Source organism: Pseudomonas sp. A1230, assembly GCF_044218825.1.
Classification (GTDB): domain Bacteria; phylum Pseudomonadota; class Gammaproteobacteria; order Pseudomonadales; family Pseudomonadaceae; genus Aquipseudomonas; species Aquipseudomonas iridis.
This window is the reverse complement of record NZ_CP162582.1, coordinates 3,042,501-3,155,816: the sequence shown is the minus strand read 5'-3', so window position 1 is coordinate 3,155,816 and position 113,316 is coordinate 3,042,501. Positions and strand designations below refer to the sequence as shown.

Here is a 113,316-nt window from a genome sequence, read left to right as displayed (position 1 = left end):
TACAGCACCAGACTCACCACTTCCGAGCCAATCGCCGCGAGCAAACCGCTGACCGCGCCGAGCAGGCCGAACTCGATGCGCCGGGCCTTGATCAGCAATTGCCGCTCCGCACCCAATGCACGCAGGAGCGCACCTTGGCGGATGCGTTCATCCAGCGTCGCTTGCAACCCGGAGAACAGCACGGCCATGCCCGCCGCCAGGACAAACAACAGCACGTATTCCACCGCCAGAGTGACCTGGGCGAGGATGCTGCGCAGCTGTTCAAGCAAGGCTTCGACCTGAAGGATGGTCACCGCCGGGAAGGCGCGCGACAGTTCGACGATATGCTGGTCGTGACCCGCGGCCAGATAGAAACTGGTCAGGTAGGTCGCTGGCAGATCCTTCAATGTGCCGGGCTGGAAGATCATGAAGAAGTTCGGCTGGAAGTTGTCCCAGTTGATATCGCGCAGGCTGGTGACTTTCGCTTCGCGATTGACCCCGCCAACACTGAACACCATGTGGTCGCCCAGCTTGAGCTTGAGGCTCTCGGCAACTTTGCCTTCCACTGACACTCCCGGTACATCACCGGTTGGCTGGTCGGTCCACCACGATCCGGCTGTCAGTTTGTTGCCGGCGGGCATATCCGCGGCCCAGGTCAGGCTGAGGTCACGTTGCACCGCGCGGTCGCCGGCAGAATCCTTGCTGACGATTTGCTGCACCGGCTCACCGTTGATGCTGATCAGCCGCCCCGGCACGACCGGGTACAGCGGCGCCGCTTGCGCAGACACCTTGATCAGGTGATCGGTGAAAGCCTGTTTGTCCGCCGGCAGAATATTCAGGGCAAAGTAGTTCGGCGCGTTTTTTGGCAGCTGGTTTTGCCAGGTGTCGAGCAGTTCGCCACGCAACAGCGCGATCAGCGCCATGGACAACAGGATCAGTCCGAAGGCCAACGATTGACCCGCTGCGGCCAGTGGGTGGCGCAACAGTTGGCCGAGGCCAAGACGCCACGGCAACGATGCACGGGCGAGCATCCGCCGCAGGCTTTGCAGCAACAACAGCAACAGGCCACCCAGCACCAGCGCAGCGACGACGCCACCGCCGAGCAGTGCGAACGTCAGCAGCAGATCAAGGCTCAGGCGCCACATGATCAGGCCTAGAGCGCCCAAAGCGGCACCGTAAACCATCCAGGTACTCGATGGGATCGGCAGCATGTCGCGGCGTAGCACGCGCAATGGCGGTACACGACCCAGCGCGGCGAGCGGCGGCAGGGCGAAACCTGCCAGCGCCACCAACCCGGTGCCGATCCCGGCGATGGCCGGAAACAGGCCGCCCGGTGGCACATCACTCGGCAACAGATCATGCAACAGCGCAAACAAACCCAACTGTGCCAACCAGCCAAGCAAAGCGCCGCTGAGGCTGGCGAGCAGACCAAGTACCGTCAGTTGCAGGCTGAACAACACCATGGTTTCGCGGCGTGACAAGCCGAGGCAACGCAGCAACGCACTGGCATCGAAACGACGGCTGGCGAAGCGATTTGCCGACAGAGCGACGGCCACCCCGGCCAGCAACACCGCGACCAGGCTGGCCATGTTCAGATAGCGTTCGGCTTTGCCCAACGCGCCACCAATCTGTCGGTTGCCGTCGCGGGCATCCTGAATCCGCTGGTTCGCCGCGAGCCCCGGTTTGATCAACTGTCGATAGGTTTCCAGCGCTTGCGGCTCGCCGCGCCACAGTTCGCGGTAGCTCACCCGACTGCCGGGCTGCACCACTGCGGTGGCGGCAAGATCGTCGAGATTGATCAGCACCCGCGGCGTCAGGCTGTAGAAGTTGCCGGCGCGATCCGGTTCGTAGGTCAGCACCCGGGTCAGCTTCAATGTCTTTGAGCCGACATCAATGCTGTCGCCGATCTTCAGATCCAGCGCAGTCAGCAGACGTGCCTCGACCCAGGCTTCGCCCGGTTGTGGTTCGCCACCGGTCTCTTCAGTGGCGAAGGGCGCCGGCGCGCTTTTCAGTTCGCCGCGCAATGGATAAGCGCGATCAACCGCTTTGATGCTCGACAACTGAATGCCGTTGTCGGTGGCGATGACGCTGGAGAACTCCACCACTTGCGCATGGTTCAGACGCAGTTCGGTGCCGCTCCTGATCTGCTCCTCACGGGCCGGCGAGCTGCCTTCAAGCACCAGGTCTGCGCCGAGAAACTCGGTGGCACGCAACATCATGGCGCCGTTGAGGCGAGCGCCGAAATACCCGATGGCGGTACTCGCCGCCACCGCCACGACCAGGGCGAAGAACAATACCCGCAATTCTCCGGCGCGGGCATCGCGCAGCAGTTGGCGGATGGCGAGGCTGAACAGACGCAATAGCGGCAGACGTGCCATCAAGGCTCCAGTGGGGCGACCAACAGCCCGGCTTCAAGACGGATCAGGCGCCGGCAGCGGTGGGCCAGGCGTTCGTCGTGGGTCACCAGCACCAGCGTGGTGCCGCGTTCCTTGTTCAATTCGAACAGCAAGTCGCTGATGCGTTCGCCGGTGTGGCTATCGAGGTTGCCGGTGGGTTCATCGGCGAACAGCACGTCAGGTTCGGCAGCAAACGCCCGGGCAATCGCCACACGTTGTTGCTCGCCACCGGACAATTGGCGCGGAGAGTGCGTCAGGCGCTGGCCGAGGCCGACCCGTTGCAGCAATTGGGTGGCGCGCTCACGGGCGTCTTTGCGGCCATCAAGCTCCAGCGGCAACATGACGTTTTCCAGGGCATTGAGGCTGTCGAGCAATTGGAATGACTGAAAGACGAAACCAACGTGCTCGGCACGAATGCGCGCGCGCTGGTCTTCGTCGAGACCGCTCAGGTCCTGGCCGGCGAGCGTGACTTCGCCGCTGCTGGGCAGGTCGAGTCCGGCGAGCAGGCCCAGGAGGGTGGATTTGCCGGAACCGGACGCGCCAACGATGGCCAGGCTGTCGCCCTTGTTCAGTTCCAGGCTGAGTTCGTGCAGGATAGTCAGTTCACCTTCCGCGCTGGAAACCACTTTGCTGAGGTTCTTCGCGGTGAGAATGCTTGCGCCCATGGAGAATCCGATGCGAGTGTGGTTTTTGAGTGCTGGCCTGGCCTTGATGTGCATGGCCCAGAACGCAGCGGCGGGTACTGTCCTGATCGTTGGCGATAGTATCAGCGCCGGTTTCGGCCTGGATACCCGTTTGGGGTGGGTGTCGTTGCTTGAGCAACGGCTTGAACAGGAGGGTTTCGACGATAAAGTGGTCAATGCCTCCATCAGCGGCGACACCAGTGCCGGAGGCCAGGCGCGGCTGCCCGCGCTGCTTGCAGAGCATAAGCCTGATCTGGTCATCCTCGAACTGGGCGGCAATGACGGCCTGCGCGGAATGCCGCCAACGCAATTGCAACAAAACCTTGCGGCGATGATCGACAGTTCGCGACAAAGCGGCGCGAAGGTGCTGCTGCTGGGCATGCAGTTGCCGCCCAACTATGGCAAGCGCTACACCGATGCTTTCGCCGAGGTTTACGGCAAACTCGCCGACGACAAGAAAATCCCGCTGGTGCCGTTTTTCCTCGACGGCGTGGGCGGTCATCCGGACCTGATGCAGGCCGATGGCCTGCACCCGGCGGCCGGGGCTCAAGGCAAGTTGCTGGAAAATGTCTGGCCGACGCTGAAACCGCTGCTTTGAGGCTTTTCTAGCGGCAGGCTTTCGGCTAATGTGGCGCCCCCTTAATCGGAGGCCCCGATGTCGCGTTCTGCCTGGTCCCTTTTTGCCTATCAACTGATCGAGCCTGACGAGCAGCTGGATCTGTTCGCCTGCCAGGAAGTGCGGGTGCATCTGGTGACACGTCAACTCGAACTCGGTGGCTCGGCCGATCGCACCTTGTGCGGCAGCCTGCTGCCGGCGCAACCGCGCTGGTCGAGCGTGGATCGCCGGGTCTTTCAGGACCAGCGGCTGTGCTCGCTGTGCCGGGCGATTCTTGAGTCGCAGAAGCGTGGCACTTCGCCGATCTGGCCCGAGTTGCGTTTCGAGCTCTAAGATAAAAAGAGCGCAGGCACGGTCTATCGGCCTGTCTCCCCGAATATTCCAAGTGCGGTGTACAATCGCGCTCTTATACCCTTGTTGATCACGCGAAGGATTTTCCGGATGTTGCCGCGCTTTCCTGCCGTCACCCGCTGCCTGTCACTTGCCGCCCTGTGTGTGGCCGGTCCCGTTGCTGCATTGGAGCTTCCCTTGCCACCACCCGGTGAAGACATCGTCGGCCAGGTGCAAGTGATCAAAGCCAAGTACGAAGACACCTTCGCCGATCTGGGCACCACCTACGATCTGGGCTATTCGGAAATGGTCGCAGCCAACCCGGGCGTCGATGCCTGGCTGCCAGGTGCCGGTACCGAGATCGTTCTGCCGACGCGTTTCATTCTGCCGCCGGGCCCGCGTGAAGGTATCGTCATCAACCTTGCCGAATACCGCCTCTATTACTACCCCAAAGGCCGGAACGTGGTGTACACCTTCCCGCTGGGTATCGGGCGTGAAGGTTGGGGCTCGCCGATCGCGCACACCACCATCACCGCCAAAACCCCTAATCCGACCTGGACGCCTCCAGCGTCGATCAAGGCTGAACACGCCGCTGATGGTGATCCGCTGCCAAACGTGGTGCCGGCCGGTCCTGACAACCCGCTGGGCCCGTTCAAGTTCACCCTGGGCACGCCGGGTTACCTGATCCACGGTTCGAACAAGAAGTTCGGCATTGGCATGCGCACCAGTCACGGTTGCTTCCGCATGTTCAACAACAATGTGCTGGAAATGGCTGGCATGGTGCCGGTCGGGACTTCGGTGCGCATCCTCAATGATGCGTACAAGTTCGGTCGCAGTGGCGGCAAGGTCTATCTGGAAGCGCACACGCCGATCGACGAAAAAGGTAATCCGTCGGTGGTCGACAAGCACACGGCGGTGATCAACGCGATGCTCAAGCGTGAAGACATCACCAACAACCTGCGCATGAATTGGGATGTGGTGCGCGATGTAGTCGCAGCCGAAGATGGCCTGCCAACCGAAATCGGTACGCCTGGCACCTCGGCGCCGATGGTCTCCAGCGCCCCAATCGATCTGCAGCAGTAAGCTCAAACAAAGAACCCGCCGATGCGTGAGCGTCGGCGGGTTTTTTATTGTCCGGACAAAAGCATCCGGCACAAAAAAGCCGACCCAAAATATGGGTCGGCTTGATAATAATCCCGAAGGACTATTACTTGCGGCTAGCTTTTTCCAGCATGCGCAGAGCACGCTCGTTAGCTTCGTCAGCAGTCTGTTGTGCTTTTTGAGCAGCAGCCAGAGCTTCATCAGCTTTACGGTAAGCTTCGTCTGCACGAGCCTGGGAGCGAGCAGCTGCGTCTTCAGTAGCGGTCAGACGTGCTTCGGTTTCTTTCGATGCGCTGCTGCAACCGGTAGCCAGAACTGCGGCCAGAGCCAGAGCAGAGAATTTCAGAACGTTGTTCATCGTGTTCCCCTTCAAGGACTTTCAATTAAGTGGCTGTCTCCTCCGATTGAGGAAATAGCCGGCGTACATACTACCCATTACTTGTAGTAAGTAAACTGACGTAGAGCAAGAAGCAAAAAAATTGTAGGCGCTGATTCTTTTTCGAGCAACTTTTAACTGGTCTGTTTAAAAAACAACCAGCTGCAAGCCCCGCGCTGAGCGAGTCAAACAGAAAAAGTTCCCGTCATGGCGTGTTGTTTTTGCAGTGTTGGCTAAAGTCTTTCTAGATGAATTCGTCCACACTTTTGTTCCGATTTTGCGTGCTGCTTCGCTTATCTTTGTCCATGTTGAGGTGACTTTAAAAAAGGTTGCACGTCTTAAGTCTCAACATCCGGCAATGTTCAGGTAAGCGGCCCGGGAAGATCTGCTCCCAAACCGTCCCTGCGTCCATCGGAGCAACCCGCGTCAACCCGCTTGATGACGAGCGTACCTTGAGCAATTTTGCCAATGGTGCCTACTATTTATCAGGTGCTCGGTTGTACGAGATCGGTGTGTCTCTTCTCGGTGTCGATCAGGCACGGGGTGGCGTAGATGTTCCTTCGCCGGAAAAACATCGGTAAGGTAGGGGTCAGAATCCAAGACCCGCGAGGAGTAGTGATGAGCGAGGCGTTGTCCATCCACCATGACCAGGCTGGTCATCAGTTCGAGACCAATGTGGACGGTCATCGTGCCTACCTGACCTATATGGATCTGGGGAAACAGACCCTGGATATCTATCGCACGTTCGTGCCCAACGCCTTGCGCGGTCGTGGCATTGCGGCGGCGCTGACGGAAAGCGCGCTGCAATATGCCGAAGAAATGGGCTACACGGTGATTCCATCCTGCTCCTACGTCGAGCGCTACATGGAGCGTCACCAGCGCCGCGCCGCAAAGATCTGAATCGAGCACACAAAAACGCCGGGCAATGCCCGGCGTTTTTTTATGCCTGTAAAACGCGTATCAGCTGCGCTGGCGTTTTGGCAGAACATCCTTGAGCTTGGCGTGCATGCTGCGCAGGGTGTTTTCGGTAGCGGACCAGTCGATGCAGGCATCGGTGATCGACACGCCGTATTGCAGATCGGCGAGGTCTTTCGGAATCGCCTGGCAGCCCCAGTTCAAGTGACTCTCGACCATCAGGCCGATGATCGACTGGTTGCCTTCGAGGATCTGGTTGGCGACGTTTTCCATCACCAGCGGTTGCAGGGCCGGATCCTTGTTGGAGTTGGCGTGGCTGCAGTCGACCATGATGTTCGGCTTGATCTTCGCCTTGTTCAACGCCTGCTCGCACAGCGCAACGCTGACCGAGTCGTAGTTCGGCTTGCCATTGCCGCCACGCAGCACCACGTGGCCGTAAGCGTTGCCTTTGGTGGTGACGATCGACACGCCACCTTCCTGGTTGATCCCCAGGAAACGGTGCGGGCTGGAGACCGACTGCAAGGCGTTGATCGCCACGGTCAGGCCGCCATCGGTGCCGTTCTTGAAACCGACTGCCGAGGACAGGCCGGAAGCCATTTCACGGTGAGTCTGGGATTCGGTGGTACGCGCGCCGATGGCCGACCAGCTGATCAAGTCCTGCAGATACTGCGGGGAGATCGGGTCGAGGGCTTCGGTCGCGGTCGGCAGGCCTTTTTCAGCCAGGTCCAGCAGCAACTGACGACCGATGTGCAGACCGTCCTGGATCTTGAACGAGTCGTCCAGATACGGATCGTTGATCAGGCCTTTCCAGCCGACGGTGGTCCGCGGCTTTTCGAAATACACGCGCATGACCAGATACAAGGTGTCGGAGACTTCCGCGGCCAGCACCTTCAGGCGCTCGGCGTATTCGTGGGCAGCCTTGATGTCGTGGATCGAGCACGGGCCGATCACTACGAACAGACGGTGGTCGGTGCCATCAAGAATGTTGCGAATGACTTCGCGGCCCTTGGTGACGGTGCGCAGGGCGGCGTCGCTCAGAGGGATATCACGCTTGAGCTGATCAGGTGTGATCAGGGTCTCGTTAGAGGCGACGTTTAGGTCGTTGATCGGTAAATCAGCCATCGTTTACTCGTCAGGTCACGGGTGCCGGCCGCCAGCGATCCCCGCGCGGCGGAGCACAGCGGATTTAAGCGCGTCGGGGAGCGGAACCTTAGCGCGTCAGGCGCTGCTCGACAATGGGCAAACGCCGCTTTAATCCAGCACTGGCAGGGTAAAAGCCTTGCTCACGCTGTCATGGGAGAACTCGTCGGCGTGTTGTTCGACCCATTGCAGGGCCACCGCTTGAATATTCTGCAGGCCATCGTGGGCGTCGTTGATGCGGCAGTAGCGTTCAATCTGACACACCTGCTCACCCATTCGTGCACTGAACAGCGTTTGTTCGTCAGTGAAGGCGATGCCCACCAGATAACCTTTTTTGCGGCGCAGACACCAAGCCACATAGCCCGGAAAACACATGTCGGCGTTGAGTGTCGGCAGCCGTACTTGCAGCGCCGTGCCATGGCGCCAGGCACGGTGGTAATTGCAAGCGATGCCGCCGAGGCTGATAGTGTGCAGCTGTTGCCTGGAAATACATTCGGGCGTGAGCAACGTCAGTTCAACCGGCACTTCGTCCGGATGAGGAATGAAACGTCCCATGAGCACAGACTCCCTGTGTCAGCCATTTGACATTGTTTCCCCCAGTATAGTGGTCGAATCCGAACTGACCGATTTCGACGCCGACCAAAGGCTGTTGGCGATGAGCGGCGTTTCGCTGGTGATTTTCACCAGCGTCGGCTGCGCCAGTTGCCGCTTCGCCCGCGAAGTGCTGCCGGGATTCGCACTGGCGGTGGATCGTCTGTGCTGGATCGATGCGGGCAACAACGGCGGTCTGGTCGAGCGTTATCAGGTCTTTCATTTGCCGGCGCTGTTTGTCGTGCGCGACGGCGAGTTCTTTGGTGCATTGCACACGCGCCTGACAGCTGACGCACTCAACACTGCATTGGCGCAGGCACTGGTTCGAATTGCAGAGGAGTTGCCATAAATGGGGACAATCAACAAACCGGTGGTGGGGATTATCGGCACCGGTGCGATCGGCGGGTTCTACGGGTTGATGCTGGCGCGGGCGGGGTTCGATGTGCACTTTCTGTTGCGCAGCGAATTTTCTGCCGTGGCCGAACGTGGCTTGCAGGTGGACAGTGCGGTACATGGCCCGCTCAAGCTCGATCCGGTGCAGGCCTATTCGGCAGCTGAAGACATGCCAAAATGCGACTGGCTGCTGGTCGGCGCCAAGACCACCAGCAATGCCGGGCTGGCGCCATCGATCATTGCGGCGGCCAAGCCAGGCGCGAAAGTGCTGGTGCTGCAAAACGGTCTGGACGTCGAAGACAGCCTGCGCGAATTGTTGCCGGACTCCCTGCATCTGCTCGGCGGTCTGTGCCTGATTTGCGTGCATCGCAACGGCCCGGGTCTGATCACCCATCAGGCGCTCGGCGCAGTCAACGTCGGTTATCACAGCGGCCCTGCTACTGATGATGTGGCGCGCATGGCCATCGTCGAAGTGGGTTCCGAGTTGTTCCGTGCCGCCGGCATTGATTCTCAGGCGATGCCCAATCTGCATCAGGCGCGTTGGCAGAAGCTGATCTGGAACATTCCCTACAACGGTCTCTCGGTGCTGCTCGGCGCGGGCACCACGGCGCTGATGGCCGATGCTGACAGTCGCGCGCTGATCCAGGCGTTGATGGCCGAGGTTGTGCAGGGCGCCAAGGCTTGCGGCCAGGACGTGGCGCCCGGTTACGCCGACTTCCTGTTTACGATGACCGAGAAACTGCCCGACTATTGGCCGAGCATGTACCACGACTTTGTGCACAAGCGACCGCTGGAACTGGAGGCCATCTACGCCAGGCCCCTGGCGGCGGCGAAAGCGGCAGGGTGTGAACTGCCGCGCATCGAAGCGTTGTATCGAACATTGAGTTTTATTGACCGACGCAACACGTGAGTCGGTTTTTTGCGCAGGGTGGGGGAAGGCATGGCGAAAAACATTGATGACAAACTGGTGCTGGCGATTTCGTCGCGTGCCTTGTTCGACCTGAGCGAGAGCCACAAGGTTTACCTGTCGAGCGGCGTCGAAGCGTACCGGCAATATCAGATCGAACACGAAGACGAGATCCTCGCGCCGGGTGATGCGTTCCCGCTGGTGGAAAAACTCCTGAACCTGAACAGTCGTCTCGGCCGTGCACGGGTAGAAGTGATTCTGGTGTCGCGCAACAGCGCCGACACCGGATTGCGCGTCTTCAATTCGATTCACCATTATGGTCTGGCCATTTCCCGCGCGGCGTTCGTCGGTGGGCGCAGTCCTTATCCCTACCTCAAAGCGTTTGGTTGCGACCTGTTTCTCTCCACGCATGCCGAAGACGTGCGCGCTGCGCTGGATGCCGGTTTTGCGGCGGCGACGATTTTGTCCGGAGGCGCCAGTCGCGCAGCCAGCGATGAATTGCGCATCGCCTTCGACGGTGACGCCGTGATTTTTTCCGACGAGTCGGAGCGGGTTTATCAGTCCGGTGGGCTCGAAGCATTCCAGGCCAAGGAACGAGAGTCGGCGCGTGAGCCATTGCGTGGCGGGCCGTTCAAAGGCTTTCTGGCGGCGCTCAATCTGTTGCAGCGCGAGTTCCCTGACGACGACTGCCCGATCCGCACGGCGCTGGTCACCGCGCGCTCGGCGCCGGCCCATGAGCGGGTGATTCGCACGTTGCGTGAATGGGACATCCGCCTCGACGAATCCCTGTTTCTCGGTGGCCTGACCAAATCGGCGTTTCTCGAAGCGTTTGCCGCCGACGTGTTCTTCGACGATCAGGCCGGTCATTGCGAACTGGCCCGTGAAGTGGTCGCCACCGGCCATGTGCCGCATGGCATCAGCAACGAGCCGTCGATCTAAAGCCTCGTGCTTCAAGACGTTGCGTCTCCCGTCGTACTCGTCAAGGCACTGCTAAGCTGAATCAAATCTCCGCCATGTTGGCTAGCGAGGAGGTCATATGATTCATTCGATGCTGTATGCCACTGACCTCGGTCTGTACGCACCGTTAGTGATGCAGCATGCCTTGGCGTTGGCTAGGACATTCGATGCCGATCTGTATGTGGTTCACGCGGTGGAGCCGATGGGGCTGTTCGCCGAATCGGTGTTGCAGAGTTATCTCGACGAGCAGGCGTTGAACGAATTCCATAGCCAGGGTCTGAAAACAGTCATCGCCAATATCGAGCAGCGCGTACTGGAGAGTTTTCGCGAAGAGCTTGGGGAAGAGGGCGAGCAGGACTTGCAGCGGATTCGAGCCGTGCGCGTGGTGCAGGGGGATCCGTCACAGGTGATTCTCGACCAGGTGCAGAAACTCTCTGTCGATCTGCTGATCGTAGGAAGTCATAGCCACGGGGTAGGCGCGGAAACACCATTGGGGCGCACGGCGGCGCGGGTCCTGCAATTGGCCAAGGTCCCGGTTTATCTGGTGCCGTTGGTGGAGCGGCGGCGGCGCGAAGATCGCTGAGGCAGGAATAATGGCGCTTTGACAAAAAAGTTCTAGATTTATTCTTTAAACCATTAATATAGTTATATACCGTCGCTGATGCCCGTGGCGTCTACCTGCTTTGAGGGATACATATGAAGCTTCAACAATTGCGCTACATCTGGGAAGTGGCGCACCACGACCTCAACGTTTCCGCCACAGCCCAAAGCCTTTACACCTCGCAACCGGGCATCAGTAAACAGATCCGACTGCTGGAAGACGAACTCGGCGTTGAAGTATTTGCCCGCAGCGGCAAGCACCTGACCCGCGTCACCCCTGCCGGTGAGCGCATCATCACCACCGCCGGTGAGATTCTGCGCAAGGTTGAAAGCATCAAGCAGATCGCCCAGGAATTCTCCAACGAGAAGAAAGGCACCCTGTCGATCGCCACTACCCACACTCAGGCACGTTATGCACTGCCGCCGGTGATCAGCAACTTCATCAAGCAATACCCGGACGTGGCGCTGCACATGCATCAGGGCTCACCGATGCAGATCGCCGAAATGGCAGCTGACGGCACCGTCGATTTCGCCATCGCCACCGAAGCGCTGGAACTGTTCGGCGATCTGGTGATGATGCCGTGCTACCGCTGGAACCGCTGCGTGGTCGTGCCACAGGGCCACCCGCTGACCAAACTGCCGAAGCTGACCCTCGAAGCGCTGGCTGAATACCCGATCGTGACTTACGTGTTCGGCTTCACCGGCCGTTCGAAACTCGACGAAGCCTTCAGCCATCGTGGTCTCACGCCGAAAGTGGTGTTCACTGCCGCCGACGCCGACGTGATCAAAACCTACGTGCGCCTGGGACTGGGCGTGGGCATCGTCGCCAAAATGGCGGTCGATACCAAACTCGACAGCGACCTGGTGGTACTGGATGCCAGCGAGTTGTTCGAGTCGAGCGTCACCAAGATCGGTTTCCGTCGCGGCACCTTCCTGCGTGGTTTCATGTGCGACTTCATCGAGAAGTTTGCCCCGCACCTGACCCGCGAAGTAATGGCCAAAGCCATCGCCTGCCACAACAAGCAGGAGCTGGAAGAGCTGTTCGACGGCGTCGAACTGCCGGTCCACTGATCGCCTGCCTCAGAGCACCTCGGTAACAGCAAATTGTTGCCGGGTGCCCGCCACCAGAATCTCCACCTCATCCCCCTCGAGCTTGCCCAGCAGGCTTTTGCCCAGCGGCGAGCGCGGCGTGATGACGGTAATCGGTTGACCCACCACATCGATTTTCAAGCCTGCGGCGTCCGGCGCCAGGAACAGCCATTGCTCGCGACCCTTTTCGTCTTCCAGGCCGAGAAGGGCGCCAACCTCGATGCCACGGTTTTCGTCATAGGGACGCAGCGTCAGGTTCTGGCACAGCGCCAGTGACTGTCGGATTTCCTCGACGCGTTTCGCTTGCCCCGCCGCCAGATAAGACGCCTCAAGTCCAAGCGTGTCGTACTTGTTCTCGGCGATGTTCTCTTCGTGGGTCGCGGTTTCGTAAGCGGTTTGCGCGGCGCGTTCGGCTATATCGAGGTCGATGCGCAGCTTGTCGAGAATCAGTTGGTGGACGCTGTTTTTGTTCATGATCAATCGCAGAATTGCAAAACGTTGGCGCGGCTTTTTTCGCTGGGCGCGGTTTGGTCCTGTTGCAACCAGAACTGACATTTCGGATTGGACAGATTGCGGCGGCTGTCGCGTGCCTGATCCAGACGATTCTGTTGCTCGTTCTTGCGCAGGTTTTCTTCGTACTGGTCGAACAGTGGACTCTGCGGCGCAATGTCCGGCGCCGGTTGCACAACGGGTGGAGCCGCCAGTTGCTGCACTGCTTGGGCCACCGGCGCCAGTTGTTCGTTGAACACAAAACGCGAGAGCAGCCAGCAGGTCAGCGCGATCGCGAGGAAACCCAGCCACATACCCAAGGCAATACTGCCGGTCAAATGCAGCGCGCTAAGCTGAACAGGCAAGGGGCGACGCGGGTTGGGACGATAGGGCATGGCTGCCTCCTGGCGGATGGTTGCGGGCAAGGGGCGATTGTCGCACGAAGATTAATCGCCGTCGGCTCTTCTGCATCAGCTCATTAATGCGGACAATCGGTGCTTTTGCCAACGGGAGTCTTGAATGCCGTCACTGAATACCCGCTGGGATATTTTTTGCACCGTCGTCGACAACTATGGCGACATCGGCGTGACCTGGCGTCTGGCCCGACAATTGGTGGCCGAGCATTCGCTGGCCGTGCGGCTGTGGGTTGATGATCTGCGTGCGTTCGAACGTATTTGTCCAGAGATCGATATCAACGCCGCGCAACAATGGCAGCAAGGTGTAGAGGTGCGGCACTGGCCGAGCGAGTGGTTGCCCATCGACGCCGCTGACGTGGTGATCGCGGCGTTCGCCTGCCAGTTACCGAGTGCCTATATGGACGTCATGGCCGAACGGGAGAAGCCACCGCTGTGGTTGAACCTCGACTATCTCAGTGCCGAAGACTGGGTCACCGGGTGCCACGGCCTGCCATCGGTCAAATACAAGTCGGTGCAGAAAATCTTCTTCTTTCCGGGGTTCCGCCCCGGCACGGGTGGACTGCTGCGCGAACGAGGATTGCTTGAGCAACGACGGAAGTTTCAGCGCGATGCCCACGCGCAGCGACAATTCCTGCAAGGTCTGGGCGTCGAGCGTGCGCCCAACGCACAGTTGATCTCGTTGTTTGCCTACGAGAACGCCGGGCTGGCCAGTTGGCTGGACGTGCTGGCCGCAGGCGCGACGCCCACGCATTTGCTGGTGCCGGAAGGGCGGATTCTCGGTGACGTTGCGCGATGGCTTGGGGTGGAATCCTTGGCCGTCGGAGCTATTGATGTCCGTAAGGCGTTGACCGTGCAGGTGCTGCCGTTCATCCGTCAGGATCAATACGATCACTTGCTCTGGTGCTGCGATTTCAACGCGGTGCGCGGTGAAGACTCATTTGTCCGGGCGCAGTGGGCGGGGCGGCCGATGCTGTGGCACATCTATCAGCAGGACGAAGACATCCATCTGGACAAGCTCGATGCCTTCCTTGCCCTGTATACGAAAGGCCTCTCGCCGGCAGCAGCCCATGCGATGAACGGTCTGTGGCAGGCGTGGAGTGCGGGGCAGCCGATTGGCGATCAATGGCTTAGCGCGCGTAAACACTGGCCAGAACTGCAGGAAAATGCCGAAGCATGGTGTCTGGAACAAGGCTTGCAGGCCGATCTTGCCGCAGCGCTGGTACAGTTTTACCTAAATTGGATATGATACGCGGCCTAGATTTATGTAAATCCCATCCAAATTCGGATATTCGCAATGAAAACTGGTAAAGAACTCAAACCCGGTACCGTGATCCGTCTCGAAAACGATCCTTGGCTGGTTCAGAAAGCTGAATTCACCAAGTCGGGCCGTAACAGCGCGATCATGAAGACCAAGCTGAAAAACCTGCTGACCGGTTACAAGACCGAGATCGTTTACAGCGCTGACGACAAACTGGACGACGTGATCCTCGACCGCAAAGAAGCGACCCTGTCCTTCATCAGCGGCGACACCTACACGTTCATGGACACCACTGACTACACCATGTACGAGCTGAACGCTGAAGACATCGAAGCCGTTCTGCCTTTCGTTGAAGAAGGCATGACCGATGTTTGCGAAGCGATCTTCTTCGAAGAGCGTCTGGTTTCGGTAGAACTGCCGACCACCATCGTGCGCGTCGTTGACTACACCGAAGGTTCGGCTCGTGGCGACACTTCCGGCAAGGTAATGAAGCCAGCCAAACTGGCCAACGGTACCGAGCTGCAAGTTGCTGACTTCATCGAAATCGGTGACAAGATCGAAATCGACACCCGCGAAGGCGGTTCCTACAAAGGCCGTGCCAAATAAGCACTGTTTTTTGCGGAAAGAAAAAGCCCGACCATTGAGTCGGGCTTTTTTGTGCCTGCAGGTTACGTTCTTTTGCCTTGTTTACACGGTGACGTGCAGACGTACTTCGACATTGCCACGCGTAGCGTTGGAGTACGGGCAGACCTGGTGAGCAGCGTCGACCAGGCTTTGTGCGTCGGCCTGTTCAAGGCCTGGCAAGCTGATGTGCAAGTCGATGTCCAGACCGAAACCACCAGGGATCTGGCCGATACCGACATGGGCGGTGATCGAGGCGTCGTCCGGGATTTTGCGTTTGGTCTGGCTGGCGACGAATTTCAGTGCGCCGATGAAGCACGCCGAATAGCCGGCGGCGAACAGTTGTTCAGGGTTGGTCGCCGCGCCGCCAGCACCACCGAGTTCTTTCGGGGTGGCAAGTTTGACGTCGAGGACGTTGTCGCTGGAGATCGCACGACCGTCACGGCCGCCGGTGGAGGTTGCGATTGCGGTGTAGAGAGTTTGCATGGTGTGGGCCTCGTTGGGTGTATCGAATCGCGCTAATTATTTGCGCGCTAATCAAGTTCGAGGTGAATGTAGCTCGCTAATGTTTAGTGCGCAAGATAAATTTTCGGAAATAGTTGGCTTCATTGGTCCGGAGGAGCGCCAAGAGCGTCAGAACCCTTGATCCAGAGCCGTTATCAGCATTGAGCGGGGAGGGGAAATTTCACAGCGCAGGGTTCAACTGTAGGAGCAGCGTGCCGCAGCTCCTACATGGATACAGTCCAGCCCGGGTTTAGTTGAGGCTCTCTTGCAGGTGACTGCGCAATGCCTGCAACTCGGCTTGCAGGCTCTGCAAACGCTCCAGGCTGAAACCGCTCGCGCCGAGGATGCATTGCGGGATGCTTTGGGCTTTGTCTCGCAAAGCGCGTCCCTGCGCAGTCAACTCGACAATCACCACGCGCTCGTCTTCACGGCTGCGCGTGCGACTGAGCAAACCTTCACCTTCCAGTCGTTTGAGCAAGGGTGTTAGCGATCCCGGATCCGTCAGCAGGCGCGTGCTGATTTCTCCCACGGTCAGACCATCCTTCTCCCACAGCACCATCATCGCCAGATACTGCGGATAGGTCAGGCCGATGGCTTGCAGCATGGGCTTGTAAACTTTCGTCATCATCAGCGAAGTGGAATGCAGGGCGAAGCAAGCCTGATTATTCAGCAGCAGGTCATCGCAGGTGTCGCGGTCGGTGGTCATGTCAAAGCCTTGATCAGTAATGCTCATGAATCTAGCGTTCGAATGTTTAATGCACCAGATAATTTTCCAGACGTCAGAGTCTGCCTAAATCCCGTTGCAGCGCCAGATCCCATGGTGGCACCGGGCTGAAGCGGGTCTTGAGGTACTCCAGCAACAAACGGCTGCGCGAGTTTGTCTGCTGCTCCATGCGCAAGGCGTAAATGCCGGTGCTCTCGGGTTGCGGCAGGCCGTTTTCGCAAAACAGCGGCAGCAGTTCGCCGCGCAGCAGATATTCGCTGGCCAGCCACGTCGGCAGGTGCGCGATGCCCAGCCCGGCCAGCGCGCCGCACACCAGTGCTTCAGCGTTATTGGCGCTCATGCGGATGCGCGCCGGGCGGTGCAACTGCATCTGCCCGTCCTGCTCGAAGCGCCAGGCGAAGGGAGGGGCGAGGCCATCCCAGTCGAGGCCGTCATGTTCGCTCAACTGCGCGGGATGATTCGGTACACCGCGCCGCTTAAGATAGTCGGGGCTCGCGCAGGCGATTCGCACCATGCTCGCCAGTGGAGTGGCAACCAGTCGGGTGTCGGCCAGTTGCCCGGCGCGCAACACCAGATCGACCTTGCCCAGATTCGAGCCGTGCATGTCGACGAAACTGTCGATCAGGTGCAACTGCACATCCAGGCCCGGATACAGCACGAGAAAATCGGCAATCACTGGCGCCAGATGCCGACGTCCGAAGGCTGCTGGTGCATCGATGCGGATCAAACCTTCCGGTGCGCTGCTCAAGGAAACGGCTTCGGCGCGGGCCAATTGCAGTTCGGCGACGATCCGCCGCGCCCGTTCGGCAAAGGCCAGACCTGCTCGCGTGGCGCGTACGGCATGGGTGCTGCGAATGAACAACTGGCTGCCCACCGCGCTTTCCAGACTGTCGATGCGTCGCGCGACAGCCGAAGGTGTCAGTGGATGGCGACGAGACGCGGCAGAGAAACTGCCGCTTTCCAGCACGTCGAGAAACAGCCCGAGTTGATCGGTCAATTGATTGGGATTCATGTTGTTTAACGCTTGTGCGAAATCGGCACAGCCATTGTGCGTTGCTATGCGTTTCCCCGCCAGCCGTGACTGCGTAGGATGGCTCGCCTGACGTAAGAGGAATTCGGCTGTGATGGAGTTTTTGTTGTTCCTGCTATTCGGCGCCGCGCTTGGCACATTGGGCGGCATCTTCGGCATCGGGGGTGGCTTGATCGCGATCCCGCTGCTCGGCGTGTGCTTCGGGCTCGATCAACAGATCGCCCAAGGCACGGCGCTGGTGATGGTGGTGCCGAACGTGATGCTGGCGCTGTGGCGCTATCACCAGCGCAATCGCATTGAACTGCGCCACGCGTTGCCGCTGGCGGTGATGGGGTTTTGCTTTGCGTGGATCGGTTCGATCTTGGCCGTGGGCATCGACGCGCAGACCATGCGTATCGGCTTTGTCGCGTTTCTCGTGGTGCTTTCGGTTTACAACCTGCTGAAAATGTTCGGCAAGCGCCCGGCGCCGACGGCCGAGATGCGTTATTCCTGGCCATGGCTGGGCGTGCTCGGCGCAGCGTCGGGGACCATGGGCGGGTTGTTCGGTGTCGGTGGGGCGGTGGTCGCGACGCCGGTGCTGACCAGCCTGTTTGGCACCACGCAAGTGGTCGCTCAAGGCTTGTCGCTGGCGCTGGCATTGCCGAGCACCGGTGTCACCCTGGTGACGTACGCGGTACACCACGAAGTCGACTGGATGATCGGTTTGCCGCTGGCCATTGGCGGTCTGGCCAGCATCAGTTGGGGGGTGAAAGTCGCCCACGCCATGCCGGAAAAACTTCTGCGTGGGCTGTTCTGCGGTTTCCTGGTGCTGTGCGCGGTGATGCTCGCCTTTAAAGTTTGAAGCCTTCGACGATGTGTTCGGCCAGGCATTCGGTGATCGGCGATGGATTGTTCAGATTGCGGATCAGCATGATGCTGGCCTCGGGCAGCAGCGGCAGATCTTCATCGGCACCTAGAATGCGCATGTCCGGGGTGATCAGGCTTTCCAGTTGCGCGGTGATCGCCAGACCCGCGCTCACCACGGCCATCAGCGCCGAGAGGCTGGTGCTGTTGTAGGCAATGCGGTAATCGCGGCCCATCGCGTCCAGCGCATTGCACGCCCACAAGCGGCAGAAACAATCACTGTTGAACATCGCCAGCGGCAACGGCGTCTGCTCGTGGGCGCTGAAGTTTTGTGCCTCGGCCCAGACGAAACGCTCCTTGCGCAGCAGTTGGCCAATCTCGTTACCCGGTTCGCGGGTGACGATCGACAAGTCAAGATCGGTGCGCTGCAACAACTGTTTGGTCGATTCGCAATGCACTTCGATCTGGATCAGCGGATAGAACTGCGCAAACCGCGACAGAATCCCCGGCAGAAAACGCATCACGTAATCGTCCGGCGTGCCGATCCGCACCGTGCCGACCATGTGTGGCTCGCGCAGGGTATTGAACACTTCACTGTGCAGTTTGAGGATGCGCCGCGCGTAGCCGAGTAACACCTGGCCCTCGGCAGTCAGGCGCACCTGCCGCCCGTCACGCTCGAACAACTGGCGCTGCAACACGTCTTCTTCCAGACGCTTCATCTGCATGCTCACCGCTGATTGCGTGCGGTTGACCATTTCGCCGGCGCGGGTAAAACCGCCCTGATCGGCTATCGCGACAAAGGTGCGCAGGACATCGGTATCAATACTGGGGTAGGCCGACAATTGATGAATCTCCGTGATGCATACCATCAGAAACATTCGTTGGATTGATCTTAGCGCTGGCGCGAGACTTGAGCCATCCACAACGGAGAGCAAAACGATGAAAGGTCAAAGAGAGTATGTAGACGAAGAAAAATTTTCCGGCCATGGCCACATGGTTTCTGACTTGCTGCACAAGTTCAGCCGCTGGTACGAACTTCACCGTGAGCGTGAATTGCTCGCCAGCCTGAGCGACGAGGCGTTGAAAGACATCGGGGTCAGTCGTGCCGACGTCGAGCACGAATCAGTGCGGCCGTTCTGGGATGATCCGATGCATAAATGATGAGGTCATCGCTACACAAAACCTTCTGGACTGAGGTAGGTTGCGAGCAGACAAGGAGATGCTCATGCCCGCGACACTGTCCTTTTCCCTCAAACAGGCTCGACGTCTGGCGCTGGCTGCCCAAGGGTTCAATGGGCGCCAGCCGCCGATCGTCAAGGCGCCCCACATCAACCGGCTGATCGAACGGCTGGGCCTGCTGCAAATCGACTCCGTCAACGCTGTAGTGCGCTCGCACTATCTGCCGCTGTTTTCCCGTCTTGGTTCCTATTCTTCCGATCTGCTCGACCAGGCTGCCTGGAGTTCGGGGCGACGTCGTTCGCTGTTTGAGTATTGGGGGCATGAGGCGTCGTTGTTGCCGATGTCGATGTATCCATTGCTGGGTTGGCGCATGCAGCGGGCCAAGCGTGGCGAAGATATCTATCAACAGTTGGCGAAATTCGGTCGTGAGCAGCAGGAAACGGTACGTCGAGTGCTGGCTTTGGTCGAAGAGCGGGGCGCACTCGGTGCTGGCAGTGTGTCGACTCGTCAGGACAAAGCCGGACCGTGGTGGGACTGGAGTGCGGAAAAGCATGCGCTGGAATGGTTGTTTGCCGCCGGGGAAGTGACCGTCGCCGGGCGACGTGGCTTCGAGCGTTTGTATGATTTACCGGAGCGGGTAATTCCCGCGGAGATCCTGCAACAACCATTGCCTGATGAAGCGCAGGCGCAGCGTGGATTGTTATTGCATGCGGCCGAAGCGCTGGGCGTGGCCACCGAAAAAGACCTGCGTGATTACTTTCGCTTGAACCCCGCTGATGCACGTCCGCGACTGTCCGAGTTGGTCGAGGCGGGGCAATTGCAGATGTGCGAAGTCGCCGGTTGGCGGCAAATCGCGTATTGCCTGCCGGAGCCGAAAGTCCCGCGCAAGGTCGCGGCCAGCGCACTGCTGTCGCCCTTCGATTCGTTGATCTGGGAGCGTAGCCGCACTGAGCGTCTGTTCGATTTCCGTTATCGTCTGGAAATTTACACACCGCAGGACAAGCGCGTTTACGGTTATTACGTGTTGCCGTTTTTGCACAACGAGCGGATTGCCGCGCGGGTGGATTTACGTGCCGAGCGAGCATCAGGACGACTGGCGGTGCATGCGGTACACGAGGAGGAACCGGGGCTGGATGAAGAGGGGATGTTGGCGCTGGCGGTGAATTTGCGACGAATGGCGGATTGGTTGGGACTGGCGCAGGTGCAGCTTAATTGTCAGCGCGAGAGTGCGGGGCGGTTGCGGGTGGCGTTGGCGCAAATTGATGTTGTCTGAGCTGACGCTATCGCTGGCAAGCCAGCTCCCACAGTGACCGAGTCGTACTCCAATTTTGTATACGACACAGATCCCTGTGGGAGCGGGCTTGCCCGCGATGAGGCCAGTTCAAACGATACAAATCTCGGATCTCAGCGCCGAACCTGCTTCAGGGTTTCAGCAATCAAAAACGCCAACTCCAGCGACTGATCAGCATTCATCCGCGGGTCACAGTGCGTGTGATAGCGATCCGACAAGCCATCTTCAGTGATCGGTCGTGCGCCACCAATGCACTCGGTGACATTCTGCCCGGTCATTTCGATGTGAATACCACCGGCGTAAGTGCCTTCCGCTTCGTGCACCTGGAAGAACTGCTTAACCTCGCCAAGGATCTGCGCAAAATCGCGAGTCTTGTAGCCACTGCTGGCCTTGATGGTGTTGCCGTGCATCGGATCGGAGCTCCACAGCACCTGCTTGCCTTCACGCTGCACCGCGCGGATCAGCGCCGGCAGGTGATCGCCGACCTTGTTCGCACCCATCCGCGCGATCAGGTTCAGGCGCCCGGGATCGTTGTCCGGGTTGAGCACGTCGATCAGGCGGATCAGGTCGTCGGGGTTCATGCTCGGGCCGACTTTGACCCCGATCGGGTTGTTCACCCCGCGCAGGAATTCGACGTGCGCGCCGTCGAGCTGACGGGTGCGGTCGCCGATCCACAACATGTGTGCGGAGCAATCGTAGTAATCGTTGGTCAGGCTGTCGCGGCGCACGAACGCTTCTTCGTAGTTCAGCAGCAGCGCTTCGTGAGCGGTGAAGAAACTGGTTTCACGCAGTTGCGGCGAGCTGTCCATGCCGCAGGCGCGCATGAATGCCAGAGTTTCATCGATGCGATCGGCGAGGTGGCTGTACTTCTCGGCCAGCGCGGAGTTGGCGATGAAATCGAGGTTCCACTTGTGTACCTGGTGCAGATCGGCAAAGCCGCCCTGGGCGAAGGCGCGCAGCAGGTTCAACGTCGCGGTGGACTGGTGATATGACTGCAGCAGGCGTTCCGGGTCCGGCACGCGGCTCTTTTCGTCGAAGCCGATGCCGTTGACGATGTCGCCACGGTAGGCGGGCAGGGTCACGCCATCGATGGTTTCGTCGTTGGCCGAGCGCGGTTTGGCGAACTGGCCGGCCATGCGCCCGACCTTGACCACCGGGCAACCGGCCGCGAAGGTCATGACGATCGCCATTTGCAGCAACACTTTAAAGGTGTCGCGAATCTTTGCCGCGGAGAATTCGGCAAAGCTTTCGGCGCAATCGCCGCCCTGCAACAGGAACGCGCGGCCTTGAGTCACTTCGGCAAATTGACGACGCAGTTCTCGCGCCTCGCCGGCAAACACCAGTGGCGGATAGCTGGCCAGGGTTTGCTCGACCTGGCGCAGGTGCGCGGCGTCCGGGTATTGGGGTTGTTGCTGGATCGGCAGGGCGCGCCAGCTATCAGGGCTCCACGGTTGGCTCATCACGGTCTCTATGGTTCTACGCACGGAAGGCCATGTTAGCAGCAATTAGTGCGTGACCTGTTCCCGCCCCTTCGTCGACAATCGCCGCTTTGCCACGGCACAACTGCGGTGCCATCGCGTCACCGCGCCCGGTGACCATCAGGAGACAAGATGACTGAGGAGCGCGTCGAGCATCTGCTCGCCGAAGTACAGGATGAGTTCGGCGTGATTCGCGTGCTGGAAGTGGCCGATTACCGCTTTCTCGAATTCGGCGATGCCATCGAGCAGAGCTGCGTGTTCACTGCCGATCCGAGCTGGCTGGAATATGACTACACCCGGGCGATGCTGATTGGCGCGTTGTGCCACGAGCACCCGGAGAGTGCGCTGTTCCTCGGGCTCGGCGCGGGTACGCTGACGCAGGCGTGCCTCAAGTTTCTGCCGCTGGAAGATGTCGAGGCAATCGAGCTGCGCCCGGACGTCCCGCGTCTGGCCATTGAATACCTTGGCCTGGATGACGATCCACGCTTGTACATCCGCGTCGGCGATGCCCTTGATTTGCTGCCGACTGCCGAGCCTGCGGACCTGATCTTCGTCGACCTCTATACCGACGTCGGCCCCGGTGTCGGGCATCTGGCCTGGAGTTTCCTCGGTGACTGTCAGAAACGCCTGAATCCGGGCGGCTGGCTGGTGATCAACCAGTGGGCCACCGATGATGGCAAACCCTTGGGCGCGGCCCTGTTGCGCGGGCTTTATCACCGGCATTACTGGGAGCTGCCGGTGAAGGAGGGCAACGTGATTCTGCTGGTGCCGGCGGATCTGGATCAGACGTTGGATATGGAAGCGGTCGCCGCCCGTGCTGAGGCATTGGCGCCGAGGTTGGGTTACTCGTTGCAGTCGCTGATCAAGGCGATTCGCCCGGCGACATAAATGGCGAATTGAGCCTCTGCAGGAGCTGCCGAAGGCTGCGGTCTTTTGGCTTTGATTTTTCAAGATCAAAAGATCGCAGCCTGCGGCAGCTCCTAAAAGGGTTGGTGCAACTGCTCAGATCCCTTTGAAGATCCCGGGCCGTCGCTCCACCAGCGACCGCACACCCTCCTTGGCATCTTCACTGGCCAGCAACTTCTTCACCAGCGGCGGCAAGCCCTGTGCCGCCGCTGTCTCGCCTTCATACCGCGCCTGTCGCGCCGACAGCAACGTCGCCTGCACCCCCAACGGCGCCTGTCGCGCAATTCGCTCAGCCAGTTCAATCGCGCGGGGCAGCAGATCCTCGCTGGCCATCACTTCCTGGACCAATCCCAGACGCAACGCATCGTGCGCATCGAACTCGTCCCCGGTCAGCAACCAGCGCATCGCGTTGCCCCAACCGGCCACCTGATGAAAACGTAAAGTCGCGCCACCAAAGGGAAAAATCCCACGCTGTACTTCCATTTGTGCGAAGCGGGTATTGCTCGCGCAGAGGTTGATGTCGGCGGCCAGCATCAATTCGATGCCGATGGTCAGGCAGTAACCCTGTGCCGCGACAATCACCGGTTTGCTGACCCTCGGCCCGACGAAAACACCCCACGGATCGCAACCGCCGGTCGGAACCTGCCAGCCTTGGGCGAGGGCGGAGCTTGCATTCACCAGATCCAGACCGGCGGTAAAATGCTCGCCATGGCCGAACACCACTGCCACCCGCGCCTCGCTGTCAGCCTCGAACTCGCCATATGCCAGGCTCAGCTCATTCAGCAGGTCGAGGTCGAAAGCATTGCGCTTGGCCGCTCGATCCAGGCCGATCATATGCAGGTGACCACGGCGCTCCCGGCTGACGCGACCAGGACAGGACTGATTCATGGGAATTTCCTCGAGCGGGGAGGGAGGGGGCCGCGACCACATGCCGCACATCGGTGAAGCGTTTAAGCAGTATCTTCAGCAGGGCCGGGCCCTTGGAAAATAGACCTTCGCACGATTATCCGCAAAACCCCGTTACACAACGGTGACGGACGGATTCAGGCGATAAAAAAAGCTCCCTTTTTCGGTAATTTCCGGTATAGTGCGCGCCGGCCTTTAGCCAGGCCGCGTCAAGGTAGCGCAATTCCCCGAAGTCAGCTTCGGCTGCATGTCCGCACTGCGGGCTCTTCCTGGACGTTTCTTTTTTTCTTTCATTCGTTTTCGCAAATCCCCGCCGACAAAGCTGCCAGGGCGACTCTTGAGTCTTACACGGCATGCGCAGCTTTGGAGCATGGGTCTTTGCGGATGCACTTAGAGGCAGACCCATGACCCAGGAAACCGGCGGATTCGCCGCTTTTAATCTTAATCCGAACATTCTTGCAGCCGTCATCGCGACTGGCTACGAAGAGCCTTCGGCTATTCAGCAGCAATCGATCCCGATCATCATGGCCGGCCAGGACATGATCGGTCAGGCGCAAACCGGTACGGGTAAAACCGCCGCGTTCGCTCTGCCAATTCTTCATTGCATCGATCCTGCCAAGCGCGAACCGCAAGCCCTGATCCTGGCGCCAACCCGTGAGTTGGCGCTGCAAGTTGCAACCGCTTTCGAAACCTACGCCAAGCAAATGCCGGGCGTTACCGTTGTGGCCGTTTACGGCGGCGCGCCTATGGGCCCACAACTGAAAGCAATCCGTAATGGCGCACAGATCGTTGTCGCCACTCCGGGCCGTCTGTGCGACCACCTGCGTCGTGACGAAAAAGTGCTGTCGACCGTGAACCACCTGGTTCTCGACGAAGCAGACGAAATGCTCAAACTGGGTTTCATGGACGACCTCGAAGTCATCTTCAAGGCTCTGCCAGCTACCCGTCAGACCGTTTTGTTCTCGGCGACCCTGCCGCAGTCGATCCGCGCCATTGCCGAACGCCATCTGCGCGATCCGCAACACGTGAAGATCCAGACCAAGACCCAGACTGTTACCGCGATCGAACAGGCTCACCTGTTGGTTCACGCTGACCAGAAGACTTCGGCCGTTCTCAGCTTGCTGGAAGTGGAAGATTTCGACGCTCTGATCATGTTCGTACGCACCAAGCAAGCGACCCTGGATCTGGCCAGCGCCCTCGACGCAAAAGGCTACAAAGCCGCTGCGCTGAACGGTGACATCGCCCAGAACCAGCGTGAGCGCGTAATTGACTCGCTCAAGGATGGCCGTCTGGACATCGTTGTAGCGACCGACGTTGCTGCTCGTGGTCTCGACGTTCCACGTATCACTCACGTGTTCAACGTTGACATGCCGTACGACCCAGAGTCCTACGTGCACCGTATCGGCCGTACTGGCCGTGCCGGTCGCGAAGGTCGTGCACTGCTGCTGGTGACTCCACGTGAGCGCCGCATGCTGCAAGTGATCGAGCGTGTAACCGGTCAGAAAGTTGCCGAGGTTCGCCTGCCGGACGCTCAGGCAGTTCTCGATGCGCGCATCAAGAAACTGACCAACAGCCTGGCGCCGCTGGTTGCCGATGCTGAATCGACTCACGGTGAGCTGCTGGATCGTCTGACTGCAGACATCGGTTGCACGCCGCGTGCTCTGGCTGCTGCTCTGCTGCGCAAGGCCACCAATGGTCAAGCGCTGACGCTGGCTGCGATCGAGAAGGAACGTCCACTGGTGCCTAACAACGCACCGCGTGGCGATCGTCCTGAGCGTACCGGTGACCGTCCGGACCGTGGTGATCGCGAGCGTCGCGCGCCAATTCCTTTGGGCGAAGGCCGTGCTCGTTGCCGTACTGCGCTGGGTGCGCGTGACGGTATCGCCGCTAAAAACCTGCTGGGCGCCATCCTCAACGAAGGTGGTCTGGCCCGTGAAGCGATCGGTCGCATCCAGGTGCGTGACAGCTTCAGCCTCGTTGAGCTGCCGGAAGATGGTCTGGACAAACTCCTGACCAAGCTGAAGGACACTCGCGTTGCCGGTAAGCAGCTGAAACTGCGTCGCTATCGCGAAGATTGATCCGCCCCTGGGCTGATTGATCGAACGTAAAAAATCCCCGACTGGTTCGGGGATTTTTTTTGTCTGCTTTTCAAGGGCAAAGATCAATAGATCGCAGGCTTCGGCAGCTCCTGCAGTGGGGTAGTGCGATCTTTTGATCTGGCTGTTTAACCGAAACGATAAATATCCATGCCCAATGCGCCCATGGTGAATCCCTTGTGCGCCACGCTGAACGCTCCCCCGGCACCCCGCGCAAAATACAGCGGCAATAAGTGCTCATCACTCGGATGGCTGCGCACCGCGTTCGGAGCCTGCTGGCGGTAGTCATGCAGCGCTGCCTCATCACCGGCCGCCAGTTTGTCGATCACCCAGTCACGGAAGTCCTGGGCCCACGGCTCAACGCTTTCCGGGCCGGCATGCCAGTCCAGTTCGCGCAGGTTGTGGGTGATGCTGCCTGAGCCGATCAGCAGAATCCCTTGCTCGCGCAAACCCGCCAATGCTCGGCCGACGCGGGTTTGCAGCGCTGGACCGCCGCGGCTCGGTAGCGAAACCTGCACCACTGGAATATCCGCCTGCGGATACATCAGCGACAGCGGCACCCACACACCGTGGTCGAACGGTCGTTGCGGATCGAGGCGCGTCGGCAGGTCGCTGGCGGTCAGCCGATCGGCGACTTCAGCGGCCAGTTGCGGATCGCCCGGCGCCGGGTACCGCACTTCAAACAGCGCGCGGGGGAAGCCGCCGAAGTCGTGCCAGGTTTCCGGCTTTGGATGGCTGCTGACCAGTAGCTCGTGGCTCTCCCAGTGTGCGGAGACAATCACGATGGCTTTTGGCGTGGGCAGTTCGGCGGCCAATCGTGTCAGCGCCGGGCCGCTGGCACCGGGCTCCAGGGCAAGCATGGGAGAACCATGGGAAATAAACAGGCTGGGAAACATGATGGGTTCCTGAGCGTTAAGATGGCCCATCTTCAGTCAGATCATTGATCTAAATCTAATATAAGTTTTAACGCTTTTTGATCGAATTTTTGGGGGGGTATATGCAGCATGAGTTCTGGCACAAGAAGTGGGCGTCGAACCAGATCGGCTTTCATCTGCCGCAGGTGAACCCGCATTTACAACGACACTGGCCGGATCTGAACATTCCCGCATCGGCGCGGGTGCTGGTTCCGCTGTGCGGGAAAAGTCTGGATTTGCGGTGGCTGGCCGGGCGTGGTCATCAGGTGCTCGGGGTTGAGCTGTCTTCGACGGCTGTTGAAGACTTTTTCACTGAGCATCAACTACAGCCACAGATTAGCGAGAACGGTGCGTTCAAGGTCTATCGCGCTGACGGCATCGAGCTGTGGTGCGGCGATTTCTTTGCCCTGACGGCAGACGATGTGGCGGAGTGCACGGCGCTGTACGACCGTGCAGCCTTGATTGCCTTGCCACCGCCGATGCGCGAGCGCTATGCGGCGCAGCTCCAGCAGATTCTGCCGCAAGGCTTGAAAGGGCTGCTGATCACCCTCGATTACGATCAGGCGCAGATTCCCGGACCACCGTTTGCGGTGGGGGATGATGAGGTGCAGCGGTTACTGGGTACTGGCTGGCAGGTACAGGCGCTGCAAGTGCAGGATGTATTGCAGGAAAGCGGGAAGTTCTTGCAGGCGGGGGTGACGGCGCTGGAGGAGCGGGTTTATCGGGTTTCGCCTCGTTAGTTTGTGTTGGCTGTTCCGGCCTCATCGCTGGCAAGCCAGATACCACAGTGAATTGCGGTGTATCGAAGATTTGGATAACACCACGGAACCCTGTGGGAGATGGCTTGCCAGCGATGAGGCCTGCATGAACAGCCAAGTACATGGCCCCTACAAAAAAGGCCCGCATCTCTGCGGGCCTTTTTGTTTTTACCGCGGCTGGATCAACCGAGACGACGCAGGGCGTCGATACGATCTTCCAATGGCGGGTGGCTCATGAACATGCGGGCGAACCCTTGTTTGATGCCACCGTTGATGCCAAAGGCATTCAGGGTGTCGGGCATGTGCACCGGCAGGCCCTGTTCGGCGCGCAGACGTTGCAGCGCGCCGATCATTGCGCTGGTGCCGGCCAGTCGTGCACCGGCTTCGTCGGCACGGAATTCGCGTTTGCGCGAGAACCACATGACGATCGAGCTGGCGAGAATGCCCAAGACCAGTTCGGCGAAGATGGTCGCCACGTAGTAAGCAATGCCCTGACCTTCTTCGTTCTTGAAGATCACCTTGTCGACGAAGTTGCCGATGATTCGCGCGAAGAACATCACGAAGGTGTTCACAACGCCCTGGATCAATGCGAGCGTAACCATGTCACCGTTGGCGACGTGGCCGATTTCGTGGGCCAGCACGGCTTTCACTTCGTCGGGCGAGAACCGCTCGAGCAGGCCCTGGCTGACCGCGACCAGTGCGTCGTTCTTGTTCCAGCCAGTGGCGAACGCGTTCGCTTCGTAGGCCGGAAAAATACCGACTTCGGGCATCTTGATCCCGGCTTCGCGGGACAGTTGCTCGACCGTTTGCAGCAGCCATTGCTCATGCCGGGTACGTGGCTGGCTGATGATCTGGGTGCCGGTGCTCATTTTCGCCATCCACTTGGAGATGAACAGCGAGAACAGTGAGCCGGCGAAACCAAAGACCGCACAGAAAACCAGCAGCTGACTGAGGTCGAGATCAACCCCGTTGGCCGCCATGAACCCGTTGAAGCCGAAAAGGCTCAGGGTGATGCTGGCTATCAGCACGACCGCCAGGTTAGTGGCCAAAAACAGCAGGATGCGCATCATGGTTGTAGAAATCTCCTCAAGCTAAAGATGTAGCGTACTGCGGGGTATATAAGGTGCTGCACCGGGCTATTCAACTGGGTGACTATTTCAAACTGTGTCCTACAGCTGATTCTTCGTCACATAACCCCATTTCCCACAGCAGACACCGACACGGATGACGAACACTCGCGACCCGTCGCCATTGCGTCAGACGCATGTGACCGGTATGAATCGCAAGTGTAGAAGGCGAGCGGAAGCAGGGAATGCAGAAGTGTTGCTGAATCAGACAGTGCGCAACGTTCGGTCGTTGCGCACTGCTGGCCAGTTACTGGCGGTAAGACTTGAGGAAGTTGCCGATGCGGCCGATGGCCATTTCCAGTTCATCGACCCGGGGCAGGGTGACGACGCGGAAGTGATCCGGCCATGGCCAGTTGAACGCCGTGCCTTGCACCACCAGCAGCTTCTCGGAAAGCAGCAGGTCGAGGACGAATTTTTCGTCGTTGTGGATCGGGCAGACTTTCGGGTCGATCCGCGGGAACGCGTACAGCGCGCCCATCGGCTTGACGCAGCTCACGCCCGGAATGTCGTTGAGCAACTCCCAGGTGCGGTTGCGCTGTTCCAGCAGACGACCCTGCGGCAGCACCAGATCGTTGATGCTCTGATAGCCACCCAACGCCGTCTGGATCGCATGCTGGCTCGGCACGTTGGCACACAGACGCATATTGGCCAGCATGTCGATGCCTTCGATGTAGCTCTGGGCATTGTGTTTCGGCCCGGAAATAGCGATCCAGCCAGAACGGAAACCGGCCACGCGGTAGGATTTCGACAGACCGTTGAAGGTCAGGCACAGCAGGTCCGGGGCCAGCGATGCGGTGCAGATGTGCACGGCGTCGTCGTACAGGATCTTGTCGTAGATCTCGTCGGAGAACACCACCAGATTGTGCTGGCGGGCCAGCTCCAGCATGCCCAGCAGCACTTCTTTCGAATACACCGCGCCGGTCGGGTTGTTCGGGTTGATGATCACCATCGCCTTGGTGTTCGGCGTGATCTTGGCCTTGATGTCGGCCAGGTCAGGGAACCAGTCGGCACCTTCGTCGCACAGGTAATGCACGGCGTTACCGCCGGCCAGGCTGACGGCGGCGGTCCACAACGGGTAATCCGGCGCCGGCACCAGCACTTCGTCACCGTTGTTGAGCAGCGCCTGCAGCGACATCACGATCAGCTCGGAGACGCCGTTGCCCAGGTAGATGTCTTCGATACCGACACCTTCGACCTGCTTCTGCTGGTAGTACTGCATTACGGCCTTGCGCGCGCTGAACAGGCCTTTGGAGTCACTGTAGCCTTGCGCGGTCGGCAGGTTGCGGATCACATCCTGAAGGATTTCGTCCGGCGCTTCGAAACCAAATGGCGCCGGGTTGCCGATGTTCAGCTTGAGGATGCGCTGGCCTTCCTCTTCCAGACGTTTGGCGTGCTTGAGCACCGGGCCGCGAATGTCGTAGCAGACGTTGGCGAGCTTGTTCGATTTGCTGAACTGCATGGCGATGTGATCCCGAAAATGAACGATCCAGGCGGCGGATGGACAACCGTACTGGGATTCCTGCGTTTACACACAGACGGACGTCTTGAGCGCGTGGCTCCAAGAATCCGTTTGAATGCGCCCGGTCTGGCTGCCAGACTGGCGCGTAACGAGGCGCAATCATACGTGCCGCCCGATCCGTGGAAAAGGTACAGATCGGGCTTTTTCAGCCGCTGAGGTGTGATGATGGAAAAGTTGGAAAAAACCCTGGAAGAATGGCAAGCCATGCTCGACCCCGAGCAATACAACGTGTGCCGCCTCAGTGCGACCGAGCGACCGTTCTCCGGCAAATACAACGCCACCAAAACCGACGGTGTTTATCACTGTGTCTGCTGCAACGAGCCGCTGTTCGATTCCCAGACAAAATTCGATTCGGGCTGCGGCTGGCCGAGCTTCTATGCGCCGATCGGCGAAAGCGCCATGACCGAGATTCGCGATATCAGCCACGGCATGATTCGCACCGAAGTCAAATGCGCCCGCTGTGATGCGCACCTTGGACACGTTTTCCCGGATGGCCCGCCACCGACCGGTCTGCGTTATTGCATCAACTCGGTGTGCCTGGATCTGGTGCCCCGCGAATAAGTTGCACAGTCGAGCGGTTTGATTGACGTTTCTGTAGGAGCTGCCGAAGGCTGCGATCTTTTGATCTTGTCTGTAAAAACAAAATCAAAAGATCGCAGCCTTCGGCAGCTCCTACACGGGGGTAATCCTATTAATTAAATTGCACGCAATTTAATTGCTCGCTATGTTTGCCCTTCGACTATCTGCGGAGACTTTTTCATGAGCGACAACCTGCTGAATATCCCGTGCACCACCATCAAAGGTGAGCAGAAAACCCTGGCCGATTACGCCGGCAAAGCCGTGCTGGTGGTCAACACTGCCAGCAAGTGCGGTTTCACTCCGCAATACAAAGGCCTCGAGGCGCTGTGGCAGGCCTACAAGGATCAAGGTCTGGTGGTGTTGGGCTTTCCGTGCAATCAGTTCGGCAAGCAAGAGCCGGGCAACGAGGGCGCGATCAGCGAGTTCTGCGAACTGAATTTCGGTGTCAGTTTCCCCCTGTTCAAAAAGATCGACGTCAACGGCTCCGACGCCCACCCGCTGTTTGTGCAATTGAAGAAACGTGCCCCGGGCGTACTCGGGTCCCAAGGCATCAAGTGGAACTTCACCAAGTTTCTGATTGGCAAGGATGGCCAGTTGGTCAAGCGTTTCGCCCCGGCGACCAAGCCGCAGGATCTGAGCCGCGAGATCGAAGCCCTGCTCAAATGAACAGCCAGTCCGTTGATTCGCTGAAGCTCGACAGCCAGTTGTGCTTCAAGTTGTATGCCGCGTCTCGGGCGGTGATTCGTGGCTATAAGCCGATGCTCGATCAGCTCGGCCTCACGTATCCGCAATACCTGGCGATGCTGGTGTTGTGGGAATGGCAGCAATCGGCGCCGGAGCAGCCGACGGTCAAGGCCTTGGGTGAGCGTCTGGCGCTGGATTCCGGCACGCTGACGCCGCTGCTCAAGCGTCTGGAGCAGTTGCAACTCGTGCAGCGTCAGCGCTCGGCGCGCGATGAGCGGGAAGTGCATCTGAGCCTGACGCCGCAAGGCCAAGCGCTGCGTGATCAGGTCGGGCCGCTCAAGGCCCGATTGCTCTGCGACAGCGGGGTGGACCTGGACCGGCTCAACGAACTGCGCAATGGTCTTGATCAACTGCTCGTGCAGATCAAGGCGCTGTCCTAGTCGGGATCCACTGATCCAGCAGCGCCGCCAATTCTTCACGACGAAACGGTTTGGCCAGATAGTCGCTCATGCCGGCAGCCCGGCAGCGCTCGCGTTCCTCGGACATGGCGTTGGCGGTAAGCGCAACGATCGGCAGGTTTGGCCAGCGTCCGCTCTGGCGAATCTGGCGGCTGGCTTCGTAGCCGTCCATCACCGGCATGTTGCAGTCCATCAACACCAGGTCGAACTCGTGGTACTCCAATTGATCCAGTGCTTCGGCGCCATGTGCGGCGACGATCACATCGCAGCCGAGTTTGCCGAGCATGCCTTTGGCCACCAGCTGATTGACCGGGTTGTCCTCGACAAGCAACACGTTCGCGCGTTTGACCAGTGTCGACGGTTCGAGCTGCGCGGCGTTGAGGGTAGCGACTTCAGGTTGCAGGGTGCGCCGCAGGTTCTGGTAGAGCGCATTGCGCGCCAGAGGCCGCGCTTGTTGTTGCAACGGGGTGAGGGCCGCCGCCTCTTCACTGGGCAGGAAACTGCCGTAGGCGGTCACCAGCAGGATTGGCGCGACCAGTGTCGGACGCAGCCCGAACAGGCACTCCGGGCAATCGGTGATCACCACATCGGGCGTAACACCCAGCAGCGAGTCGTCGATGGTGCGTTGTTCGTAGGCCAATCCCCACACCGGCAACAGACTTTTCAGCAACTCGGCCAGACCGCTGCTGGCAGCGGTGATGGCGAGAATTTTGCCATGCAGGGGCGGCTGGGCCAGCGCTCGGGTGTGGCAGGGCAAAGGCAACTCAGCGCAAAACTGGCTGCCGAAGCCAATCTCTGAGCTGATGGTCAAGCGTCCCTGCATCGCTTCGCAGAGGTTGTGAGTGAGCGCCAGTCCCAGCCCGGTGCCGCCGTATTGGCGGGTGATACCGGCGCCTGCCTGGGTGAACGGCTGGAAGATTCGCAGCTGGGCTTCCTGCGCGATGCCGATGCCGGTGTCGCAAACTTCTATTCGCACACCCTCCTTGTAAGCCGACAAACGCACATCCACCCGACCGAAGCGGGTGAATTTCAGCGCGTTGGACAGCAGGTTGCTGACGATCTGCCGAACCCTTGTCGGATCGCCCAATACCAGCGCCGGAAAATGCGGATCAATCAGGCACGTCAGCTCGACGCTCGGCGCCGCGTTTTGCGACAGCAGGTTGGCGGTGTCCTCGATCAGTGAGCCGAGATCGAACGGAATGTGTTCAAGTTCGAGTTGCCCGGCATCGAACTTCGACAAATCGAGAATATCGTTGAGCAACTCCACCAGCACCTTGCCGGAGTCGTGGGCGATCGACAGCTGTTGCTGCTGTTCGGCATTCAGCGGTCCGTCGAGCGACAGGGCGATCATCCCCAGCAGGCCATTGAGCGGCGTGCGGATCTCATGGCTCATGTTGGCGAGGAACGCGGAGCGGGCTTCGGCCATTTCCAGTGCGGTGCTGCGGGCGACTTCGAGTTCTTCGTTGGACTGACTGAGCCGGGCGTTGATCGTCTTGAGCTCGACGGTGCGCGCCGAGACGATGTTTTCCAGTTGGCCGAGATAATCGGTCAGACGGTTTTCGGCATTGCGTCGCTGCTGGATTTCGGTGGCGATGTTCTCGAATTGCTGATTGGCGACTTTGACCAGCACGCCGATTTCATCGTTGGCGTGCCCGGTCGGGCATTCCAGTGTGGTGGGCTCGACACTGCGCGGATCACGCCCGCTGAGCTCACGGATCACCCGCACCAGTGGTTTGGTCAGCATCACGTAGAACAGCGCCAGGAGGATGCCGGTCAGGAGCAGGCTGCGGGCGAAGCCGTTGAGCAGAGTGACTTCGGCGCGGCGCAGAAAGCGGCTTCCGAATGCATAAGTGTCGACCTCAAGTTTCAGGGTGCCCAGCGATTCGTTGGGCAGATGATCCAGATACAGGCGATCTTCGAACCGGCGCTTGGCGCCGAACAGATAGTCACTGATGACCCGATAGCCGCTTTGCAGCTCCGGGCGTTTGACGCTGGCGAGCACCGTATTGTTGTTGTCGGTCAGTTGCGCAGAAATGATTGCCGGTGAGCGCAACAGCCCCAACGTGAGTTCCTGGGCCAGTTCGGCATCGATGTTGTAGGCGATGCGTGATGCCGGGTTGTGGCTGATTTCCAGCAAAGACAGGATTTCACGGTTGATAGAGGCGTCTTCGCTGGCATAATCGATACCGATTTGCAGCAGGCTGAGCAGCGTGCCCAGAATGAACCCGACCAGCACGGTAAGCCTGGCTTGCTTGTACGACAGCCGGTGGGTGAATTTGATATCCATGGGGTGTTGAACCACTTTCGTTTCCCTTCGCTGCTCAAGCATAGTCGATCATGCATCGATACCGAGGATCCCGAATCGCCTTGTAACAAGGCACGGAGCGGGAATTTCATCTGCGTGTCGTCGCTGGATCGCCATCATCACTGTGAACGTGCCCGAGGAAAAGACGTGGATTCCCGATTAAATGCTTTTCTTGAACGCGCCGAGTCGGTTTTGGCGCGGATCGAACCCTTGTTGCCGGCAACGCGCCCGACAATTGACTGGGGCACTTGCCTGGCGGCGCGCTGGCAGCGTGACGGACGCAGCGGGTACTTGCTGCCGCTGGAAGTCAGCCTAGACATGCGCCTGTCCGATCTGATCGGCGTCGACCGTCAACTGGAACAGCTGGGGCGCAACACCCGGCAGTTTCTCGATGGCATGCCGGCCAACCATGCCTTGCTCTGGGGTTCGCGTGGCACCGGCAAATCCTCGCTGGTGCGCGCATTGCTCGCGGAACACGCCGAGGCGGGCCTGCGCCTGATCGAGATCGAACGTGACCATCTGGCCGACTTGCCACGGGTGGTCGAGCAGATCGGCAAACTGCCACAACGTTTTGTGCTGTTCTGTGATGACCTCTCGTTCGAATCCGGCGAAGGCGATTACCGCGTCCTCAAAAGCGTGCTCGACGGTTCGTTGGAGCAGGCACCGGACAACGTATTGCTTTACGCCACGTCCAACCGTCGCCACCTGGTGCCGGAGAAGGAAAGTGACAACGAAAACTGGAAACGCGTCGACGGCGAACTGCACCCCAGCGAAGCGGTGGAGGACAAGATCGCGCTGTCGGACCGGTTTGGTCTGTGGCTGTCGTTTTACCCGTTTACGCAAGAACACTTCCTGAACGTCGTCGAGCACTGGATCGGCCAGTTGGCTGCCAAGGCGGGCCTGAACTGGCAACGCGACGAGGAACTGGAGAATCTCGCCGTGCGCTGGGCCACCGGCCGCGGCAATCGCAACGGACGTTGCGCGTACCAATTCGCCCGATACTGGGTGGGACTGAAATTGTTGGAGCACAAGGCATGATTGATTTGCAACAGAGCGGCCAGGGCCTCGAAGGCTATGGCATGTTGGCCGCACAACTGGAATCACTGCTGGCGGACGAACGCGACTTTATCGCCAACGCCGCGCAGTTTTCGGCGTTCCTGTTCAACCAGCTCGATGATTTGAACTGGGCCGGCTTTTACCTTAATCGCAACGAAGAGCTGGTGCTGGGGCCGTTCCAGGGGCAGATCGCTTGCGTGCGCATTCCGTTTGGTCGCGGTGTGTGCGGCGCTGCTGCGGCCACTCTGCAGACGCAGCGCGTTGAAGACGTTCATGCGTTTCCCGGTCATATCGCCTGCGACAGTGCGTCGGAGAGTGAACTGGTGGTGCCGTTGGTCAAGGACGGTCGCCTGATCGGCGTGCTCGATCTCGACAGCCCAAAGCTCGCCCGTTTTGGTGTGCACGATCAGGCCGGCATCGAGCAACTGGCGGCGATTTTCCTGCGCCTGACCGACTGCTGATCATGCGACAAGGCCAGCCTTGCGCAACAGGCTGGCCGGGTCCACGGCATCAATCTGCTGCGGGTCGAGAAAACGCACGGCGTACTGCATGTAGACGCCTTCGTTGATGAACAAGCCAAACAGCTGCGCATCGATGTGTGCCTCGCGACTCATGGTCGCCATGATTCCCAGGGCTTCGCTTAACGACTTGGCTTTCTTGTACGGGCGATCGGCTGCGGTCAGCGCCTCGAAAATATCGGCAATTGCCATCATCCGTGCCGGCAGGCTCATTTCTTCGCGCCTCAGGCGTTTCGGGTAACCGCTGCCGTCCATTTTCTCGTGATGACCGCCGGCGATTTCGGCAATGCTGTCCAGGTGGCTGGGGAATGGCAGGTGGCTGAGCATCATGATCGTCTGCACCATGTGGTGGTTGATGATGTAGCGCTCTTCGCGGGTCAGCGTGCCACGCGTGATGCTCAGGTTGTACAGCTCGCCACGATTGAATTTGTAGCGCGGTACGTCCAGCTTGAAGCCCCACGGATTGTCTTCGGGAATCAGCTCGTTTTCGTTGCGTTCAAGCAAATGCGCGGGTTTGTCCGCCAGCAGTTTTTCGCTGACCGGTAATGTCGGCGCAGGCGTGCGTGCCTGACGCTTGTTCTCTTCCCATGAAACGCCCAGACGGTCATCCAGTGTGCGCATCCAGGTGATTCGGGAAAGCTTGTCGAGGCGTTGCAGATCGGCCTCTGCCATCGCCTCACTGCCCAGATTGCAGCGAGCGATAAAGGCGAAGTCTTCGTCCAGTGCCCGCAGGTTCGTATCGCGCAGATCAGCCAGTGAGGGTTCATCACCACCCAGGGCCAGCGCCTGCCAGTAACTGATCCAGGCATCACGCTTGAGCACTTCGAAGCGGGTGCGAATCTCGTGGATCCGGTCATTGATGGTTTCCAGTTTGGTGGCCTTGTCGACCACGTACTCCGGCGTCGTGACCTTGCCGCAATCGTGCAACCACGCGGCAATGTGCAGGGCTTCCCATTCATCCTCGGTGGGCTGATAGGCACTGAAGGCGGGGGCTTTACTCGCCGCTGCGGCCTGGGCGAGCATCAGGGTCAGCTCTGGTACCCGCTGACAATGCCCACCGGTATAGGGACTCTTGGCGTCGATGGCGCCGGCGAGCAGTTGAATGAACGCATCAAGCAATTGCTTCTGTCTGTCTTGCAGGCGCTGACTTTCGATACTCACTGCAGCGGCGCCGGACACCGCTTGCAAGAAGGCGATGCGGTCGGGCCGCAGTTTTTCCATGTCGGCCGGCGTGCCGCTGTCGTTGACCAGCAGGATCAGCAAGCCAATGGTTTCGTTGTGGCGGTTGTGCAGGCGGATGCCGATCAGATGAACGCGGGGTGAGGCCATTGCCAGCAGGATTCGCTGCAGGTCGCCCGCCTGATCGACACCGAGATTGCTCACCACATTGTTGGCGCTGACCAATTGTTGGAACCACGCCGGGCCGCTGCTTGTTTGCAGGTCGTGGCCCTGAATATCGAACGTCTCCAACAACTGCGGTGCGCCATCGATGATCAATCCGTATGGTTCCATGCGACTGCTGTCGTTTTCACGCAAATAGATCAGCCCGGCCTGAGCCTGGGCGATTTGTACCGTTTCAAACAGCACCCGTTGCAGCAGCGGGGCAAAGCGCGTTTCGGCGCCCAGGGTATCGGTGATGCGGAAGAAGCTCGCCAGGGTGTCTTTCATTCTTGCCATCGACACACTCAGCTGGTCGACTTCCAGCACCGGTGAGCGTCGGGTCAGGGGGAAATTGAAATCGAAACTGCGGATCGCATCAGCTTCCTTGACCAGCGCGTGCAGTGGTTTGACCAGAATCCTCGAGATCAGCCAACCCAGTGGCAGGCACATCAGCAGCGTAGCCAGGGTGATCAACGCGCCTTGCCAGCGCATGCGATAGGCATCGACCAGCAGTTCGTCTTCCGGCACCAGCAGGGCCAGTTGCAAACCTTGCGGCCCACCTTCCTGAATGCTGCTGCGGGCGACAATCCATTGCCGGCCATCGGCTTCAAGGCGATTGGCGGTGGGAGCATCGGACAGCAGAGCGTGCAGGCTCGGGCTCAGGTCGGCGGCTTTTACCAGGTGCGCGGTACTGTCATCGACGATCAGACGGCTGCTGTCGGGGTAGGCCACGGCGTTGCCTTGCGCATCGAACAAGGCTATTTCGGTGGACAGCGTCACCACATGTTTGCTGAGGGTGGCAGACAGCGCGGCCAGCGTCATGTCGGCGCCGATTACCGCGTGTTCACCACTGCGTCGAGCCAGCGTGGTGCCGACATTGCGGGTGGAAAAAAATACGTAGGGTTCGGTGGTGATCTGTTCGGTTTGCTGGCGGGCATTGGCGAACCACGCTCGGCTGCGCGGGTCGTAGGAGTCTTCGGGATTGTCCTTGCGGCTGAGCTGAGTCAGTGTTTGATCAAAGAACAGCGATTGCGAGTGCGATGCGCCCTGCAAGTCATGCTCAATGCTCCACACCTGGTACGCCGCGGTGTCGGGGGCGTTGAACAGCGATTTCAGGGCCGCAGTGCGTAGCGGACGGACCATGAAAAAATCGCCATTGGCATAACCCAGATAGAGCGAAGCCAGGCTCGGGTTGTCCGTGAGTGACTGGCTGAACGGCTTGAGCAGCGGCAAGCGTTGTTCAAGGTTCAACGCCTGAGTAGCAGGGTAGTCCCCCAGCAGGCTCAGCAGGTGCCGGATCGGCTGATAGGTGGCGGATATGTCCAGGCGCACGTCCTGTTCGATCCGGTTGAACAGCTTCTCGCTGCTCGACAGAATGATGTGCGTGGTCTGGCGATAATTGAACAACCCCAGTACCACGCCGGTGAGCAGCAGGAGAAACGTGAACATGACGCTGATGTGCACATGCAGCGGGAAGCGGCGTTGTTCCGGGCGCAGTGGGCTGGGCATTTCCGGTTCTCCATGACGTTTAACTCACTGCTCAGCGCCTAAGCATAGTTAAGGCAAGCTCATTGCGCCTTGATCGAACAAAACCAGTTGTTGCTGCAGGGCCTGCTCCAGTTCGAGGATTGCCTGGTTGCTCGCCTCGCAACGACGTTCAATCTCCTCTCTTGCCAATGCCTGCGCGCAGGCGTGTTCGAGGGCATCGCAGCATTCGATCACACGTGATGCCTGGGCAATGCGCGCGGCGCCTTTGATTTTGTGGGCGACCACCGCCAGTGCGTCCCGATCATGTTCCAGCGCCAGCGTGAGTAACTCCTGACGATCGAGGCGGCTGCTCTTGAGCAGTTCCACCAGCAGACGCCGAGCCTGCGCGGGGCTGCCGCCGGTCAACATGTTCAGACTTTGCAAACTGAATGCCGGTGTCGGTGATAAAGGGGTGATGCCGTCGACCCACTGCCCGAGCAGACTCAGGCTCAAGGGTTTGAACAGGCAGTCATCCATGCCGGCCTGTTTGCAGCGTTGTACTTCCTCGGGTTGCGCGTTGGCGGTGAAGCCCAGCACCGTGCAGGGTGGGCAGCGATTCTGCAGCTCGTGCTGGCGAATGGCGCGGGTCATCTCATAGCCGTTCATCAAGGGCATGTTGCAGTCGACGATCACCAGGTCGAAGCCGCCATCCTTCCACAGCTCCAGACCGCTGCGGCCATTCTCGGCGACGCTGAAGTGATGACCGAGAAACTCCAGCTGCTGACACATCAACAAGCGATTCGCCGGGTGGTCGTCCACCACCAATACGCGCAAGGGTGTCTGTGAGATCTTGATTGAGGGTTCGGCCCTCGCGGTGCTCACCTGGGCCGGAAAAGTTTCCAGCGGCAGGGAAACGCAAACCTGTGTACCGATGCCGGGCTGGCTGCTCAGTTGCAACTGGCCGCCCATCATTTCGCAGAGGTTGCGGCTGATGACCAGCCCCAGACCTGCGCCGCTGCGGGCTAGTTGATGGCTGTTCTCCGCCTGGGCAAAGGGTTCGAACAATCGCTGCTGATCCTCCGCACTGATACCGACGCCGCTGTCCTGTACCGTCAGTTGCATCAACGCAGGGGCAGGCGCGTCCGTGCTCATGAGGTCCAGGGTAATCCTGATGTGTCCATGCTCGGTGAACTTGATGGCATTGCTGACCAGATTCGACAGCACCTGCTTGAAGCGCAGGGGGTCCAGATGCACATCGACTGCCAGATCCGGCGGGTTGAAGATCACTTGCAGGGCGAGGTTCTTTTGCCGGGCCAGGCCGTCGAAAATTCTTGCGACAGACGTTACCGTATCGACCAGATTGACCCGTTCCGGGCACAGGCTCAGACGCCCGGATTCAATCCGGGCGATGTCGAGAATGTCGCCGATCAGCCCCAGCAGATCCTTGGCCGAATGGTAGGCGGTGTCTATCGAGGCGCGATCCGGATGCTGCTGGTCCATGCGCCTGAGGGTCAGTTCGAGCATGCCGATCACGGCATTCATTGGCGTACGGATCTCATGGCTCATGGTGGCGAGGAATGTACTTTTGGCGCGGTTGGCCTCATCCGCCTGCTCTTTGGCTGCTCGCAGGTCTTCGAACAGCTGACGGCGTTCGCTGATGTCGATCCAGCCGCCAATGATGCCTTTCACGTCACCACTGGAATCGCGATAGGGAATGATCCAGTGATAGATGGTCAGACGTCGGCTGCCGATGTGCAGCGGCCGGTCGAGCAACAGCGGAATGCCTTCAGCGACGACTCGCTGGTAATCGGCGTGGAAGGCTTGAGCCTCGAAAGCGTTGCTTACGGTACCCTGAATGACGCTTTTGCCAATGACATCCTCGCGCTTGGCATTGAACGTTTCGAGGTAACTGTCATTGCAGCTTTGCAGCAACCCCTGGCGATCGCGAACGTAGATAGGGTGCGGTGTACCGTTGACCAGCGAGCGCATGAATTCGAACTGGTCGCTCAGGGCTCGCTCCGCCGCCTGGCGTTGTTTGATCTGGTGGCGCATGTAGGCGTTCCACGCCAGCAACAGCAGCAGGAGCAGGCAGGCGCCGATGACTACTTGATAGAACAGGCGCTGGTAGTTGCGCCAGATATTTTGCGAAGCCGTGGAGTATCCACGCCAGCGGCCATTGATCACGCCCAGTTCTTCGGGGGAAATGCTTAGTAATGCTTTGTTGATGATCGAGTTCAGTTCCGGGTTGTCACGCGCGGTTACCAGCGAAAACGCAGCCTGCCCGGTGCCGATGGTGGTGGTGATTTGCAGCGCTCGTTCGAAGATTTGCGAGGAGATGAAATAGTTGGCGATCACCAGTGAATTGACTGCGCCGTCGACGTGACCTTCGGCCAGCAGGGACACCGCGCTGAAGGTATCTGCCGTCTCAACCAGTTGGATGCGGGGATACTCGCTTCGCAAGTACTCGACCATCGGATTGCCTTTGGCGATCGCCAGTTGCTTGCCTTTGAGCTGGCCCAGATTGGTCGGACTGTCGGCGCTCTTGCGCGTCAGCAGGACATAGGAGTTTTCCAGATAGGGTCGACTGAAGTTCAGGGTTTTTTCCCGTTCGGCAGTCGGAAGGAGGGCGGCGATAAGGTCGGCCTGATGGCTGTCTATCTGCTGGATCATTTCCGCGTCGTTACGACTGCGCCGGATCTCGAAACGCAGGCCGGTGCGCAGGCGGATCAGTTCGAGAAGGTCGGCGCTGATCCCGCGAAAATTGCCGTCGCCGTCGAAGAAGGTCAGCGGTGCGTATGCCTCATTCACGACCACACTGACGACAGGATGCCGGTTGCGCCATGCTTCTTCGCGCTGGGTCAGTTGCAGCTTTTGGTCGGTGAGCAGCAGATCGCTGCCGGCGCTCCAGCGTTTGGCGATGTTTTCACGCTCGCTGCGCGGCACCGCTTTGAGTACGGTGTCGATAACGCCCAACAACTGCGGATTGTCGCGGCGTACGGCGAAACTGAAACCGTGGGCCTCCTGCTTGCCGAAATTGGCCATGCGCACGTTGTTGAGGTAGCCCTTGTTGATCATGTAGTGCGTGGAAATGGTGTCGCCGAGAAATACATCGGCCTGATCGAACGCGACTGCGTTGATCGCATTCTGGTAGGAGGGGTAGCAGGTAATCAGTGCTTTGGGGTACAGCGCCTTGACCTCATGCAGCGGCAGATAGTGATAAACCATGCTCAGGCGCAATCCTGCCAGGCCTTCGGTCAATGTCCGGCTTTCGTCCTCGCGGGTCACGAGCACCGGCTGATCATTGGCGTAGGGTTCGGACAGCGCAAGGTTGGCGTTGCCTGCTTCATAGCCGTTGGCCGTACCGAGCAGGTCGATTTGACCATCGACCAGCGCGCGAATCGCGGCCTCCCGGGAGGGAAAGCGTTTGATCCGGATCGACATCCCGGTAGCCTCGCCGATAATCCCGGCATAGTCGGCGGTCAGACCTTCGTAGTCCTGGCCACTGACGGTCATGTCAAAAGGCGGATAGTCCGGTGCGGAAGTGCCCAATAGCAGCTCGCGGCGGGTTTGCAGCCACTGTCGTTGAGACTGTTCAAACGCGACCGGCATCGACTCGTTTGCCGACCGGCTGAGCAAGGTGTAGTCAGGTGAGCCGCCCTGCATGGCGAACACGTTGGCGCTCAGGAAAAACCCTGCACTCAACGCAATTAGATAGTCCTTTAAACGGCTGGGCATGCGGGGTCTCACACGAGTGCGTTGCGTTTGGCCATCTCGATAAGTTCTACAAGGGATTTGGCTTTGAGTTTTTGCATCAAACGTTTTTTGTAAGTGCTGACGGTTTTGTTACTGAGAAACATCCCCTTGGCTATTTCCTTGTTGGTGCGACCTTGGGCAAACAATTGCAGGACCATCAATTCGCGATCATTGACGGGCTTGAAGAGTTCCAGTTCCGTATAACGAACATCGTCACTGCGAACCGGATTCAACGCCTGACTGGGGAAATAGTTGTAGCCGGAGAGTACGGCTTTTATCGCGCTGACCAGTTCGCTCAAATCCTCCTGTTTGCATACATAACCGGAGGCGCCCGATTGCATGCAGCGAACACCGAACAAGGTCGGACACTGGGCGGTCAGCACCAGGGTTTTCAAAGGTGAACTCATGGCGTTGAACCGGGCCAGCACCTCCAGTCCGTCGAGTTTTGGAATACTGATGTCGAGAATGATCAGATCAGGCATGCACTCGCGCACCATCTGCATGGCATCAACCCCGTTATCGGTCTCACCGACGACCTTATAACCTTCATGTTCCAGCAGCATGCGTACGGCGAGACGAATGACCGGGTGATCGTCGACAATAAAAACGGAGTTCATAATCAAATCCCATACAAGCACGAATAAAGCGCGCACCTTAGCTCAGATGAATGAGCGCTCGCATGAGCTGACATGGCTCCAGTCGTGTTATCGGATAATTCCTACATTTAACAAGGAAAAAGACTACAGCTGAACTAGGTCGGGCGTAAGTAAGTGCAGGAATCGTATTGGCTTATAGTTCGCCTTTTTCTTTTTGCAAATGCTGGTTGTAATTGGCTTTTTCAATAGTGTTTAAGTTTGGTGGGATCTGGCGAGTTGGCGGGTTGTCTTTAGCGGTTACATTGCGTCATAAATCGACAAGAGTTTGCCGTTGTTAATGGCATCGTGCAGATAAGTGAGCCCCTTGCATTCAGCTGGCCGGGGTTTGCGGCCAGCTGAACGAGGCGAAGTCAGTGACTGGAGCGACCGGTCATTTCCAGCGCCATGTCGCTGGCGTAGCCGTCGGTCATGCCGGCGATGAAATCGATCATGCGCAAAAATGACGTGTGCAGCGAACCTTGCGGGTCAGGCGCGTTGTTGCCCAGCAGATCGAGGATGCGCCGGCTCTTGAACGACGGGGTGCGTCCATTGTGTTGTTCCAGTGCGGCGCCGCAAAACGAATTGAGCAGGATCTCCAGCGTCGTGTAGGCGCCGATTTCGTGCAGGGTCTTGCGTTTGTCCTGGAAAATCTTCTTGCGGGCAATGTCCTTGGCGTTCAATACACAGCGCTTGGCCGGGCCATGCATGTGCTCGACCAGATCGCCGTGCAGCGTGCCGGCCAGCAAAGCGTCCTGTTGCTCGACAAAGGCTCGCGCCGCTGCATTGGTCAGATGTTCGATGGCCTTGCCGCGCAGGATTGCGAGTTTGCGCCGCCGCGAATCCTGCGGGCCAAGCTGGCGGTAGGTTTCCGGCAGGTCATCGCCCACCAGTCCGAGCAGCAGCGATTCGACTTCGGCGTACTCCAGCAACTCCATCTCAAGGCCGTCTTCGAGATCGATCAGCGCATAGCAGATGTCATCGGCGGCTTCCATCAGGTACACCAACGGATGACGCGCCCAGCGCTGATCTTCGAGTTGTGGCAGGCCAAGCTTGTGAGCAATCTGCTCTAGCAGCGGCAGTTCGCTCTGATAGCAGCCGAACTTGTGTTTCTTGTAGCCGAGGGAGTCCGCGTGACGGGCCGTCCACGGGTATTTCAGATAAGTGCCGAGGGTGGCATAAGTCAGGCGCGTACCGCCGTCGAACTGATGGTACTCAAGCTGAGTGAGCACGCGGAAACCCTGGGCATTGCCTTCGAAATTGAGGAAGTCACCGCGCTCGGCTTCGCTCATGCCATCCAGCCAGCCGCGCCCGGCCGCCTGCTGAAACCAATGGCGAATCGCGTCTTCACCGGAATGGCCGAATGGCGGGTTGCCGATGTCATGAGCGAGGCAGGCCGATTGCACGACCATGCCCAGGTCACTCGGATCGCACCATTGCGGCAGCGCACTGCGCAGTGTTTCGCCGACGCGCATACCCAGCGAGCGGCCCACACAACTGACTTCCAGCGAATGGGTCAGGCGGGTGTGAATGTGATCGTTGCTGGTGACCGGATGCACCTGGGTTTTACGACCCAGACGGCGGAAGGCGCCTGAAAAAATGATGCGGTCATGATCTTTGTGAAAAGGGCTGCGGCCAAGTTCCTGCGGGCTGTGCAGCGGCTTTCCTAGACGTTCGCGGTTGAGCAGGGTTTGCCAATCCAAGGCTGATTCTCTCCGTCTGATGGATGAATTGTCCTAGCTTCCCGGTTCAGGTCTGCGCCTGCAAGTGGAACTACAGTCCCGCCGCATCAATGTCGATCAACAGCAACCGCTCACCGTTGTCGAAAAATTGCCCGGCCGTCAGGCAATACTGGTTGCTGGTGGCATCACGGTAGGTGTTGGACAGGGTCAGGCGCCGCTCCTCCCAGCCCTCGGCGAGCAAATGGTAGAAGTACGGACGCCACGACCAGTTGTGCCCCAGATAGCGGTCATCGGATACCCAGCCGTCGTGGCGCCATTCCAGATTGGGGGTCAGTTGCGTGCCATGGCGATCGCATTGGTAAAACCGCAGCAGCCATGGGAAAGCGTCCAGTTGCGGTAATGCGCTGAGTGGCGCACGAGCGTGTGCCCAGTTTTGCAGGATCGCCATCAATTCACTGAGTTGATGGCGCATCTGCATCAATCGTCCTCGCTCGGTGAGCTTTTGCTGAACGTAACGCTGGCGCAGTTCGGCAAAACGTCGCACAAACGCATCGGTGGCAAAGAACGCCTCTTGCGCCCGCGCGAACAGAAAACCCTGCACATAACGCGATCCGCATTCCAGGGCGAAATTCAGCTGTGCTTCGGTCTCGACGCCCTCGGCGATGATCCAGCACCCCGTCTTCTCGGCCATCTGCGCCAGGGCCTTGACCACGTCGCTGCTTGGCCCGCCTCTAGCTGCGGCCTGAAACAGGCGCATGTCGAGTTTGAGAATGTCCGGTTGCAGGGCCAGCACCCGATCGAGCTGCGAGTGACCGGCGCCAAAATCGTCGATAGCGATTCGCGCCCCCGCCTTGCGATAGCGGCCAACGACTTCGGCCAGACGTTGGCTGTTACCGCCAAGTTCGGTGATCTCGAACACGATGCGTTGCGGATCGACATTGTGTCGCGCCATTTGTTTGAGGCTGGGCAGCGCCTGGTCGGGGCGCAGACGGCTGATCCAGTGGGGCGACATATTCAGGCTGAGAAACCAGTCTGCCGGGGCTTCGTGCAGACGGCTCAAGGCGTTGTCGCGGATCTGTCGGTCGAGGCGGCGCAGGGCAATGGCCGGCGTACGCGGATCGGCGAACAACGGCCCGACCGATGTCAGTTGTCCATCGGCCTGGCGCAGACGGCCAAGTGCTTCGACGCCTGCAATACGTCCTGTGGCGGTATCGATGAAGGGTTGAAAGCAGGCGAGCGGTTGCCCGTCGATCACGAGGCCTCCTTAGTCGTTGTTGTTCTGAGTGAACCCGCCGACCGGGTAGGCACGCGGGATTGAACCTCCAGGTAAAGAGGTCAATCCCGCCGACATTGCAAGAATGTAGCCAGATACGTCAGTTCAGCGCTTGCCAGGACTCTGCATGACCAGTCTGATCAGTGGCCCAAGGCTGGTTCCCAGGCGAATCAGTCGAGTCAGGCCACCGACACCGCCGCTTTTCGCGCCTTTGCCGGTGATAAAACCCAACAGCGTGACCGCGGCAACACCCCACAACGGCGCGTGTTTGATCCCGAATCCGCCTTGCAGGTTTTGCGACATGCCACGCATGCGCTGCAGAGGTTGCAGCACTTGCCCGGCTTCGTGGCGGATTTCCTGCCGATGCATTTCCATGCGCAGGCGAATCAGTGCCTTGCGCATTTCCCGACGTGAGCTGTTGTGTGGAAGTTCAGGCAGGCTCATGGCAGCAGGCGCTCCCGGTCGTTGGCCAGCTCTTCGAGCGTGCCATGGAAGGGTGAGGATTCATCGAACACCGCAGCCTTGAGGCGCAATCCGCAGAACGCAGCCGCAAGGGTATAGAACACGCACAGGCCGATGATCGCAGGCAGGCGGTAGGTGTCCCAGAATACGATCAACACCAGCGTCGACAAGCCGACAAGCAACAGCAGGGCAAACACTAAAGCCAGACCTGCGAACAACAACAGGCTGACCGTGCGTGCTTTCTGTTCCTGCAGTTCGATGCCGAACAACTCGACATGACTGTGCAACAAGCCGAGGACTGCGGCGCCCAGACGCCGCGTGGAGGATGAGGTGCCCGCAGCCGGGCCGGATTCACCGATCGACATAATCAGCGCCGAGTAGCTAGCAGGCCGATCAAAAAGCCCACACCGGCAGCGATGCCCACGGACTGCCAAGGATTGGCCGACACGTAGTCTTCGGTGGCGGTGACTGCGGCCTGACCGCGTTCGCGCAAGGTGTCTTCGGTCAGCTTCAGGGTTTCGCGTGCACGCAGCAGGCTGTCGTGGATCTGTGCACGCAGCTCATCTGCCTGATCACCGGCCAGAGTGGCGGTGTGCTCGAGCAACCGCTCGGTGTCGGCGACCAGGGTCTGGAAGTCGTTCATCAGGATGTCTTGAGCAGTCTTTGCCTTGATGCTGGCCATGGGTGGATCTCCGTATATGTGGCTTCTGAATCGTTCGAGTATGAGCCTTGCGCGAAGGTTCAGTACAAATGACTGGTACAACTTTTGCTGTGTCGTGGTGCGTCGGTGGTCAGTCGTGCGCTGTTGCCGGGCGTACAGGCCGCAAACGCCTGACGCAAATTATGCCGGTTCGTGCCAGCACATCGAGCTCGTGCGCCAAAGCGGTTCATCGGACCCTCAGGTTCATGACTGTTCGGGCGCAACTTGGTGCATGAAATGTGTGCATGAACTGCTTTGGTGCCTTTTTATCTTTCAGGTCTGCCTCTTTATGGAAAATCTGCAAAGCGCTGTGGAAACATTGGTTCACAGCTCCAATACGTTGTTCATCCTGATCGGTGCGGTGATGGTGCTGGCGATGCATGCCGGTTTCGCCTTTCTGGAAGTCGGTACGGTACGCCAGAAAAACCAGGTTAACGCGCTGTCGAAGATTCTCAGCGATTTCGCTGTCTCGACCCTGGCCTATTTCTTTATAGGTTACTGGATCTCTTATGGTGTGACCTTCATGCAGCCGGCGGCAGTGTTGAGCGCCGATCATGGTTATGGGCTGATGAAGTTTTTTTTCCTGCTGACCTTCGCAGCGGCGATCCCGGCAATTATCTCCGGAGGCATTGCCGAACGCGCGCGCTTCGTTCCGCAGTTGTGCGCCACGGCGCTGATCGTTGCGTTCATCTATCCGTTTTTCGAAGGGATGATCTGGAACGGCAACTATGGTCTGCAGGCCTGGCTGACGGCTCGGTTCGGCGCCGCGTTTCATGATTTTGCAGGTTCCGTGGTGGTGCATGCCATGGGCGGCTGGCTGGCGCTGGCGGCGGTACTGTTGCTGGGGCTGCGCAACGGGCGTTATCGCGACGGACGACTGGTGGCCTTCGCGCCATCGAGCATTCCATTTCTGGCATTGGGCTCGTGGATTCTGATTGTCGGCTGGTTCGGCTTTAACGTGATGAGCGCACAGACCTTGCAAGGCGTCAGCGGCCTGGTGGCGGTCAACTCGTTGATGGCGATGGTCGGCGGCACCATGGCGGCATTGGTCGTCGGGCGCAATGACCCAGGCTTTCTGCATAACGGCCCGCTGGCCGGATTGGTGGCGATCTGCGCAGGTTCTGATCTGATGCATCCGGTCGGTGCTCTGGTGACCGGGGCCATCGCCGGCGCGCTGTTTGTCTGGTGCTTTACGGCGGCGCAGGTCAAGTGGCGCATCGACGATGTGCTGGGCGTGTGGCCGTTGCACGGTTTGTGCGGCGTGTGGGGCGGGATTGCCTGCGGGATTTTCGGCCAGACCGCGCTCGGCGGGCTTGGCGGCGTCAGCGTGATCAGCCAGATGATCGGCACGGCGCTCGGCGTGGCGGTGGCGTTGATCGGTGGTTTTGTGGTGTACGGCGCGATCAAGGCGCTGCATGGGCTGCGCCTGAGTCAGGAACAAGAGTATTACGGCGCCGACCTGTCGGTGCACAAGATCGGCGCGGTGAGCCAGGATTAGGTTTCTTCATCATTGGCTCCGGAATAAAAACCGTGCAGCAGGCGATATCGGTCTCTTCGCACTTGATCGGCTTTCTCTTGTACTTGTCGCGCCGACAAGCCGAGCATGATCAAGGCGTGAGAGCCGAGCATCAGGCTCGATTCCAACAGCTCCGGCACCACTTCACTGGCGCCGGCAGCTTTGAGTTCGGCCAATTCACTGTCGTCGCGGGTGCGTACCAGGATCGGTATTTGATCATTGAGGCGACGTGCCTCCTTGAGAATGCGCATCGCAACGTCGGTTTGATCCACCGCAATCACTAGCAGTTTTGCGCGTAGCAGGCCGACGGCGGTGAGCAAGTCACCGCGTGATGAGTCGCCGTAATGCACGTCACTTTCTTCGGTGGCGGCTTCCTGTACCCGCACCGGGTCATTGTCCAAAGCGATGTAAGGCTGCTTTGCGTTACGCATGAAGCGGCCGATGGATTGACCGACCCGTCCGTATCCGCAAATCACCACATGCTGGTCGAGGTCGGCGTTGAGCGCGCTGATGTGCTCGATCTGTGCTTCCTCATTGGGTTTGCGGTGCAGGGCCGTGGCGATGCGTGGGGCGGCGCGTAACAGGATGGGGGTCAGCAGCATCGAGCAGAACGTCGCTGCAAGCAGCAAGGCGCCAAGCTTTTCGGGCAGCATGCTGTTCTGTTGCATCTGCGCCATCAGCGCGAAGCAGAATTCGCCTCCCTGAGCCAGGGCCAGACCACTGCGCCATGCGGTTTCACTGTCACTGCCGCGCCACTTCACCAGCAACGCCACCACGACGCCTTTGATGATCATCAAGCCGACAGTCAGTCCGAGGATCAACAGGCCGTCGCTGACGAATAATTGCAGGTCGATCAGCATGCCGATGCTGACAAAAAACACCCCGAGCAGAATGTCGCGGAAGGGCCGGATATCGGCTTCGATCTGATGCCGGTAATGGCTTTCACCCAGCAACATGCCGGCCAGAAAAGCACCCAGGGCGGGAGACAGGCCGAGCAAGTGAGTCAGCCACGCGGTAAGCAGCACAATCACCAGCGCCAGCAGCACGAATAATTCTGCCGAGCGTGAGGCCGCGACTTCGTGGAACAGCCGGGGCAGCAACCAACGACTGGCCAGCAACAGACCGACAAACAACACCACGGTTTTCGCCAGCGTCAGCGGCAATGCCCAGTACCAGGCCTGATCGCTGCTGCCGGCGAAAACGGGCACCAGGGTCAGCAGCAACACCGCGACCACATCCTGAAACAGCAAGACGCCGACCGCATTCTGGCCGTGGCTGCTGAACACCTCACCGAGGCTGCCCAATTCCTTGGTCACGATCGCCGTGGAGGACAACGCGAGCCCGGCGCCGAGCAGAAACGCTGGCGTTATAGGCATGCCCAGGAGCATCAATAACAGGCCCAGCACTGCCGCGCTGACCAATACTTGCTGACTGCCAAGACGAAACACCAATTGGCGCAAGGCGATCATCTTTGAAAGGGAAAACTCCAGGCCGAGGGAAAAAAGCAGGAACACCACGCCCAGCTCCGCCACGTCGGGCAGATGTTCACTCTCATTGACCCAATCGAATGCATTGGGGCCGACCAGCAATCCCACGCACAGATAGCCCAATACTGGTGGCAGCCGCAGGCGGCGAAACAGTGCAATCACCACTAGGGATGAGGCAAGGATGATCAACAGGTTGGCAAACACTAGACACTCCGAGGTCAGGCTCTGGCTTCTCAAGCGTAGAAGCAAAAAAACCGTAAGCATCGCGTAATCGTCTTTTGCGTGCGCTGATTTGCATCAGGGTTTTGCGCGCCAGCTGCTGCACATGCGCTCAAGCCTTTGGGCGGCGGTGGCTCGACGGGTTTTCAGTGGCGGCCTAGAATAGGCGGATTAATTTGTGGTTGAGCAATCATGCCTCCTGAATGTCAGCTGTTCGGCACCCTGGGGTGTCATCTGTGTGAAGTCGCTGAAGCTGAGCTGATGCCTCTCGTCGAACACGGCCTGCTGGTTGAACTGGTGGATATCGCCGAAGACGAATCCTGGTATGAGGCTTACAGCCTGCGGATTCCGGTGCTGCGGCGAGTCGACACCGGAGCGGAACTGGACTGGCCATTCAGCGCCGACGAGGTTGTGAATTTCCTGAGTTAGCCTGTTCCCTTGCAGCGCCCGCTGGTCGCCAGCACAAATCCATCCCTTGGCACTTCCCGGCTTATTCGGTTACTGTATGTTCATACAGTAATTGGGTCAGAGGGACGAACCGTGGTCAATGTAGAACAGTTGAAGAACAGCGTGAACCGGATGTCGGTTGACGTGGTGCGCGAGGCCGTTCTGGAATTGCGCCTGGACGGGTTGGTCACGGAAGGCAAGACCCCATTCAACAAGCTGCATTTCAATACGTGTTTTGCAGAGATCGAAGCCTTGTTTCAGCGCGCCGGTTATCACAAGCAACTGGACGTGGTCGGGTATCAGGGTCTGATGTACGCCTTGTATGACCCGGGTCGTTGGGAGGCTGTCGACGTGTTGCGCTGGCTCAAGGAGTTCACCGACGCGGCGGCGCTCAAATCGATTCCGGCCTGAGGATTCTGCGCTAGGTTCGTTTCCCTCAGTGCTGGATAATGCCGGCCTGCATTGAGGGTTCGAATTTGCATATGTCCACATCAACGTTTTCCGCTGCACAGAATCAGGCCAGCACGCTTTGTCTGCCGCCCGGCGCCTGGCTGACCGTACTCGATTGCTTGTGCGAGCATTTCAGCGCCATTGGACGCGAGCAGTGGCTGGACCGGATCGCTCGGGGGCGGGTGCTGGATGCTCACGGTCAGCCGATTGCGCTGGATTTGCCCTACAAGGAAGGCCTGCGCATTCACTACTTTCGCGAAGTGCCGGACGAAAAACCGATCCCTGTGGTCGAGTCGATTCTCTATGCCGATGAGCACCTGGTGGTGGCTGACAAGCCGCATTTTCTACCAGTGACGCCGGCCGGCGAGTACGTAGAGCAGACCTTGCTGCGCCGGCTGATCCGGCGTCTGGACAATCCCCATCTGGTGCCCCTGCACAGGATCGACCGGCATACCGCGGGGCTGGTGATTTTCTCGGCCAACCCGCTAACCCGTTCCGCCTATCAGTCGCTGTTTCCAACGCGACAGATCGACAAGCGCTACGAAGCCATTGCCCCGGCATTGCCTGGACTCGATTTTCCCTTGGTGCACAAAAGCCGTCTGGTCGATGGCGAACCGTTTTTCCGAATGCAAGAGGGGCCCGGTGTCAGCAACACCGAAACGGCGGTAGAGGTTCGGGAAAAGAATGGCGACCTTTGGCGTTATGGCCTGTACCCGGTGACCGGCAAAAAACATCAGCTTCGGGTACACATGACCGCGCTAGGCGCGAGTATCTGCAATGACCCGTTTTACCCGGACGCACTGAAGGACGTTGAGGATGACTACGCTCATCCGTTGAAGCTTCTGGCGCAGGGCTTGCGTTTTATCGACCCGGTCACTGGTGAGGAGCGCGAGTTCGAAAGTCGTATCACTTTGCAGTGGTGACGTCGTAGCAACTTTTCGAGCGCCCATGAAAAAGCCCGCAATCAATGCGGGCTTTTCTGTGTCCGGCGTCGCCGTTGAGCTTACAGCTCTTTAACGGTACGAACCTGATCCTTGTTGATGCGTGTTTCTTTGCCGTCCAGTTGCTGGAACTCGTAGAAGCCCGAATCGTCATCGTATTTCGGGGTGTCGACGGCCTGGATTTCGCGACCATCATTCAAGGTGATCACTGTAGGCGAGGAGCAACCTGCGAGGGTAGCAAGGCCCAGTGCGAGCATGAAAGTGGCGAGGGTCCGTTGAGTCATGAGTGTGTCTCCGAATGGGAATTCTTTTGGTTACTGAGCTTGAGACGTATACAAGGCGTGAGAGTTCCTTGAATAGTGTCAGTCTGACACAGTGTTGTGAGCATTTAACAGTTCGGGAGTGTTGAGGTTGGCCAGTCTCGGGTCGTTGTCGGGGCATTTCAGCGCCATGGCACCCAGCTCGCGCATGACCCGACCGGGGCTGCGTTCGCCAGCGTTCCAGGCGTTTTCGAATGCCGGTGAAAGAGCTGCCGGAATCACACACAACAGCGGTTCCCAATGTTCGCCATGCCACAACATTAAAGGTTTTTCAGGGTTCTGATTGGCGGACTCGCGCATGCTTTGCAGCAATGCATGGTCGATCAGCGGGACATCGCAAGGCAGTACCAGCAAGTGCGAATGTCGCGCAGCTTTCAGGCCTGCGCGAATACCGGCCAACGGCCCTGGAAAGTCGCCTTCGTCATCCTCCACCAATTGATCGGCAAGCGGCGCGTAACGCTCGCGATTGCGGTTGCAGGAAATGATCAGGTCATCGGTCAGCGGACGGGTCTTGCGCTGCAAATGCGCAATCAACGGTTCGCCCTGCCATTGCACCAGACCTTTGTCCTGGCCGCCCATGCGCTGGCCGCGCCCGCCCGCCAGGAGCAGAATGGAGCAGGGCGGCAGTTGCGTATCAAAGGTCATGGCAGCTCTCCACAGGGGCGGCGAAAAAACAGGGCGCTGTGATATAACACCGCACCGTTTCTCCTACAACTGGACGAGCCTATGAAAGCCAAGGCTGATGTACCTTTCGTGCCGCTCAATATCGCGGTGCTGACTGTCAGTGATACCCGTACTCTGGAAACCGACACCTCAGGCCAGGTCTTTGTCGACCGCCTGGCAGCGGCCGGCCACAATCTGGCGGCGCGGGTCCTGCTTAAAGATGACCTCTACAAAATTCGCGCGCAAGTCGCCAACTGGATCGCCGACGATGTGGTGCAGGTTGTGCTGATTACCGGTGGCACCGGGTTCACCGGTCGCGACAGTACGCCGGAAGCTGTAGCGTGCCTGCTCGACAAGCAAGTGGATGGGTTTGGCGAGTTGTTCCGACAGATATCGGTGGCCGATATCGGCACCTCTACCGTGCAGTCCCGTGCGCTGGCCGGTCTGGCCAACGGTACGCTGGTTTGCTGTCTGCCAGGCTCGACCAACGCCGTGCGCACGGGTTGGGATGGCATTCTCGGTGAGCAACTGGACGCTCGTCACCGTCCATGCAATTTCGTCACTCATCTGAAGCAGGCCGCGCCTTGTGAATCCCGTGGGTAAGCCGGGCAAGACGGGCTCGCTGATGCCCGTCGAAGTTGCGCTGGCGCGTCTGCTGGAAATGGCTGAAGCGTCACCGATTGCCGAGCAGGAATATTTGCCGCTGGCGCAGGTCGAGGGCCGAGTGCTGGCCGAAGACCTCGTTTCGACCCTGGATTTGCCACCCTGGCCGAACAGCGCAATGGACGGTTATGCCCTGAACCTGGTCGACTGGACGGGCGAAGCCATGACGGTCAGTCAAAAGGTGTTCGCCGGACAATCTCCGCAAGCCCTGAAACCCGGCACGTGCGCGCGGATTTTCACCGGGGCACCGGTACCGCCGGGCGCCGATTGCGTAGAAATGCAGGAAAACGCTGAGGTTCAGGCTGATGGAAGCGTGCGCTTCATCCAGCCGATGAAGATTGGCCAGAACATTCGCCCGCAAGGCCAGGAAACCACGGTCGGCGAGTTGATCTTGCCGGCCGGAACCCGGCTTGGCCCGATAGAGCAGGGTTTGGTTGCCTCGCTGGGCTGTGCCGGCGTTAAGGTTGTGCGCAAGGTTCGCGTGGCGGTGATTTCCACCGGTGACGAATTGGTCGAGCCGGGGCAGCCGCTGGGGCCGGGTCAGATCTACAACAGCAATCGGGTGTTGCTGTGCAGCTGGTTGGAGCGCCTGGGCTGCGAAGTGATCGACGCCGGTATTTTGCCGGATGATCTCGCCACCACCCGTGTCCGTTTGGGTGAGTTGCAGGATGTTGATTTGATTCTTTCCACCGGTGGTGTCTCGGTGGGGGAAGCTGATTTTCTCGGTATCGCCTTGCGAGAAGAAGGGGAGTTGGCCCTCTGGAAGCTAGCGATCAAGCCCGGTAAACCGCTGACATTCGGCCATTTCCGCAATGTGCCGGTTATCGGGTTGCCTGGCAATCCGGCTTCGACGTTGGTGACGTTTGCATTACTGGCCCGGCCTTATCTGTTGCGACGCCAGGGGGTGCAGGACGTCGAGCCGTTGAAGTTCCCGGTACCAGCAGGCTTTGTCTGGCCAGTTGCCGGTAATCGGCGTGAATATCTGCGGGGCCGTCTGGAGCAGGGGCGGGCGACTATTTACCGCAACCAGAGCTCGGGTGTGCTGCGCAGCGCCGCATGGGCAGACGGATTGGTGGAAGTGCTGGAGGGGCGCACACTGCTCGAAGGAGACGAGGTCGTCTTCATCCCTCTAAGTGAACTCCTGGGCTGAATCCTGTTTCGCAAATGCAGGCATGGGCTGATCCAGCCGGTGCCTGCAAAGTTTCATTCGCTCAATGGCTTAGCAGGGTAACCAGCTGGTCGAATCGGCTGTTGGCCACCCAACCCAGCAGGCCCATCACTACGGCGGTTGCACCCGCCGAGTAGGCCAGACGATGTTTGATCGTTCTGACGTCACTGCGGACTTCGTCCATGTCCCGTCGAATATATTTGAGGTGGGTTTCCAGTTCGGTCACACGAGGTTCCATATCAACTTCTCCAGTGGTCTTCTTGAAATCGGACGAGTGATTCGCGCGACATTCGGCGAGGGGTGCAATCGGATTCACTGGCATTCTGGCTTCACGACCTGGCATGGAGATATCCATCTGCTGCTTCAAACCCCTGCCTGCAATATTTGCCCTCTTTACAATTGCTAAAACCCTTGGAGTAACCTCTCATTACATGCACGTCCTTGTGTAGTCGGATTGATGATTGATACCGCTCGCACACGGTGAACCAACTGTCCTACCGGGTCAATTGAGCCGATTCCTCATGTTTTGTAAGAAAAAATACCGCTGTGTAGGACGCCTCAGCCAGACGAAAGATTTGTTTGCCATTCTCAGGGCTTTTTTGCGCGCCACGGTGGTCAAGATGTTTCAACCGATTCAATTCAGGGAGTGACGCTATGAGTGAACGCCGGGCACTGTTGATTCTGCATGGCAAGCAGGCACTCAACGAGGCGGTTCGCACCGCGGTCGAGGACAAACGCGAGCAAGGCTGGGAATTGGCGGTGCGCCTGACCTGGGAGGCGGGGGATGCCCAGCGCTGGGTCGAGCAAGCATTGGCGGACGGGTACACGAAAATTATCGCCGGCGGCGGAGACGGTACGTTGCGCGACATCGCCGAGGCCCTTGCGGCCCACCCGGGGAAAGCCAGTCTTGTCCTTTTGCCTTTGGGTACCGCTAACGATTTTTCCCGCGCAGCGGGGATTCCGCTGGAGCCGGCCGAGGCGCTTGAACTCCTCGATGTACCGCCGCGTGACATTGATCTGGGTGAAGTGGGCGGGCAAATTTTCCTCAACATGGCTACGGGCGGTTTTGGCAGTCAGGTCACGGCCAATACTTCAGAGGATCTGAAAAAGGTACTCGGCGGGGCAGCCTATCTGTTCACTGGTTTGACCCGGTTCAGCGAACTGCACGCCGCTTATGGCGAGCTGCAGGGGCCGGATTTCCACTGGAGTGGCGAGCTGCTGGCGTTGGGCATCGGCAATGGTCGCCAGGCTGGCGGCGGGCATGTTTTATGCCCGCAGGCGCTGGCTGACGACGGGTTGCTGGATATCAGTATCCTGCCAGCGCCACAGGAATTGGTGGGGACATTGAAAAACCTGCTCAGCGATGGATTCGGCATCGACAGTATGTTTGTCCGAACTCGCTTGCCTTGGGTTGAAATCAAGGTAGCCGAGGGGCTTTACATCAATCTTGACGGTGAACCTCTGGAGGGCGACAGCATGCGCTTCGAGGCGCGCCCGGCGGCGTTGCAGATACACCTGCCGAAGGACTCGCCGCTATTGAGCGAAAATCTGGCGCTCAATCGTCCAGACTGATGATCTGTTCGCGTACCGCGAAAAGCACCAGGCCCGCCACATCGTAGATTTGCAGGCGCTTCATGATCTGCGAGCGGTGGGTCTCGACAGTTTTGATGCTCAAGCCCAGGCCATTGGCAATTTCCCGGGTGGATTTCCCACGCACGATCAGCCGCAGGATTTCCAGTTGTCGAGCCGTGAGGTTGTGCGATTCGGCGATTTCCGGCTGCTTCTGATTGCGAGTCAGTGCCTGATTGATCACGGTGTGGGCGATGGCCGGACTCAGGTAACGCTCGTTATTGCGCAAGGCTTCCAGAGCGTGTTCGAGCTCGGTGGCCGTGGTGTCTTTAAGAAGATAGCCGTGAGCGCCGGACTCCAATGCCTGCATGATCAATGCAGGATCGGTGTGCATCGACAAAATCAGCACTTTGCTCTGGGGCCGCACACGTTTGAGTCGTTGCAGGGCTTCCAGGCCGCCGGTTTGCTTCATGGAAATATCCAACAGCACGATGTCGGGGCTGAGCTGCTCGACCATTTCGAGCAGTTGCGAGCCATCATTGGCTTCGCCAATAACCGCGTAACCTGGAATATCCAGCACCAGAGCGCGAACGCCGGCCCTGATCAGCGAGTGGTCATCCACCAGAAGTAAGTTGCAAGTCAACGCATAACCTTATTCGTACTGGCCCGCTCGAGTGCCCGCGGCGCCCAGGGGAGAAGTGCTTCGATTTGAGTGCCCTTGCCAGGCTCGCTGGTAACGCTCAGGGTGCCACCCAATTGCTCGATCCGTTCGGCCATCCCGGCCATGCCCCGCTGTCCTTCACGACCTGGATTGGCGGCTGGGGCGAACCCCAGACCGTCATCACTGATCAGCAGCGTCAAGCCTTTCGGCAGGCGCTGCACGCGTATCAGCAGGTTTTTCGCCTGTGCATGACGCAAAATATTGGTGACGGCTTCCTGGGTGATGCGGAAAGCGGCGACCGCCATTTCTTCCGGAATACCATTGAGGCGCTGCTGGCAATCGAGACTCCAGTGCACGCTGGTATTGGTCATTGTCTTGAGTAGATGCGCTCGCAGGCTGGCCTCAAGACCGAGGCTGGTCAACTGGCGGGGATTGAGAATGGCCGATACATCGCGCACTTTGTTCAGCGTCTCTTCGAGGGTTTCGCAAAGTGTGGTGCAGTGTTCCTGCAAATCTTCCGGCATGCGTCGTTTGAGCCATTCGCCTTGCAGCTTGGCGGCGGTCAGCAATTGGCCGATATCATCGTGCAATTCTCGGCTGAGCCGGTGACGCTCGTTTTCCTGGACTTCCAGCAGACGGTCAGCAAGTTCCTGTGGCTGGAATTTTATCGATTTGCGTGACAGCCGATATTGCACCCAGACACAGGCGGTGGCGGCAATATTCAGTAACAGAACGCCCAGGTAAAGTTGCGCGGAAAACCCGTAGGTCAGCAGGCTGCCAAGGGCTGCAGCGACGCACAGAATGAGTGTGAACCGACGCGCATTTTCCCGGGAGGGAGGCCATGTAGTGATTGACTTGAGGCTGGCGTACATAACGGATGGAGCCAATGGATGTTCGCTGCGGGTAGACCGGCCGGTGGCTGGCGGGTCTCTGTCTGTAAAGGGTGCCAATAATGCTAAGGATTTCAACGTGGTTCAGTGAATGTACAGGATCACCAACTTCGGGTGGATGCCTTTCTATGGAGTCACTGTGCCATTAACTTGGAAGCAATTAGTGGGCGGCATAATACCACTTAAGATACCGTTGGTCGCGTTTGCTATATATGTCCAATGGGTCAGGAAATACGGCATGTTGGACGCGAGTTCCATAATGGAAATATCGATATATTGAGTTGGATTAGTATCTGCATTGCCAGAAGTTGGAACTCTTCAGACACAGGCAAACCCCTAGCCCGGCAGGAGATACACGCTGTTGTCCGGTGTGAATATTTATTTGATTTGTCGCTGGCAGATACGATTTATGCAATTACGACAATGAGGGTGTGGCCCGGCAACCTCGACGATCACCGTCATGCCGAATCAGGCCTGTCGTTCCGAATAGTTCAGCAATGGCAAGCGGTTGGTTTTCAGTATTGGTTGAAACTGAGTTTGTCCGACGTGAGCGGCAAACGCTTCGAGCAGTGAGGTCTGTTCGGTTTTATCGAGGCTCAGTTGCCCGGTTTTATGATCGACCAGTTCAAGCTGCCAGGCCATCAGTGTGAAGCATTCCTTAAGCGCATCCAGGGCCTGTTCGTGCAGATCCACGTGATCCTGTGCCAGATCGAGCAGGCCGTAGATGTGCAGGGAAAACTCGGAAATCGCCTCAAGCGCCAGAGCTTCAGCCCTGCTTGCGAGTTTGAGAAGGGTGCTGAGCATGCAGTCGATAGCGTCCTTGTCGTTGCTGATCATCTGCAGATGGCTGAGGCATTCTTCGGACTTGGCCAGGAGCGTTTCAGCCTCGACAAGAAATTCCGGGAAGCGTTGCGCCCACTCTTTACGGTCGATCGGCATGCTTATCTCCACAACATCATGGCTACTGAGGGGATGCCGTGTGTGACGACGATCGTGGATCGTCGGGAGATCGCGCCCAGACGTGCAGGAGCACAGACTGAGACGTTCCAGAGGGGTTGTTTCCGCTGAACTGCGATCGCACACAATAGCCTGACTCCGTTCATGCAATGAGAATGGCGTCACATTAATGGCTATTGGATATTGCGAATATCAGGTTGGGCCTGATTGTTACTAGGGGAATCCCTTAGGCGCGGGAACCTACAGTGCAAACCGTGGTCGCGCCGCAAAGACATTAGCAGATGAAAAACTCAGCGCCAGTAAAGCATGATGTTAATGTGACATCAATGCCCCGATATGGCATTTTGAAAGCGATTTCCATGGGGATCAAGATTCGGCATTCGTAGCCGATAACCCCTCTTAGTGAATTCATCAGAACAAGCCCAGGAGTCATTGATGGCCGGCATTCTCGACACGGTAGACCAACGCACGCAACTGGTGGGTGAGAATCGCCTGGAAATTCTCATGTTTCGACTGGCCGGGCGCCAGTTGTTTGCGATCAACGTGTTCAAGGTTCAGGAAGTGCTGCAACTGCCGAAGCTGACCCTGATGCCTCAGCGTCACCCGTTTGTCTGCGGTGTGGTCAACCTGCGCGGGCAGACGTTGCCGGTGATCGATCTTTCGCAAGCGATCGGTATGCGTCCATTGGTGCCGAGCCCGACGAGCACCATCATCGTCACCGAATACAACCGCTCGGTGCAGGCCTTCCTCGTTGGTGGTGTAGATCGCATCGTCAACATGAACTGGGAAGCCATTCTGCCGCCACCGGCCAGCGCCGGCCGTCAGCACTACCTGACGGCGATCAGCAAGGTCGACGATCAACTGGTGGAAATCATCGACGTCGAGAAAGTGCTCGCCGAGATCGTCCCTTACAACGCCAAGGTCTCGCGTGAAAAACTCGATGATCCGGTCCTGGAGCGCGCCCGTGGCCGCGAAGTGCTGCTGGTGGACGACTCCAATGTGGCGCTCTCGCAGTTGCGTGACACCCTTGGACAGCTCGGCGTGAAAATGCACATTGCCAGCGACGGTTTGAAGGCGCTGAACATGCTCAAAGCCTGGGCCGACACCGGCGTGAACATGACCGACAAACTGCTGATGGTGTTCACCGACGCGGAAATGCCGGAAATGGACGGCTATCGCCTGACTACCGAAATACGCAATGACCCACGCTTGCGCGGCCTGTACGTGGTGCTGCACACCTCCCTGTCCGGCAGTTTCAACGAATCCATGGTGAAGAAGGTCGGCTGCGATAACTTCCTTTCCAAGTTCCAGCCGGACAAACTGGTCGATGTGGTGCGCCAACGCCTGATGCTTGATGAAGTACCGGCCTGATCACAACACCGTTTGAAACTGTAGGAGTTAGCCTGCTCGCGATGCCGATAGTCCGGCCAATAGTTTGTCGGATGTGAGTCCGTCATCGCGAGCAGGCTCGCTCCCACAGTTTGCTCTTTGATTCCATGAGCAGCTCGTATAGGGTGGCTTTTTTTGCCTACCAGGGAGCTGGCCATGCTGCGTCTGAGCGCGCTTTATCGTTATCCGTTGAAATCCGGCAAGGGCGAGGTTCTGCAAGGAATCGACCTGGACAAGCTGGGGCTTGATGGCGATCGACGCTGGATGCTGGTGGACGAAGCCAGCGGCCGTTTCCTGACTCAGCGCGCCGAAGCGAAAATGAGCCAGCTGTCAGCGCTGTGGAATGCCCACGGCGGCCTGACCCTGAGTGCGCCAGAACGTGCTTCGATCGAAATCGACTTGCCCGGTAACGACGCCGAACTTCGCGGCGTGACCATTTGGCGAGACACCTTGCGGGTGCCGGATGCAGGTGATGAGGCGGCGCGATGGGTCAGTGATTTCATTGGTAAGCCGACCCGTCTGGTGCAAATGCCTCTGGATCGTGCACGTATGACTCAGGCCGGTTTTGGCAAGGATGACGATCAGGTCGCGTTAGCCGACGGTTTTCCGTTGTTGCTGATCGGTGAGGCATCGCTGCAGCATTTGTCGCAGGAGGTCGGACGACCGCTGGAAATGCTGCGTTTTCGGCCGAATCTGGTGATAGAAGGCAGTCAGGCCTATGCCGAGGATGGCTGGAAGCGGATTCGCGTTGGCGACGTCGAGTTCCGCGTGGTCAAGCCGTGCTCACGCTGCATCCTCACCACCATCGACCCGCAAACCGGTGAGCGCAGTGCTGACCGCGAACCGCTGGCGACGTTGCAAAAGACCCGCGCGCAGGCTGACGGTGCGATGTTCGGGCAGAACCTGGTGAATGACAGCAACGGTCGTCTTGAGGTCGGAATGCCGGTCGAGATTCTCGAGTAACCCGTCACTGAAACAAAAAATGCCCGTGTCCTTGGACACGGGCATTTTCATTGGCGCTTCGAAACCAGCGGTTTAGCCGCGGTATTCGCACAGGTAAGCCGTGTCGACGGCGACTTTCAGCTGGAACTTGCTGTTGGCCGGTACGTTGAACTGGCTGCCGGCGGCGAAGGTTTCCCAGTCGGTGCTGTCTGGCAGTTTGACCGTCAGTGCGCCGGACACCACGTGCATGATTTCACGCTGGGCAGTGCCGAATTCGTATTCGCCCGGGGCCATGACGCCGATGGTCGCCGGACCTTCAGCGGTGCCAAAGGCGATCGACTTGACGGTGCCGTCGAAGTACTCGTTGACTTTAAACATGGGCGATTCCTCGAAAAGGGCTAAAAAGTGGGGCGGCCAGTATGCACAAGGCTTTCAACGCCGTCACCTGCCCGGCGCCAGTCCGGCAAGTCGAGAGTTGACCCTAGAGTGGCAATACCAAAGGCAACAGCCGCGCCGTATTGCGCGCGTCTTCCAGCGCTCGATGTTGCTGGCCGCTGAACTGCATGCCAGCGAGTGCAAGCGCACCGTTGAGCCCCAGCGGCCGCTCCAGACGCCGGGCTTTGGCAAAGCGTTGCTTGAGGTTCATGTGCGGCACTTTGCTCAACCCACTGTCGATTTGCAGGCGCTGCCATTCCTGCAACAACTGCTTGCGGTCGTAATCGCCCCAACTGGCCCAGCCTTCAAGGCGTGACTGATGCTGAGCAAGCCAGCGTTCGAACGCCGGCCAAACTTCGTTCAAGGTCTGTGCCGCGTCGATATTGGCCTGGGTGATGTGCGTGAGCTGGCGACAGAAGGGCGTCAACAAGGGGCGCCGTGTCGGTTTGACGAAGCGCTGAAAGTGATCTTGCTCGCGCCCGGCACGATCGACCAGCGTGGCGCCGATCTCGATGATTTCCATTTCCGTGACCGGCCAGCCGCCCTCGTCGGTGGTAGCTTCCAAATCAATGACCAGCCAGTGTGGCATCGCAGGGTTCCTGATTTCCGCGTTCTGATAATTCAGAGCGTAGTCAAACCCCGCGGATGCGCTCGGGCGACTACTCGACCTGCAACAGAACCTGACGATTTTTTACCTGATCGCCGACCTTGACCTGCACCCGCTTGAGCACGCCGTCGATGCCGGCCGTGAGCGGATGCTCCATTTTCATTGCCTCCAGCACCGCCAGCAATTGACCCTTGCTGACCGCACTGCCTTCGCTGACGAGTACGTCGACAATGGCACCGTCCATCGGCGCCTTCAAGGTGCCGGAACTGACGCTGGTCTGACTGCCGATCACCGCGTGAGTTCGATCCTCCAGGTGCAGACTGCCGGGATGGGTGAACAGCCAGAGTTGCCCGGCATCGAGGCGATAGGCGTGGCGTTGGCGCAAGCCATCGATTTCAAGTGTCACCGAGCATGTGCTGTGATCGATGAGTTTCAGTTCGAGGGCGCGTTCAGCGACGTGCACCTCAATCACATCCCCCGCGCACCTGAGCAGTTGCGCGGTCCAGTCCTGTTCATCAAGACCCAGCCGATAATGCAGCGGCACGCTGGCGTTGTTGCGCCAGCCGCTCAATGGCGCGCGGTGTTGTTGCGCCGATGCCAGATAAAACAGCACGGCTGCGATGGCCAGTTCTTCGGCACTCGGCGTGTGTGTATGCAGGCTTTGGTGATCGCTGAAATGCTGGGGAATGAATCCGGTGCTGAATTCACCGCTGATGAATTGTGGATGTTGCAACAGACTTTCGAGCAAGCGCTGATTGCTTTGCACGCCCAGCAACACCGTGTCCTGCACCGCGCGCAGCAGTTTGCGCCGGGCCTCTTCACGGGTGGCACCGTGAGCGATCAGTTTGCCGAGCATCGGGTCATAGAACGGGCTGACCGTTTGTCCTTCATGCAAACCATGGTCAATCCGCGCGCCGTGTTGCAACGCGGGTTCCCATCCTTGGATGCGCCCGGTTTGCGGCAGAAAATCTTGCGCGGGGTCTTCAGCATAAAGCCGCACTTCCATGGCATGGCCATTGAGCTGGACTTGCGCTTGCGTCAACGGCAGAGGCCGCCCCTCGGCCACTGACAATTGCCAGGCGACCAGATCGAGTCCGGTGATCAACTCGGTCACCGGGTGCTCGACCTGCAGGCGGGTGTTCATCTCAAGGAAGTAGAACTGCCCGCGCGCGTCGAGCAAAAACTCCACGGTGCCGGCGCCGACATAATTCACTGCGCGGCCGGCCTTCAGTGCAGCTTCGCCCATGGCTTGGCGCAACTCGGCGGTCATCACCGGGCAGGGCGCTTCTTCGATGACTTTTTGGTGGCGACGCTGGATCGAACAGTCGCGTTCGCCGAGATAAATCAGGTTGCCGTGGTGATCGCCAAACAGTTGCACTTCGACGTGCCGCGGGTCGATCACCGCTTGTTCGAGAATCAATTCGGCGCTGCCAAATGCATTCAGGGCTTCAGAGCGTGCCGTGCGCAGTTGCGCCGGTAAATGCGCAGCGTCGTGCACCAACCGCATACCGCGGCCGCCACCTCCGGCACTGGCCTTGATCATCAGCGGGTAGCCGATGCGTTCGGCTTCGCTCAGCAAGGTGGCGTCGTCCTGCGCTGCACCTTGATAGCCGGCGATGCACGGCACGCCGGCGTCCAGCATGGCGAGTTTCGACAGGCGTTTGCTGCCCATCAATTCGATGGCGTCGGCACTTGGGCCGATGAAAATCAGGCCGGCCTGTTCGCAGGCGCGGGCGAACCCGGCGTTTTCCGAGAGAAAACCATAGCCAGGGTGGATCGCATCGGCGCCGCTGCGGCGAGCGGCGTCGAGAATGGCCGGTACGTTCAGATAGGACTGCAGCACGGGTGCCGGGCCGATCGGCACGGCTTGATCAGCCATTTGTACGTGCAGCGCATCGGTGTCGGCGTCGCTGAAGACGGCGACGGTGCGGTAGCCCAGGGCCTGTGCGGTGCGCTGGATACGGCAGGCGATTTCACCGCGGTTGGCGATCAGGATTTTGTGGATGGCGGGCATGGGCTGTTCCCTCGAAAGTTGCGGTGTATGTGCTGGCCTCTTCGCGAGCAGGCTCGCTCCCACATTTGGAATGCTTTCAGTTGTGGTAGCGAGCCTGCTCGCGAAGCTTTTAGGTGGCCCAGCCCGGTTTGCGTTTTTGCATGAACGCCATGGTGCCCTCGATGCCTTCAGCACCCGTCACCGCTTCGCTGAACCACTGCGCCGCCTCATCCAGCAACTCAGTCGATGGTTGCCCGGCACTGGCCAGCAGAAGTTGTTTGGTCACGGCATTCGCCTCCGGCGCGCAACACAAGACATGCTGCAACACCTCATCCAGCCGCTCGGCCAGTGCTTGCGCATCCTGCTCGACAAAATGCACGACCCCCAAACGCCGCGCCTGATGACCATCGAAACGCGCGGCGGTCAACGCCAGTCTGCGTGTCTCAGTCAATCCAATGCGTTGCACCACAAATGGCGCGATCTGCGCCGGCAGCAGGCCGAGGCTGGTTTCCGGCAGACCGAATTGGGCCTTGTGATCAGCCATCGCCACGTCGCTGACACAGGCCAGTCCAAACCCGCCGCCCATCACCGCGCCTTGCAGCACGCAGATCAACACTTGCGGCGCGTGCTGGGCTTCCTCCAGCAGCGCGCCGAACGCCCGGTTCAAATCCCGGTAAGCCTCGGCACCCTCGGCGCGGGCATTTGCCATGTCCTTGATGTCGCCGCCGGCGCAGAAATGTCCGCCGCTACCGCTGAGCACCAAGGCCCGAACAGCACGGTCATCGCGAACGGCCGCCAACACCGCGCGCAATTCGCTGACCATTTGCAGGCTCATCGCATTGCGGCTGTCCGGGCGATTGAGGGTGATGTGCAGCACACCGCCATGCAGTTCCAAAAGCAGCGTCTGGCATTCGGGCAGGCCACTCATTTCTTTTTCCCCGGCAGGATGCCCATCAGTTTGCAGATGATCCCCAGCATGATTTCGTCGGCGCCGCCGCCAATCGATACCAGCCGCACATCGCGATAGGCGCGGGCCACCGGGTTGTCCCACATGAAGCCCATGCCGCCCCAGTATTGCAGGCAACCGTCACTGACTTCGCGGCCGAGGCGGCCGGCCTTGAGCTTGGCCATCGATGCCAGTCGGGTAACGTCCTGGCCGCGAACGTATTGCTCGGTAGCCTGATAGACCAGCGCACGCAGGCATTCGATTTCGGTCTGCAATTCGGCGAGGCGGAAATGGATGACCTGATTGTCGATCAGCGCATTGCCGAAGGTTTTGCGTTCCTTGCAATACTCGATGGTGCTGTCGACGCAGTATTCCAGGCCCTTGATCATGTTCGCCGCGCCGAACAGTCGTTCTTCCTGAAACTGCAACATCTGCATCATGAAGCCGGCGCCTTCATGGCCGATGCGGTTGCGTTGCGGCACGCGGACATCGTCGAAAAACACCTGGGCGGTTTCCGAGCTGCGCATGCCGAGCTTGTCCAGATGCGAGCTGAGGCTGATCCCCGGCGTGGTCATCGGCACCATGATCAGCGACTTGTTGATGTGCGGCTTGTCGTCCGAAGTGTTGGCCAGCAGGCAGATGAAGTCAGCGCTCGGCGAGTTGGTGATCCACATCTTGCTGCCGTTGATCACGTAGTCGTCACCGTCCTTGCGCGCCGTGGTTTTCAACCCGGCAACGTCCGAACCGGCACCGACTTCCGACACGCCGATGCAGCCAACCTGCTCGCCGGTGATTGCCGGGCGAAGGAACTCTTCGCGCAATTCATCCGAGCCGAACCGCGCCAGCGCCGGGGTACACATGTCGGTCTGTACACCAATCGACATCGGGATCCCGCCGCAGTGAATGGTGCCGAATTCTTCGGCCGCGACAATCGAGTAACTGTAATCAAGGCCCATGCCGCCGAATTTTTCCGGTTTGGAAATGCCCAGCAGGCCGAGGTCGCCGGCCTTGCGGAAAATCTCGTGGATCGGAAAGCGTCCGGCCTTTTCCCATTCATCGACGTGCGGGTTGATCTCGTGTTCGACAAACTGGCGGACGGTGCGGCGCAGTGCTTCGTGTTCCGGGGTGAAGATCATTTTTATTGTTCTCCGTAAGATCCGTGGCCGTCAGAAGCGGCTGACGCCGAAGCTGTTGGGTTGCAGTGCGCGAATGTCGGCTTCGTGGCAAATATCCAGCAAGTACCCAAGCAGGGTGCGAGTGTCGCGCGGGTCGATCAAACCGTCGTCCCACAGGTTGGCACTGCCATACAGCGCGGTGGACTGGCTGTCGAGTTTCTGCGCGGTGACCTGTTCGAGCATGTCGAGCATTTTCGGGTCCGGCACCAGACCATCCTTGTGCTGTTTGGCTTCGGTGACGATGCGCAACACTTTGCCAGCCTGCGCACCGCCCATTACCGCCGTGCGGCTGTTGGGCCAGGCGAAAATGAACCGTGGATCGAGGCCGCGCCCACACATCGCATAGTTGCCGGCACCGTAGGAGCCGCCGACGACCATTGTCAGTTTAGGTACCCGTGCGTTGGCCACCGCCTGAATCAGTTTCGAACCGTGTTTGATCACCCCTTGCTGCTCGGACTCGGTGCCGACCATAAACCCCGTGGTGTTATGGAAGAACAGCAGCGGCGTCTGGCTCTGATCGCACAGTTGAATGAACTGCGCAGCTTTGCTCGCACCCTTTGGCGTGATCGGGCCGTTGTTGCCGATGAAGCCGCAGGCGCGACCCTGGATTTTCAATTGGCCGCAAATGGTTTGCTGGTCGAACTCGCCCTTGAACTCGAGGAAGTTCGATTCGTCAGCGATGCGCGCAATGATTTCGCGCACGTCGTAAGGTTTTTTCGGATCGTCCGGGATCAAGCCGAGCAGTTCTTCGATGGGGTAAAGAGGCTCTTTGTATTGTGGCTCCGGTAGCCACGGCAGTTGCTCGTTCCATGGCAGCATCCGCAGAATCTCGCGCACTTGTCGCACGCCATCGGCATCGTTCTCGGCCAGATACTCGGCCGTGCCGGCGACCTGCGCGTGCATCTCGGCACCGCCCAGTTCTTCATCGGTCGCCACTTCGCCGGTCGCGGCTTTGAGCAGCGGGGGGCCGGCGAGAAACAGCTTGGCCTTGCCGCGCACCACCACCACGTAATCCGACAAACCCGGTTGATAGGCGCCGCCCGCCGTAGCCGAGCCATGCACCACAGTGATCTGCGGCAAACCCATCGCTGACATCCGTGCCTGATTGGCAAAGCTGCGCGCACCTTCGACGAAAATCTCCGCTGCGTAGTTGAGGTTTGCACCGCCGCTTTCGGCGAGGGTGATGACCGGCAGTTTGTTTTCCTGGGCGATCTGTTGCAGGCGCAGGGATTTTTTCAGGCCACTGGGCGAGATCGTGCCGCCCTTGATTGCGCTGTTATTGGCGACGACCATTGCGCGTATGCCGGACACGTAACCGATGCCCGCGATCAAGCCGCCACCGGCCGCGCTGCCGTCCTTGTCGTCATGCAGTTTGTAACCGGCGAGGCTGGCCAGTTCGAGAAAAGGTGCGCCGGGGTCGAGCAGCAGATTGAGGCGTTCGCGGGGCAGCAGTTGCCCGCGCTTGTCGAATTTCGCCTTGGCTTCAGCGGCCTTGTTCAGCAGGTTCTGTTCGAGTTGTTGCACTTGCTCGATGGCGGTAAGCATCGCCGCGCGGTTGCGGGCGAACGCCTCGCTGTGCGGGTCGAGTCGGGACTGGATCTGCGCCATGGCTTACTCCTTGTCCTTGAGCACATCGGGAAGGTAGGCCCGGTGAAAACCATTGAACGACTCACTATGAGACGCCTTGTGCAACGGCCAGGCGCGACTGCCGAGGCTGGCCGCACCATCGATTTTCAAGGTACTGCCACTGATGAACGCCGCCGCCGGACTGAGCAGAAACACGATCGCCGCGCTGACTTCCGATTCGGTGCCGATGCGCTTGAGCGGCACATGTTCGCGCAGGGTCGGGATCACCGCTTTGAACGCGCCTTCATAGGTGTCCATGCCGCTGGAGGCAATCCAGCCCGGCGCCACCGCGTTGACCCGAACCCCGGCGTAACCCCACTCGAACGCGGCGGTTTTGGTGAAATTGTCCATGCCCGCACGCGCCGCGCCCGAATGGCCCATGCCGGGCATGCCCCCCCACATGTCGGCGAGCATGTTGACGATGTTGCCGCCGTGCTTGCTCATCGACTGGTTGAACACTTCCCGCGCCATCAGAAAACCGCCGACCAGGTTGGTGCGCAGTACGGTTTCGAAACCTTTCTGATTGATCGAAGCCAGCGGCGCCGGGTATTGGCCGCCGGCATTGTTGACCAATCCATGGATCGGCCCGTGGTCAGCGATCAATTCGCTGACCAGTTGTCTGACCGCTTCCTCATCGCGAATATCGCAAGCCTGCCAATGCGCGCAACCACCGTCCTCGGCAATTTCGGCGGCGACTTTTTGCAGCTTTTCAGGTTTGCGCCCGACCAGCAGCACATGGGCGCCGAGTGCTGCCAGTTCATGGGCGGTGCAGCGCCCGATGCCGCTGCCACCGCCGGTGACGATGATGGTCTGGCCGCAGAACAAATCGGTATTGAAAATCGACGCGTAAGCCATGCAAACCACCCTCTAGTCGAACTGTTCGGCGATGCTTTGTGGCACCGGGATCTGGATTTCCAATAGTTGCTGGGCGAAGGCTTTACCTTGCGGGTCGATGCGCAGACTGGCCACACCACCGCCGCCGAGGGCGTTTTCCAATAGAAAGTTCAGGCTGTGGGTGCCTGGCAGATACCAGCGTTCGACCCGGCCGTGAATCGGGTCCAGAACGTGGCTCATCCAGTCGACGATTACCGCTGGCGTTAACGCTTCGGCGATCCACGGCAGGTATTCGGGCTTGCGCGGCATGACGCCGATATTGCTGTGATTGCCCTTGTCACCGGAGCGCGCTACGGCCAGTTTCACCAACGGTACGCTGGCGTCGGCGCGACCTTGAGGTTTGGGTGGTTGCTCGGCGATTGGCAAGTCCTGGCTGTCGAGTGCGGCCAGCGCGGGTAGGGCACACGGGTGATTTTCACCGGTCATGTTGATGTGCAGGTTGCAGGCGCTTTTGTCGATCAGGAACGAGAACAGGCGGATAACCGGATAGACCGTCGGCCGTCCGCCAACGATGCCGGTCAGCCCCGGTGCCATGCCGGTTGCAGCCTGGGCGATCTCCCGGGAGAACAGAATCAGCGCCTGCTTGTTCGGATGGCGCACGGCAAGTTTGATCACCACTTCGCGGCTGTCGTGGCGCTGCCCGTGAGGGCCGTAGGTGGCTTCGCTGCCGAGCAATTCAATGTGGGTTTCGCTGTAAGGTCCCCAGCCGCGCTGGCTGAACATTTCCGACGTCTTGTCGATGATCGCCTGGCTCACGCGACGGCCCTTGTCCACCGCATCGATGCCGGCGATCAGGCAACTGGCGGTACAGCGAAAGCCGTCCGGATACGTGGCACTGACCTTGTATTTGTCGCTGGGCGGCAGGCCTTTGGCACCATGCACCTGCACCGCGTTCTTGCCTCGCTGCTGAAGTTTGACCTGAGTGAAATCGCAGATTACATCGGGCAGCAAATAGGCCTGCGGATCGCCGATTTCGTAAAGCATCTGTTCGCCGACGGTCAGTGGCGTGATCAGCCCGCCGGAGCCCTCGGGCTTGCTGACGATGAACTGGCTGTCGGCGCTGACTTCAACAATTGGAAAGCCGATGTGCTCGTAGTCCGGCACCTCGCGCCAGTCGGTGAAGTTGCCGCCGGTGCACTGTGCGCCGCATTCGATGATGTGCCCGGCCAATGCGGCCTGGGCGAGTTTGTCGTAATCGTGCCACGACCAGCCGAACTCATGCACCAACGCGGCACTGACTACAGCGCTGTCGACCACTCGCCCGGTGATAACGATATCGGCGCCCAGGCGCAACGCTTCGACAATGCCCGGCGCGCCGAGGTAGGCGTTGGTCGAGACGCACATCGCAGGCAATGGCGCACCGGTGAACATCTCGCTAATGCCCTGAGAGGCGAATTGCTTGAATTGCGGTTGCAGGTCATCGCCCAGCAGCACCGCGATTTTCAGCTTGATGCCGGCTGTATCGCAAACGGCTTGCAGTGCGGCGGCGCAGGCCTGGGGATTGACGCCGCCGGCGTTACTGATGACGCGGATATTCTGCTCGGCCAGTTGCGGCAGCAGCGGGGTGAGGACTTCGATGAAGTCGCTGGCGAACCCGCCTTGCGGATCCTTCATGCGCGCGCCGGCCATGATCGACATCGTGATCTCGGCCAGGTAATCGAACACCAGGTAATCCAGGCGTCCACCGTCCACCAGTTGGGCGGCGGCGGTAGAGGTGTCACCCCAGAAAGCACTGGCGCATCCGATGCGGACGGTGGTTGGCATTTTTTATCTCCGACTCAGGGACCTGCGACAGAAGTGTCTGGAGGCTACCAAGCAAGCGCTTGGTTTGTAAACAGTTGAAATATCTTCTGCCCGAGCGCTTGCTTGGTTGTCGTTGGCGGCTTAAATTGCGCGCAACCCTGCGGTTTCAGGGGGCAACAGATTGGGCGACTGTAGGAGAGAGCGGGTGGACGAGCAAAAAGCCCTGAGGGTCATGCGCGAATTGGTCGATCAGGGCCTGTTGACCGACCCGGACAGCGCCCGCGGCAAACTGCTGCAAGTGGCGGCCCACCTGTTCCGCAACAAAGGCTATGAGCGCACCACGGTGCGCGATCTGGCCGGTGCGGTGGGCATTCAGTCGGGGAGCATTTTTCATCACTTCAAAAGCAAGGACGAAATCCTGCGTGCGGTGATGGAGGAAACCATCCGCTACAACACCGCTTTGATGCGCGCGGCGCTCGCCGATGCGACCAATGTGCGCGAGCGCGTGTTGGCGCTGATTCGCTGTGAATTGCAGTCGATCATGGGCGGCAGCGGCGAAGCCATGGCGGTGCTGGTCTACGAATGGCGCTCGTTGTCTGAGGATGGCCAGGCCAAAGTCCTCGCCTTGCGCGATGTTTATGAAGATCTTTGGCTACAGGTGCTCGGGGAGGCCAAGGAAGCCGGGTTTATTCGCGGCGACGTATTTGTCACTCGGCGTTTCCTCACCGGCGCCCTGTCCTGGACCACCACCTGGTTCCGTGCCGGCGGCAGTCTGAGCCTTGATCAGTTGGCTGATGAGGCCCTGATTCTGGTGCTTGAAGAGCGTTGAAGCGCTTTCTATCGGGCCGGGAAACTGGCTAACTGGGCGAAACCGCCTAGCTTGAATGCATTGATGGGTATTTTTTCGGGGAGTGGGGTGTTTTGAAGTCTTTGCCAAGTCGGACCGCCGCGAGGTTATTGCTCGCAGCGCTGGCTGCATTATGGGTATTGCCCGCTCAGGCAGCGCAATTGGTTCGGGTCGGTGCCGCGCACTTTCCGCCTTATACCGTTCGCCCCGAAAACGGTGCCGACACCGGTCTGTTGCCGCAGATGGTCGAGGCATTGAACCGGCTGCAAAGCGACTATAAGTTCGTTCTCGTACCGACGTCGATTCCGCGCCGTTTCGGTGATTTCAAGCAGGGCCGGATCGACATGGCGATCTTCGAGAACCCTGAGTGGGGCTGGAAGGAAATCCCTCACAACGACGTCGATATGGGGCTTGAGGACGCCGAGATTTTTGTCGCCCAACGTGAAGACGGTCGGCAACAGAACTATTTTGCCGACCTCAGCGGCAAGCGTCTGGCGCTGTTCAGTGGCTATCACTACGAGTTCGCCAGCTTCAATGCCGACCCGAAATTCCTCGCGCAAAACTTCAAGGCCACGCTGACCTATTCCCACGACAGCAATCTGTTGATGGTGCTGCGCGGGCGCGCGGATATCGCGCTGGTGACCCGTTCTTATCTGAGTGATTACCTGCTGCGCAACGAAAAGGTGCGCGATGAATTGCTGGTGTCCCAGCGCATCGATCAGGTCTACCACCACTACGCCATCCTGCGTCCGACCGCGCCGATTACCGGCGAAGAGTTCAGCAAGTTGCTACAACGCCTGCGCGACAGCGGCGAGATGCTGAAGATCTTCGATCCTTACCGGATTGCCGTGGTGCCAGTGCGCGATCAATGACCGAGATGCTGTTGGAGTCTGAACACGTCAGACTACCACCCGGCAATAGTTAATTAACCTGTCAGAACTGACAGTGGTGGAGCCTGAGTATTCCTGTTTGAATCGTGATCGTACTGATATTCGATGTACGAACCTATCTTGCAGGAGTCTGAGTAATGACACATGCCAGGGAAATGGATTTACCAGTCCCCGTAATAAAAGAAGCGCTCACTAACAATACGCTGTATCCAATGCACACTCTTGGCGGAGCAACAGCAGTCGTTAAATATGAAATGGACACTGCTGACAGCATTATTCTTTATTGTGCCGGGCCGGCAGGTATACCGAATCCAACTTTCGAAAAAAAGCAAGGTGATGAAAGTGGGTGCGTGGAATTTGTTATTCCTGCAAGCACGATCGGTGCCTGCATCGGTAAAACTCTATTTATCTGGTATAAGGTTTTTCGAGGCAATGCCTCATGGGAATCACAGAGGCTTGAACTCCAGGTGCAATATCTGGATAGGTCTGATCTACCTGTCCCGGTTCTTCCAGATGTAACTGTTGTCGATGGGGTTGAACGGCTGTATCTGCCAGGTTTCCCTCATGACCCCGAAGTCAAATTAGCCCGCCCACCTTTTTTTGCCGTGGGTCAGAAGATCTGGGTTCGTGCTGTGGGCCAACGTGATTACCCATCCCAGACATTGCTGTGGCTTTTGGAGGCGGCAGTGATTGAGGAATGCCATCTCAATGGTATCCGGCTGACTATTCCACGCGGATGGCTGTTCTCCCTGGATGATTATTCAGCTTTGACGATCGAATGCTATCTCGCGTATGACGGTCAATCAGATATTAAAGCTGCCCAGGAACTTCCGCGTACGACTCATAATATTCGTAACCTTCCGTATCAGTTACTCAATGACTACACAGATTTCGGCGAGACGGGATGGAACAGGTGGAAGAAAGGACCTGGCGCAGCGAATCCGTTGGATCTCATTGTGAAGAGTGATGCAACTGGGGACTATCTATGGAATTGGGGGTATACGAGTCCAAACAACGGCATCCATCTGATCAAGGAATATGAGTATCTGGTGCCGGGCCGTCGTTATGAATTTACTCTGGACCTTCGGAGAAACAGTCCTGCCAATCCGGCACCCACACTCTCGCTGGAAAGTAATGATTCGATCATTGTGGAGCCGATGCGCCTTCTGTCGCGAACATGGATAACCGTGGGTAACACCTTCATTGCCAACTCCAGCAATGTGCAACTGCGACTGGTAAGTCATGTTAATTCTGTCGGCGGAAATGATTACGACGTGACCCGTATCCGCTTGAAGGAAATATCCTCAAAGAAGGAAGCTTAAGTATTTTTTGCAAATGAGCTTAATTTTTTACCCTCGAGTCACGTCACATCGTTGAACTGTCGACGATTATCGTGAGCCCGACCCATGTCCAACCTGAATGACCTGACTGCCCTGGCCCTGCCTTCGGGCAGCCAGTTGGTAGCCGATGCAACCGAAAGCCGTTTGAGCCTGAGCCTGGACGGGCAACCGCTGATTCGCCTGCGCCTTGATCGCGAGGCCAAAGGGCCGATCCAGATCGACAAGCGTTTCGCCTTGCCGCCCGGGCAAGCCCTGTGGGCAGCCTGTTATTGGTTATTTGCTCGAGACCCGGCGTGCCAGCAATTGACCTGGCAACTCGACCAGCCGCCAACCGCAGCCTTGCTCAGTGGTCTGTTGGTGAGCACTGAAGTGGCCGGCGAATACTGCTGCGAGCGCACGCTATTCTGGCAACTGCCGCAACCGTGGCTCGGCACATCGCTGACTGGCTGTTATCCGCAACAAATGATGATCAGCCAGGGCAAGCGCCACCCGCTGCGGCCGGTGAAGCCTCGCGGTGAAGTCTATCGACGTTTTGATGCGCGCCTTGGTGCCTGGATTTCTCTGCGCACGGTTGAGATCGAAGCAGACCTGCCGCGCTTCAATCGCTGGCAGAACAACCCGCGAGTCGCCAGTTTCTGGGAAGAGCAAGGCAGTCTCGATCAGCATCGCGAATACCTGAGCAAACTCGACGCCGATCCGCACACGCTGACCCTGATCGGCTGTTTCGACGATCAGCCATTTGCCTATTTCGAAGCCTATTGGGCCAAGGAAGATCGCATCGCGCCGTTCTACGATGCCGACAATTACGACCGTGGCATTCACATGCTGGTGGGGGAGGAGGAGCACCGTGGCCCGCACAAAGTGGCGAGTTGGTTGTCGGCGCTGGTGCATTACCTGTTTCTCGACGAACCACGGACTCAACGGGTTGTCGCCGAGCCGCGTGCCGACAACGCGAAGATGATCGGCTACATGCAAAACCAATGCTTTCACTGCGAAAAACAATTCGACTTCCCGCACAAACGTGCAGCGCTGATGATGTTGGGGCGTGAGCGGTTTTTTGATCGGTGCACGTTGGCTTGATATTGCCGTAAAGCAAAAGATCGCAGCCTTGGGCAGCGCCTGCACGGGTTTCGCGTTAACCGTGTGGGAGCTGCCCAAGGCTGCGATCTTTTTTGTGCGGACGACGCGGTCTTAACGACGACCCACAGCCACCGAATCACGGCGATTGCCCGACACCTTGCGGCAGTGCACCAGCGCATCACGAATCATGAAGTTGACCAGGGTCGGCGATACGCCGAGCTCCTTGGCGATGTCCTTCTGCGGCACACCGTGCAGGCGATACATCTCGAACGCATAGCGCGTACGACTCGGCAGCTCGGTCAGCGCATCGGCGATGTTTTCCAGGGTCGAGAAGTTGATGTGCGAGATTTCCGGCGAAGCACCTTGAATGACCACGTTCAACCCTTCCTCTTCAGGGCCGGAGTACTTCTGCTCCAGCGCCTGTTTGCGGTAGTGATCGATCGCAAGGTTGCGCACGATCTGGAACAGATAACTCAATTGCGCCTTGATCGACGAGGTGATCGGCGGTGCCGACTGCAGTCGGAAAAACGCATCCTGGACCACGTCTTCGGCGCGCGAACGACAGCCGGTAATGCGTGCTGCAATCTTGACCAGAATCAGTCGATTGTCGACGAATGCCTGAAGTAGCGGTGAATCGCACCTGCTTGTGGATACTTGTTCCGTCATGGAAATCACCTTACTGCCAATAGGTTAGTGGGGCGCCTGGGGGCGGGCTGCCCTACACATCGAGCGACAAATTATGTTGAATGATAATGATTGTCAAATGAGAAAGAGAAACAATCCATTGAATTATTGTGATCTGAGAACTGCGACACGCCGCCGCACCCCGCCCCCATTAGCGATCCCGTCTGCCGACTAATTATTTCCAGACGTCATCCGTTCTCATTGGTGAATGGTTCCGGATAAAGACTCCCGGCCAGACAGCATTCCCATGCCTTGCGCGGTCGGCGTAGACCGCGTCCTGCATGCCCTGGAAGGGCGTGTCGCAGCAACCCGATTCCACTAGCAAGCCGAATTCAGGCAGGAAACCTCATGACCGACGCGTTCGAACTCCCCAGCACCCTGGTCCAAGCCCTCCAGCGCCGCGCGGCCCTGACGCCGGATCGGCTGGCCTTGCGTTTTCTTGCCGAAAACGAAGAGCAGGCTGTGGTTCTCAGCTATCGCGAACTGGACCAACGCGCGCGCACCATTGCCGCTGCTTTGCAGGCCGAGACCGAGTTTGCTGATCGTGCGGTGCTGCTGTTTCCTAGCGGCCCGGATTACGTTGCGGCGTTCTTTGGTTGCCTGTATGCCGGGGTGATCGCGGTGCCGGCCTATCCACCGGAATCGGCCCGCCGTCATCATCAAGAGCGCCTGCTATCGATCATTGCCGACGCCGAACCGCGCCTGCTGCTGACCAGCGCCGACTTGCGCGATGCCTTGCAACAGATCGAAGGCGCACCGCCGCTGTTGTGCGTCGATACCCTCGACAGCGCTTTGGCCGAGCGCTGGGTTGAACCGACGCTGCCGGCCGATCACATCGCGTTCCTGCAATACACCTCCGGCTCGACCGCGCTGCCCAAAGGCGTGCAGGTCAGCCACGGCAATCTGGTCGCCAACGAGCTGCTGATTCGCCACGGTTTCGGCATCGACGTGAACCCCGATGACGTCATCGTCAGCTGGCTGCCGCTATACCACGACATGGGTTTGATCGGCGGTCTGTTGCAGCCGATTTTCAGTGGCGTGCCGTGCATCCTCATGTCGCCGGCGTACTTCCTCGCTCGGCCACTGCGCTGGCTCGAAGCGATCAGCCAATACGGCGGCACCATCAGCGGCGGACCGGATTTCGCCTATCGCTTGTGCAGCGAGCGGGTCAGTGAATCGGCGCTTGAACGTCTCGACCTCAGTCGCTGGCGCGTGGCCTATTCCGGCTCCGAGCCGATCCGTCTCGACACCAACGAACGCTTCGCCGAAAAATTCGCGGCGTGTGGTTTCAGTGCCGACAGTTTCATGGCTTCGTACGGTCTGGCGGAGGCCACGCTGTTCGTCGCCGGCACGCCGCGGGGCAAGGGTATTCCTGCGCTGCGCGTGGACGATCAGGCGTTGGCGCAAAACCTTGCAGAGCCGGGCGATGGCAGCGCGATCATGAGTTGCGGCATCAGCCAGCCAGAGCACGCGGTGCTGATCGTCGAGCCAACCCGTCTTGAAGAACTCGCCGACAATGCCGTCGGCGAAGTCTGGGCGGCCGGCCCGAGCATCGCGCACGGTTACTGGCGCAACCTCGAGGCCAGCGCCATGACTTTCGTCCAGCACGCCGGCCGCACCTGGCTGCGCACCGGTGACCTGGGTTTCATGCGTGACGGCGAACTGTTCATCACCGGTCGCCTGAAAGACATGTTGATCGTGCGTGGCCATAACCTCTATCCGCAGGACATCGAGAAGACGGTCGAGAGCGAAGTGGAAGTGGTGCGCAAGGGCCGGGTCGCGGCGTTCGCGGTGACTCAGGACGGCGAAGAAGGCATCGGGATCGCAGCGGAAATCAGCCGCAGCGTGCAGAAAATTCTGCCGCCAGAAGCGCTGATCAAAGCTATCCGCCAAGCGGTGGCCGAGGCTTGTCAGCAAGCACCGAGCGTGGTGGTGCTGCTCAATCCGGGCGCATTGCCGAAAACCTCCAGCGGCAAATTGCAGCGTTCGGCTTGCCGTAGTCGTCTGGCCGATGGCAGCCTCGACAGCTATGCGGTGTTCCCGTCAGATGACGCGCAAGGTGCCGAATCGACCCTGCAAGCCTCCGAGCTCGAAGCCCTGATCGGCAAGATCTGGGCTGCGCAATTGAACGTCAAACAGGTCCATGCCGACGATCACTTTTTCCTGCTCGGCGGCAACTCGATTGCTGCCACGCAAGTGATCGCCCGAGTGCGTGAAGAGCTCGGTCTGGCGCTGAGCCTCCGTGTGCTTTTCGAAGCACCGACGTTGTCCGCGTTCGCCGCTGCCGTGGCCCGGCACCAACAGGATGGCGGCAGCGTTCAAGGCGAAATCACTTCCCTGTCGCGCACGGAGCCAATGCCACAATCGCTGGCGCAAAATCGCTTGTGGATCACCTGGCAACTCGATCCGAAAAGCAGCGCTTACAACATTCCAGGGGCGCTGCGGCTGCGCGGTGAACTCGATGAAGACGCCCTGCGCGCAAGCTTCCAGCAACTGATCGAACGCCACGAATCCCTGCGCACGCGCTTCTTCGAACGCGACGGCGTGGCGCTGCAACAAGTCGATGCTGCGGCTGAATTCAACCTGCAACTGATCGACATCAGCGACTTGCCGCTCAATGAGCGTGAAGCGCGCGCTGAGCAAATCCGCGAGGACGAAGCGCGTAGCCAGTTCGATCTGGAAAAAGGCCCGCTACTCTGGGTGACGCTGATTCGCCTTGATGACGAAGATCACCAGTTGCTGGTGACGTTGCACCACATCATCGCTGACGGCTGGTCGCTGAACGTGTTGATCGATGAATTCGCGCGCCTGTACGCCGCCGCTTCCCAAGGCCAGCGCACCGAGCTCGCGCCATTGCCAACCCAGTACGCCGACTATGGCAGCTGGCAGCGCCAATGGCTGGCGCACGGCGAGGGCGAGCGGCAACTGGCCTACTGGAAAGCGCAGTTGGGCAATGAGCATCCGACGCTTGAACTGGCCACCGATCATCCGCGTTCGGCGCAGCGCATTCGCAGTGCCGCGCGCCACAGCGTACGTCTGAGCGTCAGCCTGAGCGAAGCCATTCGGCAGACTGCCCAAGTGCACGATGCCACACCGTTCATGCTCTTGCTCGCGGCGTTCCAGAGCTTGCTGCACCGTTACAGCGGTCAACGCGATATTCGCATTGGCGTGCCCAATGCCAACCGCCCACGGCTGGAAACCCAAGGCCTGATCGGCTTCTTCATCAACACTCAGGTGCTGCGCGCCGACGTTGAATCACGCCTGTCGTTCACTGAGTTGCTGGCGCAAACCCGTGAGGCTGCACTCGGCGCACAAGCCCATCAGGACCTGCCGTTTGAACAACTGCTCGAAGCCTTCCCTCAGGCCCGCGAACAAGGTTTGTTCCAGGTCATGTTCAACCATCAGCAACGTGACCTCAGCGCGCTCAAACGCCTGCCCGGTCTGCTCGCCGAAGAGTTGCCGTGGCACAGCCGCGAAGCCAAGTTCGATCTGCAATTGCACAGTGAAGAAGACCGCAACGGTCGCCTGACCTTGTCCTTCGACTATGCCGATGAGCTGTTCGACGCCGCGACCATCGAGCGTCTGGCTGAGCATTTCAGCAATCTTCTGCGCGATGTCTGCGAGCGTCCGCACCACGCCATCGGTGATCTGCAACTGTTGACCGAAAGCGAAAGCGATCAGCAAAAAGACTGGAGCAGCGCCCCGTGCGCCAAGGCTGAGCAATGGCTGCCGGAATTGCTCAACGAACAACTGCGCCTGACTCCGCAACGCACCGCGCTGGTGTGGGAGGGCGGCAGTCTCGATTTCGCCGAGCTACATGCTCAATCCAATCGACTGGCGCACTACCTGCGCGACAAAGGTGTCGGCCCGGATGTCTGCGTGGCCATCGCGGCCGAGCGTTCGCCGCAGCTGCTGATCGGCCTGCTGGCGATCCTCAAGGCGGGCGGCGCTTATGTCCCGCTCGATCCGGATTACCCGGCCGAGCGTCTGGCCTACATGCTCAGCGACAGCGGCGTCGATTTGCTGCTGACGCAGACCGAGTTGCTCGATCGCTTGCCGGCCCGCGAAGGCGTCAGCGTCATCGCCATGGATGCCCTGCATCTGGAAAACTGGCCAAGCCAGGCCCCGGGTCTGCACCTGCACGGCGACAACCTCGCCTACGTGATTTATACCTCCGGCTCCACCGGTCAACCGAAAGGCGTCGGCAACACCCACGCGGCACTGGCTGAACGTCTGCAATGGATGCAGAACACTTATCGCCTCAACGAAACCGACGTGCTGATGCAAAAAGCACCGATCAGTTTTGACGTGTCGGTGTGGGAATGCTTCTGGCCGCTGATCACGGGTGCGCGCCTGCTGATTACTGCACCGGGTGAGCACCGTGATCCGCATCGCATCGCCCGGCTTGTGCAGGAATATGGCGTGACCACGCTGCACTTCGTGCCGCCGCTGCTTTCGCTGTTCATCGACGAGCCGCTCAGCGCCGAATGCACCAGCCTGCGCCGGGTGTTCTCCGGAGGCGAAGCGTTGCCAGCCGAGTTGCGCAACCGCGTGCTGGCGCAACTGCCTGCAGTGCAACTGCACAACCGCTATGGCCCGACTGAAACCGCGATCAACGTCACCCACTGGCATTGCACTGCCGCTGATGGCGAGCGCTCGCCCATTGGCCGACCGCTGGGCAACGTGATTTGTCGCGTGCTCGACGCCGACCTCAATCCTGTACCTGCGGGCGTTCCCGGTGAGCTGTGCATCAGCGGTATCGGTCTGGCGCGTGGTTATCTCGGTCGCCCGGCGCTGACCGCCGAACGTTTTGTGGTCGATCCGTTGGGCGAGCAGGGTGCTCGCTTGTACCGCACCGGTGACCGTGCACGCTGGACTGACGATGGCGTGATCGAATACCTCGGCCGTCTCGATCAGCAGGTCAAACTGCGTGGCTTTCGCGTCGAACCGGAAGAAATCCAAGCACGTCTTCTCGCCCAGGACGGTGTCGCCCAAGCCGTGGTGCTGGTGCGTGAAACCGCTGCCGGCGCGCAGCTGATCGGCTACTTCACGGCGACTGATGCCAGCGCAGACGAGGACGCGCAAATCGCCCGACTGAAAACCGCACTGGCCACCGAACTCCCTGAGTACATGGTCCCGGCGCAACTGATGCGCCTCGACGCAATGCCGCTGAGTCCGAGCGGCAAACTCGACCGCCGCGCCTTGCCCGAGCCGCAATGGCAAGTGCGTGAGCATGTCGAACCGGTCACTGAACTGGAGCAACAGATCGCCGCGATCTGGCGCGAAGTGCTGGGCCTGGCGCAAATCGGCCTGCGCGACGATTTCTTTGCCCTCGGCGGTCATTCGCTGCTGGCCACGCAAATCATCTCCCGCTCCCGCCAGGCCTGCGACGTCGAATTGCCGTTGCGCGCCTTGTTTGAACACAGTGAGCTCGGTGATTTCGCCGAACAGATTCGCCAGATCCAGGTCAGCGGTCGCACCAACCAACAGCCGCCGATCGAAAAAGTCGACCGCAGCCAGCCAGTGCCGTTGTCCTACTCCCAGCAGCGTATGTGGTTCCTCTGGCAGATGGAGCCGGACAGCCCGGCGTACAACGTCGGCGGCATGGCGCGCCTGCGTGGCGTGTTGCATGTCGAACATTTCGAGGCGGCGTTGCAAGCGCTGATCCTGCGTCACGAAACCCTGCGCACGACGTTCCCGAGTGTCGACGGCGTGGCCCGTCAGCAGGTGCATGCCGAGACTGGCGTGCGGATGGGCTGGAAAGATTTCTCGAAACTCGCGGCTGACCTGCGTGAGCAAAAAGTCCAGCAACTGGCCGACGCAGAAGCGCATCTGCCGTTTGATCTGGAAACCGGTCCGCTGCTGCGCGCCTGTCTGGTCAAGACTGCCGAGCATGAGCATTACTTCGTCCTGACCTTGCACCACATCGTCACCGAAGGCTGGGCAATGGACATTTTTGCCCGTGAACTCAGCGCGTTGTACGAAGCGTTCGTCGATGATCGCGATTCGCCGCTGGAGCCTTTGCCGGTGCAGTACCTCGACTACAGCGTCTGGCAGCGCAACTGGCTGGAGTCCGGCGAGCGTCAGCGTCAACTCGACTACTGGACCGCGCAACTGGGCCGCGAACATCCGCTGCTGGAGTTGCCGGGTGATCGTCCGCGTCCACCGGTGCAGAGCCATCAGGGTGAACTGTTCCGTTTCGATCTCAGTGATGACCTCGCTGCGCGGGTCCGGGCGTTCAATGCGCAAAACGGCCTGACCCTGTTCATGACCATGACCGCCGCACTCGCCACGCTGCTTTACCGCTATAGCGGCCAGACCGATCTGCGCATCGGCGCGCCGGTGGCCAACCGTATCCGCCCGGAAAGCGAAGGGCTGATCGGCGCGTTCCTCAACACTCAGGTGCTGCGTTGCCAGCTCGACGGGCAGATGTCGGTCGGCGAATTGTTCGAGCAGGTGCGCCACACCGTCATCGAAGGGCAGTCCCATCAGGATCTGCCGTTCGATCATCTGGTTGAAGCCTTGCAGCCACCGCGCAGCGCCGCTTACAACCCGCTGTTCCAGGTGATGTGCAACGTGCAGCGCTGGGAATTCCAGCAGAGCCGTATGCTCGCCGGCATGACCGTCGAGTACCTGGCCAACGATGCGCGGGCGACCAAGTTCGATCTCAACCTGGAGGTCACCGACCTCGACCATCGCCTGGGCTGCTGCCTGACGTACAGCACCGATCTGTTCGATGAGCCGACCATTGCGCGCATGGCCGGACATTGGCGCAACCTGCTGCAAGCGCTGATCGCCGACCCGCAACAACGTCTCAGCGAACTGCCGCTGCTGAACGCGCCGGAGCAACAGCGACTGCTCGACAGCCTCGGCGTCGAGCCGGGCGAGCATCGTCTCGATCAGTGCATTCATCACCTGTTTGCCGAGCAAGCGCTGCTGCGCAAAAATGCGCCAGCCCTGACCTTTGCCGGCCAGACCTTGAGCTACGCCGAACTCGACGCCCGCGCCAATCGTCTGGCCTGGGCCCTGCGTGAGCGTGGGGTTGGCCCGCAAGTGCGCGTTGGTCTGGCGCTCGAGCGTTCGCTGGAGATGGTCATCGGCCTGCTGGCGATCCTCAAGGCCGGCGGTGCCTATGTGCCGCTCGATCCGGAATACCCGCTCGATCGTCTGCATTACATGATTGAAGACAGCCGCATCGGTCTGCTGCTCAGTGACCGCGCGATGTTCAACGCGCTCGGCGAGCTACCGTCGAGCGTGGCGAGTTGGTGCCTGGAAGAGGACAGTGCCGCACTGACCGATTACCCGTCCACCGAACTGCCATTTATCAGCCTGCCGCAGCATCAGGCCTATCTGATTTACACCTCGGGCTCGACCGGTAAACCGAAAGGTGTGGTGGTGTCCCACGGCGAAATCGCCATGCATTGCCAAGCCGTCATAGAGCGTTTCGGCATGCGCCCTGACGACTGCGAGTTGCACTTCTATTCGATCAACTTCGACGCTGCGACCGAGCGCTTGCTGGTGCCGCTGCTCAGCGGCGCGCAGGTTGTGTTGCGGGCGCAAGGTCAGTGGGATGCCGAAGAAATCTGCGGGCTGATCCGCACCCATCGCATCAACGTCCTGGGTTTCACCCCGAGCTACGGCAGCCAGTTGGCGCAGTTCCTGGCCACGCAAAACGACATTCTGCCGGTGCGGATGATCATCACCGGTGGCGAAGCGCTGACCGGCGAACACCTGCAACGCATCCGTGTGGCGTTCAAACCGAGCCTGTTTTTCAACGCCTATGGCCCGACCGAGACCGTGGTCATGCCGCTGGCCAGCCTGGCCCCGGACGTGCTCGAAGAGGGCGCCGGCAGTGTGCCGATCGGCAGCGTGATCGGCGCTCGCGTGGCGTACATTCTCGATGCCGATCTGGCCCTGGTGCCGCAGGGCGCGACCGGTGAATTGTTTGTCGGCGGCGCCGGTCTGGCGCAGGCTTATCACGACCGTCCGGGTATCACGGCCGAACGTTTTGTCGCTGACCCGTTTGCCGCAGATGGCGGACGCATGTATCGCACTGGCGACCTGGTGCGCCAGCGTGCCGACGGTCTGGTCGAGTACCTGGGACGGATCGACCATCAGGTGAAAATCCGTGGGTTCCGTATCGAACTCGGCGAAATCGAAGCGCGCTTGCTTGATCACGATGCGATCCGCGAAGCGGTGGTGTTGGCGCTGGATGCGCCGAGCGGCAAGCAACTGGTTGGCTACCTTGTCACCGAGCTTGCCGAGCACAGCGAGGCTGAACAAGCTCAACTGCGCGAAGCACTGAAGGCGCACCTCAAGGCGCAACTGCCGGATTACATGGTGCCGACCCACCTGATTTTGCTGGCGAACATGCCGCTGACCGCCAACGGCAAACTGGATCGCCGCGCACTGCCGGCGCCAGATCCCGAACTGAATCGTCAGGACTACGTGGCGCCGAGCAACGAGCTCGAACAAACCCTGGCGCAGATCTGGTGCGAAGTGCTTAACGTCGAACAGGTTGGCCTCAACGACAACTTCTTCGAGCTGGGTGGCGATTCGATTCTGTCGATTCAAGTGGTCAGCCGCGCGCGTCAGCAGGGCATTCATTTCAGCCCGCGTGACCTGTTCCAGCATCAGATCGTGCAAACTCTCGCCGCAGTGGCCAGCCGCACCGAGTTGGTGACAGCCGAGCAAGGTCTGGTGGCTGGTGAGTCGCGACTGACGCCGATTCAGCACTGGTTCTTCGACACCGATATTCCTGAGCGTCAGCACTGGAACCAGGCGTTGTTGCTGGAACCCACTGTGGCGTTGGCGCCGCAGCTTCTGGAGCAAGCGCTACGGGCGGTGATCGAGCAGCACGACGCCCTGCGTCTGCGCTTCACCGAGGTGGGCGGTCAGTGGCAAGCGACACATCAACCGGTCGCGGATGCCGTTGTTTTGTCACCCGTACGCGTGGCGTCGATGGACACGTGCGAGGCGCTGTTCGCCGATGCTCAACGCAGTCTTGATCTGGAACATGGTCCGCTGCTGCGTGCCCTGTTGGTCGATGGCCCGCACGGTCAGCAACGCCTGTTCATTGCGATTCATCACTTGGTGGTCGACGGCGTGTCGTGGCGCGTTTTGCTCGACGATCTGCAAACCGTATATCGCCAGCTCGACACCGGGCAGTCGTTGAAACTGCCGGCGAAAACCAGTGCCTTCAAGGACTGGACGGCACGGCTGCAGGCTTACGCCGGTAGCGAATCACTGCGCGAAGAACTGAACTGGTGGCAGACCCAACTGGCCGGCCCGAGCGCCGATCTGCCGTGTGAAAATCCGCAGGGCCGCCAGCAGAATCGCCACGCGCAAACCGTCAGCGTGCGTCTCGATGCCGAGCGCACCCAACAATTGTTGCAACAGGCGCCGAGTGCTTATCGCACGCAGGTCAACGACCTGCTGCTGACCGCATTGGCCCGTGTGCTGTGCCGCTGGAGCGGCCAACCGTCGGCGCTGATTCAACTCGAAGGCCACGGCCGCGAAACCCTGTTCGACGAGATCGACCTGACCCGTACCGTCGGCTGGTTCACCAGCGCCTATCCATTGCGCCTGACCCCGCACAACATCGAAGAGGCCGCCGGGCAGGGCGCGTCGATCAAGGCGATCAAGGAGCAACTGCGCGCCGTGCCGCACAAAGGACTGGGTTATGGCGTGCTGCGTTATCTGGCTGATGACCTCAGCCAACGCAGCATGGCCGCGCTGCCGAATGCGCCGATCACCTTTAACTACCTCGGCCAGTTCGACCAGAGTTTCGGCAGCGAAGCGCTGTTCCGTCCGTTGGACGAGCCGGTCGGCGCGGCCCACGATCCGCAGGCGCCGTTGCCGAACGAGTTGAGCGTCGACAGTCAGGTCTACGGCGGTGAGTTGCTGCTGCGCTGGACCTTCAGCGCCGAGCGTTACGAAGCGCAGACCATCACTGATCTGGCCGACGCCTACCTGGGCGAATTGCAAAGCCTGATCGAGCATTGCCTGCAAGATGAGGCCGGAGGCCTGACGCCGTCGGACTTCCCGCTGGCGAAACTGACCCAGGCGCAACTCGATGCGTTGCCAGTGCCGGCCGCGCACATCGAAGACGTCTATCCGCTGACGCCGATGCAGGAAGGCATGTTGCTGCACACGCTGCTCGAACCTGGCACCGGTCTGTACTACATGCAGGATCGCTATCGCATCAACAGCGAACTCGACCCCGAGCGTTTCGCTCAAGCGTGGCAAGCCGTGGTCGGTCGTCACGAAGCGCTGCGTGCCTCGTTCTGCTGGAACGTTGGCGAAGATATGCTGCAAGTGATTCACACGCCGGGGCGCACGCCAATCGAGTATCTGGATTGGAGCGCCATCAGCGACGCCGAGCAGGAACCCAAGCTGCAAGCGCTGCTCAAAAGCGAGCGCGAGGCCGGGTTCGATCTGCTCAGCCAGGCACCGTTCCACCTGCGTCTGATCAAGGTCGGCGCGGCGCGCTACTGGTTCATGATGAGCAACCACCACATCCTCATCGATGCCTGGTGCCGTTCGCTGCTGATGAACGATTTCTTCGAGATTTACACCGCGCTTGGCGAAGGTCGCGAAGCTCAACTGAGCGTGCCGCCGCGTTATCGCGATTACATCGGCTGGCTGCAACGTCAGAGCCTGGCGGAGGCGCGCCAGTGGTGGCAGCAAAACTTGCAAGGGTTTGAGCGCACCACGCCGATCCCGAGCGACCGACCATTCCTGCGTGAACATGCCGGCGAAAGCGGCGGCATGGTCGTCGGTGACCGCTACACCCGCCTCGATGTTGCGGATGGCGTTCGACTGCGTGAACTGGCTCAGGCTCATCAATTGACGATCAACACCTTCGCCCAAGCGGCGTGGGCGTTGGTGCTGCGGCGCATGAGTGGTGATCGCGACGTGCTGTTCGGTGTGACCGTTGCCGGGCGTCCGGTGGACATGCCGCAGATGCAACGCACCGTTGGCCTGTTCATCAACAGTATCGCGCTGCGAGTGCAGATGCCGGCGGACAATCAGCGCACCAGTGTGCGGCAATGGCTGAGCGGGTTGCTCGACAGCAACATGCAACTGCGCGAGTACGAATACCTGCCGCTGGTGAGCATTCAGGAACAGAGCGAATTGCCGAAAGGTCAGCCGCTGTTCGACAGCCTGTTTGTGTTCGAAAACGCGCCGGTAGAAGTCTCGGTACTGGACCGCGCGCAGAGCCTCAACGCGACCTCGGATTCGGGCCGGACCCACACCAACTTCCCGCTGACGGCGGTGTGCTACCCGGGCGATGACCTTGGGCTGCACCTGTCGTATGACCAGCGTTACTTCGACGAGTCGACGGTCGAACGCATGCTCGGCGAGTTCAAGCGTCTGCTGCTGGCGCTGGTCGACGGTTTCCATGGCGACATGGCCGATCTGCCGATACTGGGCAGTGAGGAGCAGGACTTTCTGCTCCACGGGTGCAACCAGAGCGCCCACGACTATCCGTTGGAGCAGAGCTACGTTTCGCTGTTCGAAGCACAGGTTGCGGCGCATCCGGAGCGCATTGCTGCCAGTTGCCTCGATCAGCAATTGAACTATGCGCAGCTGAACCGCAATGCCAACCGTCTCGGCCATGCTTTGGTCGCAGCCGGGGTGCAAATGGATCAACCGGTGGCGTTGCTGGCCGAGCGTAATCTCGATCTGCTCGGCATGATCATCGGCAGCTTCAAGGCTGGCGCGGGTTACCTGCCGCTGGATCCGGGGCTGCCGAGTCAGCGCCTGCAACGGATCATTGAGCTGAGCCGCACGCCGGTGCTGGTGTGCAGCGAGGCGTGCCGTGAACAGGCGCAGACTTTGCTTGACGAGTTCAGCTGTGCCAATCGTCCACGCTTGCTGGTGTGGGAAGAGGTGCAAGCGCTGGCGACATCGGTGCAAAACCCCGGCATTCACAGTGGTCCGGACAACCTCGCTTATGTGATCTACACCTCGGGCTCCACCGGCCTGCCGAAAGGCGTGATGGTCGAGCAGCGCGGCATGCTCAATAACCAGTTGAGCAAGGTGCCGTACCTGAATCTGACGGCGACTGATGTCATCGCGCAAACCGCTTCGCAGAGCTTCGATATTTCGGTCTGGCAGTTCCTCGCCGCGCCGCTGTTCGGCGCGCGGGTCGACATCGTGCCGAATACCATTGCTCACGATCCGCAAGGTTTGCTGGTGCATGTGCAGGCCCAGGGCATTACCGTGCTGGAGAGTGTGCCGTCGCTGATTCAGGGCATGCTCGCCTCGGATCGTCTGAGCCTCGACGGTCTGCGCTGGATGCTGCCGACCGGTGAAGCAATGCCGCCGGAACTGGCGCACCAGTGGCTGCTGCGTTACCCGGACATTGGTCTGGTCAATGCTTACGGCCCGGCGGAATGCTCGGATGACGTGGCGTTCTATCGTGTGGACATGGCGTCGACACGCGGCAGTTATTTGCCGATCGGTACACCGACCGATAACAACGTGTTGTACCTGCTGGATGGCGCGCTGGAGTTGGTGCCGGTGGGCGCAGTGGGCGAATTGTGCGTGGCAGGCACGGGTGTCGGTCGCGGCTATGTCAGCGATCCGCTGCGCACCGCGCCGGTGTTTGTGCCAAACCCGTTCGGCGCGCCGGGCGAACGCTTGTATCGCACCGGTGACCTGGCGCGACGCCGTAGCGATGGCGTGCTGGAATACGTCGGTCGGGTCGACCATCAGGTGAAGATTCGCGGTTACCGGATCGAATTGGGTGAAATCGAAGCGCGTCTGCACGAACAACCGGAAGTCCGCGATGCGGCGGTCGGTGTGCAGGAAGGCATCAACGGCAAGCATCTGGTCGGCTATCTCGTGGCTGCGGATTCTGCGCTAAACCCGAGCGAACGCCTGGAGCGCATCAAACAACGCCTGCGCAGTGAACTGCCGGAATACATGGTGCCGCTGCACTGGCTGTGGCTCGCGCAACTGCCGCTCAACGCCAACGGCAAGCTTGATCGCAAGGCCTTGCCGGCACTGGAAATCGGTCAGTTGCAGAGCCAGGATTACCTGGCGCCTCGCAACGAGCTGGAGCAAACCCTGGCAGATATCTGGGCCGAGGTGCTGAAGGTCGAGCAGGTTGGCGTGCGCGACAACTTCTTCGAACTCGGCGGTCACTCGTTGCTCGCCACGCAGATCGCCTCGCGCGTACAGAAAGCCTTGCAACGCGACGTGCCGCTGCGGGCGATGTTCGAATGCAGCACGGTAGAGGAACTGGCCGAGTACATCGACGGGCTGGCGGCCAGTGAAATCACAGAGGAGAAGGTGGATCGGTTGAATGATCTGATGGCGGAGCTGGAGGGTCTTTAACAGCAAAAGATCGCAGCCTGCGGCAGCTCCTACAGAGAAATATGCGTTTCCCTGTAGGAGCTGCCGCAGGCTGCGATCTTTTTGCTTTCAGACATTTGACTGTCGAGCAGTGCCAGCTCAGTCTGCCGGTTCTTTTTTTGCAAACGAGGGGTTAGTCGATGCCTTTTTTCACGGTTGATGGACAGGCACTTCACTACATTGATCAAGGCACAGGCCCGGCTGTGTTACTGGCGGGCAGCTATCTGTGGGATCAGGCCATGTGGGCGCCGCAGATCGCCGCGCTGGCGCCGCACTATCGGGTGATTGCGCTGGACCTCTGGGGCCACGGCGAGTCCGGGCGATTGCCGGAAAACACCACATCGCTGGATGACATCGCGCGTCAGGCGCAGGCGTTGCTCGATCATCTGGATATCGACCAGATCACCTTGGTCGGCCTGTCGGTCGGCGGCATGTGGGGTGTACGTCTTGCGCTGTCGGCACCGCATCGGCTTAACGGTCTGGTGCTGATGGACACTTACGTCGGCGTCGAACCCGAGCCAACCCGTCAGTACTACTTCTCGCTGTTCAAGCAGATTGAGGAAAGCGGCAAAATTTCCGACGCTTTGCTCGACATCGTCGTACCGATTTTCTTCCGCCCGGGTATCGATCCACAATCGGCGCTGTATCAGGACTTCCGCGCCAAACTCGCGGGGTATTCATCCGAACGTCTGCGCGAAAGCGTCGTACCCATGGGCCGCATCACCTTCGGTCGCGATGATTTTTTGCCACGTCTGGGCGAACTGAACGCCGTGACCACCCTGGTGCTGTGCGGTGATCAGGACAAGCCACGGCCGCCGACGGAAGCGCAGGAAATGGCCGAGCTGATCGGTTGTCCGTGCGTGTTGGTGCCGGAGGCGGGGCATATCTCCAATCTGGAGAATCCGCAGTTTGTGAATGACGCGTTGCTGAAGTTTTTGGCTGAGCGCGATTTGCGGCGCTGATGAGAAAAAGATCGCAGCGTGCCGCAGCTCCTATAAGGATGTGCGGCACGCTGCGATCTTTGATCTTGCTTATTTAGGTCCGAGAATCTTCGCCAACTTGTCCGGCGTCGGCGCGCCTTGTTGCTGTTGCAGCTCACCCTTGTCATCCATGTAGAAAATCGCCGGAGTGGCCTGCAATTCAAGGTCGTCCATCAACTGCATGTTCGCCGCCAATTTTGTTTGCACGGCTACCGGGATGTCTTTCAAGGCCTTGAGCGAACTGCTCTTGCCGGCCTTTTCGTGATCTTCCAGCGCTTTGGCCGGGTCTTTGGCGGCGAGCAACGCGGCGGATTTTCCCGGGCTGTCTTCGCGGATGATCCCGACCATGATGTGGCGCAATTGCACTTTGCCGGACTTGACCCACGGGCGGGCCTGTTCCCAGAACACGTTGCAATACGGGCAGTTCGGATCGCTGAACAGGTACACCGTGCGCGGCGCATCCTTGTTGCCGTCCTGAATCCAGTTGCTCGCCTCGAACTTGGCCCAGACTTCCTTGGCCATTGGCGCGTACACCAGTTTCTGCAACGGTTCGCTGCTCAGGTCTTTGCCGTCGGCGTCGTACAGGTTGCCCAGCAGAACGTGCTTACCGTCCGGGGTCAGGTACAACGCCATGCCGCGGTTCTGGTATTGCGCCGCGTAACCGCGCAAACCGTCGGGAGCATCGAACTGGCCGACGATTTTCGCGCCTTTGGCTTCGATCTGCTTGATCGCGGCAGGCAATTCTTCAGCGGCCTGAACCGACGGCAGTTGCAACAGGGCAGTGCCCAGAGTCAGCGTCAGCAGGTGGCGGAGGCGGGGCATGGCAGTTTCCTTGACGAAGTGGCCGGTGCGGAGGCCGGGTTCGGGTTTGAATTGGGTGTGTCGAAGTTTTCCATTGCGCGAGCCAGACTGGCGTTCGACAACTCGCCCAGGTGACTGGCCAACAGGCGACCATCGGGGCTATAGAACAGGGTAGTCGGCAATGCCATGGAACCCACGGCCTGACCCAAACGACCGCTGCGGTCGAACAACACGTTGGTCAGGCTCAGGCCCTGGGTTTCGAGAAACGTCGCAACGCTTTGCATGCTTTCGGCCTGATTGACGAACAGGAACGTCAGGTCAGGGCGTTGCTGCTGGGCGTTTTCCAGTACCGGCATCTCGCGTCGGCACGGTGGACACCAGGTGGCCCACAGGTTGATCACCAGCGGCCCACCTTTATAGTCGCTGAGCTGGATGGTTTCCCCGGCGGCGTTACGCAAGGAGATGTCTGGCAGCCGCGTGCCTTGTTCGTAGATGTTCAACGACAGTGTCGCCATCACCCAGAACAGCAAACCACTGGCCACGCCAAAACCCAGTGGCCGACGCAGCCCCGGGCGACGCCAGCCGCGATACAGTGCGACGAGCAGCAACACGATGACTCCCGGCCAGGCGAGAAAACCGCCATCGCGCAGGTCGACGATCTGCCACAGATCATCGCGGTAGTGGCTCCAGTACATCGCGACAAATGCGATGCGGGCCGCGAGCATGCCAATCAGGAACAGACTGAACAACGCCGACTCGGGATTATCGCCACCGCGTTTGGCCACTCGCCAACCGACGAAGGTCGCCAGTGCCAATGCACTGATCAGCAGCAAATGGTTAAGCGCGATGGCAAAGGTGCCGAGGGTGAAAGTCAGCATTAGTTGGCGTCTCGGGTGATGGTCCAGCGTTGCAGGAACGTATCGGCATCGACTTCACCGGTGATGCGCTGGCTGCGGCGCTCTTCGCCGTCGGCGCCGATCCAGACAAAAGTCGGTGGCCCCGGCACTTTATAGCGGCCGAGTAATTCGCGGCTGGCGGCATTGTCGGCGGTCACATCCAGGCGCAGCAGGCGTACGTCGCTCAACGCCTGCATCACCTTGTCCTTGCCGAACACCTGCTTTTCCATGACTTTGCAGGAAACGCACCAGTCGGCGTAGTAATCAAGCAGCACCCACTGGCCCTGGGCCTTGGCGGCATCCAGTTCGCGCTGCAGTGCTGCCGGTTCCTTGATGGTAGTGAACGCATCATGACCATTCGGCGCAGCACTGGCGACACGGTCGCCACTGTAAACCTGCAGCGGTTGATACGGATCGTCACTGCCGCCGGCTGCACCGATCATCAGCAAACTGCCCCATAACCCAAGCAACAATGCAGTGGCGCCGAACAACTGAGCGACACGGCCGAAGCCTTCGGACTGCTTCCACGCGCAGTAGGCGGCGATCAACAACAAGGCGCCGCACAGACCGAGCCATAACGACGGGTCCAGCACCGGGCGCAACATCAGCAACGCCGTGGCGAGGAACAGGAAACCAAACACGCCCTTGAGCAGGTTCATCCAGTCGCCGGGTTTGGGCAGGAAGCGATTACCTACGGTCACCAGTAGCATCAGCGGCACACCGATGCCGATCCCCAGCGAGAACAGAATCAGCCCGCCGTGCAGGGCGTTGCCGCTTTGCGCGATGTACAGCAACGCACCGGCGAGTGGCGCGGTCATGCACGGGCCGACCAGCAGACCGGACAGTGCGCCGAGCACGCCGGCGCCAACCAGGCTGCCGCCGCTGCGACTGCGCGAGGCGTGTTCCAGTCGGTCACGCAAGGCCACCGGCAATTGCAGTTCAAAGAAGCCGAACATCGGCAATGCCAGCACCACAAACACTGCGGCAAACGCACCCAGCAACCACGGGTTTTGCAACCAGGCTTGCAGGTTCGCCCCGAGCAGCGCAGCGATCACACCCATCGCCGCATACACCAGCGCCATGCAGATCACATAACTGCCGGCCAGCGCGAAACCCCGGCGTGGCGTCGCGCCGCTGCCGACAATCATCCCCGCCAGAATCGGCAACATCGGCAATGTGCAAGGGGTGAAGGCGAGCAGCAGGCCGAGGCCGAAAAATACCAGCAGGCTCCAGCCCAGTGCTCGTTGCTGAAGGCTGTTGGCCAGGGCTTCATCCGGTGCTTGCGCACTGGCCGGCGTGACCGCTTTGCCGCCCAGATCAATTACCCGGGTTTGCGGCGGGTAACACAGACCCGCATCGGCGCAGCCCTGATAGCTGACCTTGATTTGACCGGTCGCCGTCGCCGGGATCTTTACCTCCAGCCCTTGGCGATAAACCGGTTGTTCTCCGAAGAACTCGTCGCTGTGGGATTCGCCCTCTGGCAGCGTCGGCTGTTGTGCAGCACTCAAACCGTCGAACTTCAGGCGTTTCTGATACAGGTAGTAGCCGTCGGTGATTTGCCAGAACAGCTGGGTTTCACCGGATTCCAGGCGCTCGGAGGTGAGAACGAACGCTTTATCGACCGGCAGAAAATCCGGTTTTGTCTCGAAAGGATTGTTTCCCGCCTGGGCCAGGCCTGAGATCAGAAGCGCAAACAGTAGAAAAATATGACGCATGGAGAGGAGCCTTGTCCCTGTGCAAGTGGGGGCACAATGGGCGGTAGCGATTAACCGATGATTAACCGCGCCCTGTGATGCCGCTGCCGGCCCGGTCAGTTGCGTAACAACCCTGGCCAGTTGCTTTCGTTGATGGTGTGCGGGCCGGATGCGAGCTTGTCGGCCTGTATGTTGTAAACAAGATACTGGTTATGGGTGAGGAAAATATACCAATAGCTGTCGGCGAAAGTTCGATCGTTTTGGGCCGCCGTGATGATCCGGTCCTTGTAAGGTGCCAGGGCGCCCAGGCGGTTCTGACCAAAGGCATTGCGGGTGAGTGTTTTTGCCTTGTAGTTGAAGCTCAGGTAATGACCGTCGTTCAGAATGAATTTGAACAGGAAAGGGTGGCCGGAAACCTCTGTCCAGGTGCCGGCAATGATTTTGTCAAAGTAGGGAAGTATCGGTTTCCAGAGTGTGTCGGCTAACGCGTAGATGCCTGAAACCTTGTCTGTATCCTGGTCGTATTTGCACACGGCCGGGGTATCGCCGTAGTAAAAGAACAGCCAGGCGATATCTTCGTCGCTGCGCGTGTTGTAACCCAAAGACGTCGTGGTGAAGCCGAAGCGCAGGTTCTGGATGTAAGGCGTGAAAGTGTCCCATCTGCCGTCGGTAGAGGCGGGATAGCCGTTCGGAACATCGCCGCCGATGTTGAACCGGGAGTAGGTGTCGGTATCCTTGAAAAAAAAGTAAATGCGATCTGCGCCAGAGCGCCAGTCGACCGCGACAAAGTTATTCAATGCAGGCATGTTTATTAAAGTCCTTTTAAAGAAGCCGTAGTTTTTAGTGCCTGCTCAGGCTATCTCGGGTAGTTATTAAAATGTAGCGGCTATATGTCGGGATTTATTTCATGGGCTGTTTGCAGGGGCGGGAGTCGCGCGCTGTTTACCTGTTTCAAACAGTCGATGCAGCCGTGCAGGCACGACCTGTTCTTGACTCGGCTTCCCGTAACCCCAGGTGACAGCCATAATTGCCGCTTAATCCTCACCTGCTTCACTCGCGTTTTTGCTCAGGGAGCTCCCATGCACGTATTGGTTTGCGAAGACGATGAGCTGATCGCCAGCGGCATCGTTGCCGGCCTCACGGCTCAAGGCTTGACCGTCGAGCATGTCAATACGGCGTCCAAGGCCCGGGCGATGCTCAAGGTTGCCGAGTTTGATGTGATGGTGCTTGATCTCGGTTTGCCCGACGAAGATGGCCTGAAATTGTTGCAGCAGTTACGCCAGCACGGCCTGGAAATTCCGGTGCTGATCCTGACGGCGCGCGACTCGGTCACCGATCGCGTAGACGGCTTGCAGGCCGGTGCTGATGACTACTTGCTCAAGCCATTCGATTTGCGTGAGTTGTTTGCGCGTCTGCAGACCTTGCTGCGGCGGGTGGCCGGGCGCAGCGTCAACCTGATCGAGCACGGTGCGCTGACCTACGACCCGAGCAGCCGCGAAACCCGGCTGGCCGGGCAATCGGTGGACCTGTCGCGGCGCGAGCAATCGCTGTTGCAGGCACTGCTGCACAATCGCGGGCGGGTTCTGTCCACCGAGCAGTTGAAGGACAGCGTCTACGGCTTCAACGATGAGCTGGAAAGCAACGCGCTGAACGTCCATATCCATCACCTGCGCAGCAAACTCGGTAAAGGTATCGTCGAAACCGTGCGCGGTCTGGGCTATCGCCTGGGGCCGGCCGATGGTGGAGATCAAGGCAAGTGATGAGCCTGCGCCTGCGCTTGAGCCTGACCCTTGGCGCCGCGTTCGCGCTGATCTGGGCGCTGGCAGCGGCCTGGATGCTCAGCGATCTGCGCAACCAGATGATGTTTTCCCTCGACCAGCGTCTGGTGGCTTCGGCGCGCATGGTTGCCGGGTTGCTGGAGCAATTGCCAACATTGCCGAGCAAAGGCGAGGGCACGCATTTCAGTGCCGAGCAACTGAACATTCCCGGCGGCATGGCCTGTCAGGTCAGCTCGTTGCGCGGGGAAATTCTCGCGCGCAGTCATAACAATCCCGAACAAGCGCTGGAGGCCGAGAAAATGGGCTTCCACGATCAGATGATCGACGGCGCACCGTGGCGCAGCTTCACCCTCGCCCGGGGCGATGTACGGATTACCACGGCGGATCGGCAGATTGAACGCGAAGCCCTGAACATGTCGATCCTGCTGGCGGCGTCGGTGCCGGTAGGCGTGGCGTTACTCGGCTGTCTGTGCCTGTTGTGGCTGGGAATCGGGCAAGGCCTGGCACCGCTCAATCGCCTGCGCGAAGCCTTGATGCGACGTAATGCCGACTCGCTCGAACCACTGCAATTGCAATCGTTTCCCAGCGAATTGAAGCCGCTGCTCGATACCCAGAATCAGCTGTTCCAGCGCATCGGCAAGACCATCGAGCGCGAACGTCGGTTGACCGGTGACGCCGCGCATGAACTGCGCAGCCCGCTGACGGCGATCAAGACGCACCTGCAAGTGGCGCGCATGACCGAGGGCAGCGCCCGCGATCAATCGCTGGCGCGGGCCGAGGAGGGCGCCGACCGTTTGCACCGCACGCTTGAGCAACTGCTGTTGCTGGCACGGGTCGAGGGCAGTCTTTCCTTCGACGACGGCACGCAGTACAGCGCCGAGCAAGTGGCCAGGTTGGCGATTGCCGACGCTACGGGTGGTGAGCGTCTGCGGATCAAACTGCACCTGCCCGCCGAACTCTCGTCTGCACCGTTGCAAATGCCTGCGGTGCTGTCGATCGCCGCGTTGCGCAATCTGCTCGACAACGCCCTGCGCCATACCTCCGAAGATTGTGCGGTCGAGCTGCGTCTGGAAACCATCGGCAACCGCGTGCGTTTTGTCGTACGCGACCATGGCCCGGGCATTGCGCCGGATGATTTGCAGCACCTGACCCAGCGCTTCTGGCGCAACGGTCAGAGCACCGGTTGCGGCCTCGGCCTGGCGATTGTCCAGGCGATCGTCCAGCGTTGCGACTGCGCCCTGCATTTCGACAGCCGCCCGGATGGTTTGCGCGTTGAGCTGACGATGCCGTTGCAGTCCCTCTGACGTCTGCACATCAAATGTAACTTCTCTGCATTGGTTAATCGGCGGCGCTGACGTTAAGGTCGGCGCCAGCCTTGACTCAATGGATTGAGGGAACAGCGCCATGCAAGCACCTGTCTGCATTCGTCCGGCCATTCTGGCCGACGTCGGAATCATCAGCCGTATCATCGAACGCTCGATCCGTTTTGGTTGTGCGCTCGATCACCGCAACGACCCGTTGATCGTCAGTGACTGGACCCGGCAGCAGTCTGCCGATTTCATCAGTGCCTGGCTCGCGAATCCGCACTTCTATCTGAGTATTGCCATGCTGGCGGACAAACCGGTCGGTATCGGCATGGCCCGCCTGGATGGCGACGTTGTGCTTTGCCACGTACAACCGGAATCATTTCGCCGTGGCGTCGGGAGGGCGCTGATGAACGATCTGGAAGGCTGGCTGCGGGTTCGCGGTGTGCGCACCGTCCATCTCAACAGCACGCGCACCGGCGAAGCGTTCTATCGCCATTTGGGTTACCGCGAATCTGCACCTTCCCTCGCGCATAACGGCTTGCAGATCCTGCCTATGGCCAAGCCGCTGGCAATGTCCGGATGAACAGTCGCTCCAGGGGCTAAATCCTTGCCTCGCTTAAGCGTTTCCAAAACAGGAAAACCTGCAAGTGCGCCCCGTGACTGGAACGCGCACCTGTCCGGTGTGCTGTTTTGGTCACTATCCATAGCGAATCGAGGGGTCGACAGATGTCAGTTGCCACCAGCCTTATCAGAGAGTCATCGGCCCGGGTCACCTCGGCGCCAGCGGAAACGTTGTATGAGTTCAACGAATCGCCATTGCTGGTTCGTCAGGCACAGCAGGAGTCCAATGCCCGCAGCTATCCGCGACGCATTCCCCTGGCACTCAAACGCGCCAAGGGCCTTTATGTCGAAGATGTTGAAGGGCGTACGTTCATCGACTGTCTGGCCGGTGCCGGCACGCTGGCACTGGGGCATAACCATCCGGTGGTGATCGCAGCGATCCAGCAGGTGCTGGCCGATGAACTGCCGCTGCACACGCTGGACCTGACCACCCCGGTCAAGGACCAGTTTGTCCAGGATCTGTTTGGCTTGCTGCCGGCACAACTGGCGTCGCAAGCGAAAATCCAGTTCTGCGGCCCGACCGGCACTGACGCAGTGGAAGCGGCATTGAAACTGGTACGCACGGCCACCGGTCGCAGCACCGTGTTGTCGTTCTCCGGTGGTTATCACGGCATGAGCCAGGGCGCTTTGAGCCTGATGGGTAACCTGGGGCCGAAAAAGCCGCTGGGTGCGTTACTCAGCAACGGCGTGCAGTTCATGCCGTTTCCGTATGACTACCGCTGCCCGTTCGGCATCGGCGGCGCTGACGGGGTGAAGGCCAATCTGAGCTATCTGGATAATTTGCTCAACGATCCCGAGGCCGGCGTGCAATTGCCAGCGGCCGTGATCGTCGAAGCGGTGCAGGGTGAGGGCGGAGTGATTCCGGCCGACATCGAATGGCTGCGCGGCTTGCGTCGGATCACCGAGAAGGCTGGCGTAGCACTGATTGTCGACGAGATTCAGAGCGGATTTGCCCGCACCGGCAAGATGTTCGCCTTCGAACATGCCGGTATCACCCCGGACGTGGTCGTGCTGTCCAAAGCTATCGGCGGCAGCCTGCCGCTGGCGGTCGTGGTCTACCGCGACTGGCTCGACACCTGGCAACCGGGCGCACACGCTGGCACGTTCCGTGGCAATCAGATGGCGATGGCTGCCGGTTCTGCGGTGATGCGTTATCTGCTTGAACACAAGGTGTGCGAACACGCGGCCGCCATGGGCGAGCGCCTTAGCGAGCACCTGCACATCCTGCAGCGTGATTTCCCGCAGATGGGCGATATCCGTGGTCGTGGCCTGATGTTGGGCGTCGAGCTGGTGGACCCGACGGGCACCCCGGATGCGCTCGGCCATCCGCCGGCGTTTGCGCGTCTGGCGCCATTGGTGCAGCGCGAATGCCTCAAGCGCGGCTTGATTCTGGAACTGGGCGGTCGGCATGGCGCCGTCGTGCGTTTCCTGCCACCACTGGTGATCACCGCTGTCGAAATCGACCGCGTTGCCGAGATCTTCGGTCGTGCATTGGCTGCCGCTACTGTCGCTGTGTAAATTTTTCAGCGCGCCGAACGTTCTTTCTACATACCCGGCTGCACCCGACGTGCAGCCCACCCTTACAACGATGGAGAACCAGCATGACGTCAGTATTCGACCGTGAGGACATCCTCTTTCAGGTCGTGGTCAACCACGAAGAGCAGTACTCGATCTGGCCGGATTACAAGGCCGTGCCAGAAGGCTGGCGCACCGTGGGCAAGAGCGGCCTGAAAAAGGAATGCCTGGCCTACATCGAAGAAGTCTGGACCGACATGCGCCCACTCAGCCTGCGCCAGAAGATGGAAGGGCTGGCTGCGGCTCAATAAGCAGACGGGCAAAAAGAAACCCGCTGGACTGGTAGCAGTCAGCGGGTTTTTTCATGCCCGGAATACGGGGTTTCTGTCAGGACCTCATCGCTGGCAAGCCAGCTCCCACAGGGTTTTGATGTGCTCCACAAAATGCTGTGCACACCTCGGATCATTGTGGGAGCTGGCTTGCCAGCGATGAACGATAACGCGGTACAACTGAAGTTAGGCCCCGCTCAGCCCCTTGAGCAGTAAATCCACATTGCCCTCAAGCTCCGCCACCGGATCTTCGGCATCAATACTCAGCACCAGCAATCGGCTACCCGACTGGGCAATCGCCGCTTTCACTGCTTCCGATGGCTGACGGTGATGCAACACCACCGCCACATCATTTTCCTTGAGTGTCGCCGTGAGTTTTTTCAGATCCTCTGGCGTCCAGTCTGCATCAGGACGTGGATCCTGCCCGATCAACTCAAGGTTCAGGCTGCCGATCAGATAGCCGAAGTGATCGCTCAAGCTCATCACACTCAGGTTATCGGCATTGGCCAGACGCGCCTCACTGGCAGCGCTGAGTTTGAGCAGGCGTTGTTTCAGCAGCGCCAGATTCGCTTCGATCTTCGGCTTGGCGCTGGGGGCCAGACGCACCAGATCTGCGGCCATCACGTCTGCCATGCGCCCCATGTTGTTGCTCGCCAGCCACGGCTGGCTGTTCAAACCGTCGACTTTCAAATCCGGTTGCACGGCGATACCGGGCAACGCGCCGTCGACCGGGCGTGCGGCATCGACTTCAACGATACGAATGTTGCTGCGACGGGCGAAGGGGTACAGCGGGTCATCGGCCCACAGCGAGCGCACGCCGATCACCGCATCGGCGCCGGTGGCCAGTTTATTGAGTGCCGGAGCGCCGCGCCCGGTGAAGTACGCGGTCTGGCGGCTGCCCGGCAGGTTCGCCGGTGCCGCGCGTTCGAGGCTGACGTCGGTGCCTTTGAGCAGCACCTCGCCCAGGCCATAGGTGATCGGAAGAGAGGCCAGCACTCGCAAGCGCTTGGCGCTTTCGGCGGCCATTAAAGGTGTGGAGACCACGCCGCACAGGGCCATGGCCAACGTCAGGTTGCGCAATGAAAAAAGCATTTATCCAAGATTCCCTTTCAGACTCGGGACAACCCCGCGCGCGATGGCGGCGAGGGCGAAGGCAATACCGGCGACCAGAATGATCGCGGCGCCGGACGGGATCGGCAGATCGAAAACAATTGGCGCGAGAATCCCGCACAACGTGCTGACCGTGGCAATCAGCACCGAACACCAGAAAAAGCCCTTGAGCGACTGGCTGAGCAAGCGCGCCGCCGCCGCCGGAATCACCAGCAGGGCGCCCACCAGAATCGCGCCGATGACTTTCACGGCGGCCACGGTGATCAGTGTCACCAGAATCACGAAGAGGTAATCCAGAGTCTTCACAGCCACGCCGCGAACGGCCGCCAGTTGCGGGTTGAAACTGGCCAGCATGATGCGGTTGTACAGCGGCAGCGCCAGGGCCATCACCAGCGAGCCGACGATGGCCAATACCGCCAGATCATTGCCGTTGACCGTCAGCACCGAGCCGAACAGTACGTTTTCCAGAATGTGCACGTTGATCTTGCCCGCGAGAATCAGCAGCAGGCTCGCGCCCAGGGCCAGCGACACCGACAGGAAAACACCGATCAATGTGTCCGGCGCCAGGCCGGTGCGGTTGCGCAGGTAGTTGAGCAAAATGCCGAACAGCAGGCAGTAGCCGAACAGGCTGCCATAAGGCCCGGTGTAGGGTTCGCCCAGCAGGATGCCAATGGCCACACCGGTCAGCGCTGCGTGGCCGACCGCTTCGGAGAAAAACGCAAAGCGCTTGACCACCACCAGCGTGCCGAGCCCACCCAGCACCGGGCCGATCAACAGGCCGGCGAGCAGCGCGTTGACCACAAAACCGTAAGCCAGCGCCTCCGGCAAATAGCCGGAAGAGGCCCAACCCTGGACCATCAACCGAAAGGCTTCGTAACTCATCAGGCAGCGCTCCGTGGATGGGTCGAGAACAGGGTCAGCAGTCGTTCCGGTGTTAGCGCCTGTTGTGGCGTGGCGTCGAACAGCACGCGACGGTTGAGGCCGGTGACCCGATCAGCCAGACGGCCAACCGCTTCCAGATCGTGTTCGATCCACAGCACGGTGATGCCCGCCGCGCGCCAGTCGCCGAGCAGGCGTTCGAAGACCCGGATCCCTGCCTCATCGAGAGCAGACATGGGCTCATCCAGCACCAGCAGTTGTGGCGCCGGGATCAAGCCCTGGGCGAGCAACACCCGTTGACGTTCACCTCCGGACAGCGCGCCCATGCGGCGTTTGCGTTTGTCCTGCATACCGACCCGTTCTAGCGCTTCACCGATGGCGCCGGCGTAGTGCTTGCTCAAACCGAGAAAGGCCGGGCGGCGCTGGCACATGGCAGCCATGAAATCATCGACCGTCATCGGCAAGCCGCGATCGAACTCAAGCGCCTGTGGCACATAACCGATGGTGCCGGGCTCGCCGGGCCATTGCAGACTCAACTGACCCTGATGCGGCATCTGCCCCAGCAACGTCTTGATCAGCGAACTCTTGCCACCGCCGTTGGGACCGACCAGTGCATGCACGGTGCCGGGCTGCACCTGGAAGGAGACGTTGTCGAGAATCGTCGTGCGGCCCAAGGTCAGGCAGACCTCTGCAAATACCAAGGTCGGCCCCGAGACCTGTGAGCGCGAGTCTGCACGCGTAAGCGGTGTTGCATTTGGCAATGATGGCGGCTGACCGGGCGACTTCGCGAGCAAGTTCGCTTCCACAAGTTGCTCGCCGTCCTGGGCGATCAGGGTTTCTTTGGATGTCATGCGCCAGACTCCTGAATCGCCCGAACCACGGTGTTGAGGTTGCCGGTCATTTCCTTTTCGTACTTGTCGGCGGTGTATTCGCCGTAGGAAATGTGCGACAGCGGGTACAGCTTCACGCCCGATTCACGCTGAATGGTTTCGACATAACTAGACGGAAAGTCCATTTCCGAGAAGATCACCTTCACATCCAGTTCGCGCAGTTGGTCAATGGTCTTCTTCAACTGACTCGGGCTTGGCTCGATACCGTGGGCCGGCTCGACCACTGCCGTCACTTCCAGCCCGAACTCGCGCAGCAGATAGTCGTAGGCCGCGTGAACAGTGGCCACACGCAACTCGGCGTTCGGCGCCTGGGTCAGCTTGGCTAATGCATCGGCGCGCATCTGCCGCAGGCGTTTGCCGTAGGCGCGGGCGTTCTGGGTGTAGGTCTTGGCATTGTCCGGGTCGAGCTTGCCCAACTCCCGAGCGATGTTGTTGACCTGCGCGATAGAGGCGCTGATCGACAGGAAGGTATGCGGGTTCACCACTTTGCCGGCACCCCGCGCAGCCACACCGGTGGCGGCCAGCAGCGGCACGTTTTCATTGGCCTCGATGGTCTTGATGTTCGGCGTTTCGCTGGCGGCGATCATGCGGTCGGCGAAGTCATCATGGCCGACGCCATTGAGCACGATCACGTCGAGGCCGCTGATGCGCTTGATGTCCTCGGCCCGTGGTTCGTAGGCGTGCGGATTGAAGCCGGCCGGAATCAGTGGGACCACCTCGGCCTTGTCGCCGACGATGTTCGCTACATAACTGTAATAAGGGTGCAGGGTGATGCCGATGCGCAGGCGTTTCGCCGGATCGGCGCTGACCAGCGGGCTCAGCAGGCAGGCGCAAATGCTCAACAGAAACAGACGCAACAAGGGACGGCGTGAAGATGAAATAGACATGGGCAAACGGTCTTCTCTCGGGTGAGGGCGAGGAATCAATGGCGATGTTCGCGGGTAACCCCGGCATCGTATTGCGCGACGATCTGTTTCCAGCCGGCAGCGGCCAGGGCGGCGTCAGTCAGCTCGCGAGGCGCTGTGAGTGCGGCGTCACGGTTGAGCCAGATGTCCGGCGCTGCCTGGTCATCGGCGCTGACGCGCATCAGAAACGAACCGGCGATGGAGGGTGTCTGGCTATGACCGAAGTAGGCGGCATCGCTCGGCATCTGCCATGCATGACCACCTCGAGCGACGGAACTCGCATCCTGGGCGAACGGGGCAAAACCTTCGTCCGCCAGATTTTGCGGCGTCGGCAAGGTTTTCTGCTCTTCGCGCAGCAAGCGGATTTCGTCCAGCGTCACGCGCAGGTCGGCATAGATGCCTTGCTCGGCGGCGCTGAGGTCGCGGCGCGCGTCCAGTTGATTGCTGGCGACAGGTTCCGGTTCATGGGACACCCCGCGCCATGCCACGACGGAGCCTGCCAACGCCAGGATCAGCAGGCACAGCAGCAACACGTTGAGGGTTTCATGGCCGGCACCGGCCGGGCGCACGATTTGTGTGGTGGGCGTACTCATGGCGCTTCGATATCCGCTTGGTCGATTTCCACCACATGGCCAGGGCCCGCGTCGAACAGCACGTAGAACTCGGCGCCAGGTTTTTTGAAGGTCACTGTCGAGTCGGGGCCGAGCTTGCCCGGCACCAGAATCGTTTCGTCGTAACCGATCACATCCAGGGTCACTCCGGGTGCGCCGCTGCCATCGGAGAAACCACCGGTACATTTGATCTGTTCGTCATCGACGGCTTTGCATTCGCACATCGGGTTGTGTGCCAGTGCGCTTGCACTGAAGCCGGCGCACAGCACCAACAACGCGGCGCTGATTCGCAGACGGAAAGGGCGTTGCGAGCAGGTCATGGTTTGGCTCCTTGTTTGTTCAGCCAGTCGATGGTGGCGGGGGAGGCCTGGCTCAGGGGAATCAAGGCCTGATGCATGCTGCCGTCCCAGCCTTCCATGGTGATCCACAGTTCGGCGTCGGGTTTGGTCTTCTCCGGGATCGGCAGTTGCGTGCCCATACGGTATGGCGTACCGAAAAAGATCGCCCCGGCTGCGCGCAAGCTACGCGGTTTGCCGATGCGCAGGTAAGTGGCCTTGACCTTGTCGACACAGGCATCGCACAGGGCCGCGCTGAAATCTTTCATATAGCCGGCCGGGCCCGTGAGGGTGGGGGCTTCGTTGCGCAGTTCGGCCAGTCGCAGGCTCCAGGGGCCGACCTGGATATTGCCGATTTCATGTTGTCCCAGGCCGCTGTCGCCGCGAAACAGTGAAGCGTCGGCAAAATACTTGGGCATGAAACCAAGCGGGATCAGCAACAACAGGACATTTATGTGGAATCGCCATTTGTGCCAAAGTCGCCCCAGTCGCGATGGCGGCGTGATCGCTGTGGACTTGCTCACAGGCTGACCTCCGAAGGCTCACGGCTGAGGGCCGGTTGTACCCTGATCCGGTTTTTTTTGTCCTCGCGCTTGAGCGCATTGGCGGTGGCCAGAGCGGTGCGTTTGGTCCAGATCAGCAAGCCGCTGAGCACCATCATGCTCAGCAGCAGGCCAAAGAAGAACCAGATCAACTTTATCCAGATCCCGCCGAAGTCACCGGTGTGCAGCGGGCGCATGGATTCTGTGACGAACTCCAGCGAGGAACGATCGGACAGCAGCCGTGTAGCCGCCATCTCACCGTTGTACGGATTGAGCGTCGCCGTCTGGAACATCAATGGATACCAGCCGCGACCGCCAACGCTCATGTGACTGTAAGCGTTACCCGGCAGGCTGACGAAACTGGCCTCCAGCCCCGGAATCTTTTGCTGAGCGATTTCTACGGCGCGGTCCAGGCTGATACGTGGCGGCGGAGTGCCGGCCGCCGAAATCGGCACGCTTTCACGGGACATGGCCGGGATGATCGGCTCGCTGGAGATGGAGATCTGGTTATCGAACAGGAAGGCCCGAATCAAAAACCAGACACCGGTGATGGAAATCACCGCAATGAACCAGATCGACCAGATACCGCTGAGGCGGTGGAAATCGCCCCAGAAAATACGCGCGCCATGGCGAATACGTAGAGTCGGGCGCAAGAAGCCCTTCCAGAATCGCTTATAGACCACTAGGCCGGTAATCAACGACACCAGCATCGGCACGCCAAGGAATGACACCAGATACCATCCCCAACTGAAACCGTTGGTGAACGGCACTAGCCACCAACCATGCAAGGCGCGGGTGAAAGCCTTGAAGTCAAAGGCTGGCGCGGTGCCCTGGATCACCCCGGTGTATGGGTTGACGTACACCGTCAGCGAGCGCCCGTCCGGGTAGCTGACCTCGACGTCCAGGGCGAAGTGCGATTCGTCAGGGCGGGAGATGCTTTCGACCACGGTCTGCGGTTCGGCTTTTTTGATCGCGGCCAGAATCTGGTCATAACTGAGCAGCGGCGCATCGTCCGATGGCTGACTGGCACGCATCTGTGGATTGGCCAGCCAGACGATTTCCTGGCTGACCACCGCCAGCGTTCCGGTCACGCAAACGATCAGGACGAAAAACCAGATCGGTAATGCGAGCCAGCTATGTACCAGGAACCACAGTTTTGAACGGGATTTTTTCGACATGATTACGCGTCTATAGAGCGGTGAAAGGGCGCGTGGCTGCGGGCTTCACAGCACGGGTATCCCCGAAAGGCGCCCGTGGCTTTTGCCTACGCGAGCGGCCTGCATCTCTATAGGACGGATGAGCGAGATAAATCCCGATAAGGAATGTGAAAGTAAATGTTTCGCGTTCTGTTCGGCATCGCAACGTATTGTGGGAGGGGCGGGCTGGTGGAGTGTGTCAGTCCGCTTCAATGCCGGATTTGTAAGAGCTTTCGCGAGCAGGCTCGCTCCCACATTTGAAATGCATTCCAAGGTGGGAGCGAGCCTGCTTGCGAAAGAGTCAGTTCGGACACTGATGTAATCAGCCTTGGCTGAACATCTCCATCGCCCGCTGCTTGATCTGCTCTTCAGTCAGATCTTCCTTGTGGGTCGCGAGAAACCACAAATGCCCGTAGGGGTCCTTCAACGTTCCACTGCGATCACCGTAAAACTGATCCTTGACCTCAGACACCACGGCTGCCCCGGCATCCAGCGCCCTTTGGAATGACTTGTCGACATCAGTCACATACAGATGCAAACCGACGGAGACGGTTTGCTCCGGATTGCTCAATGGCCCTTGATCGCACGGCGAGCCGAGCATGATTGCGCTGTCACCAATACGCAGCTCCGCGTGGCCGATGCTGCCGTCGGGCATGGCCAGGCGCATGACCTCGGTAGCGCCGAACGCGTTCTTGTAGAAGTCGATGGCCTCGACGGCCTTTTGGATGCCGAGATACGGGGTAATGCTGTGATACCCCTCGGGGATGGGTTTGACGCTCATGACGTTCTCCCTGTTTTTATTTTCCGAAATGTTGCTTCACCGGATTCCCGGAAAAATCACTATAGAACTGTCTTCCCGGCCAGGAATTTCGCCCGACGAGCAGCAGCTCACATTACGTATCCAAAAAGTGCGCCCCCGGCCCTTGCTCACCCAACACATCGCCCTGATTGCGCAACGGACACGCCTCCATCGACAGGCAGCCACAACCAATGCAGCCGTTGAGCCGGTCGCGCAGCAGCGTCAGTTGATTGATCCGTTCATCCAGTTCCCGTCGCCACTGCTCCGAAAGAAACTTCCAGTCCGCCGCCGTCGGTGCGCGATCGTCCGGGAGGACTTTCAGTGCTTCACCGATCTGCGCAAGCGGAATTCCCAGACGCTGCGCAACTTTGATCAACGCCACTCGGCGCAGCACGGCGCGTGCATAACGTCGCTGATTGCCGGCATTGCGCTGGCTCCTGATCAAACCCTTGGACTCATAAAAATGCAGGGCAGTGACCGCAACACCGCTGCGCGCCGCGACTTCGCCGACGGTGAGGGGCTTGTGCAGGTTTTCGTTGGTGATCATGGTGAAATTGCTCTTGACCTTGACTTAACTAGAGGTTTTACCCTGCGCTTCTTCGAGTCGCAAGATTCGCCTTACAGCTAAGTGGGGAATTTCATGCAAGCATCAGCGAAAAACAGCAGCTTCACCCAATTGATCGAGTTCGAGATCGAGCCTCGCCAGCAGCCGGGGCTGGTCTCGGCGCTGTCGATGCAGACTGAACGCCTGGCTCAGCGTTATCAGGGTTTCGTCAGCGCAAGCGTGCAGGCCAGCGACGATGGCCGGCGGGTATTGAGCTTGCTGCAATGGCAAACCCGCGAGGCGGGGGAAGCGGCGTTCCGCAGTTTCGAAAGCGGTGAACAGGATTTCTGGCAGTTGATCCGCGCCCATCAGGCGAAAACAGTGACCTTCAATTCATTTCAGGTATTGAGCAGCATCGCTCGCAGTCACGACGATGCCTTGCACTGCAGCCTGGTCGGTTAGATCGACAGCTTTGTCAGGCGCTCACTTTGGGGAGATATGCGGTTTGGTGACGATTTGCTGATAGCCACTATTGAGAGCGTTGATTTCTTCGCATGCGTGTCGGGGCGTAGCCTTTCTCCATCGACCCCACATTGCTCGCCAGGACGCTCTCATGAATCATTTACTGACTGTCTCGCTGTTGCTCGCCGTCTCCGTACTCGCCGGATGTGCCAGCCAGGTTTCTCCGGAATTGCGGCCCTACTCGGCAGAAGAATCCCGGGAACTGGCCATGGAGGCACTGAACCGCAGCGGTCTGTCATTTGACGAATACCATGCAAAAAAAGCCCGATTACTTGGTCAGCCACAGAAGGCCTTCGGTTTTGACAAGCAGGGCGAGATGAGCGCTGAACGTGCCGTACAGCTGCATGGGCGTCCTAGCTGAAAACAAACTGTACTGCTTGAAGTATTAGCCAACTGTCCGTGGGTTTGCCGGGCCGCCTGGGGTAGGGTCTACACCTGAATGACCCTGACGGACTGCACCATGAACCTCTCGCTTGATTTACTGCTGGGCTTTGCCCTGTTTGCCCTTGTCACCTCGATTACGCCGGGGCCGAACAACACCATGTTGCTGGCATCGGGCGTCAACTTCGGATTTAACCGCACCATCCCGCATATGCTCGGCATCACCTGTGGATTCTTCGTCCTTGTGGTCGCCGTGGGATTTGGTCTGGGCGCAGTGTTTCAGTCCTATCCGATTCTCTATACGGTCCTGCGCTACGTCGGCGCGGCGTATCTGTTGTATCTGGCATGGAAGATCGCCCATTCGGGGCCGGTCGGTGACAACGTCCAGGGCGAAGCCAAACCGATCAGCTACCTGGGCGCTGCGGCGTTCCAGTGGGTCAATCCCAAGGCGTGGATCATGGCCATTGGTGCCATCAGCACGTACACGCCGATGCAGGGATACTTCACCAACGTCGTGGTGATCGCCGCGGTGTTCGCGATCATCAACTTGCCGAGCGTCGGCGTCTGGGCAGCGTGTGGCACGCTGCTGCGCAATGTGCTGAAGGAACCGCGCTGGTTGCGCGTATTCAACTGGGGCATGGCGGCATTGCTGGTCATTTCGTTGTATCCGTTACTTCTTGAAAGCTTTAGCTGACGCGTTGCTTCAACCGCCGACCCGATGCCTGTTAAGCTCGGCTTCAGGAGCGTTCCTACGCACTTTTAAATGAAGTTGTTCTTCTTTAACGGCATCCGATCAGGTATTGATGACGCTCTCGAACCGACGCGCAGCCCACAAGGCTGCGCAGTGCCGTTTGCAGACACGAGCCTCCTGATCCCGGAACACGCTCTGCGAGTCTTTTATGAACACACGTCCGTTGTATTTCGACTACGCCGCCACCACCCCGGTGGACGAGCGGGTCATCCAGGTGATGATCGAATGTCTGGGGTTTCACGGTAACTTCGGCAACCCGGCCTCCAGCTCCCACGCGTTTGGCCAGCAGGCTCGGCAGACGGTCGAGCAGGCCCGCCGGCAAGTCGCCGAACTGGTCGGGGCGCAAGCCGAACAGATCGTCTGGACCTCCGGTGCCACCGAGTCCAATAACCTTGCGCTGAAAGGCGTTGCCCAGGCGCGCGGTGTCTGCGGCGGCCACATCATTACCAGCCAGATCGAACACAAAGCCATCCTCGATACCGCCCGCCAGTTGCAGGACGCCGGCGTTGCCGTGACCTTTCTGGTCCCGGACGCTGATGGCTTGATCACGCCGCAGGCGGTCAGCGAGGCGATGCGCGATGACACCTTTCTGGTCTCGCTTATGCTGGTCAACAACGAACTCGGCACTGTCAACGACATCCCGGCCATCGGTGAAATCGTCCGCGGTCGCGAGGCGCTCTTCCATGTCGATGCGGCTCAGGGCGCCGGCAAAGTGGCGATCGACCTGGCGCAGTGGCCAGTGGATCTGATGTCGTTCTCGGCGCACAAACTCTATGGCCCCAAAGGCATTGGCGCGTTGTACGTCGGCCCACGGGCGCAGCAACGCGTGCAGGCACAGATTCATGGTGGCGGACACGAAAGCGGTTTGCGCTCCGGGACGCTGGCGACTCATCAGATTGCCGGAATGGGCGCTGCATTCGCTTTGGCCGCACGCGCTTTCGATGAAGAGAAAAAATCCATCGTCGCGTTGCGCGAACGCTTGCTCGAACAATTGCTGAGCCTGCCCGGCGTACGTCTTAATGGCAGTGCCAGTCAGCGCATTGCGCACACCTTGAGCCTGACGTTCAGCGAGGGCGATTTCAACAGCGCGGCGCTGAGCCATTCGATCGCGTTTTCCGCGACCTCAGCCTGTAACTCCGCAAGCAACGCGCCATCCCACGTGCTGTTGGCGTTGGGGCATGATGCGCGTCTGGCGGGGCGTACCATTCGTCTGAGCCTCGGCCGTTTCACCACCGCAGAAGATGTCGACAAGGCTTGCGAATTGATCAAGACCGCCTGCGCCAGTGCTCCGGCATTCTGGGCGACAGGGCTTTAACCAGCCGAACCATGGCTACGAACAATAACGAATAAGTGATTAGCAGGAGACATGATGAGTACCCAGACCTTGACCGAAGGATCGGTGCCCCAGCGCCTGGCGCGCACCCGTGAACTGATGCGCCGTGAAGGCATTCATGCGTTGTTGGTGCCTTCTGCCGACCCGCATCTGTCGGAATATTTGCCGGGTTACTGGCAGGGACGGCAGTGGCTGTCGGGCTTTCATGGTTCGGTCGGGACACTGATTGTCACCCTCGATTTCGCCGGTGTCTGGGCCGACAGTCGTTACTGGGAACAGGCGACCAAGGAACTCAATGGCAGCGGTATCGAACTGGTCAAGCTGCAACCAGGGCAGCCGAGTCCGCTGGACTGGCTGGCTGAACAGACTCCGGAAGGTGGCGTGGTTGCAGTAGACGGGGCTGTGATGGCCGTGGCTTCGGCGCGTACGTTGAGCGGCAAGCTCGAAGCACGTGGCGCGAGTCTGCGTACGGACATCGATCTGCTTAAGGAAGTCTGGAGCGACCGGCCAACTCTGCCAAACGCGCCGATCTATCAGCATCTGCCACCGCAAGCGACCGTAAGCCGCGGCGAAAAACTCGCCAAACTGCGTGAAACCCTGCAGGAGCGCAGCGCCGACTGGCACTTCATCGCCACCCTCGACGACATCGCATGGCTGTTCAACCTGCGCGGCGGCGATGTGTCGTTCAACCCGGTGTTCGTCTCTTTCGCCCTGATCAATCAGCAACAAGCGACGCTGTTCGTTGCGTTGAGCAAAGTTGATGCGCCGTTGCGTGCAGTGCTGGAACAGGACGGCGTGACACTGCGCGACTACAGCGAAGTGTCCGATGCCTTGCGCGCCGTGCCGAGCGGCGCGAGCCTTCTGGTGGACCCGGCGCGTGTCACCAGCGGTCTGTTGGATAACCTCGACAATGGCGTAACACTGGTCGAAGGCTTGAACCCGACCACGTTGGCCAAATCGCAAAAAAGTGAAGCCGACGCCGCGCACATTCGTAAAGCGATGGAGCAGGACGGCGCGGCACTCTGCGAGTTCTTCGCCTGGCTGGAATCGGCCTGGGGTCGTGAGCGCATTACCGAGCTGACCATCGACGAGAAACTCACCGCTGCTCGCGAGCGTCGTCCGGATTATGTGTCGCTGAGTTTCAATACCATCGCTGCCTTCAATGCCAATGGCGCGATGCCGCATTATCACGCTACTGAAGAAGAGCACGCGGTGATCGAGGGGGACGGTCTGTTGCTGATCGACTCCGGTGGTCAATATCTCGGCGGCACGACCGACATCACGCGCATGGTGCCGGTCGGTACGCCGACTGAAGAACAGAAGCGCGATTGCACACGCGTGTTGAAAGGCGTGATTGCGCTGTCGCGGGCACAGTTCCCGAAAGGCATTCTGTCTCCACTGCTCGACGCCATCGCGCGCGCGCCGATCTGGGCTGAAAGTGTGGATTACGGCCACGGCACCGGTCACGGCGTGGGTTACTTCCTCAATGTGCACGAAGGCCCGCAAGTGATTGCCTATCAGGCAGCGCCGTCACCACAGACCGCGATGCAACCGGGGATGATTACTTCGATCGAACCGGGCACTTATCGTCCGGGCCGTTGGGGCGTGCGCATCGAAAACCTGGCGATGAACCGTGAGGCAGGCAGCAGCGAGTTCGGCGACTTCCTCAAGTTTGAAACCTTGACCCTGTGCCCGATCGACACGCGTTGTCTGCTGCCAGACTTGCTGAGTCAGGAAGAAAAACAGTGGTTCAACGCCTACCACGCCGAGGTGCGTGAGCGCTTGAGCCCGTTGCTCGGCGGTGCTGCGCTGGAGTGGCTGAATACGCGTACTGTTGCAATCTGATCGGCATGTGCGGGCGCTGAAATCAGCGCCCGCGTGTTTCTTTCAATTTAGACCTGACGCAATGCTTCCTCGACGAAGTCGAGACGATCCTGGCCGAAGAACATCTGATTGCCGATAAACAGGGTCGGAGCACCGAAAACGCCTCGTTTGATGGCGGTTTCGGTGTTGTCCTTCAGCGCCGCCTTGACTGTTTCGTCGTTGGTCAGCGCCAGGACGCCATCGGGCGCAAACCCATGTTCGTTCAACACGGCAGCCACAGTCGCCGGGTCGCTCAGGTTTTTGCCCTCCACCCACAACGCCGTGAACAAGCAATCGACAAACGCCTGAAAGCGTTCCGGTTGGCGCAGTTGTATGCCGGTGACGGCGCGCATCAACAGCAGCGTGTTGATCGGAAAGTGCCGATTGAAATTGAGAGCTACACCATAGCGTTTGGCGTAGCGGTCCAGATCCTGAAACATGTAGCGACCCTTGGCCGGGATCATTGCCGGTGAGGCGTTGCCGGTAGCTTTGAACACACCGCCCAGCAGCATCGGAATGTAGGTCAGCTGACTATTGGTTTCTGCGCAGATTCTGGGTAATTGGGTGTAGGCCAGATAAGTGGCAGGGCTGCCGAGGTCGAAATAGAACTCCACGGTTTTGGTCATTTTCGCTGCTCTCTATTTATTGTTATGGGCGGTGGGTTTACCAGCGTTCGTTCCAGGGGCGCAGATCCAGCTCGAACGTCCATGCATCGCGTGGCTGGTTGTGCAGATACCAGTAATTTTCGGCGATGTGCTCGGGATCGAGGATGCCGTCCTGATCCTTGGTGGCGTATTTCTCGGGGAAACTGTTGCGGATGAAATCCGTATCAATGGCACCATCGACCACGATGTGGGCAACATGAATGTTCATCGGGCCCAATTCGCGAGCCATGCTTTGTGCGAGCGCGCGGATGCCATGCTTGGCACCGGCGAATGCGGCGAAACCCGATGAGCCGCGCAGTCCGGCAGTTGCACCGGTAAACAGAATGGTTCCACGTTTACGCGTGACCATGCGTTTGGCCACTTCGCGGGCATTGAGAAAACCTGAGAAACAAGCCATCTCCCAGATCTTGAAGTATTTGCGAGCGGTTTCTTCAAGGATGCTGCACGGCACGTTGGCACCGATGTTGAAGACAAAAGCCTCAATCGGGCCGAGGCGGGCTTCGATGTCTTCGATCAGCGCGATGACTTCTTCTTCCTTGCGCGCATCGCAAGCAAAGCCGTGAGCTTCGCCGCCTTCGGCCTGAATCGCGTCCACCAGCGGCTGCAATTTATCGGCACTGCGCCGCGTGACGCACGCAACGAATCCTTCTTTGGCAAAGCGCTTGGCAATCGCGCCACCCGTGGCATCACCCGCACCGACAACCAATACGACCTTCTTGTTATTCATGGGTGAACCCCTTTGGTAAACGATCGTTAAGTGAACGAACGTTATGCTAGGATTCGGCCAGCGTCAAGGTGGTCAATTCGAGGGCAAACAACATGCGTTACTCCGCCAATCACAAGCTGGAAACCCAGGAAAAACTATTGCAGAGCAGTGCGCTGTCGGCCAAGCGATCCGGGTTTTCCACGGTCGGCGTCGATGGTTTGATGAAGGCTATAGGGCTCAGCGGTGCAGCGTTCTATAGTCATTTCTCATCCAAGGATGCGTTGTTCACTGCCATCGTCGAGCGTGAGTTGGGGCAAAGTCTTGAGCGACTGGGCGGGCAGGAGGGGCAGGATCGTGAGCGGCTGGAGCGTTGCC

General features: G+C 59.5%; 105 protein-coding genes (2 of these 105 running past the window's edge). 48 read left to right on the top strand and 57 right to left on the bottom strand.

The window, feature by feature from the left end:
- On the bottom strand, positions 1 to 2,357 hold the 5' portion of the coding sequence (locus AB4P97_RS14820) for an ABC transporter permease (RefSeq protein WP_395601273.1). The gene continues 148 nt to the left of window position 1, outside the view; the window shows 2,357 of its 2,505 coding nt (coding positions 1-2,357); its start codon is at positions 2,355 to 2,357; the stop codon falls past the left edge of the window.
- Positions 2,357 to 3,040: an ABC transporter ATP-binding protein gene (locus tag AB4P97_RS14815; RefSeq protein ID WP_042560282.1), complete on the bottom strand. Its 684-nt coding sequence runs from the start codon at positions 3,038 to 3,040 to the stop codon at positions 2,357 to 2,359. The genes AB4P97_RS14820 and AB4P97_RS14815 overlap by 1 nt, the downstream gene beginning before the upstream one ends.
- A 10-nt stretch (positions 3,041 to 3,050) precedes the next feature.
- On the opposite strand from AB4P97_RS14815, the gene AB4P97_RS14810 reads away from it, so the two are divergent.
- The 3 genes from AB4P97_RS14810 to AB4P97_RS14800 all read left to right on the top strand — a co-directional run bounded on the left by AB4P97_RS14810 (position 3,051) and on the right by AB4P97_RS14800 (position 5,087).
- A complete protein-coding gene (locus tag AB4P97_RS14810; protein ID WP_042560281.1) occupies positions 3,051 to 3,656 on the top strand; it encodes an arylesterase in 606 nt (201 codons plus the stop codon).
- A 57-nt stretch (positions 3,657 to 3,713) separates the two neighbouring features.
- A complete protein-coding gene (locus AB4P97_RS14805) occupies positions 3,714 to 4,007 on the top strand; it encodes a hypothetical protein (protein ID WP_007908575.1) in 294 nt (97 codons plus the stop codon).
- 108 nt (positions 4,008 to 4,115) lie between these two features.
- On the top strand, positions 4,116 to 5,087 hold the full coding sequence (locus tag AB4P97_RS14800) for a L,D-transpeptidase family protein (protein ID WP_395601272.1): 972 nt from the start codon (positions 4,116 to 4,118) through the stop codon (positions 5,085 to 5,087).
- Positions 5,088 to 5,211: 124 nt separating this feature from the next.
- On the opposite strand, the gene oprI is transcribed toward AB4P97_RS14800, so the two are convergent.
- The gene (gene oprI, locus AB4P97_RS14795) at positions 5,212 to 5,463 is read right to left on the bottom strand and encodes an outer membrane lipoprotei OprI (RefSeq protein ID WP_003183784.1); all 252 of its coding nucleotides are present in this window, start codon (positions 5,461 to 5,463) and stop codon (positions 5,212 to 5,214) included.
- Between the two features lie 636 nt (positions 5,464 to 6,099).
- Here oprI and AB4P97_RS14790 point away from each other — a divergent pair.
- Positions 6,100 to 6,381 carry a GNAT family N-acetyltransferase gene (locus AB4P97_RS14790; RefSeq protein WP_003226804.1) on the top strand — a complete coding sequence of 94 codons (282 nt, stop codon included), beginning with the start codon at positions 6,100 to 6,102 and terminating at the stop codon, positions 6,379 to 6,381.
- A gap of 60 nt (positions 6,382 to 6,441) precedes the next feature.
- On the opposite strand, the gene AB4P97_RS14785 is transcribed toward AB4P97_RS14790, so the two are convergent.
- The gene (locus AB4P97_RS14785) at positions 6,442 to 7,518 is read right to left on the bottom strand and encodes a 3-deoxy-7-phosphoheptulonate synthase (protein WP_042560279.1); all 1,077 of its coding nucleotides are present in this window, start codon (positions 7,516 to 7,518) and stop codon (positions 6,442 to 6,444) included.
- Between the two features lie 129 nt (positions 7,519 to 7,647).
- Positions 7,648 to 8,091 (bottom strand): PilZ domain-containing protein, encoded by a 444-nt coding sequence (locus AB4P97_RS14780; protein ID WP_042560278.1) that lies wholly within the window; start codon positions 8,089 to 8,091, stop codon positions 7,648 to 7,650.
- Here AB4P97_RS14780 and AB4P97_RS14775 point away from each other — a divergent pair.
- From AB4P97_RS14775 to cysB, 5 genes are all read left to right on the top strand, one after another.
- Positions 8,090 to 8,476, top strand: a complete 387-nt coding sequence (locus AB4P97_RS14775) for a thioredoxin family protein (protein ID WP_395601271.1) — start codon at positions 8,090 to 8,092, stop codon at positions 8,474 to 8,476. The two genes, AB4P97_RS14780 and AB4P97_RS14775, sit on opposite strands and share 2 nt — an antisense overlap.
- Positions 8,477 to 9,430: a putative 2-dehydropantoate 2-reductase gene (locus AB4P97_RS14770; protein WP_395601270.1), complete on the top strand. Its 954-nt coding sequence runs from the start codon at positions 8,477 to 8,479 to the stop codon at positions 9,428 to 9,430.
- Between the two features lie 30 nt (positions 9,431 to 9,460).
- Positions 9,461 to 10,366 carry a 5'-nucleotidase gene (locus tag AB4P97_RS14765; protein WP_042560275.1) on the top strand — a complete coding sequence of 302 codons (906 nt, stop codon included), beginning with the start codon at positions 9,461 to 9,463 and terminating at the stop codon, positions 10,364 to 10,366.
- A 97-nt stretch (positions 10,367 to 10,463) separates the two neighbouring features.
- Complete coding sequence (locus AB4P97_RS14760; protein ID WP_042560274.1) at positions 10,464 to 10,967, top strand: universal stress protein; 504 nt, start codon at positions 10,464 to 10,466, stop codon at positions 10,965 to 10,967.
- A gap of 113 nt (positions 10,968 to 11,080) precedes the next feature.
- Positions 11,081 to 12,055 carry an HTH-type transcriptional regulator CysB gene (gene cysB, locus AB4P97_RS14755; protein ID WP_042560273.1) on the top strand — a complete coding sequence of 325 codons (975 nt, stop codon included), beginning with the start codon at positions 11,081 to 11,083 and terminating at the stop codon, positions 12,053 to 12,055.
- Positions 12,056 to 12,064: 9 nt separating this feature from the next.
- Here the strand turns inward: cysB and AB4P97_RS14750 are convergent, their stop codons facing one another.
- Together AB4P97_RS14750 and AB4P97_RS14745 are read right to left on the bottom strand one after the other, a co-directional pair.
- Entirely contained in the window at positions 12,065 to 12,547 is a 483-nt protein-coding gene (locus AB4P97_RS14750) for a GreA/GreB family elongation factor (protein ID WP_210622889.1), read from the bottom strand.
- 2 nt (positions 12,548 to 12,549) lie between these two features.
- Positions 12,550 to 12,957 (bottom strand): hypothetical protein, encoded by a 408-nt coding sequence (locus AB4P97_RS14745; RefSeq protein WP_047302375.1) that lies wholly within the window; start codon positions 12,955 to 12,957, stop codon positions 12,550 to 12,552.
- Between the two features lie 124 nt (positions 12,958 to 13,081).
- On the opposite strand from AB4P97_RS14745, the gene earP reads away from it, so the two are divergent.
- A complete protein-coding gene (gene earP, locus AB4P97_RS14740; protein WP_395601269.1) occupies positions 13,082 to 14,224 on the top strand; it encodes an elongation factor P maturation arginine rhamnosyltransferase EarP in 1,143 nt (380 codons plus the stop codon).
- A gap of 48 nt (positions 14,225 to 14,272) precedes the next feature.
- Positions 14,273 to 14,842 (top strand): elongation factor P, encoded by a 570-nt coding sequence (locus tag AB4P97_RS14735; protein ID WP_007908599.1) that lies wholly within the window; start codon positions 14,273 to 14,275, stop codon positions 14,840 to 14,842.
- An 81-nt stretch (positions 14,843 to 14,923) separates the two neighbouring features.
- Here the strand turns inward: AB4P97_RS14735 and AB4P97_RS14730 are convergent, their stop codons facing one another.
- From AB4P97_RS14730 to AB4P97_RS14720, 3 genes are all read right to left on the bottom strand, one after another.
- Positions 14,924 to 15,343, bottom strand: coding sequence for an organic hydroperoxide resistance protein (locus tag AB4P97_RS14730; RefSeq protein ID WP_042560269.1), 420 nt, complete (start codon positions 15,341 to 15,343; stop codon positions 14,924 to 14,926).
- A gap of 268 nt (positions 15,344 to 15,611) precedes the next feature.
- Positions 15,612 to 16,067, bottom strand: a complete 456-nt coding sequence (locus AB4P97_RS14725) for a MarR family winged helix-turn-helix transcriptional regulator (RefSeq protein WP_181818515.1) — start codon at positions 16,065 to 16,067, stop codon at positions 15,612 to 15,614.
- A gap of 73 nt (positions 16,068 to 16,140) precedes the next feature.
- On the bottom strand, positions 16,141 to 17,097 hold the full coding sequence (locus AB4P97_RS14720) for a LysR family transcriptional regulator (RefSeq protein WP_395601268.1): 957 nt from the start codon (positions 17,095 to 17,097) through the stop codon (positions 16,141 to 16,143).
- Positions 17,098 to 17,209: 112 nt separating this feature from the next.
- On the opposite strand from AB4P97_RS14720, the gene AB4P97_RS14715 reads away from it, so the two are divergent.
- Positions 17,210 to 17,956, top strand: coding sequence for a sulfite exporter TauE/SafE family protein (locus AB4P97_RS14715; protein ID WP_395601267.1), 747 nt, complete (start codon positions 17,210 to 17,212; stop codon positions 17,954 to 17,956).
- Here the strand turns inward: AB4P97_RS14715 and AB4P97_RS14710 are convergent.
- Positions 17,946 to 18,800: a LysR substrate-binding domain-containing protein gene (locus AB4P97_RS14710; RefSeq protein ID WP_174823975.1), complete on the bottom strand. Its 855-nt coding sequence runs from the start codon at positions 18,798 to 18,800 to the stop codon at positions 17,946 to 17,948. The two genes, AB4P97_RS14715 and AB4P97_RS14710, sit on opposite strands and share 11 nt — an antisense overlap.
- Positions 18,801 to 18,897: 97 nt before the next feature.
- Here AB4P97_RS14710 and AB4P97_RS14705 point away from each other — a divergent pair, with 97 nt between their 5' ends.
- Together AB4P97_RS14705 and AB4P97_RS14700 are read left to right on the top strand one after the other, a co-directional pair.
- Positions 18,898 to 19,119, top strand: coding sequence for a DUF1127 domain-containing protein (locus AB4P97_RS14705; protein WP_395601266.1), 222 nt, complete (start codon positions 18,898 to 18,900; stop codon positions 19,117 to 19,119).
- A 64-nt stretch (positions 19,120 to 19,183) separates the two neighbouring features.
- Positions 19,184 to 20,410 (top strand): winged helix-turn-helix domain-containing protein, encoded by a 1,227-nt coding sequence (locus AB4P97_RS14700; protein WP_261736384.1) that lies wholly within the window; start codon positions 19,184 to 19,186, stop codon positions 20,408 to 20,410.
- A gap of 131 nt (positions 20,411 to 20,541) precedes the next feature.
- Here the strand turns inward: AB4P97_RS14700 and AB4P97_RS14695 are convergent, their stop codons facing one another.
- The gene (locus AB4P97_RS14695) at positions 20,542 to 21,888 is read right to left on the bottom strand and encodes a class II 3-deoxy-7-phosphoheptulonate synthase (protein ID WP_007964815.1); all 1,347 of its coding nucleotides are present in this window, start codon (positions 21,886 to 21,888) and stop codon (positions 20,542 to 20,544) included.
- Positions 21,889 to 22,038: 150 nt separating this feature from the next.
- Between AB4P97_RS14695 and AB4P97_RS14690 the strand changes: the two genes are divergently transcribed.
- On the top strand, positions 22,039 to 22,794 hold the full coding sequence (locus AB4P97_RS14690; RefSeq protein ID WP_042560263.1) for a spermidine synthase: 756 nt from the start codon (positions 22,039 to 22,041) through the stop codon (positions 22,792 to 22,794).
- A 114-nt stretch (positions 22,795 to 22,908) separates the two neighbouring features.
- Here the strand turns inward: AB4P97_RS14690 and AB4P97_RS14685 are convergent, their stop codons facing one another.
- The gene (locus AB4P97_RS14685) at positions 22,909 to 23,700 is read right to left on the bottom strand and encodes a crotonase/enoyl-CoA hydratase family protein (RefSeq protein WP_042560262.1); all 792 of its coding nucleotides are present in this window, start codon (positions 23,698 to 23,700) and stop codon (positions 22,909 to 22,911) included.
- A gap of 422 nt (positions 23,701 to 24,122) precedes the next feature.
- On the opposite strand from AB4P97_RS14685, the gene AB4P97_RS14680 reads away from it, so the two are divergent.
- Positions 24,123 to 25,796, top strand: coding sequence for a DEAD/DEAH box helicase (locus tag AB4P97_RS14680; protein WP_042560261.1), 1,674 nt, complete (start codon positions 24,123 to 24,125; stop codon positions 25,794 to 25,796).
- Between the two features lie 146 nt (positions 25,797 to 25,942).
- Here AB4P97_RS14680 and AB4P97_RS14675 read toward each other — a convergent pair whose 3' ends face one another.
- Positions 25,943 to 26,710, bottom strand: a complete 768-nt coding sequence (locus tag AB4P97_RS14675; protein WP_395601265.1) for a DODA-type extradiol aromatic ring-opening family dioxygenase — start codon at positions 26,708 to 26,710, stop codon at positions 25,943 to 25,945.
- Positions 26,711 to 26,811: 101 nt separating this feature from the next.
- Between AB4P97_RS14675 and AB4P97_RS14670 the strand changes: the two genes are divergently transcribed.
- Complete coding sequence (locus AB4P97_RS14670) at positions 26,812 to 27,468, top strand: thiopurine S-methyltransferase (RefSeq protein ID WP_042560259.1); 657 nt, start codon at positions 26,812 to 26,814, stop codon at positions 27,466 to 27,468.
- Positions 27,469 to 27,668: 200 nt separating this feature from the next.
- On the opposite strand, the gene htpX is transcribed toward AB4P97_RS14670, so the two are convergent.
- A complete protein-coding gene (htpX, locus tag AB4P97_RS14665; protein ID WP_042560258.1) occupies positions 27,669 to 28,556 on the bottom strand; it encodes a protease HtpX in 888 nt (295 codons plus the stop codon).
- A 304-nt stretch (positions 28,557 to 28,860) separates the two neighbouring features.
- On the bottom strand, positions 28,861 to 30,072 hold the full coding sequence (locus AB4P97_RS14660; RefSeq protein ID WP_042560257.1) for a pyridoxal phosphate-dependent aminotransferase: 1,212 nt from the start codon (positions 30,070 to 30,072) through the stop codon (positions 28,861 to 28,863).
- 225 nt (positions 30,073 to 30,297) lie between these two features.
- On the opposite strand from AB4P97_RS14660, the gene msrB reads away from it, so the two are divergent.
- From msrB to AB4P97_RS14645, 3 genes are all read left to right on the top strand, one after another.
- Entirely contained in the window at positions 30,298 to 30,693 is a 396-nt protein-coding gene (gene msrB / locus AB4P97_RS14655) for a peptide-methionine (R)-S-oxide reductase MsrB (protein ID WP_042560256.1), read from the top strand.
- A 198-nt stretch (positions 30,694 to 30,891) separates the two neighbouring features.
- Positions 30,892 to 31,377, top strand: coding sequence for a glutathione peroxidase (locus AB4P97_RS14650; protein WP_395598316.1), 486 nt, complete (start codon positions 30,892 to 30,894; stop codon positions 31,375 to 31,377).
- A complete protein-coding gene (locus AB4P97_RS14645) occupies positions 31,374 to 31,835 on the top strand; it encodes a MarR family winged helix-turn-helix transcriptional regulator (RefSeq protein WP_200616719.1) in 462 nt (153 codons plus the stop codon). The genes AB4P97_RS14650 and AB4P97_RS14645 overlap by 4 nt, the downstream gene beginning before the upstream one ends.
- On the opposite strand, the gene AB4P97_RS14640 is transcribed toward AB4P97_RS14645, so the two are convergent.
- Positions 31,819 to 34,140 (bottom strand): response regulator, encoded by a 2,322-nt coding sequence (locus AB4P97_RS14640; protein ID WP_395601264.1) that lies wholly within the window; start codon positions 34,138 to 34,140, stop codon positions 31,819 to 31,821. The two genes, AB4P97_RS14645 and AB4P97_RS14640, sit on opposite strands and share 17 nt — an antisense overlap.
- A 165-nt stretch (positions 34,141 to 34,305) precedes the next feature.
- Between AB4P97_RS14640 and AB4P97_RS14635 the strand changes: the two genes are divergently transcribed.
- Entirely contained in the window at positions 34,306 to 35,196 is an 891-nt protein-coding gene (locus AB4P97_RS14635; RefSeq protein WP_395601263.1) for an ATP-binding protein, read from the top strand.
- On the top strand, positions 35,193 to 35,675 hold the full coding sequence (locus AB4P97_RS14630) for a GAF domain-containing protein (protein WP_042560251.1): 483 nt from the start codon (positions 35,193 to 35,195) through the stop codon (positions 35,673 to 35,675). The genes AB4P97_RS14635 and AB4P97_RS14630 overlap by 4 nt, the downstream gene beginning before the upstream one ends.
- On the opposite strand, the gene AB4P97_RS14625 is transcribed toward AB4P97_RS14630, so the two are convergent.
- The 8 genes from AB4P97_RS14625 to AB4P97_RS14590 form a co-directional block, all read right to left on the bottom strand.
- Complete coding sequence (locus AB4P97_RS14625) at positions 35,676 to 38,621, bottom strand: HD domain-containing phosphohydrolase (protein ID WP_395601262.1); 2,946 nt, start codon at positions 38,619 to 38,621, stop codon at positions 35,676 to 35,678. It lies immediately after the preceding gene.
- A gap of 48 nt (positions 38,622 to 38,669) precedes the next feature.
- A complete protein-coding gene (locus AB4P97_RS14620) occupies positions 38,670 to 42,314 on the bottom strand; it encodes a transporter substrate-binding domain-containing protein (protein WP_395601261.1) in 3,645 nt (1,214 codons plus the stop codon).
- Positions 42,315 to 42,322: 8 nt separating this feature from the next.
- Positions 42,323 to 42,949, bottom strand: coding sequence for a response regulator (locus AB4P97_RS14615; protein WP_395601260.1), 627 nt, complete (start codon positions 42,947 to 42,949; stop codon positions 42,323 to 42,325).
- 389 nt (positions 42,950 to 43,338) lie between these two features.
- Positions 43,339 to 44,667, bottom strand: coding sequence for a deoxyguanosinetriphosphate triphosphohydrolase (locus AB4P97_RS14610; RefSeq protein ID WP_042560247.1), 1,329 nt, complete (start codon positions 44,665 to 44,667; stop codon positions 43,339 to 43,341).
- Positions 44,668 to 44,737: 70 nt separating this feature from the next.
- Entirely contained in the window at positions 44,738 to 45,901 is a 1,164-nt protein-coding gene (locus AB4P97_RS14605) for an EAL domain-containing protein (RefSeq protein ID WP_047302333.1), read from the bottom strand.
- 123 nt (positions 45,902 to 46,024) lie between these two features.
- Positions 46,025 to 46,363 carry a hypothetical protein gene (locus tag AB4P97_RS14600; protein ID WP_042560245.1) on the bottom strand — a complete coding sequence of 113 codons (339 nt, stop codon included), beginning with the start codon at positions 46,361 to 46,363 and terminating at the stop codon, positions 46,025 to 46,027.
- Entirely contained in the window at positions 46,360 to 46,746 is a 387-nt protein-coding gene (locus AB4P97_RS14595; RefSeq protein ID WP_042560244.1) for a phage holin family protein, read from the bottom strand. Before AB4P97_RS14595 ends, AB4P97_RS14600 begins: the two co-directional genes overlap by 4 nt.
- A 2-nt stretch (positions 46,747 to 46,748) precedes the next feature.
- On the bottom strand, positions 46,749 to 47,063 hold the full coding sequence (locus tag AB4P97_RS14590; protein WP_042560243.1) for a YqjD family protein: 315 nt from the start codon (positions 47,061 to 47,063) through the stop codon (positions 46,749 to 46,751).
- A gap of 307 nt (positions 47,064 to 47,370) precedes the next feature.
- Between AB4P97_RS14590 and AB4P97_RS14585 the strand changes: the two genes are divergently transcribed.
- Positions 47,371 to 48,579 (top strand): ammonium transporter, encoded by a 1,209-nt coding sequence (locus AB4P97_RS14585; RefSeq protein ID WP_395601259.1) that lies wholly within the window; start codon positions 47,371 to 47,373, stop codon positions 48,577 to 48,579.
- Here the strand turns inward: AB4P97_RS14585 and AB4P97_RS14580 are convergent.
- Positions 48,576 to 50,288 (bottom strand): monovalent cation:proton antiporter-2 (CPA2) family protein, encoded by a 1,713-nt coding sequence (locus AB4P97_RS14580; protein ID WP_200616714.1) that lies wholly within the window; start codon positions 50,286 to 50,288, stop codon positions 48,576 to 48,578. The two genes, AB4P97_RS14585 and AB4P97_RS14580, sit on opposite strands and share 4 nt — an antisense overlap.
- A gap of 207 nt (positions 50,289 to 50,495) precedes the next feature.
- On the opposite strand from AB4P97_RS14580, the gene AB4P97_RS14575 reads away from it, so the two are divergent.
- The 3 genes from AB4P97_RS14575 to AB4P97_RS14565 all read left to right on the top strand — a co-directional run bounded on the left by AB4P97_RS14575 (position 50,496) and on the right by AB4P97_RS14565 (position 52,123).
- Positions 50,496 to 50,732, top strand: coding sequence for a glutaredoxin family protein (locus AB4P97_RS14575; protein WP_042560240.1), 237 nt, complete (start codon positions 50,496 to 50,498; stop codon positions 50,730 to 50,732).
- A 111-nt stretch (positions 50,733 to 50,843) separates the two neighbouring features.
- Positions 50,844 to 51,161 (top strand): transcriptional regulator, encoded by a 318-nt coding sequence (locus tag AB4P97_RS14570; protein WP_042560239.1) that lies wholly within the window; start codon positions 50,844 to 50,846, stop codon positions 51,159 to 51,161.
- A gap of 71 nt (positions 51,162 to 51,232) precedes the next feature.
- Positions 51,233 to 52,123, top strand: a complete 891-nt coding sequence (locus AB4P97_RS14565) for a pseudouridine synthase (protein WP_395601258.1) — start codon at positions 51,233 to 51,235, stop codon at positions 52,121 to 52,123.
- Between the two features lie 80 nt (positions 52,124 to 52,203).
- On the opposite strand, the gene AB4P97_RS14560 is transcribed toward AB4P97_RS14565, so the two are convergent.
- Both AB4P97_RS14560 and mobA read right to left on the bottom strand, forming a co-directional pair.
- Entirely contained in the window at positions 52,204 to 52,425 is a 222-nt protein-coding gene (locus AB4P97_RS14560; RefSeq protein ID WP_016770600.1) for a YgdI/YgdR family lipoprotein, read from the bottom strand.
- Positions 52,426 to 52,503: 78 nt separating this feature from the next.
- A complete protein-coding gene (mobA, locus tag AB4P97_RS14555; protein ID WP_395601257.1) occupies positions 52,504 to 53,106 on the bottom strand; it encodes a molybdenum cofactor guanylyltransferase MobA in 603 nt (200 codons plus the stop codon).
- A gap of 81 nt (positions 53,107 to 53,187) precedes the next feature.
- On the opposite strand from mobA, the gene moaB reads away from it, so the two are divergent.
- Entirely contained in the window at positions 53,188 to 53,727 is a 540-nt protein-coding gene (moaB, locus tag AB4P97_RS14550) for a molybdenum cofactor biosynthesis protein B (protein WP_042560237.1), read from the top strand.
- Positions 53,711 to 54,937 carry a gephyrin-like molybdotransferase Glp gene (gene glp / locus AB4P97_RS14545; RefSeq protein ID WP_395601256.1) on the top strand — a complete coding sequence of 409 codons (1,227 nt, stop codon included), beginning with the start codon at positions 53,711 to 53,713 and terminating at the stop codon, positions 54,935 to 54,937. Before moaB ends, glp begins: the two co-directional genes overlap by 17 nt.
- A 61-nt stretch (positions 54,938 to 54,998) precedes the next feature.
- On the opposite strand, the gene AB4P97_RS14540 is transcribed toward glp, so the two are convergent.
- Positions 54,999 to 55,298: a hypothetical protein gene (locus tag AB4P97_RS14540; protein WP_181818511.1), complete on the bottom strand. Its 300-nt coding sequence runs from the start codon at positions 55,296 to 55,298 to the stop codon at positions 54,999 to 55,001.
- A gap of 311 nt (positions 55,299 to 55,609) precedes the next feature.
- Here AB4P97_RS14540 and yegS point away from each other — a divergent pair, with 311 nt between their 5' ends.
- Positions 55,610 to 56,527 carry a lipid kinase YegS gene (gene yegS, locus AB4P97_RS14535; RefSeq protein WP_042560234.1) on the top strand — a complete coding sequence of 306 codons (918 nt, stop codon included), beginning with the start codon at positions 55,610 to 55,612 and terminating at the stop codon, positions 56,525 to 56,527.
- Here yegS and AB4P97_RS14530 read toward each other — a convergent pair.
- From AB4P97_RS14530 to AB4P97_RS14520, 3 genes are all read right to left on the bottom strand, one after another.
- Positions 56,511 to 57,167, bottom strand: coding sequence for a response regulator transcription factor (locus AB4P97_RS14530; protein WP_042560233.1), 657 nt, complete (start codon positions 57,165 to 57,167; stop codon positions 56,511 to 56,513). The genes yegS and AB4P97_RS14530 overlap by 17 nt on opposite strands.
- On the bottom strand, positions 57,164 to 58,057 hold the full coding sequence (locus AB4P97_RS14525) for a sensor histidine kinase (RefSeq protein WP_042560232.1): 894 nt from the start codon (positions 58,055 to 58,057) through the stop codon (positions 57,164 to 57,166). Before AB4P97_RS14525 ends, AB4P97_RS14530 begins: the two co-directional genes overlap by 4 nt.
- A gap of 486 nt (positions 58,058 to 58,543) precedes the next feature.
- Positions 58,544 to 59,014: a hypothetical protein gene (locus tag AB4P97_RS14520; RefSeq protein WP_047302316.1), complete on the bottom strand. Its 471-nt coding sequence runs from the start codon at positions 59,012 to 59,014 to the stop codon at positions 58,544 to 58,546.
- 453 nt (positions 59,015 to 59,467) lie between these two features.
- On the opposite strand from AB4P97_RS14520, the gene AB4P97_RS14515 reads away from it, so the two are divergent.
- Together AB4P97_RS14515 and AB4P97_RS14510 are read left to right on the top strand one after the other, a co-directional pair.
- Positions 59,468 to 60,403: a chemotaxis protein CheV gene (locus tag AB4P97_RS14515; protein ID WP_042560229.1), complete on the top strand. Its 936-nt coding sequence runs from the start codon at positions 59,468 to 59,470 to the stop codon at positions 60,401 to 60,403.
- A gap of 174 nt (positions 60,404 to 60,577) precedes the next feature.
- Positions 60,578 to 61,384 carry an MOSC domain-containing protein gene (locus AB4P97_RS14510; protein ID WP_395601255.1) on the top strand — a complete coding sequence of 269 codons (807 nt, stop codon included), beginning with the start codon at positions 60,578 to 60,580 and terminating at the stop codon, positions 61,382 to 61,384.
- Positions 61,385 to 61,456: 72 nt separating this feature from the next.
- Here the strand turns inward: AB4P97_RS14510 and AB4P97_RS14505 are convergent, their stop codons facing one another.
- The 8 genes from AB4P97_RS14505 to AB4P97_RS14470 all read right to left on the bottom strand — a co-directional run bounded on the left by AB4P97_RS14505 (position 61,457) and on the right by AB4P97_RS14470 (position 70,803).
- Entirely contained in the window at positions 61,457 to 61,741 is a 285-nt protein-coding gene (locus AB4P97_RS14505) for a pyrimidine/purine nucleoside phosphorylase (RefSeq protein WP_003183665.1), read from the bottom strand.
- 103 nt (positions 61,742 to 61,844) lie between these two features.
- Entirely contained in the window at positions 61,845 to 62,387 is a 543-nt protein-coding gene (locus tag AB4P97_RS14500) for an exonuclease domain-containing protein (protein ID WP_042560227.1), read from the bottom strand.
- 70 nt (positions 62,388 to 62,457) lie between these two features.
- Positions 62,458 to 64,419: an acetyl/propionyl/methylcrotonyl-CoA carboxylase subunit alpha gene (locus AB4P97_RS14495; RefSeq protein ID WP_395601254.1), complete on the bottom strand. Its 1,962-nt coding sequence runs from the start codon at positions 64,417 to 64,419 to the stop codon at positions 62,458 to 62,460.
- A gap of 109 nt (positions 64,420 to 64,528) precedes the next feature.
- Positions 64,529 to 65,326, bottom strand: a complete 798-nt coding sequence (locus AB4P97_RS14490) for an enoyl-CoA hydratase/isomerase family protein (protein WP_042560225.1) — start codon at positions 65,324 to 65,326, stop codon at positions 64,529 to 64,531.
- On the bottom strand, positions 65,323 to 66,480 hold the full coding sequence (gene atuD, locus AB4P97_RS14485) for a citronellyl-CoA dehydrogenase (RefSeq protein WP_395601253.1): 1,158 nt from the start codon (positions 66,478 to 66,480) through the stop codon (positions 65,323 to 65,325). The genes AB4P97_RS14490 and atuD overlap by 4 nt, the downstream gene beginning before the upstream one ends.
- A gap of 30 nt (positions 66,481 to 66,510) precedes the next feature.
- Entirely contained in the window at positions 66,511 to 68,127 is a 1,617-nt protein-coding gene (gene atuC / locus AB4P97_RS14480) for a geranyl-CoA carboxylase subunit beta (protein WP_339476039.1), read from the bottom strand.
- Positions 68,128 to 68,130: 3 nt separating this feature from the next.
- Complete coding sequence (locus AB4P97_RS14475; protein WP_395601252.1) at positions 68,131 to 69,000, bottom strand: SDR family oxidoreductase; 870 nt, start codon at positions 68,998 to 69,000, stop codon at positions 68,131 to 68,133.
- Between the two features lie 12 nt (positions 69,001 to 69,012).
- Complete coding sequence (locus AB4P97_RS14470) at positions 69,013 to 70,803, bottom strand: acyclic terpene utilization AtuA family protein (RefSeq protein WP_395601251.1); 1,791 nt, start codon at positions 70,801 to 70,803, stop codon at positions 69,013 to 69,015.
- 184 nt (positions 70,804 to 70,987) lie between these two features.
- Between AB4P97_RS14470 and AB4P97_RS14465 the strand changes: the two genes are divergently transcribed.
- From AB4P97_RS14465 to AB4P97_RS14450, 4 genes are all read left to right on the top strand, one after another.
- A complete protein-coding gene (locus AB4P97_RS14465; protein ID WP_115147544.1) occupies positions 70,988 to 71,611 on the top strand; it encodes a TetR/AcrR family transcriptional regulator in 624 nt (207 codons plus the stop codon).
- A gap of 92 nt (positions 71,612 to 71,703) precedes the next feature.
- The gene (locus AB4P97_RS14460) at positions 71,704 to 72,501 is read left to right on the top strand and encodes an ABC transporter substrate-binding protein (protein WP_261736370.1); all 798 of its coding nucleotides are present in this window, start codon (positions 71,704 to 71,706) and stop codon (positions 72,499 to 72,501) included.
- 155 nt (positions 72,502 to 72,656) lie between these two features.
- On the top strand, positions 72,657 to 73,841 hold the full coding sequence (locus tag AB4P97_RS14455; protein WP_395601250.1) for a hypothetical protein: 1,185 nt from the start codon (positions 72,657 to 72,659) through the stop codon (positions 73,839 to 73,841).
- A gap of 84 nt (positions 73,842 to 73,925) precedes the next feature.
- On the top strand, positions 73,926 to 74,939 hold the full coding sequence (locus tag AB4P97_RS14450) for a GNAT family N-acetyltransferase (protein WP_395601249.1): 1,014 nt from the start codon (positions 73,926 to 73,928) through the stop codon (positions 74,937 to 74,939).
- Between the two features lie 111 nt (positions 74,940 to 75,050).
- On the opposite strand, the gene AB4P97_RS14445 is transcribed toward AB4P97_RS14450, so the two are convergent.
- The gene (locus AB4P97_RS14445; RefSeq protein WP_042560216.1) at positions 75,051 to 75,605 is read right to left on the bottom strand and encodes an RNA polymerase factor sigma-70; all 555 of its coding nucleotides are present in this window, start codon (positions 75,603 to 75,605) and stop codon (positions 75,051 to 75,053) included.
- A gap of 366 nt (positions 75,606 to 75,971) precedes the next feature.
- Between AB4P97_RS14445 and AB4P97_RS14440 the strand changes: the two genes are divergently transcribed.
- Both AB4P97_RS14440 and AB4P97_RS14435 read left to right on the top strand, forming a co-directional pair.
- Complete coding sequence (locus AB4P97_RS14440) at positions 75,972 to 88,970, top strand: non-ribosomal peptide synthetase (RefSeq protein WP_395601248.1); 12,999 nt, start codon at positions 75,972 to 75,974, stop codon at positions 88,968 to 88,970.
- A gap of 158 nt (positions 88,971 to 89,128) precedes the next feature.
- Entirely contained in the window at positions 89,129 to 89,950 is an 822-nt protein-coding gene (locus AB4P97_RS14435) for an alpha/beta fold hydrolase (RefSeq protein WP_395601247.1), read from the top strand.
- A gap of 69 nt (positions 89,951 to 90,019) precedes the next feature.
- Here AB4P97_RS14435 and dsbG read toward each other — a convergent pair whose 3' ends face one another.
- The 4 genes from dsbG to AB4P97_RS14415 form a co-directional block, all read right to left on the bottom strand.
- Positions 90,020 to 90,790 (bottom strand): thiol:disulfide interchange protein DsbG, encoded by a 771-nt coding sequence (dsbG, locus tag AB4P97_RS14430; protein ID WP_047302297.1) that lies wholly within the window; start codon positions 90,788 to 90,790, stop codon positions 90,020 to 90,022.
- Positions 90,766 to 91,647: a TlpA disulfide reductase family protein gene (locus AB4P97_RS14425; protein ID WP_042560212.1), complete on the bottom strand. Its 882-nt coding sequence runs from the start codon at positions 91,645 to 91,647 to the stop codon at positions 90,766 to 90,768. Before AB4P97_RS14425 ends, dsbG begins: the two co-directional genes overlap by 25 nt.
- Positions 91,647 to 93,380 (bottom strand): protein-disulfide reductase DsbD, encoded by a 1,734-nt coding sequence (gene dsbD / locus AB4P97_RS14420; protein WP_042560211.1) that lies wholly within the window; start codon positions 93,378 to 93,380, stop codon positions 91,647 to 91,649. The genes AB4P97_RS14425 and dsbD overlap by 1 nt, the downstream gene beginning before the upstream one ends.
- Before the next feature lie 95 nt (positions 93,381 to 93,475).
- A complete protein-coding gene (locus AB4P97_RS14415) occupies positions 93,476 to 94,165 on the bottom strand; it encodes a hypothetical protein (RefSeq protein ID WP_115147552.1) in 690 nt (229 codons plus the stop codon).
- A gap of 273 nt (positions 94,166 to 94,438) precedes the next feature.
- Between AB4P97_RS14415 and AB4P97_RS14410 the strand changes: the two genes are divergently transcribed.
- From AB4P97_RS14410 to AB4P97_RS14390, 5 genes are all read left to right on the top strand, one after another.
- Positions 94,439 to 95,119 (top strand): response regulator, encoded by a 681-nt coding sequence (locus AB4P97_RS14410; RefSeq protein WP_042560210.1) that lies wholly within the window; start codon positions 94,439 to 94,441, stop codon positions 95,117 to 95,119.
- Complete coding sequence (locus tag AB4P97_RS14405) at positions 95,119 to 96,441, top strand: ATP-binding protein (protein ID WP_150596170.1); 1,323 nt, start codon at positions 95,119 to 95,121, stop codon at positions 96,439 to 96,441. The genes AB4P97_RS14410 and AB4P97_RS14405 overlap by 1 nt, the downstream gene beginning before the upstream one ends.
- Positions 96,442 to 96,541: 100 nt before the next feature.
- Positions 96,542 to 97,027, top strand: a complete 486-nt coding sequence (locus AB4P97_RS14400; protein ID WP_042560208.1) for a GNAT family N-acetyltransferase — start codon at positions 96,542 to 96,544, stop codon at positions 97,025 to 97,027.
- 143 nt (positions 97,028 to 97,170) lie between these two features.
- Positions 97,171 to 98,583, top strand: a complete 1,413-nt coding sequence (locus AB4P97_RS14395) for an aspartate aminotransferase family protein (protein ID WP_395602907.1) — start codon at positions 97,171 to 97,173, stop codon at positions 98,581 to 98,583.
- Between the two features lie 83 nt (positions 98,584 to 98,666).
- Positions 98,667 to 98,891: an MbtH family protein gene (locus tag AB4P97_RS14390; protein WP_042560205.1), complete on the top strand. Its 225-nt coding sequence runs from the start codon at positions 98,667 to 98,669 to the stop codon at positions 98,889 to 98,891.
- Positions 98,892 to 99,095: 204 nt separating this feature from the next.
- On the opposite strand, the gene AB4P97_RS14385 is transcribed toward AB4P97_RS14390, so the two are convergent.
- The 10 genes from AB4P97_RS14385 to soxR form a co-directional block, all read right to left on the bottom strand.
- A complete protein-coding gene (locus AB4P97_RS14385) occupies positions 99,096 to 100,001 on the bottom strand; it encodes a metal ABC transporter substrate-binding protein (RefSeq protein WP_395602906.1) in 906 nt (301 codons plus the stop codon).
- Positions 100,002 to 100,901 carry a metal ABC transporter permease gene (locus AB4P97_RS14380; RefSeq protein WP_007917717.1) on the bottom strand — a complete coding sequence of 300 codons (900 nt, stop codon included), beginning with the start codon at positions 100,899 to 100,901 and terminating at the stop codon, positions 100,002 to 100,004.
- Positions 100,901 to 101,749 (bottom strand): metal ABC transporter ATP-binding protein, encoded by an 849-nt coding sequence (locus tag AB4P97_RS14375; protein WP_395602905.1) that lies wholly within the window; start codon positions 101,747 to 101,749, stop codon positions 100,901 to 100,903. Before AB4P97_RS14375 ends, AB4P97_RS14380 begins: the two co-directional genes overlap by 1 nt.
- Positions 101,746 to 102,675: a metal ABC transporter substrate-binding protein gene (locus AB4P97_RS14370; RefSeq protein WP_042560202.1), complete on the bottom strand. Its 930-nt coding sequence runs from the start codon at positions 102,673 to 102,675 to the stop codon at positions 101,746 to 101,748. Before AB4P97_RS14370 ends, AB4P97_RS14375 begins: the two co-directional genes overlap by 4 nt.
- A 35-nt stretch (positions 102,676 to 102,710) precedes the next feature.
- On the bottom strand, positions 102,711 to 103,286 hold the full coding sequence (locus AB4P97_RS14365) for a DUF6162 family protein (RefSeq protein WP_047302287.1): 576 nt from the start codon (positions 103,284 to 103,286) through the stop codon (positions 102,711 to 102,713).
- Entirely contained in the window at positions 103,283 to 103,624 is a 342-nt protein-coding gene (locus tag AB4P97_RS14360; protein WP_047302285.1) for a hypothetical protein, read from the bottom strand. Before AB4P97_RS14360 ends, AB4P97_RS14365 begins: the two co-directional genes overlap by 4 nt.
- On the bottom strand, positions 103,621 to 104,163 hold the full coding sequence (locus AB4P97_RS14355) for a thiamine pyrophosphate-binding protein (protein WP_395602904.1): 543 nt from the start codon (positions 104,161 to 104,163) through the stop codon (positions 103,621 to 103,623). The genes AB4P97_RS14360 and AB4P97_RS14355 overlap by 4 nt, the downstream gene beginning before the upstream one ends.
- Positions 104,160 to 105,359 carry a PepSY-associated TM helix domain-containing protein gene (locus AB4P97_RS14350; protein ID WP_395602903.1) on the bottom strand — a complete coding sequence of 400 codons (1,200 nt, stop codon included), beginning with the start codon at positions 105,357 to 105,359 and terminating at the stop codon, positions 104,160 to 104,162. Before AB4P97_RS14350 ends, AB4P97_RS14355 begins: the two co-directional genes overlap by 4 nt.
- 340 nt (positions 105,360 to 105,699) lie before the next feature.
- Positions 105,700 to 106,158, bottom strand: a complete 459-nt coding sequence (locus tag AB4P97_RS14345) for a VOC family protein (RefSeq protein WP_395602902.1) — start codon at positions 106,156 to 106,158, stop codon at positions 105,700 to 105,702.
- Positions 106,159 to 106,270: 112 nt separating this feature from the next.
- Positions 106,271 to 106,723 (bottom strand): redox-sensitive transcriptional activator SoxR, encoded by a 453-nt coding sequence (soxR, locus tag AB4P97_RS14340; RefSeq protein WP_042560196.1) that lies wholly within the window; start codon positions 106,721 to 106,723, stop codon positions 106,271 to 106,273.
- A 93-nt stretch (positions 106,724 to 106,816) separates the two neighbouring features.
- On the opposite strand from soxR, the gene AB4P97_RS14335 reads away from it, so the two are divergent.
- The 5 genes from AB4P97_RS14335 to AB4P97_RS14315 all read left to right on the top strand — a co-directional run bounded on the left by AB4P97_RS14335 (position 106,817) and on the right by AB4P97_RS14315 (position 111,552).
- On the top strand, positions 106,817 to 107,182 hold the full coding sequence (locus tag AB4P97_RS14335) for an antibiotic biosynthesis monooxygenase (RefSeq protein WP_395602901.1): 366 nt from the start codon (positions 106,817 to 106,819) through the stop codon (positions 107,180 to 107,182).
- A gap of 151 nt (positions 107,183 to 107,333) precedes the next feature.
- Entirely contained in the window at positions 107,334 to 107,603 is a 270-nt protein-coding gene (locus tag AB4P97_RS14330; RefSeq protein WP_210622940.1) for a hypothetical protein, read from the top strand.
- Between the two features lie 99 nt (positions 107,604 to 107,702).
- Entirely contained in the window at positions 107,703 to 108,317 is a 615-nt protein-coding gene (locus AB4P97_RS14325) for a LysE family translocator (protein ID WP_042560193.1), read from the top strand.
- 205 nt (positions 108,318 to 108,522) lie between these two features.
- Positions 108,523 to 109,689, top strand: coding sequence for an aminotransferase class V-fold PLP-dependent enzyme (locus tag AB4P97_RS14320; protein WP_395602900.1), 1,167 nt, complete (start codon positions 108,523 to 108,525; stop codon positions 109,687 to 109,689).
- Between the two features lie 54 nt (positions 109,690 to 109,743).
- Entirely contained in the window at positions 109,744 to 111,552 is a 1,809-nt protein-coding gene (locus AB4P97_RS14315) for an aminopeptidase P family protein (protein WP_395602899.1), read from the top strand.
- Positions 111,553 to 111,599: 47 nt separating this feature from the next.
- On the opposite strand, the gene AB4P97_RS14310 is transcribed toward AB4P97_RS14315, so the two are convergent.
- Positions 111,600 to 112,196: a 2-hydroxychromene-2-carboxylate isomerase gene (locus AB4P97_RS14310; protein ID WP_273878094.1), complete on the bottom strand. Its 597-nt coding sequence runs from the start codon at positions 112,194 to 112,196 to the stop codon at positions 111,600 to 111,602.
- A 37-nt stretch (positions 112,197 to 112,233) separates the two neighbouring features.
- Entirely contained in the window at positions 112,234 to 112,962 is a 729-nt protein-coding gene (locus AB4P97_RS14305; protein ID WP_047302269.1) for an SDR family oxidoreductase, read from the bottom strand.
- Positions 112,963 to 113,054: 92 nt separating this feature from the next.
- On the opposite strand from AB4P97_RS14305, the gene AB4P97_RS14300 reads away from it, so the two are divergent.
- Positions 113,055 to 113,316: the start of a TetR/AcrR family transcriptional regulator gene (locus AB4P97_RS14300; RefSeq protein WP_395598342.1), read on the top strand. 302 nt of this gene lie beyond the right edge of the window; 262 of the gene's 564 nt are visible here — the first part of the coding sequence; its start codon is at positions 113,055 to 113,057; its stop codon lies beyond the right edge, outside the window.

Excerpts from the sequence above, each read along its gene's own strand:
- AB4P97_RS14815 (WP_042560282.1), bottom strand. The coding sequence starts at position 3,040 with ATGGGCGCAAGCATTCTCACCGCGAAGAACCTCAGCAAAGTGGTTTCC.
- AB4P97_RS14810 (WP_042560281.1), top strand. The coding sequence starts at position 3,051 with ATGCGAGTGTGGTTTTTGAGTGCTGGCCTGGCCTTGATGTGCATGGCC.
- AB4P97_RS14805 (WP_007908575.1), top strand. The coding sequence starts at position 3,714 with ATGTCGCGTTCTGCCTGGTCCCTTTTTGCCTATCAACTGATCGAGCCT.
- AB4P97_RS14800 (WP_395601272.1), top strand. The coding sequence starts at position 4,116 with ATGTTGCCGCGCTTTCCTGCCGTCACCCGCTGCCTGTCACTTGCCGCC.
- oprI (WP_003183784.1), bottom strand. The coding sequence starts at position 5,463 with ATGAACAACGTTCTGAAATTCTCTGCTCTGGCTCTGGCCGCAGTTCTG.
- AB4P97_RS14790 (WP_003226804.1), top strand. The coding sequence starts at position 6,100 with ATGAGCGAGGCGTTGTCCATCCACCATGACCAGGCTGGTCATCAGTTC.
- AB4P97_RS14785 (WP_042560279.1), bottom strand. The coding sequence starts at position 7,518 with ATGGCTGATTTACCGATCAACGACCTAAACGTCGCCTCTAACGAGACC.
- AB4P97_RS14775 (WP_395601271.1), top strand. The coding sequence starts at position 8,090 with ATGAGCACAGACTCCCTGTGTCAGCCATTTGACATTGTTTCCCCCAGT.
- AB4P97_RS14780 (WP_042560278.1), bottom strand. The coding sequence starts at position 8,091 with ATGGGACGTTTCATTCCTCATCCGGACGAAGTGCCGGTTGAACTGACG.
- AB4P97_RS14770 (WP_395601270.1), top strand. The coding sequence starts at position 8,477 with ATGGGGACAATCAACAAACCGGTGGTGGGGATTATCGGCACCGGTGCG.
- AB4P97_RS14765 (WP_042560275.1), top strand. The coding sequence starts at position 9,461 with ATGGCGAAAAACATTGATGACAAACTGGTGCTGGCGATTTCGTCGCGT.
- AB4P97_RS14760 (WP_042560274.1), top strand. The coding sequence starts at position 10,464 with ATGATTCATTCGATGCTGTATGCCACTGACCTCGGTCTGTACGCACCG.
- cysB (WP_042560273.1), top strand. The coding sequence starts at position 11,081 with ATGAAGCTTCAACAATTGCGCTACATCTGGGAAGTGGCGCACCACGAC.
- AB4P97_RS14750 (WP_210622889.1), bottom strand. The coding sequence starts at position 12,547 with ATGAACAAAAACAGCGTCCACCAACTGATTCTCGACAAGCTGCGCATC.
- AB4P97_RS14745 (WP_047302375.1), bottom strand. The coding sequence starts at position 12,957 with ATGCCCTATCGTCCCAACCCGCGTCGCCCCTTGCCTGTTCAGCTTAGC.
- earP (WP_395601269.1), top strand. The coding sequence starts at position 13,082 with ATGCCGTCACTGAATACCCGCTGGGATATTTTTTGCACCGTCGTCGAC.
- AB4P97_RS14735 (WP_007908599.1), top strand. The coding sequence starts at position 14,273 with ATGAAAACTGGTAAAGAACTCAAACCCGGTACCGTGATCCGTCTCGAA.
- AB4P97_RS14730 (WP_042560269.1), bottom strand. The coding sequence starts at position 15,343 with ATGCAAACTCTCTACACCGCAATCGCAACCTCCACCGGCGGCCGTGAC.
- AB4P97_RS14725 (WP_181818515.1), bottom strand. The coding sequence starts at position 16,067 with ATGACCACCGACCGCGACACCTGCGATGACCTGCTGCTGAATAATCAG.
- AB4P97_RS14720 (WP_395601268.1), bottom strand. The coding sequence starts at position 17,097 with ATGAATCCCAATCAATTGACCGATCAACTCGGGCTGTTTCTCGACGTG.
- AB4P97_RS14715 (WP_395601267.1), top strand. The coding sequence starts at position 17,210 with ATGGAGTTTTTGTTGTTCCTGCTATTCGGCGCCGCGCTTGGCACATTG.
- AB4P97_RS14705 (WP_395601266.1), top strand. The coding sequence starts at position 18,898 with ATGAAAGGTCAAAGAGAGTATGTAGACGAAGAAAAATTTTCCGGCCAT.
- AB4P97_RS14700 (WP_261736384.1), top strand. The coding sequence starts at position 19,184 with ATGCCCGCGACACTGTCCTTTTCCCTCAAACAGGCTCGACGTCTGGCG.
- AB4P97_RS14695 (WP_007964815.1), bottom strand. The coding sequence starts at position 21,888 with ATGAGCCAACCGTGGAGCCCTGATAGCTGGCGCGCCCTGCCGATCCAG.
- AB4P97_RS14690 (WP_042560263.1), top strand. The coding sequence starts at position 22,039 with ATGACTGAGGAGCGCGTCGAGCATCTGCTCGCCGAAGTACAGGATGAG.
- AB4P97_RS14685 (WP_042560262.1), bottom strand. The coding sequence starts at position 23,700 with ATGAATCAGTCCTGTCCTGGTCGCGTCAGCCGGGAGCGCCGTGGTCAC.
- AB4P97_RS14680 (WP_042560261.1), top strand. The coding sequence starts at position 24,123 with ATGACCCAGGAAACCGGCGGATTCGCCGCTTTTAATCTTAATCCGAAC.
- AB4P97_RS14675 (WP_395601265.1), bottom strand. The coding sequence starts at position 26,710 with ATGTTTCCCAGCCTGTTTATTTCCCATGGTTCTCCCATGCTTGCCCTG.
- AB4P97_RS14670 (WP_042560259.1), top strand. The coding sequence starts at position 26,812 with ATGCAGCATGAGTTCTGGCACAAGAAGTGGGCGTCGAACCAGATCGGC.
- htpX (WP_042560258.1), bottom strand. The coding sequence starts at position 28,556 with ATGATGCGCATCCTGCTGTTTTTGGCCACTAACCTGGCGGTCGTGCTG.
- AB4P97_RS14660 (WP_042560257.1), bottom strand. The coding sequence starts at position 30,072 with ATGCAGTTCAGCAAATCGAACAAGCTCGCCAACGTCTGCTACGACATT.
- msrB (WP_042560256.1), top strand. The coding sequence starts at position 30,298 with ATGGAAAAGTTGGAAAAAACCCTGGAAGAATGGCAAGCCATGCTCGAC.
- AB4P97_RS14650 (WP_395598316.1), top strand. The coding sequence starts at position 30,892 with ATGAGCGACAACCTGCTGAATATCCCGTGCACCACCATCAAAGGTGAG.
- AB4P97_RS14645 (WP_200616719.1), top strand. The coding sequence starts at position 31,374 with ATGAACAGCCAGTCCGTTGATTCGCTGAAGCTCGACAGCCAGTTGTGC.
- AB4P97_RS14640 (WP_395601264.1), bottom strand. The coding sequence starts at position 34,140 with ATGGATATCAAATTCACCCACCGGCTGTCGTACAAGCAAGCCAGGCTT.
- AB4P97_RS14630 (WP_042560251.1), top strand. The coding sequence starts at position 35,193 with ATGATTGATTTGCAACAGAGCGGCCAGGGCCTCGAAGGCTATGGCATG.
- AB4P97_RS14625 (WP_395601262.1), bottom strand. The coding sequence starts at position 38,621 with ATGCCCAGCCCACTGCGCCCGGAACAACGCCGCTTCCCGCTGCATGTG.
- AB4P97_RS14620 (WP_395601261.1), bottom strand. The coding sequence starts at position 42,314 with ATGCCCAGCCGTTTAAAGGACTATCTAATTGCGTTGAGTGCAGGGTTT.
- AB4P97_RS14615 (WP_395601260.1), bottom strand. The coding sequence starts at position 42,949 with ATGAACTCCGTTTTTATTGTCGACGATCACCCGGTCATTCGTCTCGCC.
- AB4P97_RS14600 (WP_042560245.1), bottom strand. The coding sequence starts at position 46,363 with ATGAGCCTGCCTGAACTTCCACACAACAGCTCACGTCGGGAAATGCGC.
- AB4P97_RS14595 (WP_042560244.1), bottom strand. The coding sequence starts at position 46,746 with ATGTCGATCGGTGAATCCGGCCCGGCTGCGGGCACCTCATCCTCCACG.
- AB4P97_RS14590 (WP_042560243.1), bottom strand. The coding sequence starts at position 47,063 with ATGGCCAGCATCAAGGCAAAGACTGCTCAAGACATCCTGATGAACGAC.
- AB4P97_RS14585 (WP_395601259.1), top strand. The coding sequence starts at position 47,371 with ATGGAAAATCTGCAAAGCGCTGTGGAAACATTGGTTCACAGCTCCAAT.
- AB4P97_RS14575 (WP_042560240.1), top strand. The coding sequence starts at position 50,496 with ATGCCTCCTGAATGTCAGCTGTTCGGCACCCTGGGGTGTCATCTGTGT.
- AB4P97_RS14565 (WP_395601258.1), top strand. The coding sequence starts at position 51,233 with ATGTCCACATCAACGTTTTCCGCTGCACAGAATCAGGCCAGCACGCTT.
- AB4P97_RS14560 (WP_016770600.1), bottom strand. The coding sequence starts at position 52,425 with ATGACTCAACGGACCCTCGCCACTTTCATGCTCGCACTGGGCCTTGCT.
- mobA (WP_395601257.1), bottom strand. The coding sequence starts at position 53,106 with ATGACCTTTGATACGCAACTGCCGCCCTGCTCCATTCTGCTCCTGGCG.
- moaB (WP_042560237.1), top strand. The coding sequence starts at position 53,188 with ATGAAAGCCAAGGCTGATGTACCTTTCGTGCCGCTCAATATCGCGGTG.
- AB4P97_RS14540 (WP_181818511.1), bottom strand. The coding sequence starts at position 55,298 with ATGCCAGGTCGTGAAGCCAGAATGCCAGTGAATCCGATTGCACCCCTC.
- yegS (WP_042560234.1), top strand. The coding sequence starts at position 55,610 with ATGAGTGAACGCCGGGCACTGTTGATTCTGCATGGCAAGCAGGCACTC.
- AB4P97_RS14525 (WP_042560232.1), bottom strand. The coding sequence starts at position 58,057 with ATGTACGCCAGCCTCAAGTCAATCACTACATGGCCTCCCTCCCGGGAA.
- AB4P97_RS14520 (WP_047302316.1), bottom strand. The coding sequence starts at position 59,014 with ATGCCGATCGACCGTAAAGAGTGGGCGCAACGCTTCCCGGAATTTCTT.
- AB4P97_RS14515 (WP_042560229.1), top strand. The coding sequence starts at position 59,468 with ATGGCCGGCATTCTCGACACGGTAGACCAACGCACGCAACTGGTGGGT.
- AB4P97_RS14510 (WP_395601255.1), top strand. The coding sequence starts at position 60,578 with ATGCTGCGTCTGAGCGCGCTTTATCGTTATCCGTTGAAATCCGGCAAG.
- AB4P97_RS14505 (WP_003183665.1), bottom strand. The coding sequence starts at position 61,741 with ATGTTTAAAGTCAACGAGTACTTCGACGGCACCGTCAAGTCGATCGCC.
- AB4P97_RS14500 (WP_042560227.1), bottom strand. The coding sequence starts at position 62,387 with ATGCCACACTGGCTGGTCATTGATTTGGAAGCTACCACCGACGAGGGC.
- AB4P97_RS14495 (WP_395601254.1), bottom strand. The coding sequence starts at position 64,419 with ATGCCCGCCATCCACAAAATCCTGATCGCCAACCGCGGTGAAATCGCC.
- AB4P97_RS14490 (WP_042560225.1), bottom strand. The coding sequence starts at position 65,326 with ATGAGTGGCCTGCCCGAATGCCAGACGCTGCTTTTGGAACTGCATGGC.
- atuD (WP_395601253.1), bottom strand. The coding sequence starts at position 66,480 with ATGATCTTCACCCCGGAACACGAAGCACTGCGCCGCACCGTCCGCCAG.
- atuC (WP_339476039.1), bottom strand. The coding sequence starts at position 68,127 with ATGGCGCAGATCCAGTCCCGACTCGACCCGCACAGCGAGGCGTTCGCC.
- AB4P97_RS14475 (WP_395601252.1), bottom strand. The coding sequence starts at position 69,000 with ATGGCTTACGCGTCGATTTTCAATACCGATTTGTTCTGCGGCCAGACC.
- AB4P97_RS14470 (WP_395601251.1), bottom strand. The coding sequence starts at position 70,803 with ATGCCAACCACCGTCCGCATCGGATGCGCCAGTGCTTTCTGGGGTGAC.
- AB4P97_RS14455 (WP_395601250.1), top strand. The coding sequence starts at position 72,657 with ATGACACATGCCAGGGAAATGGATTTACCAGTCCCCGTAATAAAAGAA.
- AB4P97_RS14450 (WP_395601249.1), top strand. The coding sequence starts at position 73,926 with ATGTCCAACCTGAATGACCTGACTGCCCTGGCCCTGCCTTCGGGCAGC.
- AB4P97_RS14445 (WP_042560216.1), bottom strand. The coding sequence starts at position 75,605 with ATGACGGAACAAGTATCCACAAGCAGGTGCGATTCACCGCTACTTCAG.
- AB4P97_RS14440 (WP_395601248.1), top strand. The coding sequence starts at position 75,972 with ATGACCGACGCGTTCGAACTCCCCAGCACCCTGGTCCAAGCCCTCCAG.
- AB4P97_RS14435 (WP_395601247.1), top strand. The coding sequence starts at position 89,129 with ATGCCTTTTTTCACGGTTGATGGACAGGCACTTCACTACATTGATCAA.
- dsbG (WP_047302297.1), bottom strand. The coding sequence starts at position 90,790 with ATGCCCCGCCTCCGCCACCTGCTGACGCTGACTCTGGGCACTGCCCTG.
- AB4P97_RS14425 (WP_042560212.1), bottom strand. The coding sequence starts at position 91,647 with ATGCTGACTTTCACCCTCGGCACCTTTGCCATCGCGCTTAACCATTTG.
- dsbD (WP_042560211.1), bottom strand. The coding sequence starts at position 93,380 with ATGCGTCATATTTTTCTACTGTTTGCGCTTCTGATCTCAGGCCTGGCC.
- AB4P97_RS14415 (WP_115147552.1), bottom strand. The coding sequence starts at position 94,165 with ATGCCTGCATTGAATAACTTTGTCGCGGTCGACTGGCGCTCTGGCGCA.
- AB4P97_RS14410 (WP_042560210.1), top strand. The coding sequence starts at position 94,439 with ATGCACGTATTGGTTTGCGAAGACGATGAGCTGATCGCCAGCGGCATC.
- AB4P97_RS14405 (WP_150596170.1), top strand. The coding sequence starts at position 95,119 with ATGAGCCTGCGCCTGCGCTTGAGCCTGACCCTTGGCGCCGCGTTCGCG.
- AB4P97_RS14400 (WP_042560208.1), top strand. The coding sequence starts at position 96,542 with ATGCAAGCACCTGTCTGCATTCGTCCGGCCATTCTGGCCGACGTCGGA.
- AB4P97_RS14395 (WP_395602907.1), top strand. The coding sequence starts at position 97,171 with ATGTCAGTTGCCACCAGCCTTATCAGAGAGTCATCGGCCCGGGTCACC.
- AB4P97_RS14390 (WP_042560205.1), top strand. The coding sequence starts at position 98,667 with ATGACGTCAGTATTCGACCGTGAGGACATCCTCTTTCAGGTCGTGGTC.
- AB4P97_RS14385 (WP_395602906.1), bottom strand. The coding sequence starts at position 100,001 with ATGCTTTTTTCATTGCGCAACCTGACGTTGGCCATGGCCCTGTGCGGC.
- AB4P97_RS14380 (WP_007917717.1), bottom strand. The coding sequence starts at position 100,901 with ATGAGTTACGAAGCCTTTCGGTTGATGGTCCAGGGTTGGGCCTCTTCC.
- AB4P97_RS14375 (WP_395602905.1), bottom strand. The coding sequence starts at position 101,749 with ATGACATCCAAAGAAACCCTGATCGCCCAGGACGGCGAGCAACTTGTG.
- AB4P97_RS14370 (WP_042560202.1), bottom strand. The coding sequence starts at position 102,675 with ATGTCTATTTCATCTTCACGCCGTCCCTTGTTGCGTCTGTTTCTGTTG.
- AB4P97_RS14365 (WP_047302287.1), bottom strand. The coding sequence starts at position 103,286 with ATGAGTACGCCCACCACACAAATCGTGCGCCCGGCCGGTGCCGGCCAT.
- AB4P97_RS14360 (WP_047302285.1), bottom strand. The coding sequence starts at position 103,624 with ATGACCTGCTCGCAACGCCCTTTCCGTCTGCGAATCAGCGCCGCGTTG.
- AB4P97_RS14350 (WP_395602903.1), bottom strand. The coding sequence starts at position 105,359 with ATGTCGAAAAAATCCCGTTCAAAACTGTGGTTCCTGGTACATAGCTGG.
- AB4P97_RS14345 (WP_395602902.1), bottom strand. The coding sequence starts at position 106,158 with ATGAGCGTCAAACCCATCCCCGAGGGGTATCACAGCATTACCCCGTAT.
- soxR (WP_042560196.1), bottom strand. The coding sequence starts at position 106,723 with ATGATCACCAACGAAAACCTGCACAAGCCCCTCACCGTCGGCGAAGTC.
- AB4P97_RS14335 (WP_395602901.1), top strand. The coding sequence starts at position 106,817 with ATGCAAGCATCAGCGAAAAACAGCAGCTTCACCCAATTGATCGAGTTC.
- AB4P97_RS14330 (WP_210622940.1), top strand. The coding sequence starts at position 107,334 with ATGAATCATTTACTGACTGTCTCGCTGTTGCTCGCCGTCTCCGTACTC.
- AB4P97_RS14325 (WP_042560193.1), top strand. The coding sequence starts at position 107,703 with ATGAACCTCTCGCTTGATTTACTGCTGGGCTTTGCCCTGTTTGCCCTT.
- AB4P97_RS14320 (WP_395602900.1), top strand. The coding sequence starts at position 108,523 with ATGAACACACGTCCGTTGTATTTCGACTACGCCGCCACCACCCCGGTG.
- AB4P97_RS14315 (WP_395602899.1), top strand. The coding sequence starts at position 109,744 with ATGAGTACCCAGACCTTGACCGAAGGATCGGTGCCCCAGCGCCTGGCG.
- AB4P97_RS14310 (WP_273878094.1), bottom strand. The coding sequence starts at position 112,196 with ATGACCAAAACCGTGGAGTTCTATTTCGACCTCGGCAGCCCTGCCACT.
- AB4P97_RS14305 (WP_047302269.1), bottom strand. The coding sequence starts at position 112,962 with ATGAATAACAAGAAGGTCGTATTGGTTGTCGGTGCGGGTGATGCCACG.